Consider the following 115,343-nt stretch of genomic DNA (forward strand, 5'->3'; position numbering starts at 1 on the left):
ACGAAGATGGTCGGAATGTTCAGGCGCATCGTGGCGAGAAGCATGCCCGGCGTGATTTTGTCGCAGTTTGAGATGCAGATCAGCGCGTCGGCCGTATGGGCGTTTACCATGTATTCGACCGAATCGGCGATCAGCTCACGCGAGGGCAGGGAGTAAAGCATGCCGCCGTGGCCCATGGCGATGCCGTCATCGATGGCGATGGTGTTGAATTCTTTAGCCACGCCGCCTGCCTTTTCGATCTCGCGGGCGACGAGCTGCCCCATATCTTTAAGATGCACGTGCCCTGGAACAAACTGCGTGAAGGAGTTGGCGATGGCGATGATGGGCTTGTTAAAATCGGCATCCTTCATGCCCGTAGCGCGCCAGAGGGCGCGGGCGCCGGCCATATTTCGGCCTCGTGTTGTCGTCCAGGAGCGATAGTCTGGCATGGAATCCTCTCAAAAGTGCGGAATAGGGGCGGAGCCCTTACTGGAAACAAATTGATTATGACTCTGGCGGGCAAGCGGGAAATGGATTGCAGATCGTTATGGCTGTGGAAAGATGGGCCAAATCCCGCTCTGGACCGGATCAATGGCAATCGTAAAAACTGCATCGGATGTAACGAACTCAACGATCGGAGAAAACTCCTACTTCAGCGGACGTTTCTTCATCAACGGATCTTTGAAGATCGACGGGAAGTTCGAAGGGAAGTCCCTGCAGGCCGATCAGCTCTATATCGGCGCCACAGGCCGCGTGAAAACGAATATCACGGCCACCTCGGTCATCGTTGAAGGCATCATTATCGGCAATATCACCGCCCGCAACAGGGTCATGCTTCTGCCGACCGCCCGCATCCTCGGCGATATCTCCACCCCTGAACTTATTATCCAGAACGGTGTGATCCTCGAAGGCCGCTGCATGATCTCGAACGATCTCAAGCATTCGGCCCGGGATTATATCAATGCCGAGTATAACCGTGACAACCTCTCCGTTGACCGACTCTTCGGCAAAGAAAAGGCCTCCTGAGCTCGTCCTGATTTCGGGCGGCGATCCGGCCGGCATCGCCCCGGAGGTCGTCCGTAAGGCGATTGCAGGGCTTGATGCGACCACCTCCTTCCTCTATCTTTACAATGCCGGTCATGCCGATGCCGCTGACGAAGAGTTTCAGCGGCTCAAACAGGCATTGAAGTCCCGGTTGTGCCTGATCTCGGGCGGCTCGGACGATCTTGTAGAGACGGCTCGTGGCCTGAGCGAAACTGCGGATGGCTCGGTTTATCTCTACCCGGTTTTGCGTCCCCACGAAAAGCCCTGTCTGCCCGGCCAGGCCAGCACACATTCGGGCGATCTGTCGTTTCGCGCACTTGACCTTGCCTGCTCCGTCATCGATGCAATGCCCGATGACATCTCGAGTGTTGCGCTGGTCACCGCACCTCTCTCTAAAGAGTTTGTTATCAGAAGCGGCCAATCCGACTTTTCGGGGCATACGGGCTATCTGGCACGGCGCTTTAACCGAAACGTGCTGATGCTGATGCATGGTCGGGGGTTCAGCGTCATTCCGCTGACCGAGCATGTCGCCCTTGCCGATGTGCCGTCCCATCTGCGCGCCGTTCTCGGGAGATCTGATCTTCCCGCCCTGCTTGTGGACCTTGCCCGTCGTGCCGTTTTCTCGGGAAAAGAGATCGCTCTTTGCGGATTGAATCCGCATTGCGGAGAGGGCGGCTTGATCGGGAACGAAGAGCAGGAGATCTTAATGCCCTTTATCGCGAAGGTTCGCGAGGCCGGGGTGTCGATAAAGGGCCCCCTGCCAGCCGATACTCTTTTTATGGAATCGGTGCGCAAGCAGTTCCGTCTGATCCTCTCCTGCTACCACGATCAGGGGCTGATCCCCTTTAAGGCGCTTGAAGGCGAGCAGGGCATCAACGTGACGATAGGACTGCCCTTTCTGCGCACAAGCCCCGATCACGGCACCGCCTACGGTCTTGCCGGTAAAGAGATCGCCGATTCCACAAGCATGCGGCGCGCCCTTGAAGCGGCGGTGTCATCGGAGCTGAGCCATTGATACCCGATATCTTACAATTCCCACTTGCGCTTTTCTGGGGCATCGCTCTTCTTTTAGTTCTGTTCCGTCGCCGACTGGGCGCCGCGTGGAAGATCGGAGCGTTGCTTCTATATATCTTTTATGTCGTCTGGTTTCGCGAGCCCATTCTCCAGGGATGGAACGGCTTTCATTATCAGTTCGGAGTCTCGCTCTTCGCGATGCTGGCCGCTCTGTGGCTGGAGGTGGGCAGAACGCTGATGCTGGTCTGGCCCGTTTTTCTTGTGATGGTCTTTTTCTTCGCATCGGATCGCAGCGCATCGTGGATTCTGCGTGTGCTTGTCGTGCTCACACTTTTTTACTGGCTGTTCTTCTTTCTCTTTCGTTCTCTGCCTGAAGGGTGGGCGAAGCCGTATCAGGAGAAGATTCCACAGAAGCTTGAGATGCCGTCGCTTCCGAAGATTGAAGGTCTGAATACAGACTTGAAGTAAGGGGCTGTATTTGATGCCAGTCGTTGACTGCGGCCCATCTGGCTGATGCTCTCCTGCGACCAGCGGCGGCCGCCGGTTGCCACCTGTTGATTTTCCTGTCGAAGAGAAGGCTCTGATACAAAAACACTTGTAAAGGCCGCCCGATTTCGCATTGAGGGATCTATGAAACTCGAAGGCCTCTATACTGCACTGATCACCCCCTTTACGGCAGACGGATCGAAGATCGACTACGAGGCCTTCGCTAAGCTGATTGAGCGTCAGATTGCCGGCGGCGTCAGCGGCGTCGTGCCCTGTGGAACGACGGGCGAATCGCCGACACTCAGCCACGAAGAGCATGCCGAGCTGATCGCACAAACGGTGAAGCTTGTAAACGGACGCGTGCAGGTCATCGCCGGCACGGGCTCGAACTCGACGACGGAGGCCATCGAGCTCACCGAGCAGGCCTGCAAGGCCGGCGTCGATGCCGTTATGCTTGTCAATCCCTATTATAACAAGCCGTCGCAGGAAGGCCTGTACAGGCATTTTAAGGCTGTGGCCGAACGCAGCTCAAAGCCCGTTGTTCTCTATAATATTCGTGGCCGCACCGCCGTAAACGTCGAGCCCGAAACCTTTGTTCGCCTGGCCGAGATTCCGAACATCGTATCGGTCAAAGAGGCCTCCGGCGATCTGAATCAGATGGCCCGCATCATCGGCCTCACTAAAGGCCGCCTGGCTCTCCTGTCGGGTGACGATAACCTGACGCCGGCCGTCATCGGCGTCGGCGGAAAGGGCGTGATCTCGGTGGCATCGAACCTGTATCCGAAGAAGCTGTCGCGCATGGTCGGCAAATACCTGTCCGGCGACTTTACGGGCGGCAATGTCATCTTTTATGAGATGCTTGAGTTCATGAACGCCCTCTTCTGGGAAACGAACCCCGTTCCCGTAAAGACCGGAGCGGCCATGCTCGGTCATTGCACGCCGGCGATGCGTCTTCCGCTTGTAGAGATGCCTGCCGATAAGGCGGCGAAGTTCAAGGCCCTTCTCGATCAGATCGGAGCCGATGCATGAGTCGCGTTTGCGTATCGGGCTCGGCAGGCCGGATGGGCCGCGCCATTGTTTCTTTGCTCAAAGAAGAAGGCGTTGAGTTAGGGGCAGCCCTTGAATACGAAGGGCATGCTCTGCTCGGTACCGATGCCGGAGTCCTTGCCGGCGTCGATGCCATAGGCCTGGCGCTGACCGCCGATGCAGTCGCTGCCGTCGCAGCATCCGATGTGGTGATCGATTTCAGCGCGCCGGCGAATACGATGCGCCTGCTCGACCTCTGTATCAAGGCAAAAAAAGGCCTTGTCATCGGAACGACCGGCCTTTCAGACGAGCAGAAGACCACTATTCTCAAGGCCGGCGCTTCGATTCCCGTATTGCTTTCGCCGAATATGGCCGTCGGCGTGAACGCCCTTTTTGCCCTTGTCGAACAGGCGGCAAAGATGATGCGCGACGGCTTCGACGTTGAGATATCTGAGATCCATCATCATTTCAAGAAGGATGCTCCGTCGGGCACGGCCGTGCGTCTGAAAGATATCGTGCGCGATGCTCATGCAACGGATGAGTCGCAGATCGTTTACGGCCGCGAAGGCATCGTCGGGGAGCGTCAGACCGGTGAGATCGGCGTGCATGCGCTTCGCGGAGGCGACGTCGTCGGCGAGCATACGGTGTATTTTTTCGCCGACGGTGAGCGTATCGAGTTGACGCATCGCGCCACATCGCGCATCATCTTCGCCCGGGGAGCTCTTCGCGCCGCGAAGTTCCTCTCAGGCAAGCCGCCCGGTTCTTATAACATGATGGATGTACTTCGGTAATGCTGTCAGATGTATGGAAAATGGAGAGCATCTTTCCCGCCGTCGCACCTTTCACCAAGGTGGTCGACATACTGCTTGTTGCTTACGTTTTCTATCGCATCTACATCCTGCTTTCTCGCACACGGGCCATCCAGCTTTTAATCGGCTTTGCCCTGATCATCGCCGTCGATATTCTGTCGCGCAAATTCAATCTTGAAACGCTTTCGTGGATCATTACAAACGTTTCCACATACCTCGTTTTCGGTATTATCGTTCTTTTGCAGCCCGAGCTGCGTCGCCTGATCAGCGATATCGGCAAGATGCAGCTCTTTCAGTGGGTGAACCCGCCGAAGGCCTATTATATCGACGAGATCGTCATCGCCGCGCAGAACATGGCGCACGATCGTGTCGGCTCGCTGATGTGCATCTTGAAAGAGATCAAGCCTCAGCAGATCATCGATTCGGCCGTGCGGCTTGATGCGAACATCACGCATGAGCTGCTTGAAACGATCTTCTTCAAGGATAGCCCGCTGCATGACGGCGCCGTCATCATCGAATCGAATAGAATCCTCGCTGCTTCCTGCTATCTGCCGCTTTCCGGAGCGCGCGATCTGAAAAAGACGATGGGCGCCCGACACAGAGCGGGCATGGGATTCTCTGAGGAAAGCGACGCCGTCATTATCGTCACCTCTGAAGAGACGGGAAAGATTTCCGTCATGTATAACGGTCGCATGATATCGCCCGTGAAAACGAAGGATCTCAGATCGACGATCCAGGAATGCATCGCCGATCGCTCGGGGCGTCCGAAGCCTCCTGAAGAGGGAGAAGAATAATGGAACTGTTTCTGGACAGGCTCGTACTGGTCAAAGAGGCGTTGCTTGAGAACTGGAAGGCGAAGCTCGGTTCGCTTATCGTCGCCATTATCTTTTTCTATTACGTTCAGTATACAAGAAACGTTACCCGTGTCGTTCATGTGAAGGTCGATATACCGGCCGTGCCCGAGCATCTTGTTTTGAATTCGCGTATTCCGTCTTTCGTTAAAGTGGAGTTCTTCGGCCCTCAGGAGGTCATGGACTTTAATCCGGCTAACTTTAAGATCATCCTGATTAATCCGGGTCCCGGTCCGGGCGAGAACCGCTACAGACTGGATATGCTGCCGCGACCGCCTGAAGGCATCGAGGCGCGCTTCGACGAAGGCATGACCGTTACGCTTGACCGCCTTGCCGAGCGAACTCTTCCTCTTGTCGGTGACTTTCAGTTAAACTCGGGCTCTGACGTGCGTATCGGCGCCGTTACCATGCATCCGCAAACGATTCGCGTAAGCGGACCGGCAAGCGTGCTTGACGTGATGGATCGCGTGAGTCTCAATCCGCTGCGTATCACGCCGGGAACTCCGGATTACGCTACGCGAGTTCTTGTCAGTACGTTACCCGAGTTTGTCAGGCTGGCCGATGATCAGCCCTATGAGATCGACGTGCGCGTTAAGCTGCTTGATAGTACGGCGAACGAATCCACAGAGGGCATATTTCTACGTGAACTTCCCGTGAATTGCGACAACGCCATTCCGGGCCTCAAGCTTGACGAATCGCCGACCGTGAAGGTTCTCTATCGTGCTGAGGCAAGTGTCGCCGAAGGCCGCCTGACGGCACATACGTTCTGTCCCGTTTTTCTTGATCCGAATACGCGAAATATATTGCCCTCGCTACGCATTCCAGGCATTCCAGTGCATATCAAAGATGCTCTTGCGCAGAAGGATATCGAAATACTGGAAGTAACGCCGTCGGTCGTGAATCTGCAATTCAGCGTGCAGAAAGTGCGAGCGCCGACTCAGGTGCAGAAAGGCATGGAGGAGCATCTGATCCGATGATACTGGGCCTGGGAACGGACATCGTCGAGAACAAGCGCATAGCCCGCATCTTCAAGCGGCACGGTCGGCATTTTCTCGAACGCATCTTCACCGAAGAAGAGATCGAGTACTGCCTGAGCCATCAGGATCCAGTTCCGTATCTTGCTGCAAGATTCGCGGTGAAAGAAGCGGCGGTTAAGGCCCTGAATATACGCGAGCGCATCGGTCTGCTTTACAGAGATATCGAGGTGGCGGGCAGGGTTTACGGCAAAAAGAAGCTGCGTCTGAACGGACGGGCCGGTGATATCGCCGAAAATCTCGGCGTGAAGCATCACCATCTCAGTCTGACGCACTCCGACGATCTGAGTGTCGCCGTCGTTATTTTCGAAAGCTAATCCTCTATTTCCACCTGGATCTTCAGCTTCAGCGCCTCTTCGAGAAGCTCTTTTCTGATCTCTGCCGAGGTGAGCGCATAGCTCAGATCGGGCGTGCCGCGAAAGGGATTCTTCGTCAGATGCACGATCAAACGCAGCGAGCGCACGTCGGTTCGCTCGGCCACGATCTCTCTGATAACGCCCTGCTTTGCCCGCGAAAGGCCGATGGCCACTCTTAGAATGCCCGAGAAAAGCCTCACGCGCGCTCGATCCTCTTCGGCAAGAACCTGAAACTCGGGATGATTCTTTGAGGGGAAGCTCTTACGATGATACCGGGCGAGGGCGGCCAGCATGGCGATCTCGCGCGTAGAGAAACCGAGCAGGATGTCGGTGTTCTGAATGATATACATCCCGTGCTTGTGATGTCCGGCGTGTCCGATGGCCATGCCGACGTTATGAAGCAGGGCTCCGTATTCGAGCAGGTCCTGGTCGACGAGATGCGCCAGATGCACCTCGTTTAACGCATGCAAAAGAAGAACGCAGATGCGTGCGGTGTCTTCGCCGGGGCCCCGACCGAGAAACTTACGGGCGAGAAACTGAACGGATTTGCGTCGTATCTCGTTCAGATTCTCGCGCTTCTTCTTGCGAAAGAGGATCTCGTAGAGCACGCCTTCGCGAAGGGCATAGGGCGAATAGACCATCTTATCGATGTGCAGAATGCGAAAGGACTCCTGTAAAACAAGTACGCCGCCGGTGATGATGTCGGCCCGCTTCTCGTCGAGTCCGGTCTTTTTGATGCGCTCCTCCGGCGTCTTCGCTGCGAGCAGCATCTCGACGATGCGATCGAGATCACGCGAGGTGAACGTATCGGCGGTGCGGTTCGGCTCGGGCAGATGTCGCTGCACGAGGTCGAGTACGGTCTTGATCGTACCCGAGCTGCCGACGGCCATTTCATAAGAGAAAGATTCGCCGCGATCGCCGAGCAGTTCAAGCATGCTTTCCAGCCGATAGCGGATGAAGGTGCGGCACGGCTCGATGGCCTTTGCCTCGACGTTGCCTCCAGGAAAAAAACGCTCCGTCATGCGGATGGCGCCCAGCTTGAGCGACTGGATAAACTCAGGCGTGCCGCGTTTGCCGATGAGGTATTCGGTCGAGCCTCCGCCGATGTCGATGGTCAGAATCTTCTTCTCGAAAACGGGCAGGGCCTGAAGGATGCCCAGATAGATGAGTCGGGCCTCTTCCTGCCCGGGGATAACGTGGATGCGTACTCCGCATTCGCGCCGGACCCGCTTCAGGAAATCGTCCTGATTGCGAGCTTCGCGCACGGCGGACGTGCCGACGGCATGAATCAGGGCGTTCTGCTGGCGGGCGATCTGCACAAAACCCTTCAGGGCGGCGACGGCTCGATCCTGCGCCTCGGGCAGTATCTGATCGAAGTCGTCGCCACCCGATCCGAGGCGCACCGACACCTTCTCGCGATCGAGGATCTCTATATGGCCGGATGCGTCGGCCCTGGCGATGATCATGTGGAAGGAGTTTGTCCCTATGTCGATAGCGGCAACAGGTCGGTTCATGAAGTTTCCTGATTCACAAATGTTTTGGAGCAGTCCATTCATTGCGGATTGCCTTTCTTGAGTCAAAGGAAAAAATGAACACAGGAAGCATTTCTGCCCTACGGCCTGAATGTTCCGAATAAAAATATGAACCCCATCATCTCCGTTAAAGGACTGACAAAAATCTTCGAATCGCGAAAGCGCCGCCCGGGACTGCTCGGCTCCATCACAGGCCTCGTCGCCGGCGAGAAGACCCTGATCAAGGCCGTCGACTCGGTCAGCTTCGATATCGGCGCCGGCGAACTGGTCGGCTATCTTGGCCCGAACGGCGCCGGCAAGTCGACTACGATCAAGATGCTTACCGGCATCCTGCAGCCCACATCGGGCGACATTCGCATTGATGGCCTTGATCCGACGAAGCGGCGTCGCGACGTCGCGCGCAAGATCGGCGTAGTCTTCGGTCAGAAGACGCAGCTCTGGTGGGATCTTCCGGTTCGCGAAAGCTATGATCTTCTTCGTATGATCTATCGAATTCCGAAAGACGTCTTTCGCAGCCGTATGGATTACTTCATCGATCTGCTCGGCCTCGAAGACTTCCTCGATCAGCAGACGCGAAAGCTATCGCTCGGTCAGCGCATGCGCTCCGACCTTGCGGCGTCGCTGATTCACGATCCGTCCATCCTCTTTCTTGACGAACCGACGATCGGCCTTGATATTCTCACCAAAGACGTCGTGCGGCAGACGATCCGACGACTGAATAAAGAGAAGGGCATCACCGTTATCCTGACGACGCACGATATGGACGATATTGAGTTCCTGGCAAGTCGGCTGATTCTGCTTGATAAAGGCAAGGTACAGTATGACGGCGCCATCGATTCGTTCATCAATACCTACCAGAAGAAGAAGCTGGTGACGATGCACCTTGAGAACGATATGAACGGCGTGCAACCTTCGTTGAACGGCTTCAAGCTGCTTCAGGCGAAGTCCAATCGCATGTTCGAATTCGAGATGCCGAAAGAAGAGAGCGTCGCTCCTTTGATCGAGTGGTTTAACAATCACGGCGGTCGCATTCAGGAGATCAACGTTCGCAAAGAAGATTTGACCGATACGCTGAAAGGCATCTACGCCGGCCAGAAGCTGGAGCTGTGATATGGTGTATTTGAAGTTCATCTCCATGTCGTTTCAGCGTTCGCTGGCCTATCGGGTAGAATACTTCACCGCCATCCTGAACGCCTTCCTCTATATTTTCATCTTTGTCTCGGTCTGGCAGGCCCTTATTCCCGAAGAAGGTCTCGCCGACGGCATCACGCGCGAAAGCATGACGGCCTATGCCGTCCTGTCGACGTTGATCAAGGCCAGCTTCGGCCGCAATGACAGCCTGCTTTCGCAGAAGGTGAAATCGGGCGAGATCGCCACCGATCTCATGAAGCCGTTCTATTTTCCGCTCATGTATCTCTCTGATACGATCGGCAGCACGCTCTTTCAGCTGTTTTCGCGAGTGATACCTCTTCTGCTTTTCTGCATCTTTCTCTTTGATATAAAGCTGCCGGTCGACGGAGAGCTTTTTCTGCGGTTCCTGCCCGTGTATATTCTCGCCTTTCTTCTTTTCTTTCTGCTGTCGTTCTTTATCAGTTCGCTCAGCTTTTACTTCGTAGAGATATTCCCCTTCTATATCTTTTATTATGCGCTGATAACGCTTGCATCGGGCGCCGTGATACCTCTCGATTTCTTTCCAGAAGGAATCAGCGGCATGCTGGAATGGACTCCGTTCCCGTATCTTTTTTATTATCCGACGATGCTGCTCTTGCAGAAGCCCGGCCTGCCCGAATATTCCGACCTGCTTCTACGGTATGGCGTTCTGACCTTCGGATTGCTTTTGCCCTGTACTCTTCTTTATCGAACGGGTCTGCGCAAGCTGACCATCGCCGGAGGTTAACATGTCTGCCGAAGTTACTCAGATCGGACGCTGGCAGCGACTGTCGCCCTATATTCAGCTGATGAAATCGAGCATCCAGAGCCGCATGGAATACAGGGGCACGTTTATCGCCTTTCTGTTAACGATCGCCGGTTTTTATCTGGCGCAGATCGCCGTCATCGGCTTGATGCTCGGTCGTTTCGGCACGATCGGCGGCTGGTCGCCGGGCGAGATGGCCTTTCTCTATTCGCTGCTCATTCTTTCGACCGGATGCGTTTCGGCGATATTCTCGGGCATGCTCGACTTCTCGGAGTTCATTCGTGAAGGCACGTTTGACAGGCTGCTTCTGCGACCGCTCTCGACACTGGGGCAGGTTCTCGCCATGCGTTTTGATATGACGGGCTTCATGCATCTGCTTCTGGGTATCGCCGCACTGGCGTTTGCGACCGCCCTTCTCGATATTGAATGGACGACTGTGCGTGTCGCCTTCCTGATTCTGTCCGTGGCCGGCGGAGTTCTTATTCTGGGGGGAGTGCGCATCATCGTCGCCTCGATATGCTTCTTTACGGTACGCAATGAAAGCCTGCAGCATCTGATCGTCTTTTCGACGCGCGAGTTTTTGATGTATCCGGTCAGCATCTATATCAGGCCGGTGCAGATCTTTCTCACGTTTCTCTTCCCGATCGCCTTTGTGAATTTTTACCCGGCCCATGTTCTCCTGAATCGCGATGCAAATACGCTGATCGCCCCGGCCCTGGCCTACCTGGCCTTTCCCGTCGGCCTTCTCGTTTTTATCGCCTCGCTGTATTTCTGGAGGGTGGGGCAGCGCCACTACTCCAGCACCGGATCATGAAGCGCATTCTCTATCCCGACCATACGGCAGCCATCGCCGGCGTGCCCGAGCTGATGCAGGATTTCGCCGCGGCTAACGGCCTTGAGGCCTCGAGATATGAGTTATCTGATCTCCAGAAACTGCTTGCGAGTGAAGGCACGGCGTCTTCAGAGTTCGCCGCATGGCTTCAGGAAAGTCCCATCGCCCTTTTATCCGTTCCGACGACCGTTCGCATCGACGAAAGACTTCTTCGGCTAACAGAGGCAGAGGCCTTTGCAACGGCATCGACGGGCACCGATCATGTTGACTTTTCTTCTCTTGAAAGAGAAGGCCTGCCGTACTTTTCAGCGCCCGGTGAGAACGCCCTTTCCGTCGTCGAGTATGTGTTAGCCGCTCTTCCTCTTCTGTTTGATCCCGACAGACTCTGCAAAGCGGAAGGCGATTTCAGCCTGGGCATCGTCGGCTACGGTCGCATCGGCGGCGCCCTCGGTGCGGTCGCACACAGGCTGGGCTGGACGGTCAGAGCGTATGACCCGCCGCTTTTTCATTCAACAGAAGATGATCTGCATTCCGTTTTGCAGAGCGACGTGATCACCTTTCATGTTCCGCTGACGAAAGAGGGAAGGCATGCGACGCGCGGAATGATAACCGATACCTTTCTCGATCAGGCCAATCCTTCGTCGGTCTGGATCAACGCGGCAAGAGGCCCTGTTATTACTCCCGAGACGCTTCTCAGGCTATGCAGTGAATTCCGCACCGTCATCGATGTCTTTCCGTCTGAGCCTGCGAGGCCGGAGTGGCTCGAGAAGGCGACGCTCGTCAGTCCGCACGTGGCCGGCTACTCCTGGAAGGCGCGCTTTGCCGGAGTCTTTCGCGTTCTACAGAGCTTTGCTGTGGCCCGTTCTCTTCGTATGCCTTTCAGAATCGAAGACTATCGGCCGGAGCGGTTTGCGTTAAGCGGCCTCGATTTTCTGGAAGCGGAGTCGCAGTCGCTGAAATCTGATCCGGATTCCTTTTCTGAAAGGCGCAATCGTTACCCGACACGCAGCTCTATTCGCGACGAGATGGAACTCGGTCGGCTTGAGGGCCTTTCGGGCCTGAATGCAGGCTCGCCGCACGGACGTTATTTCGGTCGGATTTTCGAGGCATGGAACGAGCTGCATCTTTATTGAAAGGACAGGCTTTCGGCGCGGCCCTTGTCGACTGGTATAGAGAGAACGAGAGGGATCTTCCCTTTCGTCGCAGCCGTGATGCCTATCGCATCTGGATCTCTGAGATCATGCTGCAGCAAACAAGGGTCGCAGCCATGCTGCCGTCGTACGATCGCTTTATTCGAAGGTTTCCCGATCTCAGCTCTCTTGCCCTGGCCGATCTCGAAGAAGTTCTGCAGCACTGGAAGGGCCTCGGATATTATCAGCGCGCCCGTAACCTGCATCGAGCCGCCGGGCAGATGCACTCCGAGGGCCTGGAATCCGTGCCGATCGACTATGAGCGATTGCGATCGTATGCCGGTATCGGCCCGTATACGGCGGCGGCCATTGCAAGCATCGCCGGCGATCAGATGCATGCGGTGCTTGACGGTAATGTGAAGCGCGTGATCAGCCGGCTCCTTGATCGTATGGAAAGCGATCGAAAGCTTCAACAGATTGCCGACGATCTGTTAAAGAAATCGCAACAGAGGCCGTCGCTGTTTAACCAGGCTATGATGGAGCTGGGAGCGACGGTCTGCATTCCTAACCGACCTCTCTGTGATCGTTGCCCGGTGAGGCGTGATTGCCAGGCCGGCGCGCGGGGAGTGGATTATGCGGCGACCATTCCAGTCTCGCGAAAAGAAGCGCCGATTCCGCTTCATGTTCGCGTTTATGTTCACCGACGCAGGGGCGATGCAGGCAGAGAGTATGCTCTGATAGAGAATTCAAACGGACTCTTTTTGAAAGAACAGCTGAGCTTTCCCTATTCAGCGACGGAGGATGACAGGCCGGTATATCAGAGCCCTGGATTAACCGAAGGCGAAGGGGCTTCCGGGCAACGTCTGCTCGGAAGCTTCCGTCACAGTATTATGAAATGGCGGATGCGCTGCGACGTGATCCTTAGCGAGACCGCAGTTGCCGGCGCCCTTTGGCTTACTGACGACGAGATCGAGAAGAGGTTGCACAGCTCATTCGCCTCGAAGGTGCTATCGGTGCTCGGTAAGGTCGGTGCGGTCAAGGTGCTCGATCCTGTGGGCGAAGCGACGGATCGTGCTGACGATGATCCCACGTCGGATGAGTCGCGGCGAGTCAAGAAGCCGCGTGATCTCAAGGCCAAGAAGAAAGAACTGAACGAGAAAAAGCAGCACCATCAGACCAAGCGGAAGGGCGACCCAGATACCGTAGACGACTCCCGTGTTCGCAAAAAGCGGAATGATCTGCCTGAAAATGGCCGTAAAACCGAGAGAGATCGTTGAGGTAAGAAGCGCTCCGAGCCATGCGGCCGTCAGACTGACACCGGCGTTAGGCAAAAGCGAATACGAAAACGTGAAGAAGATATTCAGCGCGAAAAAAGCGAGCAGGTTCACAAGCAGGTGTCCGACCAGCGGACGCCACGTAGAGGGGATTTCGCTCTCGATCGGTTCGGTGCGCAGAACGGGAATCTCGCCCGGCTGCTTGAGAGCGATACGATCCAGCCTGAATCTATAAAGGGCGTTCTGGTCGGTTCCTATGCGAAAGCCTCCGGGCTCGGGCCGGAATACGGTTAACGACGACGCCTCGGGCCTGAAAATATCGACGCCCATCCAGCTTTCGCCTTCATCGAGGGAGGCCCGGATCTCGCCCGATTTCGTCCACAGAAAGAGCCGACCTGTGGCGTCGCGGATAACTCCGCTTACGCCTGAAGAAGGGGGAAGATGAAGCGCCGGAAATGTGCTGGCGAGGTCTTTATCGAGTATGGCCACGCGTCCCGTGCCTGTGAGGGCGAGCCATCCACCGCGCTCAGGGCGAGGCTGTAAGTCGATGATCGTCTCAGAAAGCGCCGGAACCGAGCGCGGTTCGCTCCACTGAAAGGCTGCAGGACTTTCGCGCAGCATCCCCCTTGCAGTCAGTATGTATCGCGAAGGCTCCTGGCCTGTGAAGATGATCGAGCGGTGTATCTCGCGAAAGGCCGTCAGATGCTGAACTTCCATGCGTTCCGGATGAATCTGCAAAAGGCGTGAGCCGCGCGGAGAGCTTAACAGAAGCAGCAATCGTTGCGGCTCGACACGCACCGATTCGATACGCGGAACGGAGGCCCCTCGGTCATAGGTGGATTGAAAGACGCGATAGTCCCAGCTCTGGCCTGCATCAAGCGAGAAAAACAGGAAGTTAGGCCGGGCTACGATATAGATGCGATCGCCCTGCACATAGATGGACTGCGCCGGGCCCAGCTGCTCCTTCCAGCGCTGATTCGAGCTTTCCTGCGCCTCGGTTGCTTCGACGTCGGGCGTGATATTACGTCCCGGAACGTTGAAGTCGGTCTTCTCGACGTAAAGGATTTCCTGTTCCTCTATATCATCTTTTCCGTTGCGTATCGTCAGACGATGGCGATCGCGCAGCAGATAGAGGCGATCGTTTTCGAAACGCATGTCGATAATGGCGGGATGGGAATAGGCGTTCTGAACGTCCGAGAGAACGTTAACCGTGATCAGAATAAAGAAAGGTGATACGACCAGCCAGCTTGTGAAGATGGAGTTGCGAATCAGCCACGGACGCGGTTTTACCCGAAAGATATGATTGGCCGTCTCTTCAAGATACGAGAAGATGTTGATGGCCGCGTAGATCATGAAAAGCAATCCGATGCCGGCAATCGTATTCGAGCGACCGAGAATATCGTCGAGGGCGTTGACGACGGGCTCGGCGCCCGTGATGCCGTACAGCTGAAAAAACGACGTTAACTGAAATCTCAGCTCTTCACGGTTCACGTTCGTGAAGCGCATGGCGATCGTCAGCAGCGGAACGATCGAGATCAAGAGAGAGTAGGCGATGGCGTTGGCCCGTTGTGTAAGCCCGTCACGGTAAAAGCGTCGAGCTGCCGTTTCGAGCAAATCGACAAGATTGGCGATCCGGTGCAGAATGCCCGAAAAGAAAGCGCCGCTCAAGGCCGACTCCTTTCACGTATAAAACGGACCTCGCGTAGAGCGGCTCTGTTTTCATTCTTGTTTATGCCTGTGCCATAAAGGCTTAGCACTTCGATGCGCATCCATCGCTGCTTCACCTGATCTGGAAATCCTTTAGATGGCGCAATGGTCGGCAGAGAGAGCGCCACGCGCTGTCCGTCTGCCGTATCGCGCAGCGGCACGTCGATCGACGAAACAAAGACAGGAGGATCGGGGAACTTATAGTCGTGGTTGATATGATAGAGCTGTTGCTCAAAGTAGCTCAGGCGTATGCGACTGGGACGACCCACACCCGCCGTATCGCCGGTGAACAGTTCGATGCCGACGATAGGATCGGGCTCGGGAATGCGGCCGGGGCGATGCGTCATGCCCGGACTGAGCATGATATACAGTCCCTCATAATGAACAGCCGCGGGCTGTGCGGGCTTGCTACTATCGCCCGTACCGGGGTCAAGTCGTCCTGAATCAGACCAGAAGGTGGTGAGATCACCGTCGCTGACCGCTTCGAGTCGGGTCTCGGTGAGCATGGAATGAGTGGACCAGCCGAGAAAGGGCTCTCTGTAAGCGGCCAGCGTCTGACGGGTGCCCTGGATCAGCGCAAACTGTATTATCAGAAATCCCGTCAGAAAGATGGCAATGAAGGCAACTCTGCCGCTTCTCAGCATACAGGAGAGGTTCCGGGAAATTCTATTTACCGTAAATCCATTTTCGTTTTTTCAGTTCATATAGAGAACAGAGGGTGCTATTAGATGGTGGAGGATGCCGCGAAAGGCGCAAATAGAGTGAGCGATCGAGCGAACCAGATCAGCCTGTGGGCCGGTATGCTCGGCCTGTGTTTTTTTCCTCTGTCGATCAGTCTGTCGCAGGGCTTTCTGGCCGTTGCGCTTGTCGCGCTGCTGTTTCGCGTTCGCCGGAGCGGGACGGCCGCCTGGACGGCTGATTTTCGCCGGGTTATCATTCTTGTTTTACTCCTGTACGGCAGCTGGTTTGTCTCGGCCGCTCTGCATGCTCTGATCGAAGGCTCTATCTCTCCGCTGCGGGCCGCTCTGCGATCCGATTTAAAGGACGTTTGGCTGGTCGGGACGGCCGTCTGGGTTTATCATCATGGAACTGCCTCTGAAAGACATCGTAGCCTGCTTCTGCGTGCCGTTGCCGTAGCCTTCTTTATCGTGATCGGTACGGGATTTCTTTCGGTTTTTACGCCCTTCAGACTCTCAAAGACGCTCTACCATCTGCAGCATGGACTCAACTTCTCGTCAGAGGCGCGACTCCAGCATCCGATGTTTACGCTGCCGTTTGATATTACGCTCTATATGCCGGTGGGTATGCTCGGAACACACCTCGCCTACGGAGCGCAGCTCGGCTTTTTCTTTATTCCGCTCGCTCTCTATGTTCTGAATCGCTGGGTGCAGAGGCCGTGGTTTCGCAGCTGGCAGCTGGTCGACTGGATACCGACACTTCTTCTTGGCATCGCCTCTCTGGTTCTGATCCTGAATAATGCGCGATCGGCGCTTTTCGGCGTTTTAAGTGCTTTACTTGCGGGCATCTTCTTTCTAACCTACCGTAAGTGGAAACGTCGCGCTTGGACTCTGGCTCCGGTGCCCGTTCTTCTGCTGCTCGTCGCCGTCATCGTAACGGTGGCGAATGCAGATGTCCGCGAATTTCTGATGCAATCGGTCGGCCTCGAAAAGAAACATTCGGATTATCAGCGCGTGATGCTCTGGTCAACTGCCTCTCAGCTGGCGCTGGATCATCCCGTCATCGGTGTCGGTCCTAACAGGTTCTCTGAGGCCGTCGCCGATCGAATGCACGAAACGGCCGCAGATCGCCCCTACCTCTGGTATCTCTTCATGCAGACGGAGCGCGGGCATTCTCATAACGATTTTCTGCACAATATGACGACGGCAGGCCTTCCGGCCGGGCTGCTCTTTCTGCTTTTCTGGGCCGCTCTGCTCGGCCTGGCCGCAGGCAATGCTGCCCACCCTGACGATCGCTTTTCGAGCAATACGGTGAATGCCGCCGACTCTGAGCCGTCTCTCGATCGCATGCTCGTCACGATGCGACCGTATCTGCCTTATATGCCTCTCCTGCTTTTTGCAGGGGGGATTTTCCAGTGTTATTTTCTTGATGATCAGGTCCTGATGCCCTTCTGGATGTCAGTGGGCCTGGCCGCTCTGGCCCGGAAGGCCGAAACTTCAGCCGAAACTTCAATGGGATAGGTCCATGTTTGATAAAGCGTTAAAACTTGTTTTCGGAACGAAACACGAACGAGACATAAAAAAGATGGTCCCCATCGTCTCGCAGATCAATGCCCTCGGCGATACCGTGCGTGATCTGACCAACGAGCAGATCACGGCAAAGACGGCCGAGTTCCGGCAGAGGCTTGAGGCCGGCGAAACGCTCGATGATATTCTTCCCGAGGCCTTTGCCCTTGTGCGCGAAGCGGCCTGGAGAGCTCTCGGTATGCGTCACTTCGACGTACAGATGATGGGCGGTATGGTTCTGCATCAGGGCAAGATCGCCGAGATGAAAACGGGTGAAGGAAAAACGCTCACGTCGACGTTGCCGATCTATCTGAACGCCCTCTCAGGCAAAGGCGTGCATGTCGTGACGGTAAACGACTATCTCGCTCGCCGTGACGCCATGTGGATGAAACCCGTTTACGATCTGTTAGGCGTCAGCGTCGGCTTCATTCAGAACCAGATGGAATTCTCGGAGCGGCAGAAATCCTACGCCTGTGATATCACCTACGGCACGAATAACGAATTCGGCTTCGACTATCTGCGCGATAACATGGTGCAGGATCTGAGCTTTCGCGTACAGCGCGGCCATAATTACGCCATCGTCGACGAAGTGGACTCCATCCTGATTGACGAGGCCCGCACTCCTCTTATTATCTCGGGCCCGACCGAAGAGAACACCGACAACTACCGCGTCGTCGACCGTGCCGTGCGCAAACTCATCGACGCCGAAAAACGGCTACCGCCTCCGCCTCCGCGTGAAGTGGAGCCCGGCAAAGAAGAGCCGCACGTACTTTTCGGCAATTATTATGACGTCGACGAAAAGTCAAAGAACGTCCTGTTAACCGAAGAAGGCATTCATAAGATCGAAGAGATGCTCGGCGTAACGAACCTGTACGCTCCGGAGCACGTCAATCTCGTCGCACATACGTCGCAGGCACTGCGGGCACATCTTATCTACAAAGACGAGGTGGATTACGTCGTGAAAGAAGGCGAGGTCGTTATCGTCGATGAGCATACGGGCCGTCTCATGGTCGGTCGTCGTTATTCCGATGGTCTGCATCAGGCCATCGAGGCGAAAGAGAACGTCGAGATCAAACAGGAGACGCAAACGCTCGCCACCGTCACCTTTCAGAACTTCTTTCGTATGTACAAGAAGCTGGCCGGTATGACCGGTACGGCCGATACCGAAGCCGAGGAATTCAAGAAGATCTATCGCCTGGATGTCGTTGTCGTTCCGACGAACGTACCCGTACAGCGCAAGGACTACGCCGACCGCGTTTATAAGACCGAGGCCGATAAATTCAACGCCATCGTCAAAGAGATTCTCGAATGCAACGAGCGACAGCAGCCGGTGCTTGTCGGTACGATCTCCATCGAAAAATCCGAGTATCTTTCGGCCCTTCTCAAGAAGAATCATATCGCGCACAGCGTCCTGAACGCGAAGCATCATGAACGCGAGGCTGAGATCGTCGAGAACGCCGGTCGACCCGGAGCCGTCACCGTCGCCACAAACATGGCCGGTCGCGGAACCGACATCGTGCTTGGCGGCGCTCCGACCTTTTTAAAAGATCTTGAGAAGATGGAAGATAGCGACCCGGCTGTCGTTGAGTTCAAAGAGGCGCTCGTCCGCAAACAATATGAAGCGGCCGAGATGGCCATCCGACGGATCGCCCATACGGACCCCCGCAAAACGGCGCAGGATATCTTCGATCGTTCGCAGATCTGGCTGAAGTTTCACAATCAGGTGAAAGAGGCGGGCGGGCTTCATATCATCGGTTCGGAGCGGCATGAATCGCGCCGTATCGACAACCAGCTGCGCGGCCGTTCGGGGCGTCAGGGTGACCCGGGTTCAAGCCGCTTCTATCTGTGCCTTGAAGATACGCTGATGCGATTGTTCGGCGGGGATCGCTGGAGATCCATCATGGAACGCATCTGGGTCGAAGAAGGCCAGGAGCTTGAGGCGAAGATGGTGGACCGCGCCATCGCCCGCGCTCAGAAGCGAGTGGAAAGCCATAACTTCGACGTGCGCAAGCATCTGCTTGAATACGACGACGTGATGAACCGACAGCGCGAGATCATCTATGCCGAGAGAGATCGCATTCTCAACAATAACAGCGTGCGTGAGCTGATCTTCGACTGGGCCGGCGACGTCATCGAGACGCGCGTGCTCGACTTCTGCGATTCAAACGATCCCGATAAATGGCAGACCGTGTCGATGGTCGAGTGGTTCAAAGGAGCGCTCGGCTTCGAACCGAAACTGAATATCGCAGATCTTAAGAAAGAGAAAGATTCGCAGATGGCCGCGTATAACGTTCTTATGAACGAAGCCCGCTTCTTCTACGAGAACAAGGTCGCTCAGGTCGGCGAGGGCGAATTCGAATACGTAGAGCGTCGCATCACGCTTGATATCATCGACATTCGCTGGAAGGAGCATCTGTATCAGATGGACCATCTGCGCGAGGGCATCTGGGCGTCTTCGTATTCCGAGAAGAATCCGCTTGTCGAATACAAGATCCAGGGATTCCGCATCTTTGAAGGCGTTCTCGAATCGATTAAAGAGCAGGTCGTCGAGGCGCTGTTCCGTATTCAGATCATGGGACCGGTCGAACGTAGCACGCCCGAGCCGAAACGTGTGCAGGGGCAGGAGCATCATGCGCAGCTCGATTCGTTTGCAGCGTCGCAGGAGGTCGTGCCCGGGCTTAATCCGGCGCAGCAGACGTCCTCTGACAATCCGATCGTCGTATCGTCGGGCGGAGCGTCGAGAAGACGCGGCTCGCGACGGAACAGACGAAAGTAGGCGCAGGCAGGCGCAGGCAGGCGCAGGCAGGCGCAGGCGATCGGTAGAATAAACAGAGCGAAATCAAGGCCTAACGATAACAGGTGAAATCAGATGACGGTGCAAACGACAAGCCCTCTTGCTATGCGGCTGAAACAGATCATGACCGAGAAGGGCAGGCCTCTTTATATGCCGTACCTGACGCTCGGCGATCCGAGTTTTAAGGCGTCGGTTGAGATTGCCGGAGCCATGCTGCGCGGCGGGGCCGATGTGCTGGAACTGGGCATTCCGTTTTCTGATCCGACGGCCGACGGGCCGGTCATTCAGAAGGCGATGGTGCGCTCGATGAGTGCTTCAGATTTCTCGATCGATGCCGTTTTCGAAACGACTGAGAAGATCCACGCCCTGCAACCCGAGACGCCGCTTGTTTTTCTCACGTATCTCAATCCGGTGCTATCGGGATTTGCCGCCTCATCGGCCGACGAGCAGGAAAGCGCCGTTCGCTTCTTCGAGCGCTCGGCACGGGCCGGAATTCGCGGCCTGGTAATTCCCGATCTGCCCTACGATAGCAAAGAGGCGCGGCTGCTTGCCCGACTGGGAGCGATGGCCGGCGTTGAGATTGTGGGCATGATTGCCCCGAATACATCGCCAAAGCGCCTGAAAGAGATCGCTGCGGCGGCCCGTGGCTTCATCTACTACGTTACGAGCCATGGCGTTACGGGCGAACGCTCCGAGCTGCCCGCCGACCTTGTCGAACGGCTCGAACAGGTGCGAAAGCTATCTGGCGTTCCCGTTTTCGCCGGATTCGGCATCAGCCGGCCCGAACAGGCCGCAACGCTTGTCGGCCATGTCGATGGAGTCATCGCCGGCAGCGTGCATCACCGCATCATCGAAGAGGATGCATCGACGGCGGCGGCGAAAATCGAGCAACTGACGCGCGATTTTACGGCCTCTCTGCAGACGCGAAACTGAAAAAAACTTGTTAAAAAAACCATTCCCCGGAAGAACACTGTATGCGTAAAATCGGTCTTGTACTGCTCGGAATCGCCGCCGGGTTGCTGATCCTTCTGCCTGCCTTTCTTTATTTGCTGGCATTTATGGACAGCTCCTTGCAGTTCGGCTACACCCGCTTCTTCAAAGAGGTCTACTTCACCATCGTTCCAGGGATAGCTCTTGTCGGCGCCGGCTTCTTTTTTCAAGAAAAGCTTACGGCCACCGAAAAAGACCGATTCGTTCTTAAAGACTATCTCTGGACGGCTCTTTTTGTCGGTTCTCTTTTGCTTTACATCCTGGTCTTTATTGCCGGTCCCGATTCGATCTTCAATCGCATGGGCAATCTTATTCCGCCTATCGATTTTCTTGCTCCCGAATGGAATGCCTTTCTTCTCTGGATCAGCTTTTTTGTCGTTCTTGTATCTTCGATCATGCTCTATCGATCGGTGCAGCGCTTGCGCTGGGATAAGAACCGATCGGGTGCTTTGATGATCGGACTGCTGCTTTCGGTTTTCTTTTCTCTCATGATGGATCGATTTCCGTTAATGAGAAACCTGGAGAGTACATTCGAATCAGAAAAATATAGCCTTATGCGGAACCCTGCAAATTCATTGCATCCACCTTCGGGCTTAAGGTACTGTCGGGCTCCTTATGACGATAGCGGTGAAACGGTAACGACGTTTGCTCCTAATCCTGAAGGAGTCCGTGATGACATTGAGATTATCGGTATCGCAACCGTAACGTTCGAAAAGATTCAGGGGGCATGGCCTTTAGATTTCGGGGTTTACGCCAATATTGTCGATAATCTGGCGCAGGCGGAGCGAAGCGTAACACTATTCGACATTAGCTTTCAGGATGACAAAGGTATTCATGGGGGCAGCGCGTGTGGCGTCACCATAAAGTGTGATCCGCTTGAAGGAAAACCAATGCCGGGAAGGCAAACCGACATCCTCGCAAAGGCCATCGCATCGAGTCCGCAAAAGATCGTAGGAGACTTTCCAATCGAAGCCACTGACGATATGAAGTCCAAGGTGGCCAACTATCAGGCACGTCTGGACATACTCAATGAACGTGAGCGTTTAAGAAACATAAAAGGTGGACAACTCGCAAGAGTATGGGCCAAACTTCCGGTACCTCCTGTAGTCCCAATCGCTGAGGCCTACGATGGAATGGGCTTTGCAAATATCCTTAAGAGCGATTCGGGTGTTAACAGTCAGGTGCCGCTTGTGTCCAGGATTGTGAATACGGAACGCAGTCAGCAACCAGACTACAATCCCGATAGAGATGATTATTTTTATCCCGGTATTGATCTGGTTCTGGCAGTCCAATACTACGGCATAGACCTACTTGAGGATGTTGAAGTTGACTTCCTTAAAGGCGTGATTACGCTGAAAAATATTCCAGAGGTCAAGTATAGAAAATTCGACCTGGAAACAATGGCCGAGCAAGAGCTTGATATCATGGCAAAGCCGAATGCCAGCAGGCAGATCGTCATCCCTATCGACGTTTTTGGTCGCATGAATATCAACTTCCGCGGCGGCCGCTACTGCTTTCGGTACAGGGAGATCCTCGAAGTTGCTGATATGTCTCCTGAAGAAGCGGGGGCTAACTATAAGAATAAGATCGCCCTTGTCGCTATGTACTATGCCACAGGGGCGGGAACAGCTCAGGATATGCACCTCGGTCCGTACGGCGATATGGCCGGTATCGAGCATCATGCCCATGCCATCAATACGATCCTGAATCAGGACTTTGCCTACACGGCGCCTGCATGGGTGAACCTCTTGATCCTGCTTGGCATCGGCCTTCTGATGGGCATGTACCAGCCCCGCGTGCCGACGGGTATGAGCTTCGTTCTTGCTCTGGCCATTGCCGCCGTCTTCACGGGCATCACGCTTTTTGTGAGCTTCGATCTTTTCAGCTTTCATCACGTCTTCCCCACGGTTCTCATCTTACAGTTCGTGCAGCTTGTGGCCTTCATCGGCTTCCGGGCCCTGACCGAAGAAGAGAACGTGAAGTTCATTCGCACGACCTTCTCGAAGTTCGTATCGCATGACGTCGTTGAAGAGCTTCTCGCCAATCCCGAGGCGATCAGCCTTGGCGGTTCTAAAAAGGAGATTTCGGTCTTCTTTTCTGACGTGCGCGGATTCACGACGATCTCTGAGGCGCTGTCTCCGGAAGGGCTCGTCTCGCTGCTGAACGAGTATCTGTCTGAAATGACGGAGCTGATCATCGACTACAGGGGCACGATCGACAAGTACATGGGCGACGCAATTATGGCCTTCTGGGGAGCTCCGGCTCGCAACGACGACCATGCCTATTATGCCTGTGTGGCCGCCATTGCGCAGTACAGGGCCCTGCAGGGGTTGCAGAAGCGCTGGTCCGAGCGGAACATTCCGGTTATCGACATCGGTATCGGTATCAATACCGGCCTTGCCGTCGTCGGAAATATGGGGTCGAGCCGCCGCATGGACTATACTTTGATGGGAGACACGGTCAACCTCGGGTCCCGTCTTGAAGGCATTACGAAAACCTACGGCGTGAAGATCTGTATCTCTGAGTTCACCTATGAGCGAGTTAAGGATCGGGTCTATGCGCGAGAACTTGACCTGGTGAGGGTAAAAGGAAAGCTGGAACCTGTACGGATCTACGAGCTGATGGGATTGGTAAACGAAGCCGACGTGGAGTCACTCAAGGTTTCGCATTCTGCCACTCCAGCGAAGGGTTGATCTGACCGGGCCATCGGGCCCGGAATCTGGAGCCGGCGTCGGAGAAGGCGATGAAACAGTATTCCTATCTGGATCGGATCGACACTCCGGAAGACCTCAGGCGGTTTCCGGTAAACGATCTCAAGGCCGTCGCCGATGATGTGCGCGACTATCTCATCGACACGCTGGCCGAGGTGGGCGGGCATTTCGCCTCGAACCTCGGCGTCGTCGAGCTCACCGTCGCCCTTCACTACGTTCTCAACACGCCGAAGGACCGCCTGATCTGGGATGTCGGCCATCAGATTTATCCGCATAAGATTCTCACCGGCCGCAAGCATCGCCTGCGCAGTGTGCGCCGGTACGGCGGGCTGTCGGGCTTTCCCAAACGTGAAGAATCGGAGTACGATCTCTTTAATACGGGCCATGCCGGTACGTCGATCTCACAGGTAATCGGCGAGGCCCTGGCCCGCGACGTCAAAAAAGAGGACTACCGTTGCTTCTGCGTCATCGGCGATGCCTCGATGACGGCCGGTATGGCGCTTGAGGCGCTGAACCACGGCGGCCACGTCAAGTCGGATTGCGTCGTTATCCTGAACGACAACGACATGTCCATATCGCATGCCGTCGGCGCTCTCAATCATTATCTGAATCAGGTCATCACATCGAATTTCTATAACAAAAGCCGCCGGCTCTGGTACAAGTTCCTGGCCCTTCTTCCGCTTGTAGGAGCCGGTCTGCGCATGTTCTCACGTCGCATGGAGCGCGTGATGAAGAACATCTTTATTCCGGGATCGCTTTTCGAAGACCTGGGCTTTCGTTATATCGGCCCTGTTGACGGGCACAATATGGAAGAGCTTGTCGAGGTGCTCATGCGAGTGAAGCACATAAAAGGCCCCATCCTTGTGCATGTTTACACACAGAAAGGAAAGGGCTATCAACCGGCCGAGTCGAATCCCATCAAGTATCATAGCGTCACGACGTTCAATCGCAAAGACGGCACCTTTGTCGGGAAAAGCGAACAGCCGACGGTTTCTTACAGTCAGATCGTCGGCGATACGCTCACAGATATCTTTTCTCGCAATGACAGGGCAGTCGCCATCACTCCGGCGATGATCGAAGGATCGGGGCTACGCTCCCTTGCAGATAAGTATCCAGATCGTGTTTACGATGTGGGCATCGCCGAGCAGCACGCTGTCGCCCTGGCCGGCGGTATGGCTTCCGGCGGGATCATTCCGTATCTCTGTATCTATTCGACCTTTCTTGTGCGCGGTCTCGATCAGCTCATCGAAGACGTCGCCCTCATGCGCTTTCCCGTCCGTATCGTTATCGATCGCGCCGGCTGTGTGGGGCCAGACGGCGAGACGCATCAGGGGTTATACGACATCGGTTATCTGCATGCCATTCCCGAGATCCGCATCTATGCTCCGACGAACGGCGCCGAACTCAAGGCGATGCTTCTTCATATGGAGCATGACGAGGCCGGTCCGCTTGCCGTGCGCTTCCCGAAAGGGGACGCTACGGTCGCCGAGCTGAACGGACCTCTGCCCGACGTCACCGACACAAAGCCCGAGCGCATCGGCGAGGGAACCGATCTGGCCATCGTATCGATCGGCGTAATGAAAGAGGCGGCGCTTGCGCTTCAGGCGGAGCTGAAGGAGCGACACGGCATCAATGCCTCGGTCATCGCCATCCGCTGGGTGCGGCCGATCGATCTGGCTGCACTGAACGATATGCTGCGGCGGGTGGATGCCTTTGTCTTTGTTGAGGACTCGTATCGTTTCGCATCGGGGGCGATGTGCCTTCTCGAACAGCTCGACTCCGATGCCAAAGGCCGCCATATTCAAACCTTTGCCTTTCCCGATGTTCCGATCGAACACGGTACCCGCGGCGAGATCTTTCACCACTACGGTATCTCGGTCGAGGCGATGCGGGAGTTTCTCGTGCGCCATCCTAAGATGAAGCGAGAAAGTGGAAAGGTCTCGGGCCGGGCCATCTCTCTCTAAACGATAGCCCTTTTTACGGGAGAGGGACCGGAAGAGAATCTCCGGCAGAGAGCGGCAGAACCAGTATCGCCCGGCCTGCCGGGAAATAAGCGGGCGAAGGCGTTATCGCTGATTTTTTTCTGCAGTGCGGGCTCACTGTACCGTTAATGGAATTATGTCCTCATCTGAAGCACAGACGAACATTGAAGCGGAAGAATACGCTCTTCTGCACGAACTGGAAGACAACCGAGCCGCTCTGAACTGTATTCGAGCCGGATGGTATTACTTTGAGCGACGCGGCGACTCCCAGTCGGCCGGACGATGGTTTTTCAGGGCCGTCATGAGCGAGCCGAACGTTCTGCATCATCGCATCGAGCTTGCCCGATTCCTTTCGCGAGATGACAGGCTTGTGCGCGCGATTGAATGGTGGCAGGGAGCTCTGCGTCTTGCGCTTACCTTGCGCGCATCGGCCGACGAGCTGGCGCTGATCTATTTAGAACTGGCGAAGCTTTACCGACGCACCAACCGACTGGAGCGGTTTCACCGCTATCTGCATCTTTCTCTGAAGGCCTGTCCGGGGTATCGCCCGGCGCAACGGTTGCTGGATATGGCATGAACGAAGGCGGCCTGCGCTTCTTTGAATCCGATAGCCCTCTGAAAAATCTCTTTCCAGGCTTCGAGCTGCGCGAAGGGCAGAGGAAGATGGCAGAGGCGGTGCAACAGGCCCTTCGTCAGAAGCAGATCCTCGTCGTCGAGGCGGGAACGGGAACAGGCAAGACGCTGTCGTATCTTCTGCCGCTGCTTGCAGAGGCGAAGGCCACAGGACGGCGCGTGCTCGTCAGTACAGAGACCAAGACGCTTCAATCGCAGATACTCAAGAAAGAGCTTCCGCTGATTCAAAAGGCGCTCGGCGCTTTATTCGGGCAGGCCGATCCCATACAGGCCGAGATCTGCCTCGGCGCCGGGAACTACCTGTGCAAGCGAAAGCTACAGCGCCGCAGAATGGCGGGCGAAAAGCAGATATGGTACAGAGACTTCATGAAATGGGAGCGGACGACGGCGACCGGTCTTATCTCGGAGTACACGGACTATACGCCGCCAGGATTTCTTTCGGGGCTCGGCCGCGAAAGCGATCGCTGCCTCGGTGCGAGGTGCCCGAACTATCAGACCTCACATTATTTTGTCGCACGCGAACGCTGGAAAAGGTCCAATCTTTTAATCGTTAACCATGCGCTGCTTGCCCGTCATCTTCTCGGCGAATCGACGTTGCTTCCGGAATTTCACTATGCCGTCATCGACGAAGCGCACCGTTTTGCAGAGCTGTTCAACGCCCAGGCCGAAGAGACGCTTTCGCTGGAGTGGCTGAAATCCGTCGTCGCCGAACTGCCGTACCCGGCGCCCGGTCTTGTGCAGGCGTCGGATGATCTTTATGCGGCGCTGCGTCAGGCGCATGGACTGAGAAACAGACGCTTCAGGCTGACGAAGGCCCTTGATCTGCCCGAGGTGAATCCGCTTCTCGGTAGCATCGATCGTGCCGTCCAGGATCTGGAAAACGACGATCAGAGCGATCTTTTCGGCGAAACCCAGGCCGAGGCAAATCTACGCAAGACGATGCTGACGGGACGGCTGAAGACGGCATCCCGTATTCTTGACCGATTCTGCGAAGGTCCGACCTCGACGGAGGTCTTTTCGCTCGTCGTCGAGAAGGACGACGCTAAGTTAACCGTGACGCCCGTCGACAGCTCGGAGCGGATTCATGCGTTATTTCTACAGACGATCGATTCCGTCGTCTTCACCTCGGCCACGTTATCGGTAAAAGGCAGCCTCGATTATTTCACGTCACAGATCGGTATCGATGGGAAGAATCCGCGGTATCGATCGATGCAGCTGCCGTCGCCCTTTGATTATGCAGGCCGATCCATGCTTTATATTCCAAGGCATTTGCCCGAGCCTGGCGCCGTCGATACTGGATTCGAGCAGGCCTGCGTCGAAGAGGTGCGGCGACTGATCGAGCTGGCCGGCGGCGGCGTGCTTGTCGTCTTTTCGTCTCTGCGCTCTTTGCAGACGGTGGAATCCGGACTTCAGGGCATAACGTTTCCTGTTTATTCAAGCGCTAAGGACGGACCGGAACGGGCGATCGAGCTCTTTCGCCAGACCGACGATGCGGTGCTGCTCGGACTGGAATCCTACCGGCAGGGGCTTGATGTGCAGGGAGATCGCTTGCGCATGGTCGTTCTGGTAAGGCTTCCTTTTCCCGTGCCCGATGATCCGCTTCTACAGGCCCGCGAAGAGCGTGAGAAAGAGCAGGGCCGCAATCCGTTTACTTCGCTTCAGATGCCCGAGATGATTCTAAAAATGAGACAGGGCTTCGGGCGTCTGATCCGATCATCAGAAGACAGAGGAGCCGTCGCCATTCTTGATCCGAGGGTGTACACCAGGCCCTATGGCAAGACCCTGCTTGCCAGTCTGCCGCCGGCCCGTCGCACCGATTCGTTCGAGGAACTGGATCGGTGGTGGAAAGGTATTTTCACGAAGCCGGGAAAAAAGAGCATACGCGGAAAGGTTTCTATATGATAACACGAAAAAGTTATACCTTGATGAAGCTCTTTACGTTATCCGCTCTGTTTTTTATCAGTGCCGTCGATCCTGCCGGTCCTTTTACAGCTGCCCTTCATGCAGCACCGGCTGTCGACCGTCCGTTTCACCTGATCGAGAGACTCTCTGAGAATACCTATATCAACTGGACGGGCGGATGGATTTACGCGAAGGTAACGGTGCCCGTGCGTCGCGCCGAATCCATTAGCCTGACCGAGGCCAGGTTGCGCGCCGTTCGCGAGGCGAAGGAAAGGGCTCGCACCGAGTTGAGTCGTGGCGTGTTGTTGTTACCTGTCGACTCCCGCGGTAGCTATGGCGAACATATGCGCGAGAATTCTCGACTGCGGCAGGATTTTGAATCCATCGATCGCTACTATCGCCTTCTCGAACATACGACGGGCGAGGGCAGCGTTACCATTCGCATGGGACTTCCGTTATTCGGTTCTACCGGACTTCTTCGACGCATACCTGCATCGGTGCTTCCTGAGTTCGACCAGGCCCTGAAGCTGCCCGTGAATCATGAGAAGTTTACGGGCCTCATCGTCTACACGGAGCTTGCGGCTTCGTATCGACCATCGCTGCGTCCCGCGCTTGCTCTGAAAACGGGAGAGCGGTTTCTGTCGATCGACAATACGCGCGATAGCCGCGGCTTCTATTTCATGGAAGAAGAATCGGCGCGTAACTTTGGCCGGGCCGGTGATCGCCCCTTTGTATTGTATGCGACGGCCGAGTTGAATGGCACGGATTTAATCATCGACACCGACGACGCGCAGAGAATCCTGGGGAATGCCGGACTTCTCCGGTCCGTACGCGAAGGCCGCGTGGCGATCATTGTATCGGGTCCTGGCATGACCGGAAGATAGAGATGTCTGAACTCACACAACTGATCGAACGCTTTCGCACCCGGCGCATCCTCGTCGTCGGCGATTTCATGCTCGATGAATACATCTTTGGCGCCGTCGAAAGGATCTCTCCTGAAGCGCCTGTGCCCGTCGTCGAAGAACGGCAGGTGAACCGTGTTCCAGGCGGGGCTGGAAACGTCGTCACCAATTTGCGTTCCCTTCAGAGTATGGTAACGGCCTGCGGCGTCATCGGTCGCGATACGGACGGCAGTCGCCTTGCCGACCGAATGAAAGAAACCGGTATGCAGGAATCCGATCTGCTGCTTCTGGAACTTGAAGAGCGGCCGACGACGCGAAAGACGCGCATCATAGCGGGCAATCAGCAGGTGTGTCGCCTTGATCGTGAAGACCGTTCTCCGTTACCCGACCCGGCTCGCCATCGACTGCTGAGCATGCTTGAAGATCAGGTTAAGCGAAGCGATGCCGTTATCCTTTCGGACTATGATAAAGGCGTCGTATTGCCCGACGTCATCGAAAAAACGGTGACTCTGGCTAAGGCGAAAGGTATTCCCGTTACCGTCGATCCTCAGGTAACGCATTTCGCGCAGTACCGGAACGTTTTCATTCTCACGCCGAATCACCATGAAGCCGGTCGCTTTCTCGGGCGTAAGCTCATCAGCGATGACGAGGTCGAGCATGGCGGACGGGAGATCATCGAACGTCTGCAATGCGACCACATCCTCATTACAAGAGGCGAGAAGGGTATGAGCCTGATTTCGCCCGACCGCGTGCGGCATGTGCCGACGGTGGCCCGCGAGGTCTTTGATGTGACTGGCGCCGGCGATACGGTTATCTCTCTTCTTACGCTTGCCCTGGCTGCCGGCGCTGATCTCGATCTTGCCGTCGAGCTGTCGAACTTCGGAGCCGGTATCGTCGTCGGCCGAATCGGAGCCGCCACTCTGCAACCCTCTGACCTTTATGGATTTCAGAGAGGAGTGGTATAATAGAATGAATATGCTATCTCGCATAGAAGCGAAGATCGAGCAGGATCGTAGTAGCCTCAAAGAAAAGTTCGACGCTCTGAAAGGAAGGCGTGTCTTTACAAACGGCTGCTTTGATCTGCTTCATCGCGGCCATGTGGATTACCTCTGTCGGGCACGCGATCTTGGCGATCATCTCATCGTCGCCCTGAACACCGACGAGTCGGTAAAGCGACTGAAAGGCCCGAGCCGTCCTGTGCAGACCCTCGAAGATCGCATGTTTCTCATGGCCTCGCTTGAATGCGTTAGCCTGGTCGGTTGCTTTGACGAGCAGACGCCTGAAGAGCTGCTCTCGATTCTCAAACCCGAGATCCATGTGAAGGGCGGAGATTACAGACCCGACGATCTTCCCGAGAAACGAGTGATAGATTCCTATGGCGGTCGCATCGAGATTCTGCCGTTTGTGCCGGGGCGCTCCACCACGGGCATAATTCAAAAGCTCGGTGGCTGAGGTCTCAGCTCCTCAGGCTTTTTTAACCTTACGACTTACCAGCTCTTCGCGTTTATTAGCTGCTTTATGAAGCCGAGATGATGGTCGCCATGATGAACGTACATGAAAAGTTGTTCTGCGACGCTGACCGTTGCGCGATCGCCTGGATGGTAGTAAGTGCGGTTAAGTTGTGTCTCATCGAGATGTAGAAATAGATGACTCCACTTACGGTGAATCCCGTCGAGTAGTTCCAGCGAAACCGAGACGGGAAGATCTATATCGGGTAAAAGAGCCCATCTGCCTTCATCGTAGGGTTTGATCGTCGGATTCTCTTCGGTGAGCGCCATTTTTGTACGTATCATTCCGTTCATATGACTGTCGGCCAGATGATGAACGATCTGTTGAACGGTCCAGACGCCGGGAAGAGTCTTTGTTTTCCATTGCTCATCGCTTAGCGGTTGCGTCACATCTCGCAGGATTGCGGGGAATTCGGCAAGGCGCTGAGCAGCCGTTTTTACGGTCTGCACAGTAAGAATATCGGGCTTGGTGTAGCGGCCGGCGGGAAAGGGATCGTATTCAGTCATTTCTTTTCAATCCGTTTACCCGCCGTGCTGTCAAGTCGCAGAACTTTCATTCACAATGCGATGATGCGCAAGCCTGTCATATCAATTTTTCGTCTATCAGCTGCTGAAATGTATCAACCATGGATTCTTCTATCGAACGGTAAGAGATGCCAAGCTCTCGGATGCTTTTCGAGTTGTCTGCGACAAACGGATAGCCGACGTTCTTTGAAACAAACTCGCGGGTGAGGCTTGCATTGATGAAAGGCCCGACCAGCCATATCAGAGCTTTCGGAAGCTCACGCCGAGGAATCGGATACTGCTTTCCGTAACGCTGATGCAGAGCTGCGGCAAGATCGCGAAAGAATGCGTTGTGTCCCGAAACGATATGACGGCCTTTTGCCTGGGGCAGGATGCCCGCTTTGAAATGCGCCTCGGCGACATCGCGCACATCGACCACACCAAATCCAAGCTCGGGCATTCCCGTTTTTACCGAGCCATCACCCATCTGTTTAATAATGTGGAAGGACTCCGACGTCGTCGACTGAGGGTTGAGCGACGGTCCGATGACAAGCGAAGGATTGATCACGACAAGATCCCACTGTGATTGCGCCTCGTTGATGCGCCACGCCTCTTTTTCGGCCAGGGTTTTTGAATAGGAATAGACCTGATGCCGTTCCGAGGAGGTCGTATTCCAGATATCTTCTGTGAAAACACCATTCGGAGCTTTCTTCAGATCGATGTTATCGCCGTAGATGGCGGCACAGCTGCTTGTAAGAACGACCCGTTTTACGGTTGTTGTGCGATTCGCCTCTTCAAGTACGTTACGGGTACCGAGAACGGCCGGCTCTATCAGGTCTTTCTTCGCGTCTTTTACGTTGCTTGTAAAGGGCGAAGCCGTATGAAATACGATCTCACAGCCCTGCATCGCTTCGGCGTAGGCGCTCGGCGTGAGAAGATCGGCCTTGAAAAGGCGCAATGTACCTGGCTCTGATTCGGCGATCCTCTGTAAATGAGCTACTTTATTCGTATCATCGGGATTGCGAACGGTTCCATGCACGGTAAAGCCTTCGGCAAGCAGGCGCTTTACAAGCCATCCGGCCACATAACCTGTCGCTCCGGTAACAAGTACCGGCTTTGTTTTATCGATAGTCGTCATCCTATTCCTCTTTTGCCTGAGACTCACAGGCTCTAATTTTTTTTATGAGCGGATCGCCGCCCACGTCATTTCGATCACTCTGCCCAGAAGTCGGTCGTCGACCTTCAATTCTCTGTTTCTATGTGCATGAACGAGATCCATTATCGGCGCGAAGACAAAGGCGGCCATCAATGGAATCGGATAATCCTTTACGGCCTTCTCGGATTTTGCCCTTTCATAAAGCTCAAAAAGCGGAGCGTAACATTGATTCCCTTCTTCGCGCGCCTTTGCCGAGATTCCCGGAGAGCGGAAGAACTGCTCGTGAAAAGAGAAATGCACGGGATTTTTTATCATGAAATGAAAGAGGTTCTTCATGAATATCCCGAGGGCCTCTTTCACAGAGTGACGCTCACCAATGCCTTTAAAAACTACGGCTCCCGATTCTTCCTTCATCATGAGGTAGAGTTTATTCAGCATATCCTCTTTATTCTCAAAGTAAACGTAGATCGTCGAAGCAGAGACTCCGGCCCGGGAGGCGATCTTTGACATCGAAGCCGCGGCCAGGCCGTCTTCGGTGATGACCTCCATCGCCGCTCTATAGATGGCCGACCTTTTGTTCTCGTCCTTCAGGCGCATAATTAATAATAAACGATCATTCGATTATTATTCAACCTTTTTTTCAACCAGTATCAGAATTTTGAGAATACAGGGGATGGGTGGAGGCTTCTCAGGAGGGTTTCATGCCTGCAAAGCCCGTCGCACAGCCGAAAAAGAAGCTCCGTTTTTCAACCGTAAATCCAATTTCGCTGAAAACGTCGGCTGCCTCGGACACGCTTCCAAAGGCAAGCGTATACTTCCATAGCATCCGATATTCGACGGGGTTGCCGAGAAGCAGACGCCCGAAAAGTGGGATGACACGACCCAGATAGAAGGCATAGAGAGAATAGAGCAGGCGATTCGGGGGGCCTGAGATCTCGATAAAGGAGAATCGACCGCCTGGCTTCAGGATGCGGTATGTTTCTTCTGCAAGTCGTCGCACCTGTTCTTTTGCAAAGGTCTTCAGACCGAAGGAGCAGGTGATGATATCGAATGAAGAAGTAGGCAGGTCGCTCTGTAGAGCATCACGCTGTGTGATAATGACGCGGTTGTTGAAACGTCGTGTATTTTTCGCACGAGCGGCGACAAGCATGCCTGTCGAGAAATCCAGGGCGGTGAGTTCTGCGTTTGGAAATCGGTTCATGATAGCCGACCAGGATTCTCCCATGCCCGTGAGCAGATCGATGACTTTCAGAGGTTGATTGTTTTCTGGAATCATCTCGGCCATCTGGCGACGCCAACGAGCAGAGAAGCCAAATGACGTTATGTAATTTACCCTCTCATAGGATGAACTCATGCGATCAAAAAGCTCGCGCACAAAATCCGGATTGTATTGTTGATTCATGTATGCTGGCCGCCTGAAAGATCAATGTCCAGCATCTTTCCTATCAGCCGCATCTGTTCGTGCAGCGCCGCCTTACCCGGCCTCTTCCCTTCATTGCGAATATAGAAACCCAGATAATAGTTATACAGGAAGACTGCTCCACTGCTTGCGAAATCCGCTGTCTTGCCGCAGCCTTCAATCAGCTCTCTGAGGAACTCAATGCGATTGTTATCCATAGATGCGACGAACCGTGCCGCCGTGCGGTTCTTGCGAGCGAACTGGCGAATATAAAAGTCAAAATCCTTGCCGCGTTGCTCCTGGAAGACGCTTAACAGCAGGCTTGCAAGTCGCTCTCGCGCCGTCGCCTCTGCGGATGCCCGATCGATAAAAACCTGTGTCGTGATCTCAAGGGCTATCTCAAGCATCTGCTCGATAAACTCGTCGCGATTCTTGAAATAGTAATAATAGCTGCCTTTCGTAACACCGAGGTCTTCGGCAATGCGCTCAACGCGAAGATTCTGTTCTCCGCCGTCGGCGAAGCGCATCAGGCCGGCAAGAAGCCAGTCCCGTCGCTCTCGTCGTTTCTTCGATCCCTGTGTCGCGGCCTTTTTCGGCATGGGTCGTAAATCGTAGAACTGAGCGGTTCGACAACAAGTTTATCGGGAGTCGTCGGCCAGTGCCGTTCGTCGTACGATACGCAGCATCTCGAGGCGTATCAATCCGCTGAAAGGGCGAACAAAAAGCCAGTAGAAGAAAAAGATCACTCTCGCCTTCAAGTCTGTGCTCTGGATACGGGTCTCGGTGCGCACAATGGTGGAGCCCGGGTTCTTGTTATCTTGATGCAAAGAGAAATTCCAGCAGATCTTGATCAGGCCGGGCTCCTGCATCGCCTCGAATTCACTTTCCGTTTCAAAAGTAACGAGATCTCCGCCCAGGCGCCCGATGCCGGCCACGACCAGTTCATCGTCGGATTCGGCAATGATGCGAAACGGGCCTGGGGCCGAAACCATCGCATCGAGATTCATTGCCTTGGTCGAAAGCCCCCGGAGCGCAAAGAGTGCCCTCGTGATCCACGATGAACTGAAATCGAGGTGCCTGACGATAGGAAAAAGTTGAGTGGGCGGACGGGCAACGCGTATCGAATGGACCTCCCGGGAATGGAATTCGGGCATATAGCGGTCAAGTAGCATAAAGCCTCCATTTATACGGTATCGTACAGATAATATACGGTATCGTATAATTGGCAAGCACGGAAAATGCCCGGGGCGAGCGGAAACGCTGAATCAGCGCGGCTTTTGAATCCCCGATTCTCAGACCTCGCTTGTGGCAGATCGTTAAGACGGATTGACAGCTGATCTGTCAGATCTCTCAAGTTCCCCGGCATTCCCTCATTCAGGAAACGGTCGAGCGAATGCCGGGTTCCCGGAACTCAGGGAGTGGGCATCTGCGGAAAGGAGGCTTTATACCAATTCAGGATTTCATCATTCCGCTTTCCGGAATGGTCACGGGTGACCGTTAGTTCACCGCGCGCACTGTATTGAACCGAAATGACGGGCAGTATCGTTACCTTGCCTGCTTCAATCTTGAGTGCGCTCTTTTCTACAAGAGGGACTGTGTAGCCGTTAGTCATGGAAGCGGATACTCCCGCCCCCGGGCTGCCCGCTTTGCTGCTTTCTGAATAAAAGAATTTCGCATCTTTTAATTCGCCTGCTTTATAGCGAATGATGAAAAAACCGTCAGAGTTGATAGAATACTGGCTTTCTAATCCGTCGATGACAATTCCATACACCATAGGTACGCCCAGAAGAGTTTTCCAGAGAGGTCTCCATGAAGTCGGTGATCCTCCCGTCAGGCCAAGATTTTCCACCTTGCCGATTAGAATGCCCTCACCCGTTTCAATAGCGGGGGCCTCTCTCGATACGTCGAATTTCTGTGGGGTGGTGCTGCAGGACATCAGCAGAAACGTCATGCCTGCGAGAACGAGAATAAATTTTTTCATACAGATACGATTTCCAGATAAATGCCTTGATCAATCTATTTTCCGAGACAGTTGATATTTTATTAGATCGTTTATTACGAGATCTCAAAGTCATATCTGGACTGTGTAGTGATTCGATAAGGTGGGACTCCCAGAATGAAGGCCAGTCGGGGTCCATTCTGGCAGCTGACGGGAATGGGAAGGAGCGCTTTGCGGGAGGCAGCATCGGCATTGTGCTGGCCATCGCTGTGGCGTCGTTTTATCAGGATGTAGTTTTTTTGGGTTTTATTCTCAGTAGAATCACGAGGCAGCACCATGAAACGCGTAACAGGCATCGGTGGCATATTTTTCAAAGCGAAAGACCCGGCGGCCTTACAGGCCTGGTATCGCCGGCATCTGGGCATCGACGTGCAAGACTGGGGTGGCACAGTATTCTTCTGGGCCGATGAGTCCGGCAACGCCATGAAGGGCAGCACTGTCTGGTCGATCATGAGTGCAGACAGCTCGAGCATCGGTCCGAGCGGATTCACGATTAACTATCGCGTCGCCGATCTTGCCGCACTATTACAGGCTCTCAAAGAAGAGGGTTGTAACGTACTCGATAAAACAGAAGAGTCAGACTTCGGCAAGTTCGGATGGGTCATCGATCCTGAAGGCAACAGGGTGGAACTCTGGGAACCGCCAGAGGGGATGTAAGGGGCAAGCAGGCTCATAAAGCCCGATTAAGGGGAAAAGCCGCCGGAAAGCGGTAGGGTGGATTTTTTGTTGCAGTTCTCTTTTGATACATATTCCAGAAGGCACATCTGAATACGAAAATTCTCGCATTGTTCGGGCTCAGCATCGTCAGAGCAATCAAATGTAGAGGAAAAGGCGCAGATGCCGTCGTAGAGGAGGTAGTTCTCATCGTGGTACTGACAGTCTTCCTTAGCGGAAACAGGGACTACAATACAGGATGACAGCGAGAGCAGGCAAAGGGCTGCGATCTGCAAACGCTTTTTGAGCCTGAGCATCAGAAGACCGGAACCAGAACGACCAAACGATCGCTCTATTAATGGACGCAGCATGTAATTACTTTGTATGGCGATTATTTTTGCGTCAACATCGTTTTCTCATAGCCCTGGGAGGTCAGGCTCAGCTGTGAGAAGAAAAAAATCTTTTGAAGCGATGACATAACTCCGGCCAACCCCCTCCGTGCCTCCGTGGTTCGCCGGCTTTACTCGGCTTTCAACGGCCAGACGCCGGCCCGTTGTCGAGCCGACGCCCATCTGCTCACGCCAGCTTAATCGTCTGCTCGCGATTCGGCCCGACCGATACGAATCGAATCGGGACGCCGGTTAACTCTTCGAGCTTGCGAATATAGGCCTGGCAGTTCGGCGGAAGATCGTCCCAGGAGCGGGCGCCGCTGATGTCGGTATTCCAGCCGGGCAGGTATTCGTAGACGGGTTCGACGCGCTCAAGGCCAAGCGTGGGAAAGCCCGGCAGCGTCTGTCCGTCGCGTTTGTAGGCGACGGCGACGGGAATCTTATCATAGATCGAAAGGATGTCGATTTTCGTGAGCACGATGCCGGTTAAACCGTTCACGCGCGCCGAATGGCGGATCAGCTCGGTATCGAACCAGCCGCAGCGGCGCGGGCGGCCCGTCGTGGCGCCGTATTCACGGCCTTCCTGACGCAGCTTCTCGCCTTCGTCGCCGTGCAGCTCGGTGGGGAAGGGGCCTTCGCCGACGCGCGTAAGATAGGCCTTGGCGATGCCGTAGACCTCGTTCAGATGCTGGAACGAGATGCCCGATCCGGCGATGGCGCCGCCCGTTGTCGTGTTGCTTGACGTAACAAACGGATAGGTACCGAAGTCGATATCAAGGGCCGTTCCCTGGGCTCCTTCAAGTAGCACCGTCTTACCCGACTTCAGAGCGTCGTTCAGATAGATCACCGTATTGACGACCATGGGCTTGATGCGGGCGGCGAACTCTTTCAGCTCGGCCAGCAGCGAATCATACGAAACGGGTGCGAGTCCGTGCAGGTTGACTAACTCTTGATTCTTCAACTCGACGATGTATTTCAGGCGTTCTTCGAGGCCCGAATACAGATCGCCGATACGCAGACCGGTGCGCGAAACCTTGTCGGCGTAGCAGAAGCCGATGCCGCGCTTCGTCGTACCGATCTTGTTGCCGCCGGCCGCCTTTTCGCGGGCCTCGTCTACAAGACGATGATAGGGCAGAACGATATGGCTGCCGTCTGAGATGAGGATGCGGTCCGAAGCGGCGATGCCTTCGCGCTCCAGGCTTTCCAGCTCGCTGATGAAGGCGTCGGGATCGATGACGACGCCGTTACCGAGCACACAGACGGCATTCGGATAAAGAATTCCGCTCGGTATCAGGTGAAAGACGAATTTGCGGTTATCGACGCATACTGTATGGCCGGCGTTCGCGCCTCCCTGATAACGCACGATGATATCGATCTTTTCGCTGAGATAGTCGATGACCTTCGCTTTTCCTTCGTCGCCCCATTGAGCTCCGACTACAAGACTGGCACTCATTGTAAATCTCCTGAATCTATTATGACAGTGGATCGAGCCCTTCGTCGGGCAGATGGATGAGCTCGTTCAGATTGACGGCAAAGCCGGCAGCGGGGACGGGCTGGGTCGTAAAACGCGCCGAAAGACCGTCGTAGAATCCTCCGGAGAGAATCCGACGGTTGGATTGCTGAAGATAGGCCTCAAGAACGGGGCCGGAATAATACGAAAGCTGCCTGACAAGAGCAAAGTCATAGATGAGCTCGCTGTGCTCGGGCGCCTGATCGATGATCGCAAGCAGGGACGGAAAGCCGCGGCAGAGCCGGCGCAGCTCGTCGATGACATCCGCTCCTCCGACTAACAGAGGCGATTCAAGTAGAAGATCGCGCCTTTCGCCGTGAATATCGAGACGGTCGAGAAGCTCGGTCAGTCGACCCGTATCCTTATAATAAAGGGTATCGGCAAGCTCGGCGCGGTCCATGCCCGGCACAAACGAAAGCAGGATCTCGACAAAGCGAGCGTCCCCGTACAAAAAGCCATACGGACGGGACAGGCGATCGAGCGTGCGACAGGCAAGCTCGTACAGGCGATCGAAACGATCCTCACCGCCATAGCCGATCCACTCCACTCCGGCCTGCAGAATCTCACGATTCTGCCCCGAGCCGGGTCGGCAGTCTTTCAGAACCCTCTGTACATAAAAAAAGCGGGCCGGCAGCTCATGGCCGAGCCGTCCGGTCAGGGCAGCCTTCAGCGTTTGCACGGTCAGGTCAGATCGCAGAGCGAGATGCTCGCCCACGCTATCCCGGAATTCGAAATTATCGCCGCCATGGCTGCGATCGGCAAGCTGAAACGTGCTTGCATAATCGATGAGCGGCGGGATAATCTCCTGAAAGCCGTCGCCGCGAAAGACCGACGAAACGGCCTCACGCAGTCGATTGACCCGTTCCGTTTTCTCAATACTGAGGTATTCTATGCCGTGCGGGACGGCGCGCAGAGACGTCATGAACGGTTCATTGTTTTCCTTCCCCGCCAGGAAGCAATTTCTTTTCCAGATTGGCCCCCTGGCCGTCGATAATAGGAGAGAATCATGAAAGCGCTTAAAATCCTGTTCGGATCCTTCCTCATCGCCGTTTTACTCGTCACGGCACTTGCCCTGCCGGTCTGGTATGTCTATTCGCAGGGAAATCGCTTTGTGCGCGAATCCGAGCAGGTGGCCCGTAACAGGGCTCTTGAGATGGGTATTACGCTCAATACGCTGAGCGGAGAGAGCCTCTATTACGACAATCTCATCGCCCTCAGCCATACGATGCACATGGTCGTGCGACAGAGCGAGACTCGCAAAGACGCCTTTCAGATCCGTGAGATTTTCTTCGTTGATAAAGATGGAAAGCTCATCGCGCACAGCGACATCGCCAAACTGGCCGCCGATTCGGGCGTCTCTTATGATAAAGATAAGTTCCAGTTCGGACAGCTTCGCTTTAAAGGAGATCCGCTTTCGCTCGAAGTTACGCAGCGCGTGAAGCCCGATTTCGGCCCGCTTGTTGCGAAGATCGGCGCCACCCCGCTTTTCGAGCGTCTTCTCGCCTTCATGCTTCCCGATCTGACTGCGTCGGACTATCATCTTGCCGGATCGGTCTATATGCCCGATGAGGCGCTGCCGTCGGGCTCGCTTCACATCGTCATTCACAATCAAAACGCCGCCCTTGTTCTCGCACAGTATTCGTCGACGGTGCTTCAGGCGCTTGCCGTATCGGTGCTTGGCGCCGGCGCTCTGTGGATCATCTTCACCGTCGTGCTGGGCGTGCTTGTCGTGAAGAATTCGTCGATAGCGCCTCCGCCTTTTATGCCGCATCAGAGCCTGAACAGCGAACACCCCGAGGGGCAGGACTCTGATCTTAATCGCCATGAACTCGATCGACTTGAAGAGATCAGCGTAAACGATTCGGAGTTTGATCCGCTTCCCGGACCGGGCGTTCGCTCCGTCGCCGGAAAGCCGACCGCGAATCAAGCGGCTTACCAGACGCAGGCAGCCGAGGAGGCCGACGAGATCGGCTATGATAACGATCTCGAACCTGCATTCGACGAACTGCCCGGGCCGAACGTCTCGCGTATCGATCAATACCGGGACAGAAAAAAAGCTGTCATCCCTCCCGAGGAATCGACCGATGCTCGTAGCAAAATATACGACGCCGTTCCTCTGGACCGAATATGAATGCCGCAGCTCAAACAGAAATACGAGATAGCGATCGCATAGCCTTCCTGCGTCTTCGCGGATCGCTTGACGATAAGACCGTCTTCTCTTTTAAGAAGTCCGTCTTTAATATACCACCGACGAAGAAGGTGCTCGTACTCGATCTGAGCCGCCTCGATCATGTCTCGAACGTCGGTCTCGGCACGATGATCGACTCGTTTCGATATTTTAGAAAGCGCGGCGGACGGATCTTTCTCGTTCAGGCGGGAGAAGAGCTACAGCTGCTTCTGCGTCACTTTCGCGCCACCGACCTGTGCACGCTTGTACAGTCCTATGAAGAGGTGCAGGATCATCTGCACATGCAATCGTCGCTTGAGTTATCCGACACGCCGTTTATCGAATCGGATGGCGTCGCAGGCTCGCCCATCGTTCATCATCATTACTATGGCCGTCGCAGCGAGATCAGCCGCCGCGAACCTATCGCCAACGACGAGCTTGAAGAATCGGATTCTGGAACGCTGCACGTCCTCAATCAAACGCTGGCACGTCTGCAACAGACGCTCAGCCAGCAATCCGACGGCGTACCGGGCGCCGCTCTGGAAAAGCTCGATCGTATCGAGAAGGCCGATGAGCGTATCGAAACGAAGCTCGACGAGATCGGCAAGGGCGAAGGCCGCCTCAGCGAACGTCTTTTTAACCTTGAAAAAAACCTCAGCCGCTCGTTTGAAGAGCGGCTCGAACGCATGGAAGCCCGGCTCATCGATCATATCGAGCATCGTCCGGCTACGTCTCTATCGGCGAAGCCGGCCGCCAGCGCCTTCCTGGGCACACGTATGGTCGAATGCGGTCATTGCGGCTCCGTTCTGCGTGTGAAGCAGAGCGGCCGCCATCTGTGTCCGTCCTGCCAGGCGGAGTTTGTCGTGGACGAGAAAGGGCACGCTAAGTTCTGAAGCGGCCAGCGGAGTCTTGGGCCGAAGAGGGTTAACCGCAGAGGGCGCTGAGGGCGCGGAGAAAGCCCGGGAGAGAGGGTTAACCGCGGAGGGCGCTGAGGACGCGGAGAAAGCCGGGGAGAGAGCCGAAGAGGGGTGACCACGGAGGCACGGGGAAGGTCGCGGAGAAAGCCCGGGAGAGAGCCGAAGAGGGGTGACCACGGAGGCACGGAGAAGGTCGCGGAGGAAGCCGGTCGCGCTTAGAAATGGGTATCGTTGGTTCTACGATTTTCAGGACTTTGCTCAAAGAGGGATTGTTCCGGCCTGTAACGTGATACTGACCTTTCGCTGGATTTGTATTCGACACCTTTGACTCTTACGACTGTGATATCATCATAAACATTCAATCGTAACGAGTGCTGTAGGGAATCTTGTGTGGTTTGAATGAGTTGAGGATCTTCTTTAATGCGGTTATCCGTTTTTTTCTCGCAGATGAAAACGCTATCGTCAGCTACACCATCCTCTGTCGGCCACCCATAGTGGATATTAATTTCCCAATCTGAAGGCAAACTATAAGGTTCTACTCCGCTGGATTTTTGGAAAAGAACAATATTCTCTCTGCCTCCTGACGACTGCGTGGAATTGAAAATGATTCCGTCTAATTCTGGATTTGATTTATTGGACAAGTACTCGGCGATTATCTGCGTGGGTAGATAGTCTAACAGTTCTTCTTCGGGCATGACTGGCTTTGTTAGTTCAGCGACCAAATGTTTCAAGAAGGCTGCATGTGACTTACGTTTAACGAAATCACGGTCAAAGTAACTTCCTTGAGCGTATACTTTTGAAAGCATTCCTAAGTCCAGGAGCTGTAGTCTTCTTAGAAGCTGAAATTTGCCTACGATAACATCACTGCCGACTGGCGGTCTAACTTCTGAGACGCAGGTGCCAATATCTGCTGCACCGTAGAAAACGGAAATTCCATATGCATTCATGCGACCGGCTTTGGCTTTTTTTGGGGGCGGGGCGGATAGCTCAATGATCGGGTTTTTAAGTATTCCCTCAAATACCTCACGGCTTTGGGAAACTCTTGCTCTAAATATTTGAGCAATCTCTGTTGAAGGACCTGCTTCACGTATTACGGATTTATGATCATCCGTTTCAAGAGAGTGGATGCCATTAAAAATACTGTCTAATATTCTTTCAGAATTTTGATTAAAGAAACGAGCTCTCTCACTTATCTCCTTACAGAAATAATCCCATGATTCCATGTAATGACTGGCATCAGGATTTTTTTCTGCGTAGCAAACATCACTACCCCAGGGATCTTCTTCAAGGTCCATTGGGTTATGCCCGGAGTTATATGAAAGAAAAGTCTGAATATTCTCGGCAATTGTATCATCGATTTCTGCAATTTCTTGAATTAGACATCGAACCTGTTGGCCTTCCCGTTCCCATTGAAAGCCCAACTCTTCATCGTTCATTAAAATGGAATCTATAGCGTTGGGCACGTCTGAAGTAATATAGAAATGCTCTTCTATGACTATGTCCCAGTGATAGTTAGACTTTGAGGCGGGACCCACTGAATGCATCCTATGCCGAGATCCGCTCGTCAATCTTTTTATCCAGGAAGCTGTTTAAGAACTCATGGATATGAGTGTATGACCGCACCTTACGGAATTGTTCCTCCTGTGATAGCAGGAGACTGCCGACCCATCGGAGCACCTGGTCTGTCTGAGGCCTTGACCGTTTAACCCGGTTAAGCTGAGATCTGGGATTCGAGAATGCCGAATCGATCAGATTGGTTGTGTAAAAGGATGTTCTCAATTTCGGCGGCATATTGATGCGATGCAGCGTTAACAGTGCCTCTAAACCCTCCTGAAGACTCTGAGAGGCACTGTAGCTGATGGATTCGAGCCATGATAGAACGGACCGCATCTCGCTTGCGACATCTTCGTAACTGTTAGCGCTGAATGCCTGCTTGTATCTCTTGCAGAATTCTGCATGATACTTCCGTGGGAGCTTGGCAAGAACATTTCTCTGTTTATGAAGGTAGCAGAGTTGGATCTCTGCCTTCTTTCCGAAGAACTCTCTGGCCGCTTTTTCAAGAGCCTTTGATCCATCCATGACGACAAGCACACGATCTGTGAAGCGGATATCACGGCTCTCGATTGATTGAAGGACACTGAGTGCGCTATCAGCATTCTCTGTAGACCCCTCAGAAATGCCCAGAAAATGCTTGTTTCCGGCCGTATCGACCCCGAGAGCAACGATTACGACAGAGCCGCCGAATACGATGCCATCAAGAACAATACACCAGAATGTCTGATCAGGAAACCTGCGTGAATTCAAATGATTGAGCGACTCACGGCTGGACTTCACAAACTCCCGCGAAACCGCACTCCGCGAAAGGCCGAGAGAGGCTTCTGTCTTTCTCAGCGTCTTTTCATAGTTCCGGGTGCTGATGCCCGCCAGCATCAGGCGCTCAACATGCTCGCGAAGATCAGAGCGATCCTGAAGGATCTCATATCGCTCCAGCTTCACCTCCTTGCCGTTACGTCGAGCTCTGGGCTTCTGGATGGCCACCCTTTCTCCATCGAGCACAATGGAACCTCGCTGGCTGCCGCCTCGATGAGCAAATCCACGGCCTCTCTTATGCTCCCCTGTCTTGCCGCATAACGTTTCGATTTCTTCGAGAATCAAAGCTCCTACGTAGCCGAGTGCAAATTCGCGCACACGGGAATCGAGGCTGGTTCGAATATAATCCCGAAACTCATCGGCCGCCAGGCTTTGTGTTTGACTGTTTTCTGCCCGTTCGTTCTTCTTCACTTGGAACCCTCCGTAAGGGAATGTGGTTGTTCGGCCCATTTTGGGCCAGGGTTCCGCCTTTTCAAACTCTAACTAAATTCGGGACATAATCTCTTCTATAGCCAGACGTGTTAATTCAGCAATTGCTGAAAGTGGCATTGCGCTCTCAGACTTGTGGCAATAAGTGCATTGATTTGCCTTCCCATTTTTTATGATTTCTGATTTGAGGAAGGACTCGCCAACGCAGCTACTGCAAATGAAAACGCTTTCAAAATCATTCATAAACTGATGACGCTACTGCCTTGATACTGTGAAAATTTAATGATAAATTGGATTGTCAATTTTTTTTGCTTTTCCGGATGAGTGGGCAGGGCCTTGACTCTCACCCCTCTCCACTTTTTTCTCTGTGCCCTCTGAGCCCTCTGCGGTTAAATGGTTCCCAATTGTTGAAATTGGGGGATTTATGCGATCGTTTTCTGCTATTCTATCGAGCCTGATGGCGTCTGATCTGCCATCCGACAGAAGTCCAAAGTCTAAGTTTCCTGTGGGCCGTGTTATAGCAATTCTGTTCCTCGCCCTGGCGTTGATCGGATTCGTGATTCCGCTGCTTGTGGGGAACAGGGAAGAGCGTCCTTTAACGTCTGAAGTGCGACAGGAACGCTACGCAGATCGTTCTTTCGTTAAGCTCAGCGATGGCATTGTGCATTATGAGCTGAGCGGACCCGAGAATGGGCCGCTGGTCGTTCTTGTGCACGGCTTCAGCGCCTGGTCGACGATCTGGAACGGCGTCACGCCGGAATTGAATGCAGCCGGGTATCGAGTGCTGCGCTACGACCTTTTCGGACGAGGATTGAGCGATCGTCCGTCGGGCGTTAAGCATAACGCCGATCTTTACGACCGTCAGCTACTTGAATTGCTCGACAAACTGAACATCCGCAAGCCCGTGAATCTGGTCGGTCTTTCTATGGGCGGAGCGATCAGCGTCGTTTTCACGGCACGACATCCGGAACGTGTGCAGCGTCTGGCACTGCTTGCGCCGGCCGGCCATCCGGTGAAACTGCCGTTTACGGCTAAACTTGTTCGTATGCCGCTGATCGGCGAATACATCATGCGCGTGCTCGGCGACCGGACTGTATTGCAGGGCAGCGAGAAGAGCCTTTACAATGCAGAGAAGAACTGGCCCGGCCTTCGTGAACTGTATCTCGAACAGATGCAGTTCACGGGATACAGACAGGCACTGCTGCAAACGCTGCGCGACTATCCGCTCAACGATCTGGACGCCGAGTACAGTAAAGTGGGAAGCTACACGATGCCGGTCACCGTGATCTGGGGCCGCGAAGATTCGATCATTCTCGTTGAGAATACGGAGCGAATCAAGGCAGCCATTCCGCGGGCAAGAATCGAGGTTCTCGAAAAGGCCGGTCACATTGTCGTTTATGAAGAGCCTGAACGTGTGGTTGGTCCGTTGCTTGGGTTATTACGCGAGTAAGGGGAGAGAGGTGGGGCTGTTACGGAACCGGCAAGTCTGCGGACCTGGGCCTTCGGATACGCCCCGAAATTCACAAGCAGCCCCAGCGGCAGGCCCGTAGCCTTCAGATAGTTAAGCATCTGGCTCACATGCTCCGGACCGAGTTCCTTCAGCGCCTTCAGCTCAACGATGATCTTGCCATAGCAGATGAAATCGGGCCGATAGATCTGTTTCAGGCATTCACCCTTGTAAGATAATCGAATCCCTTTCTGGCTTTCGAAGGGAACCTTTCGAAAGCGGAATTCTATATCCAGGCAATCCTGATAAACGGCCTCCAGAAAGCCGCAGCCCATCTGGCGGTAAACCTCGAACACTGCTCCCTGAATGGCATAGCATTCTTCTTCGTATAGTATGTGTGAACTCTTTTTCGCTTGATGCATGGTAAGACCTCTGCAAGGGAAAGGTCAATTTTCGGGCAATCTGTTAGCAAAATTCTGGCATTGTGGACGAAAACTTCCACGAAAAACACGAACGAGCACGAAAAGGCTTTGCGTGTCGGAAATCCCGACTATGAATTCGATCTTCGCGTTTCCGCTTGCGTGTTGTCGAAATCCTGGGAAATGCAGAATTCAGGTTTCGTGTATTTTCGTGCCTTTCGTGGACGCTAAATGTTTTAAGCCTTGAGTCCCGCTGGCATTCCGGTCTTTCCCGAGGCTTGTCGGAACTCGTTATCCTCACTCAAACCGCTTTACATGGCTGTTACAGGCGATTGATCTTTTTCCGTTCTTTTTCTTGTCCACGAAAAACACGAACGAGCACGAAAAGGAGTTGCGTCTCGGAAATCCCGACCCTGAATTCAGTCTTTACTTCTCTGCTCGCATGTTGTTGAAGTCCGGGAAAATGTAGAATTCCAGTTTCGTGTATTTTCGTGCCTTTCGTGGACACTAAATGTCTTAAGGCTTGAGTCCCGCTGGCATTCCGGTCTTGCCCGAGGCCTGTCAGAATTCGCTATCGTCATTCAACGCCCGTTCGTGGACTGCAAGTCTCCACGTGCCGCCCTGAAATCGCTTTTCCGCTCTCTGCCCCCTGAAATCCCGGTCTGGTGAGCCGAACCGCCCGGAATTCCCTGAAACTTTCCGCGATGACGATGATCTCGCGGGTGCTTGGCCTTGTGCGCGATCATTACCAGGCCGTCTTCTTCGGCACCGGACCGATTGCTGCCTTCTGGGAGATCGCCTACATGCTGCCGAACATGCTGCGCAATCTGCTGGCAGAGGGCGTGCTGTCGCAGTCCTTTATACCGATCTACTCGCAGGCGATGAAGGAGTCCGACCGGAAGGCGGCCGAGACGGCGGGCTCGATTATTGGCTTCTTGATTCTTTTTCTGAGCGGTATTGTGCTGACGGGCATTCTTGTTTTTCCGTTCTTTCTTCCCGTCTATGTGGGCAAGCCGCTTGGCGAGATCGGCCTTCTTCTCTATCTCAGTCAGGTGCTCTTTGGTTTCATTCTTGCCGTTAGCCTGACGGCTATCTTCTCGGGTATCGCGCAGACGCATGAGTATTTCGTCTTTCCGTCTCTGTCGCCGATCCTTTTGAATCTGAGCTTTATCGCCGGATTCCTCGTTCTCATGCCGTTCGGTTTTAACCAGGAGTTGAACGCCGAGATTCTCGCCTGGGTGGTGTTAGGCGGAGGCTTTCTTCAACTCTTCGTGCAGATCGGCTACACCTACTATAAAGGCTGGATGCCGCGCATCCATATCAACCTGAAAGATCCGGCACTGATGCGTATCTTTTCGCTGATGGGGCCGGCGGTGTTAGGCGCAAGCGTCTTTCAGCTGAATCAGATGATGGATATCGCTCTCGCCAGCTATTTCATCGACGAGGCGGGCGCCATTCCCGCTCTGCGTTTCGCACACCGCCTGATCCAGCTGCCGACGGGTATCATCGGAGTGGCGCTTTCGACGACGATCCTTCCCGCGCTTGCCGGGTTAATCCGTTCCGGAGAAAATCATCGCAGCGCCTTTGAGGTCGTCGAGGCCGTCGGCTTCGCCCTCTTTCTCACTGTGCCGGCCGCTTTTGGGTTTCTCTTTCTTGGCCCCTGGATTATACACCTGCTCTTTCACGGAGGCGAGTGGACGCTTTACTCCACCTATCTGACATGGTCGGCTCTTCAGTTCTACGCCCTTGCCATCCCGATCTATAGCTTCAATAAGATCCTGACGTCTTCGTTTTACGCCTATCAGGACACAAAGACGCCGGTGAAGATCCTGTTCCTCACCGTTGCCGTTAACCTGGCGTGCAATCTTGTTCTGATCGGCCCGCTCAAGCAGGGCGGACTGGCCCTGAGCACGGCGATCAGCTCCACGGTGAATTTCCTGCTTCTGAACAGAGCTTTAAAGAAGAAGATGGGAGCGCTTCCTTATGCCGATCTCGGTCGTTCGCTTCTGGGGCTGGCTCCGGCTATCCTGTTGCTGCTTGGCCTGCTTCTTGGCCTCAGCTATTTCATGCCGTATCCGATGACCGACGTGCCCGATGCGTCGCTTCATGCCGATCTGCCGTACTCGAAGGCGGTTCTTGTCGTCGGATTGGGTGCGGGCCTTGGAGCTGTGCTCTATCTGGTGACGGCCCATCTGACCGGCGCTGCGCAGATGCGCATTATCAGCGATATGTTGCGTCGTCGATTTGGAAAGTGAACGCCTGTTTGGTTATGAAAAAATGCTTGTTCGAAAATCGTTCTGCTTGCATCTTGTAATGGCTATGCTTACCCTGACGTAAGCTTTTCAAATAGAGACGGGGGAGAACATGAACGCAGGTACCGTTGAGACCGCTGAGCGACATCGCGTCGCCGCAAACCTTGAAGAATTCATCAATCGCAATCCGGCAACGGGGGAGGAGATCGGCCGCCATCCCGTACTTATGGCCGGCGAGGTCGAGGCCCTGCTTGAGCGCGCCGAGAAGGCGTCCGTAAGCTGGGGAGCGCTACCGGCGAAGGAGCGAGCGAAACATCTGCGTCGCTTTCGCAAGCAGATCGTTCGCGACATGGACGAGATCGTCGATACGATCTGCGCCGAAACGGGCAAGACGAAGATGGACGGCGTCTTCGAGATCTTCACCGTCGCCGAGCATGTGAAATACATGGAAAAATACGGTGCTGCTTATCTGAAAGACGAGCCGCGCAGCACGGGCCTTTACAAAAATAAGAAGGCGTGGGTAACCTTTCAGCCTAAAGGCGTGATCGGCATCATTAGCCCCTGGAATTATCCGTTTATTCTGACGGCCGGTCCGATCGCTCAGGCGCTCATGGCGGGCAATACGGTCGTTGTGAAGCCTTCCGAGGTGACGCCGGCGACGACGCTGAAGATGCGCGAGATCGCCGATCGGGCGGGGCTTCCGGCCGACGTCTTTCTTGTGGCAACGGGTGACGGTCGCACCGGTCAGGCCATCGTTGAATCGCCGCGCACGAAGATGATCTGCTTTACGGGCTCGACGGCGACGGGGCGCAAGATCGCAGAGATATGCGGTCGTATGCTCAAGCCCGTTCTGCTGGAGCTGGGCGGCAAAGATCCGATGATTGTGCTTGATGACGCTCCGCTTGAGCGTGCCACTCATGCCGCTCTGTGGGGAGGCATGTCGAACTCCGGTCAGACGTGTATCTCTGTGGAGCGCGTCCTTGTGCACGAGAAGGTGAAGGATCGTTTTATAGAGCTTCTTCAAAAGAACATCGTGAATCTGAAGCAGGGCGTCCAGTCCGAGCATCCGAGCGTCGGCTCGATGGCCTTTGATAAACAGTTAGGCATCGTGCTCGATCATATCGACGAGGCGAAAAGCAAAGGCGCCCGCATCGTCGCCGGCGGAAACCGCAATGTGCGTTATCCGCGGGGACTTTTTATCGAACCGACAATCGTCGTCGTTAACGATTCGAATCTTAAAGTCTGGAAGGACGAGACGTTCGGTCCGGTGATCGCACTGCGCACGTTCTCGACCGACGCCGAGGCCATCGACATGGCGAACGACTCGGTGTATGGCCTGAACGGATCGGTCTGGTCGAAGAATAAAGGCCGCGCTCGCAAGATCGCCCGCCAGATTCGAAGCGGATGTCTCTGTATCAATGACGTGATGGCGAACTACATCCTCAGCGATCTTCCGTTCGGAGGGCAGAAAGAGAGCGGTATGGGCCGTGTCTACGGTCGTGAAGGGTTGCGTGCCTTTACCGATCTGCAATCCGTCATGGAAGACCGCTTCACGATGACCCGTGAGCTGTGGTGGTTCCCCTACAGCGAGAAGATCGAGAATCTGTTTCGCAAGGCGACCCGTCTGCTTTTCGGTTAATGGACCGTTTTAACGCCTGCTCGCAGTCTTGCGAACAGGCGTTAAGAATCGAAGCGCCGGTAGCATGCCGGCGCTAATTCGAGCTGCCACGAATCGGGCCTCGTGAAAACCTGGCCCTATGGCAGAGAGTCGTAAAGGGCCGGATTCTATTCGCATCCAGGGTGCGCGAGAGCATAATCTCAAAAACATCAGCATCGACATCCCCCGCAACCGCTTCGTCGTGATCACCGGCGTTTCGGGCTCGGGTAAGTCATCGTTAGCCTTCGATACGATCTATGCCGAAGGGCAGCGCCGCTACGTCGAATCGCTTTCATCGTATGCCCGCCAGTTTCTGGGGCAGATGGAGAAGCCCGACGTCGATCTGATAGAAGGCCTGAGCCCTGCCATCTCCATCGAACAGAAGACGACGCACCGCAACCCGCGCTCCACCGTCGGAACGGTGACCGAGATCTATGACTACTTTCGATTGCTTTTCGGCCGTGTCGGCAAGCCTCACTGCCATCAATGCGGACGTCCCGTTGAGGCGGCCGGCGTCGATCAGATCCTCGATCGCATCCTTGATTTTCGCGAAGGAACGAAGATTCAGCTGCTCGCTCCGCTGATTCAGAATAAAAAAGGCGAGCATAAAGAGATCTTCCAGACGGCTCTGAAGAACGGCTTCCTGCGCATGCGCGTCGACGGCACGATTCAGGAGATCACCGGCGACGAAGAGCTTGCGAAAATGAAGAAGCATACGCTCGATCTTGTCGTCGACCGTCTTGTAATCCGCGACGGCATCCGTTCGCGCATGGCCGATTCTGTTGAGACGGCTCTTCGCGAAGGAGCGGGCAGCCTCATCGTAATCGAACAGGCTCCCGACGCCGACGAGAAAGAGCATCTGTATTCTACAAGGCTTTATTGCGCACATTGTGAGATCTCGTTACCCGAAGTGAAGCCGGCAAGCTTCTCGTTCAACTCTCCACTTGGCGCATGCCCGACGTGCGACGGCCTCGGCCATCTGATGGAATTCGACGAAGCCCTTGTCGTGCCCGATCCATCGTTATCGATCCTCGACGGTGCGCTGGCCCCCTGGAGCTCCGGAAAGAACTTCTGGTATCTCGAACTACTGCAAGATCTCTCGCTGAAGCTTGATTTTCATCCTCATACGCCCTTTGGCAAGCTCTCAGCCCGCCATAAAAAGGCCATCCTCTACGGCTACGAAGAAGGAGGACATCGCGTCTTTGAAGGCGTGATCCCGAATCTGCAGCGGCGCTTTCGCGAGACGAAATCCGACGATATGCGGGAATGGATGCAGAAGTTCATGTCCGAAAGTCCGTGCCCCGATTGCAAGGGCAAGCGACTGCGTCCGGAATCGCTGGCGGTTAAATTCGGCGGGGAGAGTATCGATCGTCTTGTCGATCGCAACGTGCGCGAGCTGATCGGATTCTTCGAGAAAGTGAAGCTTACAAAGACTGAAGAAAAGATCGCCGACCGTGTATTAAAGGAGATTCGCGAAAGGCTGGGCTTTCTGAATAACGTCGGAGTCGGCTATCTGACGCTTTCGCGCGCCGCCGGTACGCTTTCCGGCGGCGAGGCGCAGCGCATCCGTCTGGCCACGCAGATCGGCTCCGCCCTTTCCGGCGTGCTTTATGTGCTTGATGAGCCTTCGATCGGTCTTCATCAACGCGATAACGCAAAGCTGCTTGCTACGCTGAAAAGCCTTCGCGACAGAGGCAATACCGTCATCGTCGTCGAGCACGACGAAGAGACGATGGAAGAGGCCGACTGGCTTATTGATCTCGGTCCGGGCGCCGGCGTTCACGGCGGACAGGTTGTGGCCGAGGGCATGCCGAAGGCCGTCGCCCAAAATACAAAGAGCGTCACAGGCCAGTATCTTTCGGGCAAAAAGAAGATCGAGATCCCGAAAGAGCGTCGCCCCGGGAACGGCAAATCCATCGTCGTTGAAGGGGCGATCGAGAATAACCTGAAAGGCATCGATGCCGAATTCCCTCTCGGCATGATGATCTGCGTCACCGGCGTTTCGGGGTCCGGAAAGTCGACTCTGGTTAACGACATTCTGTTAAAGTACGTGCAGCATAAACTGTATAAGTCGCGGGTGAAGATCGGTAAACATAAGGCGATTAAAGGCCTCTCGGGCATCGAGCGCGTCATCGCCATCGATCAGGAGCCCATCGGACGCACTCCGCGATCGAATCCGGCTACCTATACGGGGCTTTTTACGCCGATCCGTGAGCTTTTCTCTGAACTGCCCGAGGCGAAGCTTCGCGGATACAAGCCCGGTCGCTTCAGCTTTAACGTCGCCGGCGGACGCTGCGAGAACTGTCAGGGAGCCGGCATCCTGCGTATCGAGATGCACTTTTTGCCCGACGTCTACGTCACCTGCGACGTCTGTCAGGGAAAGCGGTTTAACCGAGAAACGCTCGAGGTTAAGTATAAAGGTAAATCCATCTTTGATGTGCTGGAAATGACCGTTGAAGATGCGATCGGCTTCTTCGAGAACATCCCTTCGGTCAGTGCGAAACTGAAAACACTCGAACAGGTCGGCATGGACTATATTCGCCTGGGGCAGGCGGCCACGACATTATCGGGCGGCGAGGCGCAGCGCATTAAGCTGGCCACCGAGCTTTCGCGCAGATCAGACGGCAAGAGCCTGTACATCCTCGACGAGCCGACGACGGGCCTGCACTTTGAAGATATTCGCAAGCTGCTGCACGTTCTTCATGAACTGGTGGAGCGCGGCAATTCCATGATCATCATCGAGCATAACCTCGACGTCATCAAAACGGCGGACTGGATCATCGACCTTGGCCCCGAAGGCGGCGACGAAGGCGGCGAGATCCTGGCCGCCGGAACTCCCGAAGAGCTGGCCGAGGTAAAGAAAAGCCATACGGGTATCTATTTAAAGAAGATCCTGAAGAAGCGGTAAATACCGTGTTGCAATGCCGGAGGCGCGGAGAAGGACTTTCCCCATTGAAGCACAAGGTGTATTTTTTTTAGAGACAATCGTCATGACAAGGGGAAATAAGCTATGATTTTCGAGATCTTTTTCTAACACTCTTCTTCCTATATGATTTCTTTGTGCTATAGGCTCTACCTTGGATGAGATTAAGGTAACTTCTAAATACGAAAGGGATCCAATATTCTTTGTTCGAACCTCTTCTTTCGAAAAATCCAATACGAGAAAGGTCATTCGCTATCGTTTCCGCCTCTGCTTTCGATTTGTTTAGAAGTCTTGCCAAAGTATCTTTGCTATGATCGCTTTTTTGGTTTCTGAACATTTCTATAGTGCCCCTAAAGCTGGGATATTCCGCAAAGTATGTTTGTTCGATTAGTGCTTTGGAAACAGGTTTCAAAGCTGCTCGAAATGCGGCTGGCCCAATCAATTGATTACCACTTGGGACATCACCTGTGCGCTCTATTATTTTGATCTGCTCGGATCTGGCTTCATTTAGAAGGTGAATTATTTCTCGGGGTGAATAGTTTGGATGAGCACTTTTGGTTCGGGAGAGAATCCAATCAAATGTGCTAGGCTTATTTCGACCACTATCGATTTGCTTGGGGAATACTGTATTGAAGAGCGATCGTTGCCTTCTATAGGCGAGAGCATTGATCTGTTGGTATTCGTCGATAGAACATAGCCTCCGTACTAAATTTGAGCGGAATGTTCTGTTTAAAATGAGTAGTAAAAGATCATCCGTTGTCCATTCGATAGTCTGAGTATTTGTGACGTGGCTTGCCTCTGTGAAGCCTTCAGAAGTGATTTGCGCCCAGATATCGGATCGCAAAAAGAGCTTTATCTTGACGTTTTCATACTGCCGAAAGTTTAGATAGGTCCGGATCAACCCTTTGATCGCATTACTCTCGAGTTCAGGTGAGTCCACAAAAGCAACATCAAGTCTGTCGAGTGCGATCCAAAAGACGATCCCCTTTTTCTTGGCTGTTGCAGAAAGCTGCCGCAGTAGATCATTGATTTCGTCGCTACGTACTGTCTTCCAGAAAGGTAATAAGCGTAGAGCGATCTTAAAATATTGTTCCCAGCCACCATCATTGCCTGCCGAAAGTCTGTTGCCTACTTCAAAAGAATCGGGGGGTCTTATTGATTTTACTAGAAGTTGTGCCCTGCGAAATATATCCAAGACTGACATCTTGCTTGAGAATAAACCTAAATTTCTGAGGCGTCGAACTTCTTTCGAGTGGATTTTCCGCTGATTCAGTTCTTTGGCAATCAATCCGGCAAAATACAAGCTCCAAAGGTCTATGAAGTTAGAAATTGATGTGGGTGGCTCCCTTTTTAATTCACTAAAAACAGGCTCACCTTTGAAACTGTCGGCACTGATTAAGCAAATTGATTTTCTTTCGAGCTGTTCTTTCCTTTTGTTGAGCAGAAGGTAAATTGCACTTTTTCCACTCCCTTTATAGCCATAAACAATATCAATTTTACCTGAAAACAGCTTTTGCCATATATCGGTTTCGATGAAGTAGTCGGCAAGGATATCAGTTTCTTCTTCTGCTACTCTCGATCCAAAATCCAGTGAATTTATTATTTCCCTTTTTTCCATGCGATCACTGCTGACGGTAGATTATTGGATGTACCTCCATTATAGGCTATATTTGTCAATAAAAACAATGTGGATGATTCAGGATACTTCTGTAGATCGTAAATTCAATATCAGAAAACAATTTTGAGGACCTCCTATTGTCTGACCTGATAGTTTGAGTGAAATGAAAGTGCAATGGAATTATGTGGCGTGGTTGCTGTGTGCGTGTTTTGTCCCACCATTTCGGTATTGATTATTGGATCATTAAGGTCGGTGTCATTATCTTCATCTTACAGAAACTATTGACATCCTGACATCATATCTTACCCTATCTGCCATGAAATGGGTCCCTCTCTATCTTCTTTTGCTTACGCCGTTTTCTCTGCCGGCACAGACGTTTCAGATCGTTCAGACGATCGACGCATGTCGAGCCCTTCAACCGTTGCAGGTCATACCCGATGTGGCTTCTTTTTCGGATGGCTACGCCGGCTTCTGTATGTTTGATACGCAAACCCGACGACTGCACCGGGTGAAGCTCTTTGAAATGGCAGGAATGGAAGCGCCGCCGAATGCGGTAGGCAAGGAGCGCTGGAAGTTATACAACGAGAATCGGCTGTGGGATCTAAAAGACTCGACACCCGTCTTCTTCGATCGTGATAAAGAGACGGTCACCGTTTTAATCCGAACGACCCGTTACCGGTTAAAGAACGAGGGATCTCCTCGTTGCCCCGGAAGCGACGAGATCGCTCTTTTTGCGAAAGAGCATGAGAGATGGTACTGCGGCAGCACGCGCAAATTCCTGAACACTGAAGATTACATTGTCCAGGTCAATCACGCAGCCCTTTATACGTTCGATCTCAAAGGCAGACGCTTGATTGAAACGGCGCCTCTTCCGGCGACGAACGATGAATTGATCGGCATCACCGGCCGAAGAACGGTCTGGCAGGAGCCCGTCTACTTTTATAAAACGATCACGCCGGAGGGACGGACGCGAGGACAGTTTCGTATTACGATCGCCGGAGCAGGCGAAGATCTGCAGCAGTTTGAGATCGAGGCCAGCGTCCGCGATAAGAACATTCTCGGCTTCGACGGTTATTCGTTGCAGGCCGAGGTAACGCCCGATGGTAAGACGGTCCTTGCCTGGGAGTATGACGAATTGAACACACCGAAGGCGGGCTTTCTCGTCAATCCCCAGGCCGAAGGCTTTGTCATTTCTCTTGAAACAGGCAAGGCTCTTCGCGTGCCGATTCCGGTGACGGCCTACGGACGCTATGTGGACCGCATGTATAACAGGCTCGTCATCGGTAGCAATCAGACCGGTATGCTGTATGGCTATGATCTTGATACGGGTGCCCAATCGACTCCCGTATTCTCGGGCGTTTCCATATTCCTGATCACGACCAATCCGACGAAGGATAAGCTGTTTGTCTTTTCGAAATCGGGTGTGGCCGTGCATGATAGAAAGACCTTGCAGAAGCTGAAGACGATTCCCTTGAAGATGATCTTTCCCGGGGCGACGATGCTGCTTGCCGCCGAGGATTACTTTCTCTCAAGTGACGGGAAGGTTCTGATTACGGGAAAAATAAAAACGCAGAACGGCTACACGTCCTCTGATATTGAAAATGGCGGCTTTCATGTAATCGAGATAAAAGACTGATGTTGCGGCGGTTTAAAGATTAGATTTCTCCGTGAAAGGCGATTGACAGCGGCGTCTCATGCTGCATCTTACCTCGCTATGAAGCTGCCAGTAGAGAAAAGCTATGATGCGATCGTCATCGGTTCAGGTATCGGAGGTCTTGCCGTAGCGTCGCTACTTTCGCGCATCGGCAAGAAGCGCGTTCTTGTTCTTGAAAGACACTTCAAGGCCGGCGGCTTCACCCATATTTTCAAGCGCCATGATTATCTGTGGGATGTGGGTATTCACTATATCGGCGGCATGCAGGAAGGCGGCATGCTGCGTCATCTTACCGATTTCATAACCGACGGCAAGGTGCAGTGGCAGCCGATGGCCAATCCGTTCGAACGCTTTGTCTATCCGGGCCTGACGTTTGACGTATATCATCCCGAGGAACGATTCCGGTCTGACCTGATCGCACGCTTTCCCGATGAGAAGGCGGCGATCGAGCAGTACTTCGATGACGTCAAGAAAATGGCCGGATGGTTCGGCATGCATGTGACGATGAAGAACATGCCGCCTCTACTTGAAAAGATTGCCTCTCCGCTTCGCTCGGCGGGCATCAAGTCGGCTTTGATGACGACCGGCGAGTACATGGATACGCACTTTCGCGATCCGGCGCTCAAGGCCGTGCTCACGTCGCAGTGGGGCGATTATGGCCTGCCGCCTTCGCGCAGCGCCTTCGTCATTCATGCGCTCATCGTTACCCATTACTTCGACGGAGGCTTTTATCCCGTCGGAGGATCCGGAACCATCGCGGCAAGCATCATCCCGTCGATAAAAGAGCAGGGCGGCGAGGTGCTTCTCTGCCATGAGGTGCGCGACATTCTCATGAAAGACGGCAGGGCCTGCGGGGTGCGGGCGATGGAAATCCAGGGCAACGAAGAAAAAGGCGAGCATGAGTTCTTCGCTCCTGTCATCATCTCTGATGCCGGCGCCCATACGACCTACACACGTCTTCTTCGCGATCATATTCCTGAAACGATGCGAGCGGAGGTCGATGTCGCCTATCGCGATACTGGCCTCAGTAACCTCACGCTTTATGTCGGGCTGAACGACAGCCCCGAAAAACTCGGCGTAAAGGGCGAGAACTACTGGATCTACACGGGCTTCGATCATGAAGATAGCTTTGCCCGCCGAAACGAAATCCTCGAAGGACGGCCGGCCGGCGCCTACATCAGCTTTCCCTCTCTGAAAGACGCGAAGGCGCATAAACCGACGGCTGAAATCATCTGTTTCGTCGACTATGAGCCGTTCAAGAAATGGGCGACGCAGCCCTGGAAGAACCGAGACGAAGAATATCAGAAACTGAAATCACAGTTAACCGATTCGATGCTGGACTTTGCCGAGAGGCATATCCCCGGATTCCGTTCGCTTGTCGCCTATACTGAGTTATCCACACCCGTAACAAACGAGCACTTCGCTAATCATGCCGCCGGTCAGATCTACGGCATCCCCTGCACGCCCGATCGTTTTCGTCGTGACTGGATGGGCGTGCGCACTCCTGTTGATGGCGTATATCTTACCGGAGCCGACGCCTCCTCTCCGGGCTTTGCCGGCGCCCTGATGGGCGGTTACGGAGCGGCCGCCGTCGTACTTGGCCTGCGCGGGCTTCCAGGACTGTTACGTTCGGTCGTTAAGAGCTGAGACACGATGAGCGATGCACGGGCTGCCATACCTGATCCTGATATGATGAGAAGCCAGACCGGGCTAATCCTCGGCCGGCTCCCAGACATAGCTCTGCTCGGCAAAACCGCCGGCAAGCTGCACGGTCCACTGTCGTTTGCATTTCGAACATTCGCACTCGTATACGGTCAGATAGGTGCCCGGATCTTTACGAATCGAATGGATGATAATGTCGCTGCGCTTCGAGGGGATGCCTGATCCGCAACAGGGCATGTCGTCGTTCATAAGCAAGATGATTGCTTCGATCGCGACGATCCGATGACCGGAGTAAGTCAACTCGAAGTTTGAGGCAGCTCTTTCTGTGATACGGAAGATTTCCTGCAATCGTCTTTTATCGGTTCTATAGTGAAGTTAGAGCATGAAACTGAAAGGAGCGTTGTATGAAAAAATGGAATGTCTTGATGGCCGGCGGAAGTGGCCTGGTCGGCACTGCAGCAACGCAGCTACTGCTTGCCGATCCTCGACGCAGCGAGCTCTATTCCATACTGCGAAAGCCGGCTCCGTCTGGCGTGCAGCGCATCGCCCTTGATTCGCTCGAACAGACTACCTTGCCGAACATAGATGTCGTCTGTATCGCCCTTGGAACGACCATAAAAAAAGCCGGATCACAGCAGGCCTTTCGGCAGGTGGACTATGACCTTGTGTTAACCGTAGCACAGAAAGCCCGACAATCTGGGGCACGACGCTGTGTTGTCATTACGGCTCTCGGCTCTGATGCGAAGTCGTCGATCTTCTATAACCGGGTAAAGGGCGAGGTGGAGCAGGCCTTGCAGGCGATGGGCTTCGAGCAGCTTGTCATACTGCGTCCTTCTCTGCTGCTTGGAGATCGACAGGAATCCAGAACGGGCGAAAGCCTGGGCCAGCTTGTAGCTCCGCTTCTCTCGCCTTTTCTGATCGGCGGACTGCGTCGCTATCGTCCGATTCAGTCCGATGTCGTAGCCCGGTGTATGGTAGAGTCGGCTCTTGATTCCGAATTTTCGCCGTCTGTAAAGATCCTTGAATCAGACGAGATCGCTGTAGGGCGGTAAAAATGGCCATAGGGTTAACCACAGAAGCGACGAGAGGGTTTAGAGTTTACCACAGAGTGCTCTGAGGACGCAGAGAAATCTTTAAGAGCAATAATCGTTGGTTTTGTTGGCGATCGTTATTGGCTCGAAAGATCATGTATACTACGGGAGTTTGCGGCTCCCTTAAAAGAATTTGTTGTCCACGAAAGGCACGAAAATCGCGAAATACGCGAACCTCGAGCACAGAAATTCACAGGTCATTTCTCAGAGGCTCCAGTGAATTCTCCGCAAAAGAGAAAAACCTTTTTGCAGCAAAATTCAGCATTGGTATTTTTCGTGACCTTCGTGTTTTTCGTGGACTAAATCCTTTCCGGGCGGGGATAGAGAAACCCAGTCAGGCCAACTCGAATCCCGTCGAGATCTAAAAAAAGGACCCGGCCTGGGCCGGGTCCGGAGGTGCGAAAACTCAAGGAGAAGCGGGGAACTCAAAAGAGCCCCTGAGACTTCTCAGTACCTTTCTTCCACCTCTGATCGGCTTTGAATAAGCTCAAGCCAAAATCAAAACCGACCAGTTGGTTTCTTGGCGGGGCATTTAAACCCAGCATAGGAGAGAGCGAAAGGTGCTGTGAACATGCTTCACGAATAGATACGCATGACAGGCGTCTTTTTTTCAAAAAAATGATCCCACCCGAGAAAAATCACCATTCGTCGACGACTTCTCCGCCTGGATACCGGAGCCCCGAGAAGTCGCTGAGAATGAGCAGGCTATCAAACTGCAGAGATATGGCTCCAGGATCGGACTTGGGGTGCGAGTAGATCACAATGCCCTCAAAAGCGGCTCCGGTGCGGTGTGTGATGCGCCGGCCCATGCGGTGTAACTCCGCCGGCAGCGTCAGATCGAGGCGTCGCCAGCCCTTCCAGTAAAGACGGCCGGCATCGACCCTGATCAGGCGGCCGTCTGCATTGCGGAACAGAAACTCCAGGCGGTGCAGGTATTCCTGACTGCGCACCCAGACGGCCAGTCTGTAAGGCTGCCCTTCGATGCGGATGGGTTCGATAGGCTTAAATTGAAAGATCTGACGCCCCGGAACGGTGAACGAGGTCATCACAAGCAGGCTGCGACGGCTCTCGCGCTCCTGCCCGGTGAGCATGGATTCAAATCGAAAGGCCTCTTCGTCGCTCGAGTCATAGAGGTAGCGGATGTCGGCCAGCTCTGTCGATGGAGCATAGGGTCGGTAAGGCCTGTCTTCGAAGGGCTCGACGGTGAGGATGCGGTAGCGATCGTCCTTTGCAAGCTCCTGCCAGGCGCGCACGCTTGCAGGCGCATCATAGGCCGGCGGATACGAACGCGCCGACAGCGACGTCGCCGCTATGCCGAGCAGAAGTGCAAGTACAAGCCTCACACTTACGTAACGGCAGAATCAGTGATTTCTTGACCGTCTTTCCCGACGTCCGGGCCGGGACTTTCTGGCTCCGGTTGGGCGTTCCGTAGCGTCCTGGCGGCCCGTTGTCTTTCCCCTTACCGGGAAGCCGGTATGTCTTGCATCGGCCCTGCGAACAGACGGGTCCACGGCAACGGTCTCTTTGCCCGGCCATTTTATCTGGAAGACGTCGCCGAACGATGCAAGCGTCTGTGAAAACTGTGGCGTAAGATACTCCGCTCCGGATTCGGGCAGATGAAAGAAGCGATGCTCTTTATTGCCAAGACGAAAGGAAAGGGCGAGCGCATGCAGATACGTGCGATCCTCGGCTCGAGCGGCGTCGAAACGATCGTAGAAAGGATCGCCGAGAATGGGCGAGCCCAGGCTTTTCAGGATGACCCTGACCTGATGAGTTTTTCCCGTTTCAGGCTTCACCAGAAAGAGACGCATCCCGGGACGGCGATCGGGAATCGAACGGCTTGTAAACCGTGTGCGCGAAGGAAACTCCATCGTATGCGCAAGCTTGTAGGTGCCGCGCCGGCTTTTTACGATATCGCCTTCGATGAAGCCGTGACGCTTTTTAGGCGGATGCAGCGACAGCGCTACATAGACTTTATGAATGCGGTTATGCCGGAACTCATTGCCGAGCAGATTGGCGTTGTTGCGCCCGCGAGCGAAAAGCAAAAGCCCGGACGTTATCCGATCGAGGCGATGAACGGGAAAGAGACGTTCTCCCTCGGGAATGCGCCCTTCTTCTTCCATGCGCCGTATGGCCTTGAGAAGATCGTGCTTCTTACCGTCTTCGTAGAACGATAGATCTTCAGGCTTGTAGAATATAAGAAAATCGGGATCGGAATGAATGAGTCGCGGCTCTTTCTGCGCGGCCGGCAGAACGGGCTCTTCTTTCATTCGGCTCTCGGGTTTTTCGAAGTTTTCGCTGTTCATACGCAGTCTGGAAGTGCTCGGATTTCGCTTGCCCGCAGAAGGCCTGAAGGGCAGGATCATCCTATGTGTGATACCTTTGTGGCCACGGGCTCCTTCACGTCCAGTGGGAATATGATCTTCGGTAAAAACTCCGACAGGGAGCCGAATGAATCGCAGTCTCTTGAGGTGCACGGTCCGCGCAGAGCGCAGGCAAAGCGCCGGCTGACCTTTATCGAGATTCCCGACGCCGACGCACATGCCGTCCTGCTCTGTCGTCCCTTTCATATGTTTGGCGCCGAGATGGGACTGAACGAGCACGGCCTTGTTATCGGCAACGAGGCCGTATTCACGAAGCTGCCTCGCAAAAAGAAGAACGACGGTCTGACGGGTATGGATTTAATCCGGCTGGCGCTGGAACGGGCGAAAACGACGGATCAGGCAGTCGAGGTCATCACATCGCTTCTTGAAGAATATGGTCAGGATGCGTGCGGCGGCTACGAAGACCGCAACATGTTCTATGATAATAGCTTTTTAATCGCCGACGGGAAGACGGCGCGGGTCCTTGAAACGGCAGGGCGCTACTGGGCCTCAAAACAATTCGATGGCTATTATGCCATCTCAAACGGCCTGACAATCGGCGAAGATTTTGATCTCAGCTCGAAGGAGCTGGCCGACCGAACGCTGAAAGATGGGTTACGTAGGAAATCGCAGCCCATGCATTTTGCCGGCGTTTTCTCTGATACCTTTTATACGACGATGGGCAAGTGCCGCGTGCGCCGTTCGCTCAGCGAGCAGAGAAGCTCCACACTGGCACGCAGCGGTTTCTCAGTGCAGGAGGCAATGGCCGTTCTGCGTTCGCATAACCCACAGCATCCGAATGATCCTTCACGAACGGGCATGGGTTCGCTATGCCTGCATGCGTCGGGGCTTCTTACGCCAAGCCAGACGACGGCCTCCCTTGTCGTCGAGGTCGGCAAACAGGGTTTACAGACGATCTTCGCCACCGGCACGTCGTCCCCCTGCATCTCGCTTTTCAAACCTGTGGCGCCGCCCTCTGCGAAGCATCTGCTTGGTATCGAGGCCGATGCTCCCGATCGTCCGACAGAGACGGGATGGGCCACTCCAGGCCGTGTGGAAGACCGCTCTCTCTGGTGGCAGCATGAAGGCCTGCACCGTCGCATCCTGGCATCGTACGCCGAGCTCGCTCCGCTTGTGTTGCCCGAGCGTGATGCAGCGGAACGACGCTTTACGGACGGCAGCGAATCCAATGTTGCATCGCTGAGCGAAATTGCTTTCAGCGAACACTTTCGACTGCTCTCGCTCTGGAAAGAAAGAGTACGGGATCGGCTGAAAAGCATCGCCCCGCCCATGCGTCCGCTCTATCGCCGTTACTGGAGTCGTAGAAACGCCGTGCTCAAAGAGGCGCTCTGAATAAGAACCTGATTCGGACAGGTTCCGGTTTTGCGTTCGGGCCTCAGATCTTGCATCTCAGGGCCTGTGACTGAAGCCCGGCCCCCGCAGCAAGTTCTCACCGAGTGCCCTTACCTGCAGCTCGGGAAGAACTCGGGCGAGAGGGCGGCTCCTGGCGGCCAGGAGCCCGAGCCTTTCTGCACGCTCTCGACGCCAAGCAGCTCAAGCTGTGCCGAATGAAAGGCGAAGAGGTAACAGGTCAGCTTTTGGTGTTCTGCGGCGATTCCGTACTCCGCCATCTGCTCACTATCGGATGCACAAAGAAGCCGTCCGCGCGCATCGATATCGGTGCGCCTGATTTCGTCACGGTCAAGCTGCTTGAAGATGGCCGCATAGGGATTTCCAAGTCCATAGGTATTCCGTTCGGGAACAGTCCATTGCCTCAGAGGGCCAAGCAGCGGTAGAAGCTCTCTCTTACAGGTATCAAAGCGGTCCGCAGAGGGCGCGCTGAAGCAGGCGGATTCTTTCTTGAGATGGCTGCGTGTTTCGTTCATGCCGAGCGGCAGGCTGATACTGCGATTTACCCGACCATCGGTGCCTGTGGCAACCTGCACCGTTGCTCCTCCTGTTTCGATGATGGCATGCGAGTTCGATCCTGTTTCGGAGTGAATGCTGCGCCAGGCAAGCAGGGCCTCTTCCTCTCCGCTGATGACGCGCACGGTGGCCGGCAGGCCAGTTTCAAAGATGGCCTCGGCAAGGCCCGTCATGGCAGTTTTCTGTGCAGAGGAACTGAGACGTCGAAAGCCTCCTGTGCCAAGAAGGCTGACATGGACGATGCGATTCTTCTGTGCTTCTGTAAGAGAGGCAAATCCACCTCGCAAGGCCTCTTTTGCCTTTTCAGGGGGTAAAGCGGCAAGTCCGTCATCGGCCACAACGGAGCGACATTCGCCCTGCTTGATCTTGCAGCTGTTTGATGACGAGGACGTAAACTGCATGCGATACAGGCAGAAGCGCGTCCCCGAGGAGCCGGCATCGATGACCAGGTGCAGATCCCGGACGTCTGACTCGGGAAACGGGCCTTTGCCCGAGCAGTTCAGCGAGAAGCTGAAAAGAGAGAATAGAAGCAGAAAAGGGATGATGTTTTTTGATTGCATGTTCGTCGAAAACAGAGGTCTCAGCCGGGCGCTGTCAACTGAAAGAACCGATGCTTCATTTTTTATTGTCTCTTTGCCGTTTGTGTTTACTTTTTTTTTGCCGGAAAACAGAGCCAAAAAAAATTGCCTGGCAGGATCGGAGTGCTAAGTAAAGATGAAAACGATGAGTGAACAGGGTGTAAAGCTGGGCTGGGGCTTCCTCACCGCAGAGATTGAGGAAGATGCCCTTCTGCTGGATTGTCGCGGCGAAGAGGCCTTTGCCGTGTCGACGATTCGCGGAGCATACAGCGCGGCGAGCATTCGCAAGGCGCATGGTTCCGGTCCGAATTCGATGCTGAAGCTATCGGGCTTTGTGAAATCGATTCAGAAGCTGGCAGAGGATAAAAAGAGCGTCCTTATCTTTGATGAAGGTATGGGCATGTTTGCCGGCAAGATGGCCTGGGTTTTGAAAAGCGCCGGCATGAAAAACGTGATGATTCTCGGTCGGCGTTTCTCTGATCTGGATTCCTCTGATCTCGGCCCGGGAAAAGAGGTTTTGCTCGAACAGGAGCTGAAGTCGCCGATCAACTTTCGCGGCATCGTGCCCATCAGCCACGTGCAGACGAACCTGACCCGCGTGCAGCTCGTCGATGTGCGATCGCCAGAAGAATACGAAGGAACTCTTCCACGCCTTGTAACTCCGGAACCCGGTTCGCGTTGCGGTCGTATTCCAGGGTCGGTGAACTATGACTGGCGATTGATCTATGACGAAGCCGGTAATATTCGCTCGCGTGTTGAAGTGGGTCGCGAGCTTCGAGCGGCGGGATTGATTCCCGAACGTCCGACCATCCTCTATGACTTCAACGGCGCTCGCGCCTCGATGATGGCCTTCCTCTTTCAGGAATGTAACTACAGGCATGTTGAGGTCTTCCTCGGTTCCTGGATGGAATGGCGAAAGACCCGACTCCCGGCTCAGAACGCCCGCATCTGGAATCCCTGATGGCCGATCAGACTTCGTCGAAAGCGGTGCTTGTTACATCCGCTCTGCCGTATGCGAACGGGCCGATTCATCTCGGCCATCTTGTGGAGTATATTCAGACTGATATCTGGGTGCGCTTTCAGCGCATGAACGGACGTGAGGCATATTACTTTTGCGCCGACGACACACATGGTACGGCGGTGATGCTTGCGGCAAAGAAGCGCGGCATCACGCCCGAAGAGCTTGTCGGCGAAGTGCAGAAAGAACACTACCGCGATCTGACCGCCTTCGGCGTAAGATTTGATAACTATTATACGACGAATTCTCCCGAGAATAAAGAGCTTGCTTCGGCCATCTATCTCAGCGCGAAAGAGAAAGGGCATATTGCTCGTCGCGATGTGCGGCAGTTATACTGCGAGAACGATAAGATGTTTTTGCCCGACCGTTTCGTCAAAGGCATCTGCCCGAAATGCGGCACCGCCGATCAATACGGAGATTCCTGCGAGGTATGCGGCTCGGCTTACAGGCCGGAGGATCTGAAAGAACCGCGCTGCGCCGTATGCGGTACTGCGCCCGTTTCAAAAGAAGAGGCGCATCTTTTCTTCAAACTCGGTGACTTTCAGGAGTATCTGCAGAGCTGGATGCAGGGCCGCGTCGATGAAGGTGTGCGTCGCAAGATGCAGGAATGGATGGAGCAGGGGCTGCGCGACTGGGATATCAGCCGCGACGGGCCATACTTCGGTTTCGAGATTCCAGGCGAGAAGAATAAATACTTCTATGTATGGCTCGATGCTCCGGTGGGTTATATGGCGTCGGCTTTGAATTACTTCCGCTCGACGGGAAGGCCCGAGTTATTCGACCGATTCTGGAAGAGCGAAGAGACCGAGGTCTATCACTTCATCGGCAAAGATATCGTTTACTTTCATACGCTGTTCTGGCCGGCAATGCTGAAGGCCGGCGGATTCCGTCCGCCGACGGCCGTATTCGTGCATGGCTTCCTCACGATAAACGGCGAAAAGATGTCGAAATCACGCGGAACGTTGATCCGCGCCGAGACGTATTTAAAACATCTGGATCCGCAAGCGCTGCGTTATTTCTACGCATCGCGGCTCGGGCCTAACCTTGACGATCTCGATCTTTCAGGAGTCGACTTTCTGGCGAAGTATAACTCTGCCGTCGTCGGCAACTTCGCCAATCTCTTCTCACGGCTCTGCACGAAAATCGCCGACACGCTGGACCGTCGCCTCTCTGCCGCTCCCTCTGCGGAAGGCAGGGAGCTGTGCAAAAAGCTTCTTGAGCGCAAAGACGAGATCATTGCCGCCTACGCCGATCGTAATACGAATAAGGCATTGCGCATCATCGAATCGCTCGGCGACGAGGTGAATCGTTTTGTCGCCGCAAGAGAGCCCTGGAAGCTTGTGAAAAGCGACGTCGAAGGAACGCGTCAGGTCATTACCGACGCCTTAAACGCCGGCTGGATTCTTTCTTATTATCTGCGTCCCGTGCTTCCGGTTTTTGCGGATGGCGTGGCCGAGCTGCTCGCTCTGCCTGCGGAGTGGACGGGATTCTTTGAGGATCTGAATCATAACGATCCGCTTTATCTTCCGGCGAATCATGAGATCCGTCCGTACAGACATCTTGCTTCGCGCATCGCCGATACGGAGCTTCAGGCCATGCTTGATGCAGAAAAACAGGCTGCAGGAGAGGTCATGACAGAGAAAAAAGCCAGTGCCGAAAAGGCCGAGAAGGCGGCCGTTCAGGTCGAAGAATCGGGCCTGATCAGCATCGACGATCTCGGTAAGGTGGAGCTTCGCGCCGCCCGTATCGCCGAGGCCTCGCTTGTCGAAGGAGCCGACAAGCTGCTTCGCATCGGCCTTGACGTCGGCGAAGAAAGGCTACGCAACGTATTCGCCGGCATTCGTGTCGCCTACAAGCCCGAAGAGTTAGTCGGCCTCACCGTCGTCTGCGTGGCGAACCTTGCTCCGCGCAAGATGAAGTTCGGCGTTTCAGAGGCGATGCTGCTTGCAACCGGCGAGGGAGAATCGCTCACGCTGTTTGTGCCGCATCGTCAGGCGAAGCCGGGCGACCGACTGCGTTGATGCGAACCGGCGTCATAAAAGGCGCCACACGAAGCGCTTTCCTGGCGCTTTTCTGTGTGGCGCCTTTTTTATGCTCGTCCTTCAGCGTCGATGCCGCTCCGCTGGTTCCGCTAAAGGAGCAGTACAGAACGCTTCGCACAGAGCATTTCAAGATTCACTTTCCGATAGAGCAGGCGGCAATCGCCAGGCGCGTCGGTCGAATCGCCGAAGAAGTGCATGCCCGACTTGAGCCGCGATTTCAGAGCGGCGCTGCCGACACTCACATCGTTCTTGTATTCAACAGCGATCTTATCAATGCCTTTGCGACGACATACGGCATGGATCGCATCATCCTGTACATGACAGGGCCGGAGCCCGACGATTTCGCCCGATACGAGGACTGGACACGTCAGCTGATCGAACATGAATACGTGCATATCCTGACGCTGCGGCCTTATCGCGGGCCTGTGAATATTTTCTTTCGCCTGATCGTCGGCCTGCCTCCTAACCTGCTCACGCCCGATGGGTTAAGCGAGGGCTATCCTGTATTTGAAGAGAGTCGGGTCCATGCAGATGGCAGAAGTCGCGGACGGCTCGATGACCCGCAGACGCTTGCGATTCGCGATACGCTTGTTCTTCATGACCGTATGCCGTCGCTTGAAGAGGCGATGACGGGAACGGAGCGCTGGCCTTATGGCGCCGTTCCATATCTATTCGGAGGCCGTTTTGTCGCCTATCTTCGCGAAACGTGCGGGCATGAGGCGATGGATCGCTTTTTCCTGTCATATATACCCGCATTCTTTCCGGACTGGCGCATGCGCTCTCTGGATTGCGGCGGTATGGAAGAGGCCTACGATCGTTTCGTCGCCAGTGAGCATCGTCAGGCTCTTGAGAGACTGTCCTCACTATCAGAGAAAGGAGTTAGCCCCAGGCAGAGATTGACGTTTGATGGAGGCACGAAGCGGTATCTGCGTCCCGGGCCCGAGTCTCCCGTTTACTTCGCAATCCCGGAATCGCGAAGTTCCGGCCTGTATTCACTGGACGGTCTCAGGTCAAGCCTTGTCTATCGCTCCAATGCCGTAAACGGCTTCTATCTTGACGGAACGACGCCCGTTACGTCAGAGCTGCGGTCCGACCTGCCGGGATCGATTTATAAGAACGAGCTTCACCGGCAGGGCAGGCGTTTATTCGACGACGAGGCGCGACGCGAGGCCCCGACGGCGAACCGGTCCGGTATCATCGCCTATATTCGTCGCCTGGATCCGTTTGTCGAACTTGTTCAGCTCATTCCAGATCGCAATCCCTCGTATTCGTTCTGGGGACGCACCTCTCCGGGAAAAGAAAAGGTCTTACTCAGGCTGCCGATGTCGTATGGAATGTATCAGCCGGCCGTATCAAAAGGAGGAGATATCGCCGTCGTTGTCCGTCGACCGGATTCGACGCGCCATTCGCTTGTTATCTGTCGGGCGGACGTTTGCGAAGAGGCGTTAAGCGCAGAGGCGGCGATCGCGACTCCAGCTTTTTTCGACGATGCGTCGGGCACGAGTATTCTCTTTGCCTCTGATATAGCCGGCGTTTTCGATATCTACAGCCTTTCCGGGAAAGAAGTTAAGCGCCTGACGCATAGCCTGACAGGGTTTCGATCACCCTTGATGACCGAAGGCGGCCTGTACGTGATAGGCCAGGCAGAGAACGGCGACGAGATCTTTCTTGTGAACGATCTCGTCCATGATGAAGTAGATGGATTCGATCGTGTGCGGCGTCCTTTTACGCCCGTTCCGATTGATAACGATACGCTCTCTGACCGTGAATACGACCCGGCTTCAGGGCCTGAATTCGCGCCCGATTCAGAACCTTATAGCGCCGCCTTTTCTTTCAGGCCTTTCCTGAACGGAACGCTCGGAGGGCCGTTATCCTATATCAATGCCGGCCTTGCCGGCTATGACGCTCTTTCGCGTCATGAGATGACAGCGGGCGTCGGTCTTTACGATGAGGATCGATCGTACGGTTATGCATCGTACGCTTACAGACGGCTTTTTCCCGATTTTACGTTATCTTTTGCGGGGATGCCTCTTGATCGCGATAGCCCTGAATACTGTGGGCACTATCGAAATCGTAACGCCATCAACTACTGTCTCGGTGATCGCCGCTTTTCGTTTCAAGAAAGCGAGCTCGCTATAGATATGCTTTTTGAGTTCCGGCTTCTTCGAAACCGACTGACCTTTTTTGCCGGGCGGACTCTGTTACGTAATAGCTCGCAGCTTTCAACGACTCGCTACGCCTATGACAACATCGATCTTGGAACCGTGGCCGCCACCTATCAGGTCTATTATTTTGAGAGTTACAGTCGTTCGATCAGCCCTGAGAAGGGATTCTTCTTCGAAATCGAAGGCTCGCATCATCCGGCCGGATGGACGCGAGGGTATCCGGCTGCCGACGGTAGCAAACCGGTGAGGCTAACGTATGAGAGATACGCGGGAAGATTCGAGCTGTTTCTGCCCTTCTTTTTTGACTATCACGTGCCCGTGCTGGCGGGAAGCATCAGTTATCTGAACGGCAAGGATTATACGATTCAGTCCGATCGCCTGAGTACGGAGCTGCCGGGCCTGAATCCTGATCTTTCACCCTATGGCCGGGCCGTTCAGGTCTGGAGATTCGAGTACCGATTCCCGATCTGGCAGAGGCGCAGTCGTCTGATTCCTCGCAACGACTGGTTTTCGTTGCCTTCTATCGGAGTGCGCTCTCTCTCGCTTGCGCCATTTATCGCCACCGGCCAGGCCTACGAAGACATCGTCTATCCTGATCTCTGGGTGAACACGGCCGGCGTTACCCTGGACATGCAACTCTACGCCTTCTACCAGCCCTTTTCTGCACAGCTCACCTATGCGCGGGGCGACGGAGAGGCCGGCGAGGGCAGATTCAGCCTGGGTTTTTCTGTCGGAGCTCGTCCTGCATCGTCGCATGCGCCGCTTTCACGGCCTTCACGACATCCTGAATATCATCATCCGACATACTCGAATAGATAGGTAGCGAAAGGATGCGCTCGAAGATGCGCTCACTTCCAGGATAACGCTTCTTCCAGGAATCTTCTTCAAGACCGGCCTCTTCGCGTCCGTAGCGAATTCGGTAATGGCTCATGCGATAGAGGGGAATAAAATGCAGTCCGGTTCTTACGTTATGCGACTCGATGGCGGCCGAAAAATCGTCGCGCCCGCTTAACGCCGGATCGATCTCGATCGTATAGAGGTGATGCGACGAGCCGCTGGAATCCGGGCAGGGGCGGACGCCTTCAAGCCCGGCAAAATGAGCGCTGTATGTTTCATGGATGCGACGGCGACGCATCATCATAGAGTCATGACGACGCATCTGTACTCGCCCGATGGCCGCTGAAATATCGGAGAGGTTGTATTTGAATCCTTCGTCGACGACGTCATAATAATAATTCTTACGGCGATGCGCCGGAGTTTCAATGCCGTGCAGACGCAACCGCCGGCAGCGATGTGCGACCGTATCATGTGGCGTTGTCAGCATTCCGCCTTCTCCGGTCGTCATATTCTTTGTAGCATAGAAGCTGAAGGCGCAGAAATCCCCGTGCTGACCGATCGGCGTTCCGCGGTACAGCGTGCCGAAGGCATGGGCGGCGTCTTCACCGAGGAACCATCCTTCGCGTCGGCAGAGCTCCTGGAGCGCCTCAAGGTCGCAGCTGCGTCCGCCGTAATGCATGCAGATGATGCCGCGAATCCGGGCACCGCTTGCCGTGTGTACGAGTCCGCGTTCGTCACGATGGCATTCGGCATCGAGAAAGCGTTCGATCGTCTCGACGGTGATGAGATAGCTCTGCGGATCGACATCGACAAGCAGAGGCAGCGCTCCGCAGCGATGCACGACTTCGGCAGTGGCCGTAAAGGTGAGAGCAGGAACCAGGACGGCCTCACCGCCTTTGAGACCCATGCCGACGAGACCAAGATGTAGAGCGGCGGTCGCCGAGTTCACGGCTACGGCGTTGGCCGCGCCGGTGTAGCGGGCAAACTCCTCTTCAAGTAGATCGGTTTCTTTTCCCTGCGTTAACCAGCCGGAGTCGAGGACGCGGAGCACGGCCTCCTTCTCTTCGTCGGTGATATCGGGACGGGCAAAGGGAAGTGCGGTGCTGCGAGTCATACTACAGAATCGGCTGTTTTGCCGGCAGGTTTACTGAATTCCTGAAAGAAGAAAGGGCAGGAGAAGCCGTGCCATACCAAGCAGAAAAAAGAATCCGCCCATATCGGTGCATGTCGTGACGAAGATGCTTGATCCGATGGCGGGGTCGATGTTCCATTTCTGAAGCAGTATCGGCACGGAGGAACCGATGGCGGCCGCTATGAGCATGTTCCCGAACAGAGCGAACGAGATGAGACCGGAGAGGATTACGTGGTGCGTGAGCATAAAGACAAGAAGGCCGGCAAAGATTCCTAGAGAGAGGCCGTTGATGAGCCCGATGCCCATCTCGCGAAAGACGACGCGGCGTGATCCCTGTTTGGAGATTTCGCCGAGCGCCAGATTGCGAATCGTAAAGGCCATCGTCTGCGAGGCCGCATTGCCGCCCATACCGGCGACGATGGGCATAAGAGCGGCCAGGATAACGACCTTTTCGATCGTATCTTCAAAGAAGCGAACGATGGAGGCGGCGAGAAAGGCCGTGGCCAGGTTGATGGTCAACCAGAGTACGCGAACGGCAGCCGCCCGCCAGACCGGCGTCTTCAGCGTCTCTTCGGCCGAGACGCCGCCCATGCGCAGAAAGTCCTCTGAGGCTTCGTCCTGCATGACCTCGAGGATGTCGTCGGCGGTGATGCGTCCGATGAGAACGCCGCGCTCATCGACGACGGGCGCCGTAATAAAGTCGTATCGCGTGAAGGAGTTCGCCACCTCTTCGACGTCCATCGTCGCCGGTAGAGGAAGTAGCTCCTCTTCCATGATCTTTTTCACGCGCGTCGACGGACGGGTGAGGATCAGCCGACGAAGGGAGATGTGGCCGCGGTAGCGCCCGGCCTTATCGACGACGAATACGTTATAGATGTCGTCGGTTTCGCGCGAGATACGCCGCACATTGGCGATAGCCTTCTTCACCGTATCGGTTTCGAGAACCGATACAAACTCCCGCGCCATGATCGAGCCGGCCGTACCTTCCGGGTAGCCGAGCAGCTCGCTTACCTCGAATCGATCGTCGGGATCGAGGCGAGAAAGGATGCGTCCGCGTTGTTCGTCGTCGAGCTCGCCCAGGATGTCGGCGGCCGTGTCGGATTGCTGCTCACCGACGATGGTGGCCAGTTCTTCATGGCTCAGATGATCGAGGAAGCGTTCTTTGATGTTGTCGTCGAGCTCAAGGAGAAGAAGGCCCTGTTCTTCAGGGTCGAGTAACTTAAAAAGTCGGTCGCTTTCTTCAAAGCTCAGCTTCTCAAAGAAGTGGGCGATATCAGATGTATAAAGATCAGAAACAAAGCTTTTCAGCTCGGAGTCGTCAGAGCGGGCAAGCAGAGCGCGAAGATGATCCTCCCATTCCGGATCATCTCGAGTAAAAGAGAGCCGCTCGGGATCAAGCAGCCGGGCAGGCTCTTCCGTTTCCTCTTTTTCCCGGAACTCTGCCATGGCTCGTTTTCGACCTGGAAGGCTCTCTGTCAATCTCTTGCCGCTTTTTCGTTGACCCGAAGGGGTGCAGCTTTACGACAGGCTGGATGAAACGCCTCTTCTTGATCGTCTGTGTTCTCCTGACCGCCCTTCTTTCGACGGCCTGCGCCCAGAAAACGGTCGGTCAGTTGATCAACGAACGCATCGTCGATCCCATGGCCTCGACCCGCACCATAGACGTTCATCTGCTCACAAACAGAGCCACAACATCGCGCATCGCCGCATGCAGCGGAGATTACTTTCGCAATCTGCCCGCTGATCGACTGCATACGGCCGTCTGTAAGGTCAGCGTGCCGGCAAAGCATACGATCGGCGCTCTCGACGTTTCAGAGGATCGTAATCCCGATCGCGAGTCATATTTTCTGGTCGGCGGATACGAGCACAGAGCCGGCGATTCGATCTATGACGCCGCCTCTGCTGCGAAAGAGGTGATGTTATTCGTGCACGGCTTTAACGTTCCTTTTGAAGAGGCCGTTCTTCGCGCCGCGCAGATGAAGTATGACGTGAAATACCAGAAGCCCGTCTTCCTCTTCACCTGGCCGGCCGGTTCAGGCGAGGGATTGCTCGACGGCATATTGATGAACCGAACCTACCTGGAGAATCAGAAGCATGCACGAGAGTCGATCGGGCATCTTGCCTCGGTCATCAAAGAGCTAAAACGAAGAGGCGTGAAGGTCAACCTTGTCGTTCACTCGATGGGGCATCAGATAGCGATCCCCGCCATACTGAAGCTTACGCGCGAAGAGAAGATGTCGGAGTTCCTGAACGAGGTGATCTTTAATGCTCCCGATTACCCGTCGGGCGAATTCGCCGTTGAAGCGGCCGATGTGATTCGATCGGCAAGACGCGTCACCGTCTACTGTTCGCCCGGTGATAACGCCCTTGTAGCCTCACAGAAAGTGAACGGGAATTACCGACTGGGCATGTGTCTACGCATCGACGGCATCGATATGATCAACGTCAACGAGATCGACGCCCCCGTTCTTGGCATCGGCGGCCTCGGCCACGGATACTATTCGGGTCGGGCCATTCTCGTCGATCTGTATCAAACGCTTGATGGCGTGGACGCCGAGAAGCGGCTCTTTATCAGGCAGAGCACGTCGCGCATGGAAAACTACGTCCTCAGACAATAGCCTCAGACAGTGAACGTGTTAGAGTTTATTCCACCCATTCTCTATCTTCTCTTTCTCGTTTTCGTGATTCTGCGCATCCGCGATAGAGAAGGCACGGCTGAGTCGTTTTATTTCGCCTCACGCGGCATTGGATCAAGGGCCTCGATCATTTCGATCGTCGCTACGGAAACGTCCGTGGCGACGATCCTTATCTTCCCGGCCGTCGGTTATCGCGAAGATCTGGCCGTGCTCTGGCTCTGTGCCGGTTATGTCGTCGGTCGCGTTATCGTCGCCTTTTTTATCCTGGGCCGCATTCACAGCTTTCAGGGCGTATCTCTGTATGGCTTTCTCAGTTCGTCTCGCGGCACACCGGTACTTTCGGGCGTTTATCTTATCGCCAAATACATCTCGGGCGGCGTGCGGTTCTATATGGCCGCCTATGCCATCGACGCTCTGATCGGCGGAGGCGTGGCGATCTGGATTCTCGTCGTCGCGTTGATCACCGGCCTTTACAGCCTGACCGGCGGCCTCAAGTCCGTCGTGCTGACCGATCAGATCCAGGGAAGCATTCTCTTTCTTGCAGGCCTCTGGTTCTGCTGGAGGTTCTTCCCGGCTGACGTGCGAACGTTAGCCGATATACGATTCTATGTGCCGGCAACGCTTGCACCGGTCGGATCGGGTTCGATCTTTCTGTTCCTCGGTGGGTTAACGATCACGCTCGGCAGCCATGGCGCCGATCAGGATATGCTGCAGCGCGTTTTCGCCGTCCGCGACCTATCAAAGGCCCGCCGCTCGCTCATTCTCTCTGGATTGGCCGCATCAATCGTAATCCTGCTTTTTGCCTTCGCCGGTCTTCTTATGAAGCGCAGTATGCTGCCTCTTGATGCGACGTCTCCGCTTGTCAGCTATATCGGTCAGGCCGACCCGCTGAGCAAAGGCCTTTTTCTTGTTCTGGTTCTGGCCGCCTCTATGTCGACGCTCGACTCGGCCATGCATGCGACGGGGGCGGTGATCAAGGACCTGTCTGCGCGATTGCTCGCTGAGAACAGGGATTCAAAAGCCGACGCCGTGCGCCGGTATTCGTTCTATTCGCTTCTTCTCTTTGTTCTGTCGGCCCTTCTCTTTATCGAGATTGCAAAAGGTTCGTATCAGGGGGACTTCCTGGGCCTTGCCATGGGATCGATGAATTACGTGTATGGCGGGTTGATCGGAGTACTGCTGACCTTTGTTCTTGAGCGGCGTCCGGTAAGAACGGCGGCCATCGTCGCAGCTATGGTCGTCGGCATGGCAACAACGGCCTTCAGCGAAATGAACGGACTCTACTGGCCTCTTGTAACGATGCTATCTGCGTCGATGGCGACCGGCGCTTCGTTGACAGCGCAGCGCCTCATGCGCCGCCGATCAGCTTCATGAATTCTTCTTCGCTGACGACGGTAACGCCAAGCTGTTCGGCCTTCTGCAGTTTACTGCCCGCCTTCTCGCCTGCAAGCAGATGCGTCGTCTTTGAACTGACGGCCGACGTCGTGCTTCCTCCGCGAAGCTCCACCTCTTCCATCGCCTTCTCGCGAGGTTTGAAATGGGCGAAGCTGCCCGTAACGCACCACGTCTGACCGGCGAAGATCTTTTTAATTGATGAATCGGCGACGGGCTCGGGCACGCTGAAGTTCAATCCGAATTTCTGGAGAGCGGTGATGCGCTTGCGAGTCTTTTTATCGCGCAGCTGTCGCAGGATCTCTGAAGCCGTTTCTTTGCCGATGCCATGCATGGCGTTCAGGCGCTCTTCGGCGTCTTTTGCATCGATGAGTTCGAAGATCCTTTCTATCGAACGATATCCTTCGCGAATCAGGATGTCTGTGACGGCGGGGCCGATCTCGCGAAGCCCAAGCGCGGGAAGCAGTCGTCGCATATCCTTTTTCTTGGATTCAGCAACGCCATCGACGATGAGCTGAACGGATTTTTTGCCGAACCCTTCGATCGTTTCGGCGTCTTCGCGTCTTTTCTCAAACGTGTAGATGTCTTCGATCGTTCGAATCAGCCCGGCGCGAAAGAGCGTGCGCAACGTTTTCTCGCCAAGACCGGCAATATCCATCTGCTTGCGGCCACAGAAAAAGATCAGGCCATGAATCAGCTTCTCTTCGCATTCGGGATTCGGACAGTATCGATCAACGACATCCTCTTCGCGTTTCAGAGCCGTATTGCAGGAGGGGCAGACGCCTGGAAATTCATAAGCGGGTCCGGAGCCCGGATCGACGACCTCTTCGACGGCCGGTATGATCTCGCCGCGCTTGCTGACGATGACTCTCGCGCCAACGCGAACATCAAGGCGCGCTATATAGTCCGCGTTATGCAGCGTCGCATAGGTTACGGTCGTGCCGGCCAGCTGTACCGGCGTGAGGCGAGCCCGCGGCGTTACCCGACCCGTGCGACCGACAAAGACCTCGATCTCTTCGACGGTCGTTTCGGCCATCTCGGGCTCGAATTTCAGAGCGACGGCCCAGCGAGGGCTGGCCGATGTAAATCCGAGTTTTTCGCGAAGCTCGCGATCGTCCACTTTCAACACAAGCCCATCGACGGGAAAATCTACGGTATCGGCCTTTTTGCGAAAGATCTCGATTGTCTTTTCGAGCTCATCGTAAGCAACGGTGCGGTTCTGCTCGAATACAGGCAGTCCGAGCTTTGCGCCGTAAGCAAGTGCTTCGGAATCGGTGGATACGGAACCGGTCGCATCAGGCACGCCTGATTTCCAATCGATAAAGTTCAGATCAAAGGCGACCCAGCGAATCGGCCTTCTGGCCGTAGCGGATGATTTCTTCTGCTTGAGAGATCCCGATGTCAGGTTGCGCGGATTCGCGTAGATGCTACCCGATTCTTCGTTAAAGCGTTCGAAATCGGCGTAGGTCATGTAAGCCTCGCCGCGCACGATGAGGTTAACGGGCTCTTTCAGGTCGACGGGGATGCTGCGTATCGTCTTTGCATTTGGAGTGATATCGTCGCCGATGTTTCCACTTCCGCGAGTGACGCCGTGTTTGAGGCGGCCTTTCTCATAATAAAGAACAAGGGTCGCTCCGTCCACCTTCCATTGCACATTGAAGCGCACGTCGTCGCCGGCATCGTGCATCTTCCTGGCCCATTCCATGGCCTCTTCGGTGCTGTAGGTATTCGTAAGCGAAAGGACGCGAATCTTATGTTCGAAACGGGGGAAGTCGTGTTCGAGATCAGAGCCCACCGTTGTGGTGGGGGAGTTCTCGGGCGCAAGCGTCGGATGGCTGGCTTCCAGTTCGCGCAACTCGTCGAGCAGTCGATCGAAGGTGCGATCTGCAAGAACAGGTTCGTTCTTTACGTAATAGAGATACTGATGGTAGCGCAGGAACTCAGCCAGATCAAGCATGTACCGGCCGATGGAATCGGGGTCATGCTCTTTCGGGCGTACCGGCGGCTCTACGGACGGAGTAATCTCAGACCTGGAGCTTGGGCTCCCGGCTTTCTTTCCGCTCGCAGCGGCCTTTTTCTTTGAGGATTTTGCAGCGGCCATAGTGGTTCAGGGAGTGGTCGGTGAGTTCGAACTGGTACTCGGCGGCCACCTCGGTTTGAATCTTTTCGATGGCCGGAGCGTAGAATTCTTCGATATGCCCGCAGTCCTGGCAGACGATGTGGTCATGATGCTGCCTTGCGGGAATGTATTCATAGTATTTCGAGCTGGCGCCGAAATCGTGCTCGGTCAGCTGACCCGATTCGACGAGCAAAGAGACGATGCGATAGATGGTCGCTCTTGATATCTCGCCCCGCCGATCCTTGAGCTCTTCGGCCAGGCTGTCGACGGTGAAATGTGACCCCAGCGTGAAGATCTTTTCTGCGACGAGCAGTCGCTGGTTCGTGATTTTCAGCCCCTTCTGCTTCAGATAGTTCGAGAACTGTGAGATCTCTTTGTGTATATCGGGATGCTGTTTTTCCATTGCGACTCTACTCTTTCTCTCTTTTTTCGGTCTGTATCGTCTCTATTCTTTTCGAGTGGTCTCGAGGGTATCGGATTCGGTCACTGCGCTAAAAAGCCGCGCGACAACGATATCCAGAAAAATTGTGCTCGCATTTTCACAATAAAAAACGCGATCATCCAGACAAGAAGTTTTCCGACTTCGCGCGGCAGGAGGGGCAAGAGTGAGCGCAGGTGGACCGTCTATGGACCCGTCAGAGAGAAGGCGGTTTCCGCGAGCAGATCTGGTATTCCGGGTGCGGTACAGGTCCATCCGATCGGCGATTCCCGCTCCTGATGCGGGTCAGCTTTCGCGTGCCGAGGGCCGCGACATCTCACTGGGCGGCGTTTCGTTCCGGCGTACCGACGAGATACAGGCGGGCGAAGTCCTGCATATGTCCTTTTACTTTGATGAGCTACCTGGAGAAATCTCAGCCGTGGGTCGCATCGTTCGTATCTGGGATGAGCCTGGCGAACAGCTTGTGGCCGTCCGTTTCACCGTCATCGATCCAGATGATTGCAGCATCCTCGCCACCTACATACGGCAGTTCGAGCTGCAATCAGAGCCCTGATCGCGCTGCATCATCGGGATTTTCGTGAACTTTCGATGAAATCACTCCCGTTCATATGAAGGCGATTCAGAAATGCTCAAACCCGCGGCTCTCTGGTATAACGATCTTGCCTTCTGAACTGTCTTCAAAGACCGTCAGGCCTGGAGGGCCTGTAATAACCCTTCCTATCTGTGTAATATCGAAGCCTGGCGCTTGCTGCAATCCCGCGGGGGCGCAGAAAACCAGCTCATACTCCTCCCCAGAGATAGCCCGCTCAAGAGCAGGCATAAGCGGCAGCAGTTCGTCGTCACAGGGAATACTGTGTAAGTGCAGATGAAATCTCTGGCCCGCAGCACGTGCAAAACGTTCCAGGTCCTGTAAGAGCCCATCCGAAAGATCCATCATACCATGCAGGTCGGGCATCTCGCGCAGCTTTCGCGCAAGGTCCAGGCGAGCCACGGGAGCAAGATGTCGTTCGAGCGCTCTTTTCTGTAGAGATCCGGTTAACTTCATTTCGCCGGTCAGATGTTTCATACCGGCCAGCGAAAGCCCTGCTGTGCCCGTCATGTAGATCGCATCGCCCGGGTGGGCTCGTCTCTGTAGTGGTCTTCTGACGCGACCGGCCATCGTCAGGCTGAAGATGTAGGTCGTATTGCGAAACGTATCGCCGCCGATCAGTTTGCATCGATTCTCTTTGCATTCTTCGCGGAAGGCAGCAGCAAATCGTTTCAGGAACTGTTCCTCTGCATTGCCTGGAAGACCCATCTGCAAAAGACACCACTGTGGATCGCCTCCGCCTGCGGCGACGTCGCTGAGGTTGCTCTGAAAGAGTTTTCGCGCAAGCAGCTCGGGCGGATGCCAGTCCAGACGAAAATGCGTATTCTCGACCATACTGTCGCCGGTTATGATCTGCGACGTCTCGGGCAGATAGGCGCAGTCATCGACGGGTACCTCGCTTTTCTCGAAGAAAAGATCGATGATCTGTAATTCGTCAAGCATCGCGCCTCCCTGGATCTGCAAGAAGCAGACCGCCCGTGCCGTTGCGCTTCTCATAGAGCCTGTATAACCAGTGAAAGGGAAGCGAAAGGCGCAGATGCTGCATGAGATCAGAAAGGGCATGGAACAGGCGATCCGGATTTCGGTCAAGCAATCGAAACGATCGACCTGTGAGTATATGCGCGGCGTCACGAAAGCCGTCGAAGCTCTGTAGCGGGCCGGCCGACGCCGAGAACCGTTCAAGCGAAGGATCGTAGAGGTATAACGCCTCGATCAGGGCCAGGGCTGCCTCATGCGGTTCGAAGATACGCATCGTAAACGGCGAGAGCGTGCGTTGAATCAAAACAGGATCAGGCCCCGGACGCGAAAAATCCCGCAGCGCCCACAATCTGAGCATGCGTCCGGTTTTCTCTCGTTCTGCGGCAAGGGCGTGCATCGCAGGCAGAAAGTCGCCGCGGTCAAGATCGAGAACGACATGCAGTTCTTCTTCAGTCGGGCCGTCTTTTCGCAACTCGGGTAGCACCTGTGCAAACTCATCTGAGCTGCGAAGATCGGCTCTCACACGAATGCCGGCAAAGAGAAAAAGCTGGCGGAAGAGATTAAGTCGGGCTCGATTCTCTATAAAGAGCAGGGCATGGCCACCGACGGGTTTAACCTTGAGCAGAGGATCGATTGTGGTGTGGTCGGGAAAATGAACGGCGGCGATTCCGCAACCGTACAGAGCGTCGAGCTGGCTTTCATCCACAGTCCATACCTGAAGCGGCAGGCCATACGAAAGCAGATCAGAAATCGTTGTAAGCGGAAGATCGGGAAAGCAGACGCTGCGTTCGAGTAGAGCCGGAGCTGGAAACTGCTCGAACTGGAATCCCGGCAGGCGTTCGCGAAGAGTGGAGCGAACATCGGGCGAAAGAGATAGGCCGCAGATAATCATGTATTACACGCCTGAAATAGGGAGAAAGGCGCCGGGAAAATCGGGAAAGTAGTTTTCTCCTCATGCATGGCTGCTTTCCTTGAACCTGGAACTCTTCGTTCCGGAGAATTGTTATGAATAGGGCCCCCGTCACCAGATTTCTTGTCATCGCGAATACGGGAATTCATATTTTGCTGTTTTGGTGGGCCGTTTCCAATCCGGGCTTCTATATACAGGGGTTCTATGATCAATGGGGGCTCGTGCCTGCCGATTTCTGGCATGGAAGAGTTTATCAGCCCCTTACGTCGATGTTTCTGCACGGAGGCTGGCTGCATCTGCTTGTGAATATGATTGCTCTATGGTCCCTGGGAACTGCCATTGAGATGACGGTGGGCGCTATGCGATTCGGCCTTCTGTATATTTTCTCAGGATTGACCGGTGCTCTCTTTGTCGTCGTTTTTCAGAGTGATCTGGGCGATCCGACCGTAGGAGCGTCGGGTGCGATCATGGGGCTTCTGGCAGCCATCGCCGTCTTTTATCCGCGATCAGAGATGCTCATCTTCTTTTTTCCGATGAAGGCGCGGACGGCGGCTATCGTTATCGGCGTCGCCTCTGTGCTGTTATCCATCTACGACAGATCCTCGGGCATCTCGCATCTCGGCCATCTGGGCGGCCTTATCGGCGGCATCATCTACACGAAGTTCGTTCTGCAACTCAATTTTCTCCGCAACGACCTACAGCAGAGCGGATCACGCTTTGTCTTTCGACGGCGCGTCGATCCGCATGCAAGCATGGAAGACGAAGTTCGCCGCATGATGGAACAGCTGCGTCAGGAGCGAGCAGGGCAGGCAGAGCGCCGTCCACCTCAATGGAAAGAAAAAGAGCCCGAGCCGTTTAATGAGGTGATTCGCGATGAACCTCAGGAGCCGACAGTGGAGCGACGGATCTACTTTGATCCCGTCACAGGGCGTTTTTACGTGAAATAACGGCTGAAGTAGTAAGGACGGCCACCCTAACTTGAACGTAGAGTCAGGGAGTCGATGCCTTCCAATCAGTCTTCAAAGCTATCGATGGCTTCGTCGATCGCTTTATAGATCTCGAAGATCATCGATAGCTGCGTAAGGTTCATCAGATTTTCAATGTCGCTATTGAGGCCAGAAAAGACGATGCGTCCTTTCAGATAGTCGATGTGTTTGTAGATGTTCAAGAAAAGACCGAGGGCCTGCGAATTGATGAACGGTACCTTCTTCATATCGACGATAAACTTCGGAGCCGTATCGGGCTTGATGTACTGCTCCATGCGTTCAGCGAGTTGATATTCGTCGCCGGATTTAATGGCCCCTTCTATCTGTAGAATCGTGACCTCACCGCGGGTGGCTACCTTGATCTTCATATCTTTTTATATTTTACCAGTAAAGGGCATTCTTCGGATGGCGCCAGTCGAACTCATTATCAGGCTGCTTTTTCAGCAGCCTGTTAGACTGTAAAAGCCTGTTCGGAAACAGGCTTTTACAGTTCTCGCACTTCGTTTTGCGTTCTTCGAGTTCAATCAAGCATGAACCGGAATATCTCGCCAGCCGGGCTTCTCACCTCATAGGCGCCCTCACCGAGGCCGGCGAGCGGCAACTCCAGCTCTCCATCAAGCATTAGCTTTTTATGCTCTCCTTCTCTCCTGTAAAGTAAAATTGGAATGGGATGTGTTTTTTTTAGGATCTCCAGCCTCAGGTATAAAAATTGCGAGGCGTCCCTGTAAATCTCAAAGAGAATTGGCCCCGCCGGATGAACTCTCAGCCCGGAATGAACCGTAATCCCACGTGATGTAGTTCTCATACCTGCCTCAGAATTCGTTCGCAGCAATGGGGTTTAAATAATTTCGAAGCTGCTTCGTGGCCCGGCGCAAGCGAAAGGCAGCGAGTTGACGACTCATGCCAAGCAACGTCGCGACTGCATAAATGGAATGAGCCCAGTGACGATTCAAGTAGGATTGAACGTCGGCATCCCGTCGGCCGCTCTGCAGGCGAAAGCTGGTCTGCATTGCTCTGTTGTAGAAGCGATTCATACGGTTCTCAGCTGCCAGCAGACGATCCTCGCGAAAACGGCGACGGTCTTCGATCTGCTCCATCATTTCAAGCGTTCGTTCGGCTCCGAATTCCCGAACCATGGCCTTTAGATTCTCGGAGTTCAACGGTATGGAATGATAGATCTTGAATAGAAGGCTGTCCATGTCAGAGAGACTCTGCAATCCCTGATCCAGCCTCAGCCAGAACTCCTCTGGATTGAAGGAGGCCGACGTCCTTGCTGCCAGCGGGTCGGTCTGAAGCGGAAGCATATCAAGGTGTGTGCGCCTGTACCTTTTGATGAAGTTCTGAAAGCTGTTTCGAACACAGAGGATATAAAAGGCTGGAAACGAAGGATGGTTTCGTTGTTGAAATTTTCCGATGATTCGATCAAGCCTTCCTTCGAGAAGATGCAGCATAAAGTCGCCGACGATATCGGGATCACGACTGAGCCGGCGCATACAGTACGCATGCGTTTCGCGGTACAGACCGGCCAGAAGCTGCTCTCTATTTCCCGTCTTTACAAAGTGTCTGTAGTGTTCTTCAAGCGTGCTATTCTTCTTTCCACTGTTATCTTCCATCTTTTTTTCCTTACATGCATTTTTACTATAAGAGTCAACTCTCTGCTCTAACAGTGTGAGGAATCATTCGAAACGCAAAAAAAATCCATCCCAATTCGAATAAAATATATTGAATTCTGGTGTATTATGTCGGAAAAGCACTGGCCAGAAATCGGCCCTGCAAATGGTGTGATAGTTTTTGCAGAATGTGAAAGCGCCTTACCGCAAAAATGTCTTTTTACTGTGATCTGAATGCAATATCCCTCAGCGGACCGAACGGACGGTTTTCTATGATTGAGTTTTTCAAAATGGAAGGGGCGGGTAACGATTACGTTTACGTCGACCTGCGCGAGAACGCGAAGAAGATCCTTCAGCTGAATACAGAGCTGCTTCCGCGTCTCTGTGATCGACGCTACGGCATCGGTGGCGATGGCCTTGTTATTATCGGCCCGTCTGATCGTGCAGCCGGGCGCATGTGGATGTGGAATGCAGACGGATCTGCATCGGCCATGTGCGGAAACGCATTGCGCTGCGTTTCTCTGTATCTGAGCGCCGATGCACGCAAGAAGGACTTGATAGTGGAAAGCGGCGTCGGCCTGCACAGAGCTGAAATCATATCAAGAGATGAAAACGTTATGTCTGGAAGTGTACGTCTGGACATGGGACGACCTCTCTTTGAGGCGCACATCATTCCCTTTTCCCGAGAGTCAAAAGACCTTCCTGGTCGACCTGTTCGTTATCAGCATGGATTGAAAGGATTAGACGAAGGGCATGTACTTTCCATGGGCAATCCGCACTGCGTCATCTTCGTCGATGATCCCGACACGGTCGATATTGAAAGCATCGGCCCGCGTATCGAGAACGATCCGGCATTTCCCGAGCGCACAAACGTGGAGTTTGTAAGCATTAAAGCTGACGGCTCGCTATATCAGCGTACGTGGGAGCGCGGCTCGGGTGAGACGCTTGCCTGCGGATCCGGCGCCTGTGCTGCTCTTGTCGCTGCAGCCAGCGCCGGCCTTAGCGGCCGCACGAATACCGTTCATCTTCGTGGAGGCGATCTGTTTATTGAATGGAATGAGACCGTGCACATGACCGGACCGGCGCGATTGGTCTTTCGAGGCCAGATCGATGAGCGCGAATTCCCGCTTTTCTCGAAAGATGTCTAACCCCTGAGCTCTCAATGTCCTCCCTGTGGTCTCCAGATCAATTAATACCGCAGAGGGCTCTGAGGGCGCGGAGGAAGACCAAAGAGGTTGGGCAAAGATAGGAGAGTTGCGTTGAATCCCTGATTTGAAGGGTTCGTCCATCGCGAAAAATGAAAGGCGCGTACACCTCAATATATAGAAGCCAGCTCAAAACCCGCTTTTACTCGGAATCTGCACCGATGCCAATATTGATATAGCGTGCAGGCCCCATCGGGTCTTTCAAATTATTCTTCGGTATTCTCTGCGCTCTCTAAATCAATGTTTACCGCAGAGGTCGCTGCGGGCACAGAGGAAAGACAGGGAGGGCGGAAGGGAAAGTGTGGGCGAGAGAGCTGCAATGCATCGATCATTTGAAGAGTTCAGCTGTAGCGATAAACTCTTCAAAAAGGTGAACATTGCCATCAATAAGAAGCTCTTGTAGAAAGAGCTTCAGCCGGTTCCCTGATTTCTCTGTGCTCTCCGTGCCCCCCTGAGGTTGAAAACTTTTTATCTTATTCCGCTATTTCTTCTTCAGAGCTTCCATCATGGCCGGTGTGGTCTTCCAGCGGCGATGTACCCAGAAATACTGTCCGGGCGTTTTTCTGACGGCCCTTTCAAGGGCCTTCACCCAGCGTTCGGTGCCGACGCGTATGGCTTCTTCTTTATCTGAAAAGTCTTCTTTTTTCAGAGGGCCGAGGTCTTCGAAGTCAAGCACAACGGTGCCGTCTCCTCTGTGAATGAGCGTTATAAAGATGATTGGCGCTCCGGTCAGATAGGCGATGGTGGCCGGTCCTTTATAGGTCGATGCCGGCCGGTTCAGGAAGTCGATGAATATGCCGGCGCCGCCTGCATTCTGATCCGAGGCGAGGCCGATTACGCCGCCCTGCTTCAGATATTTAACCAGCGACGAGGTCTCTTCCATTGTGTATAACCCGGTTCCGAGTGAGCCGCGATGCCTCTTGAACCAGTTATCGAGAAACCGGTTGCGAATGGTCTTGTAGACGATGGCTCCGTTCATACGATAGCCGACGAACTGAGCGATATCTTCCCATGTGCCGAGGTGTCCGCTTACGAGAATGAAGCCGCGTTTCTGGCGGGCCTCTTCAAGAAGCCGGCGCTCGGTTTCTTCGGCTCCGGGCGCATAACGCACATATTTCTCGAACCAGCGCTGATTCATGCGAGACTTCCAGAACGTATCGGCGATCAAATAACCGAGATGGTTCAGATGCTCGTCGAGAATGCGCTCATGTTCAGCACCGCTCAACTCGGGAAATCCATGCGAGATGTTATCGAGGGCGATGCGGCGATATTTCGGGAAAAGCGGGAACAGAGCGCGGACGACCAACGTGCCGAGCCTCAGAGCCTGCGGGTACGGTAACAGTCGAAAGGGCACCGAGAGCCACAGAAAGAAAAGATAGATGAAAAGATCGCGCAGCGTTATCAGAATTTTCATAGAAGATAGCCGAATTTATGGAATATCAGGTTGCAGATACGCCGCGCCGAAGACGCCGGCAGAGTCGCCAAGCCTGTTTCGAACGACGGGCGTATCAAGATCGGGATGAAAGGCATGCCGTTTCATTCGTTGCACGCCCTCCGTATAGAGTTCGTCGACGTTGGATAACCCTCCGCCAAGCACGACGATGTCGGGATCGAGAACAGAAATTAATCCGCCGAGGGCGCGACCGAAGTCGCTCAGGAATTGATCGAAGGCTGCGGCAGCACCCGCTTCTCCTTTGCGGGCGGCCTCAATGATCTCAGGAGCCCTGAGTTTTTTGCCCGTGCGGATGTTATACTGATTCTCGAGGCCTGTTCCTGAGATGAGCGTCTCGACGCATCCTCTATTACCGCACCAGCATTCCGGCCCGGCGGGATCAATCGATAGATGCCCCCATTCGCCGGCAATGCCATGGCGACCTCTGTATATCTCGCCGTTGAACACGATGCCGCCGCCGCATCCCGTTCCCATAATCACGCCAAAGGCATTCTGAGCCCCGGCGGCCGCTCCGAGGCGGGCCTCGGCCAGGATGAAGCAGTTTGCGTCGTTTTCGATGGTTACGGTATGATCAAGCATCCGCTCAAGATCTGCCTTGAACGGTTTTCCGATGAGAACGGTCGTATTGGCGTTTACGACTCTGCCTGTTCGAGGCTCCATGATTCCGGGGATTCCGATACCGATGGTATGGTCGCTACCGTCTGTGAAGGCGCGGCCTTCCTCGATTAGACGGCAGATGTTTTCACAGATGGCCTCGTAGCCTTCGAGCTTCGGAGTCGGGCTGCGTTTGCGCAGAAGCACCTCGTCAGTGGCAGAAAGAACGATGATCTCGGTTTTTGTGCCGCCAAGATCGATGCCGATGCGATACCGTTCAGGCATGCAGGTCAGGCTGTGCAGCGAAGGGGGAGGGTCAACGGAAATTATGTTCATGAATATCGCTCATGCTCCGATCCTCAGAGTATGAAGGCTCCTCTTATAACTCGCGACGGCCAGCCCGTAGCAACAGGTGTGATTGAAGAATCGGAATTTATTCGTGCGCCTGTTTCGGCCGTTTTCCGGGCGATTACGACAGCGGCCCTGCTGGATGAATGGGGAGCCGGTCCGGCACGCTTCCAGGCAAAGGCCGGTGGGCGTTTCTTCTTATGGGACGGAGACATGGAAGGAATGGTTGTGGAAATCCAGGCCCCGAATCGACTGGTCTTCACGCTGCGCGAGCGTGAATGGAAAGAAGAATGGCGGGATTCACTGGTACTGTTTACGTTGACCGAGGAGCGAGGCGGGACGCGCATCACCCTGCGTCATTCCGGTTTTACCGACCGTCGCACACTCGAGCGACACAGAGAAGGCTGGGGCGAATACTATATCGGACCGCTGAAGGCCTTCTGCGAAGAACGTCATCGGTCCTGATTCGCATTCTTTTCCTGATTTTTCCTCCTGTCCTTGTTGGGTGTGCCAGCTTCACGCCCATCCGCTCGCCTGAAAAGGGTAGCCTCGAAAATCCGATCTGCACTGCAAGCGTGCATGAGCAGCGACAGTTCCTGCGAAGACTGCGCTTTTCAGACGGCGCAAAGCTGGCGTATGAACGCCAGGCGCCCGTGATCTCGCCTGAGCGTCAAATTCTTGATCCCTATCATGTCTGGCCCGATCGAGGCGAGCTTTTTGGCCCGCTTGCCGTCATCCCCGAATCTGATCCTGGGGTAGTGCCTGTGACCCGACTTCTGTATTTTATGCTGAGCGATACGGAGTGTACCGGAGCACAGACGCCGCCCGACTTCGCGCTTGCTGAAGTAGATTAGGAGCATCTCAAAAGTGCCCTCGACCAGGGCAGAGAAGAAAAGATTAACGATTTTTTTCCCGTATTGCCTTGATTTTACGGGATACAGGGCCGAACCTGTACCGAGGTAGCAGATATGTATCGTTTTGCATTGGTTGTTCTTATATCGCTTGTTTTACTTCCCGAGCTTGCACTCGCCGGCCCGAAAGAGGGCATTTCTGCCGAATTTCGCGCCGTCGAAGAGGGCATTCGCAAAAGGAAGCATGACCCGGCCGTCTTGCAGAAAACGCTCGAAGATAACCTTGTTCGTGCAATGCGGTCGGCCATTCGAAGGCGCTTCTACGAAGATGAGAAAAAGCATCTTGAAGGATTGACCCCCGAGAATATCACCTGGGAGAAGACGTTCTCTGATAACGTCTATTTCGTCAAATTCCGCTACTTTATCGTACGTTTTGACTTTGCCCGGGATCCGCGACTCTTTATCCAGGCCCCGCTTTATGAGAAGTTCCTGATCCTCGACGAGTTCGAAGGCGACTCTCATAAGAACGAGACTCCGGCAAAGCCTCAGTAATCTACTCGGTTTTACGATGTTGCCTGTAGACAGAGAACGGAAAGAGCTCTGTGAGAGTCTGCTACCCGGATTGATCGACGCCATCCAGAAGGCCGCCGCCGAAGTGCAGCGGCTTTTTCTTTCGCGCAGCTTTGCCGTAAGCGAGAAGGGCCCGGGCGATCTTTTGACTTCGGCCGACCTTGCGTCGAACGATATATTACACGATGCCTTAACGAAGCTGCTACCCGATGCCGTCTGGATCTCTGAAGAATCGGCACAGTCAGAGGCACGTCAATCCCATCGCTTTGCCTGGATCGTCGATCCCATCGACGGAACAAAGGAATTCGCCGGCGGTATTCCCGAGTATTCCATTTCAGTCGGGCTTGTTGCCGATGGCCTTCCGATCCTTGGCGCCGTTGCGCTTCCGGCTGAAGGCCTGCTCTTTGCCGGTGGAATCGATGTGGGAGTCTTTGAGCTCGACGAAAAAGAGCGAAGACGTATTCAGAGCACCGTTACGCCCGCTCTTAACGAAGCGAGCATTCTTGTAAGCAGCACGGAATTCAAGAAAGGCGTCTTTGAGGATGCCGTATTTGCAGATCTGAGATTGCATCCGACGGGAAGCGTGGCGCGAAAGCTTGCCCTGATCGCCGGTGGTCGCGGCGATGCAAACATCAGCCTGTACCCGAAAAATGAATGGGATATCTGCGGGGGAATTGCGCTCGTTCTTGGAGCGGGCGGCAAAGCCCTGCACCTGAACCTCGAAACACAGGAGTGGGAGGCACATCGCTTCAACGCTGCGTCGCTTTTAACCTATGGCCTCATTGCCGGATCGTCCGATCTGGTCGATGCTCTCTGTAAAAGGCAGCAGGAAGAGAGATGGCCGGTGCGACGTGAGTACGGTCGCTAACTCTGCCTGAAAAACCCTTGTTTCCCAGCCCTCATCAGGAAAGAAGGGCACAGGCTATGCTTCCATCCCTTCAACTTCCCGGCAAACCTCATACGGAAAAGCTGGAACCGGGTCTGTCCTTCTTCGACCTCTTTCGCATCATCGAATCCGAGCAGAAGCATTGTTTCTTGCTCGAATCTCTGGACCCGAATAACCGGCATTCGCGTTACTCTGCGATCGGATTTGATCCGCTTGCGCTGCTTCGCGGCCGCCCCGGACGTCTGATCTGGCAGTCCGATCGGCATGACGTGAAGCAGAGTGAGCTTGCCTGCGAGAATCCGTATCTTGCTCTTCGTGACTGGTTCCCGAACGGCATACTTTCGCGCAACTATGCGGGCGGTCTCGTCGGTTATATCGGCTACGACGCATCGGTCTTTTTCGAGCCGTCTCTTGAATTGAAGATGCATGATCGTTTTGATCCCTTCGTTTTCGGGCTCTACCTGGACGGCATCGTCTGCGATACGATGACGGGCGAAATCTTCTATTATTCGTATGGCGAGAACCGAGCCGATCTCGTGCGTTCTTATATGAACCGACCGGCACTTCGATCCGGTCCTGCCTCGGTTGAATATCTCGGCGATTCGGCGACAGAAGAGCAGCACCGGCAGATGGTCGAGGCCACAAAAGAAGAGATCCGCGCCGGCAACACCTTCCAGTGCCAGATCGGACTGCAGAAAAACTATCGCATCACCGGCGATACGCTGACGATCTACGAACGCCTGCGCCGTATATCGCCGTCGCCGTTTATGTTTTATTTGAAGTTCGACGACGTGAAGCAGATCGGCGCAAGCCCTGAGCTTGTCTTTCGCCTGCAGCAGGGTGAGATGGAAACCTACCCTCTTGCCGGAACGACGGCGCGCGGAGCCAGCGAAGACGAAGACATTTCCCTTGCGCGAGCTCTTCTGAATGATCCGAAAGAGATCGCCGAACATAACATGCTTGTCGATCTTCACCGTAACGACCTCGGTCGCGTGGCAAGATTCGGTACCGTTAAAGTGCGGCATCTGATGGATATACGCAAGTTCAGCCATGTTCAGCATATATCCAGCGAGGTCGTCGGCATCCTTGCGCGTGATAAGACGATGTTCGACGGGCTGGCCAGCTGCTTTCCTGCCGGAACGTTATCCGGTGCGCCGAAGATCGAGTCGATGAAGATTATCCAGCGCCTTGAAGGCGACGCCCGCGGTCCATACGGCGGAGCGGTCGGTCAATTCGGCCTTAACGGAAACGCTACGTTTACGATTCCGATTCGCACGCTTTTTATTTCGGGAGAAGATGCCTTCGCGCGGGCGTCGTCGGGCATCGTTTATGATTCCGTTCCGAAAAACGAATACGAAGAGATTCAGCGCAAGCTTGCGGCCATGGATCTCTGTCTGAAGGAGTTCATGAACTAATGAAAGTCCTGATTATCGACAACTACGATTCCTTCACGTTTAACCTGTACCAGTATGCGGGCGAGCTGCTCGACGAAAAGGGAGGCGCTTTTCGCCTGGACGTTGAGCGGAACGATGCGATCACTCTGAAAGAGATCGCATCGCGCCGATATGAACGCATCATCATCTCTCCGGGGCCTGGAGACCCGACGGACAGGGCCTACTTTGGCATCTGCTCAGACGTGCTGCTCGGGCCGGCGAAAGAACTTCCGGTGTTAGGCGTCTGTCTGGGCATGCAGGGCATGGCGGCCGTGTACGGAGGGAATGTACGCAGGGCGAAGTTACCCATGCACGGCAAAACGTCGCTTGTTAAGCATGACGGAAAGGGAGTCTTTCAAGGTCTACCCGACAATCTTCAGGTGATGCGCTATCATTCTCTGATCGTTGAACGCAATTCTCTGCCCGACTGTTTCGAAGAGACGGCTGTCAGCCAGGACTCCGAAGAGCTTATGGGTATTCGTCATCGCGAATACCGTCATCTTGAAGGGATTCAATTTCATCCGGAGTCCTTCGCCACCGAAGGCGGTATGGAGATGCTGCGCAATTTTCTCTTTCCGGGTTAACGCCACATGAAAACGAAGCACCACGTTATTGGCGAAGACGGGGCGGCCTACCTCATCGCCGAGATCGGACTCAATCATAACGGCGACGAGGCCCTGGCCGTCCGCATGATTGAAGAGGCGGCGCGAAGCGGGGCGCATTGCGTTAAATTCCAGCTTTTTCAATCGGATCTTTTCTTCGATCGCAACGCCAGGTTGGGCGTAGGACCGCCCGGATCGCTGGGCGATTTCTTTCGCCAGTTCGAGCTTTCGCGTGAGTCCTGGAAGAGACTGGCCCGGGCCTCCGACGAAAACGGTGTGGACTTTCTCTGTTCGGTCTTCGATTATGAATCCCTCGTTTTTTATAAAGAATTGCTTGAGACGTCGGGTCATAAGACGCATTACCTGAAAATCGCTTCCACCGATCTTACGAATCGTATTCTGCTTGAACAGGCGAAGTCGATGGGCTTTGAGATCCTGCTTTCGACAGGAGCATCGGTTGAAGATGAGGTTGCGCGAACGATCGACTGGATTGGAAGGCCCGCCGTGCTCTTTCTGTGTGTTTCGTCGTATCCGGCTTTGCCGGCCGATTACAACCTGAGTCTGCTACCGGCCTGGAAAAGGAAATACGGTTGTGCAATCGGCGTATCGGACCACTGCGAGTCGCTTGTCGTATCGATGGCCGCCGCTGCCATCGGAATCGTCGGCTCAGACGGGATTGCCATCGAGCGCCATTTCACGGTCGACCGCAAGCTTCCCGGCCCAGACCAGGCGCTATCATCGACGCCGGCGCAGATGCGTGAGTTGCGCGAAGGCGTCGATCTACTGCGGGCCGCTAAGGGCACAGGCATCAAAGAAAGCATGTCATCTGAAGAAGGGGTGCGAAAGTACGGGCGCCGTTCTCTCTACTATCGCAAGGCCCTGCCGGCCGGACATATTCTTTCGATCGACGATATCATCGCGCTGCGACCGGGCGGCGGCATTCCCGTCGAACAGTATACGGGTTTTGTCGGCCGCCCTCTGAAGAATGCCGTTCAGGAAGGTTCTCCTGTGAATGCAGGGGATTTCACTTGATCCCATTCGCATGAAAGAAAGTCTAACCGTGTGAACCGTGCACGTAGCGAATCCTTATTTCAAGAAGCCTGTCATTATCTTCCAGGCGGCGTAAACAGCCCTGTCAGAGCCTTCCGTTCGGTGGGCGGTACGCCCGTATTCATGCAAAAAGGCGAGGGATGCTATCTTACCGACGTCGATGGCAACCGTTATCTCGACTTCTGTTGCTCCTGGGGGCCGCTCATTACAGGCCACCGTCCGGCGCCGATTGTGAAGGCGCTGCGTGAGCAGATCGACGAATGCCTTACTCTCGGTACTCCGAATCCGAAAGAGGTCGAGCTGGCCCGTCTGCTTGTTGAAGGCGTTGCGCGAGACGTGAAATCGGTGCAGCGTGTGCGGTTTGTCAGCTCGGGAACCGAGGCGGTGATGAGCGCCCTGCGCCTTGCCCGCGGATTCACAGGCCGCAAGCGCATCGTCAAGTTTGACGGCTGCTATCACGGCCATTCCGATGCACTGCTTGTAAAGGCGGGCTCGGGCCTGGTAACGTTCGGGCAGCCCGATTCGGCCGGCGTTCCCGAGGACTTCGTTCGCGATACGATCGTTCTGCCCTTAGCCGACAGAGAGGCTGTCGAGCAGCTCTTCGCTCGTGAAGGCGATCAGATCGCCTGCATTATTATCGAACCCGTGCCGGCTAACAACGGCCTCCTGATTCAAACGCCCGAATACCTGAAGTTCCTGCGTGAGATCACGGCAAGACATGGCGCCCTTCTGATCTTTGACGAGGTTATCAACGGATTCCGCCTGCAGTTCTCTGGAGCGGCCGGCTACTACGGAATAGAACCCGATCTGATCACCTACGGCAAGATCATCGGCGGCGGTATGCCTGTGGGCGCCTTTGCAGGCCGGGCTGAGATCCTCGAAAAGATCGCACCGCTCGGTCCCGTATATCAGGCCGGTACGCTCAGCGGCAACCCGATGGCGATGGCTGCCGGACTTGCTCAGCTCAGTATGCTCACGCCCGAGCTTTATGCCGGTCTGGAAGAAAAAGGCCGGTATCTTGAAGAGCAGTTTAACCGAATGGATAATCTTCCTTTCCGTATGTGCCGCGTCGGTTCGATCTTCTGGCTCTATGACGCCGCACACGAACGGCCGGTGCGCGCCGATCAGATCGATCGTGAGTCGATGAAAACGTATGCGGCCTTCTTTCATCACTGTCTTGACCGCGGCGTGTATCTCGCTCCGTCGGGCTATGAAGTAGGCTTTCTCAGCACTCCGGTGCAGAGATCCGATCTTGATCTTTTTCTATCGATCGCTTCGGAATTCCGACGCTGACGACAGAGGGCATGAAAAACGGCACTGACAGAGTTTTTGGCCATCCCGGGTTATACCTCGGACTGATGTTCCTGGTCATCTCGGCGCAGCTTTTCTGGTGGCTTCTGTTTTTTGCCGAGATCCGCTTCGCCCTCGTTCATGTGCAGGACGAAAGAGATCGCATACTTGAGATGGCGCTGAACGGAGATCCGGGTCTTGTCGCGCCTCCGTATATTCGCCTTGAAAACGGGCGTTATACCGTAGACCGGGAAGTTGTCGAGGCCAGAAGGCATGAGCGTGATCGCAACGTCGTTATGATAATCGCCGAGGCTTCGTTCTTTCTGGCCGTTTTCGGAGCCGTCTCCATTATTCTTGTAAAGCTGTATCGTAGCGAACGACAGCTGGCAAAAGAGCAGGAACTCTTTCTAAACTCGTTTACGCACGAGCTGAAAACTCCCCTGGCCGCCATCAAGCTGAATCTGCAGACGTTGAAGAAGCGTCCCGATCATGCAGCGACGCCGGAGTTAGTCGAAGGGTCTTTGCGAGAGGTAGAGATCCTGAATCGGCGTATCAGCGAGATTCTTCTCGGCGGCGAACTCTCATCAGAGCAGTCGAACGAGAAAAACGGCGCCGGCGAGGGCACGGCCTTTTTCCCGATTCTTGAGCGCACGATCGGCGAGCTGCATTCTCTCATAAAAGAGAGGAATGCCGTCATCACGGTCGGATGGCTTCCGCCGATTACGGGGCGGTTGCGATCCCTGCTGCCGTCAGGAAGTCAGATCCCTGAGGCGCTTGTGGAGAAGGTCGTCGTCGATCGATCGGGGATCGTTCAGGATAACCTGTTAACGCTGCAAACTCTCGAAGAAAACCCCCTGGCTCTTGAGCCGCGAGAACTGGGAAGCGTTATCGGCGAATTGATCACCAATGCTCTGATCTATTCAGGAGAGTTGGCACGGCTACGCATTCTACTCCGACAGAAAGGCCGGCGCATGCAGTTGTTTTTTGTGGATAACGGCCCGGGTATTCCCTATGTAGAGCGCAAGAATATATTCAGGCCGATGGTGCGCTTGCAGAGGCAGAGCGGATTTGTGCCCGGAACGGGCATGGGCCTTGCTAACGTCAGGGCCTTGCTACTGCGACGTGCAGGAAGCATTCGTCTTCTGCCTTCGCCAGAGGGAGCTCGCTTTCTCGTAGAAATCTCTATCAAGAAATCTACATCTGGAGCCGGCCATGAAGCCTAAGATCCTTCTTGTCGAGGATGAGCCCGTGTTGCGCTCGGGAATCCGCCTCAATCTCGAAGACGAAGGATACGAGGTCGAGGCCTTTGAGAGCGCCGATAGCTTTCTGGCCGAGCGAGAGTCTCTTCTTTCGGGAAACAGCCCGTATGATCTTGCCATTCTCGATATGATGTTGCCGGGAAGATTGCAGGGCCTCGAGCTCTGTCGCCTGATTCGCTCTCGTTGGTCGATGCCGATCCTCTTTCTCACGGCGCGTAACAAGCTCGAATACAAACTTGATGCCTTTGAATCGGGCGCCGACGATTATATCACGAAACCTTTCGAGCTGGAAGAGCTGCTTGCGAGAATCCGGGTGAGGTTGCGCAAACACAAAATCGTCGACGCCTTTCAGATCGGAAGTTATCGGCTTGATTTCAACCGTGATACGGCCGTTCACACTTTAACCGCCGAAGAGGTGCGTTTTACAGAGAAGGAGATCGGCATTCTGAAACTGCTGCTTGAATCGCGCGGGCGCCCCGTCACGCGCGACGAGATCCTTGATCGCGTCTGGGGAACGGCTGAATTCCCCACGAATCGCACCATCGACAACTTTATCGTTAAGTTCCGTCGCATCTTCGAGCAGGATCCGGCGCATCCGACGCTTTTCATTACGCGCCATGGCCGCGGATATGAGCTTGCCCCTGAGGGCGAAGCCGAAAAATAAGACCGTGTCACCATCGATCCTGATCCAGGCCCTGAAGGGGCAGAAATGCAATCGTATCCCATTCTGGTATATGCGGCAGGCAGGCCGCTACCTGCCCGAGTACAACGAGATTCGCAAAGGACGAACCTTTCTCGATATGTCGACCAATGCCGACATCGCATACGAGATCACGATTCAGCCGCACCGGCGCTTTCAGAACGACGGACTGATCCTCTTTGCCGACATCCTTACCCCGCTTCATGCATGCGGCGTTCCGCTGTATTTCGAAGAGAAGCGCGGCCCGGTACTGGAGCGCACGATCTCAAAAGAAGAGGATCTTCATATACTCGAAAGTTTTTCGCCCGCCGAGCAGTGCCCCTATATCGGTGAAACGTTAACACGGCTTACCGCATACGCTTCCGGTCAAAGTGAAAGACCTGCCGTGCTGGGATTTGCAGGCGCTCCGTTTACGATGGCCTCGTATCTGATCGAAGGCGGGACTTCGAAAAAATTCGAAAAGATCCGCTCGATCATGTTCGGTCAGCCTGAACTGTTCAAAAAGTTATGCGACCGGCTTGTGGACATGACCGTCGACTATCTGCGATATCAGTTTAAAAGCGGCGCCGAGGCCGTGCAGCTCTTCGATAGCTGGGCGGGCATCCTGTCGGCCGAGCAGTACGACGAGTTTGCAGGACGTTATACAGAAGAGATCATCCGACGATTAAAAGCTGAATTCGATCATCCTATCATTCTCTTTGTCGGCGGAGGCCATCACCTTCTGCCCGAGATGGTGCGTCAGAATCCCGACGTCATCAGCCTCGACTGGCGTGTGCGCATCGAAGACGTTGAGAAGATACCGTCCCGCATCGCCATACAGGGGAATCTTGATCCGCTTTATCTTTACGGCGGCAAGGATCGCGTGATTCGCGAAACGGAGGCCGTGCTGAATCGTTTTGCCTCGCGTCCCGGTTACGTCTTCAATCTCGGTCATGGCATTCATCCGGCGTCGCCGCTTGAGAATGTCGAGGCGATGATCCAGACGATTCGCAACTATCGATGATACCGTCCTGCACGACCGGAATTTGTAAGCGCTTCATAGCGCTGGCGACGGCCTGTATGCTGTCCTCCTGCGCGGCGTTATTGCGTGACGGTAAGCCCGTCGAGTTCACGGCGGCAACCTACAATGTACACTATATGGAGCGCGGGATACCCGGCCTGGTTCGCACAATCAAAGGGCTCGACGCCGACGTGGTGGCCATGCAGGAGGTGCTGAGCACGGGTGGTCAGCCCGCCTCTGCACAGATCGCCGGCAGTCTGGGCTATCAGCATGTGGCCAGCATGCCGTATGTGAACTACGGCAGCGCACAGTGGGTACTGGTCATTCTATCGAGACATCCGATCGTCGCTCGCGACGAGATACGGCTCGGGAATTCGCGACGGGCACTACGAGCCGTAGTAAACATAAATGGCCGTCCCGTTGAGTTTATCACGATGCATCTCATGCCGCTCGCCGGACATATCGGCGGAATGCAGAGCGTGCGTCAGCGAGCGCAGTCACGAAGGACTGAAATCACCGATCTGTTAACCTGGCTGGGCGAGGCGAAACGTCCGCGCATTCTGCTCGGCGATTTCAACATGCTGCGCGGCACGATGGGATTCTACGACCTTGATGAATACGATCTCGTCTCAGACGTTTACAGCGACGCCGACGGAGGCTGGCTGCCGACGAACAGCGACACCTTTCCGTTGCCCGATGATACTCGCAAAAAGATCGGCGAACGCGTTCCAATCTGGCTTGTTCCGCGCAGCATCACGCTCGACTATATCTTCGTCAGCGATGGGGTGAGCGTTCTCGACACCGATGTGATCAAAAGCGATGCGTCCGATCACTGGCCGCTTGTCGGTCGATTCAGGCTCTGAGCAGCCTCTGTACTCACCGGTAAAACTGGCGTAACTGTCTGCCCGATATGCCTGAATTTTTCAGTCTTTGAGTCCTGAGAGCGGGCATCCCGGTCTATTTTTTGATTGACAGATCAGTCAATTTCGCTTCAGCTCAGGAAAAAGGAGCGGCAGGAATGCATTCAAAGAGCGAAGAGCGGCGAAAGCCATCGGTTATTATCATCGGAGCGGGCATGACGGGCATTCTCATGACCATCAAGCTGAAGCAGATGGGCATCGACGAGATCACCATTCTTGAAAAGAAAGAGAAGGTGGGCGGCACATGGCGAGAGAACACCTATCCAGGCGTGGCCTGCGACATCCCCGCTCATATGTACACGTATTCTTTTGAGCCGAATCCGGAGTGGAGCCATCGCTTTGCACATGGCGATGAGATCCAGGCTTACTTTGAGCGCGTAAGCGCAAAATACGGTGTGACTCCGCTTGTGCGTTTCAACGAGGCCGTGACGTCGGCTCGCTACGCCGATGCACGCTGGACGGTGAAGACGAGCAAGGGCAATACGTTTACGGCCGATTTCGTAGTCTGCGCCACCGGCATCCTTCATCATCCGGCAAGGCCTGACATCGCCGGGCTGGGTGATTTCAAAGGCGCCATGTTTCATACGGCCGAGTGGGATCACAGCGTCGATCTGAAGGGCAAGCGTGTCGGCATCATCGGAACAGGTTCGACGGCCGCTCAGGTCATTCCCGAGCTTGTGAAGCTGGCGGGTTCGGTTTCCGTATTCCAGAGGACTCCGCAGTGGATACTCAAGATTCCCGATCATCATTACAGCGAGTCGTCGAAGGCGAGCTGGCGCAAGAACCCGCGAAGGCTCTCGCTCTATCACTACCTCTATACAAAGGCCGTCGAACATACCTTTTCGAAGGCCGTTATCGGCAAGTGGCTGCAGCATCGACTGGCCGATTATCTGTGTCGTCGCAATCTGCGGAAAAGCGTAAAAGATCCGGTACTGCGGGCGAAACTTACGCCGAATTATCGCGTCGGCTGCAAGCGTATCATCGTGAACGGCACGTTTTACGATGCCATTCAGAAGCCGAACGCTCATCTGATCACAGATCGTATCAAACAAATCGAGGCTAAAGGAGTCGTAACCGAAGACGGAAAACTGCACGAGCTTGACGTTCTTGTGCTCTCGACGGGCTTTCATCCGTTCAATTTTATGCGTCCGATGGATCTGCGAGGCGAACAATCCGACATCGAGCATACCTGGCAGAAGAAGGTGCAGGCCTATCGATCGATCTTTATTCCTGGTTACCCGAACTTCTTTTTGATGCTCGGGCCGAACACGCCGATCGGGAACTTCTCGGTCATCGCTATGAGCGAGGTGCAGACGCAGTATGTGCTCAAAGTGATCGAGAAGTGGCGAAACGAGGAGTTCGACGCCATCGACGCGCGGCCCGAGGCGCTCCGAGCGTATAACGAGTATCTAAAGGCGGGTATGAGCAAAACCGTCTGGGTGGGCGGCTGTCAGAGCTGGTATCTTGATGCGGACGGAGATCCGGCGATGTGGCCGTACTCCTGGCAGCAATGGGTGAAGGAGATGTCAGAGCCCGACATGCGTGACTTCACGACCCGCACCGTCGGGCAGACCGAACCCGTTCTTACAGGATCAGGCCGGAGCTGATTAGAAAGATAGCACCGCCATGGGTCAGCCGGAATGATTCTGAAGCGAACGGCGATCATTCCGGCCAGCGACCCTTCCCATAACGTAAAGAGCAGTAAAGGCCAGCCAGCGGCAGAAACCGTCGTCTTAGCCGTGAATCTCCTGCAACGAATGCACTGAGAAGCTCATATCCTTCATCTTCTTGAGTCCGTTAACGAACGCCTGGCTTCCTTCAAGCGTCGTGATGCAGAGGATGCGGTTGCGAATCGCCTCCTGTCGGATCAGGAAGGCGTCGTCGCGCGTCTGTCGCGAATGCGGGATGTTGATGATCAGACGGATGTTGCCGTTTTTGATCTCATCAAGCGGATTCGGGCTCTTGCCATCTTTTAATTTGTAAAGCGATTCAATCGTAATGCCGTGCTGGCGCAGATAGTCATGTGTGCCCGATGTGCCGTAGAGCTTGTAGCCCATCTCAAGCAGGATCTTCGCTTCTTCGACCATATGCGGCTTGGCCGGATCGCTGACGCTGAAGAATACTCCTGCACCGGGACGCGGCAGCCGTTCGCCGGCGGCGATCACCGCCTTCAGATAGGCCTCTTCGAAGGACTGGGCGATGCCCATGACCTCGCCCGTGGACTTCATCTCGGGGCCGAGGATGATGTCGGCGCCCGTAAAACGAGAGAAGGGAAGCACGACTTCTTTCACCGCAATGAAGCCCGACGGCTTCGGAGGATTCGGCAGCACGTCTTTCAGTTTTTCACCACACATGATGCGTGTCGCAAGCTTGGCCAGAGGAACGCCTGTGGCCTTGCTCACAAAAGGAACGGTACGCGACGCCCTCGGGTTAACCTCAATAATGTAAAGCGTGCTGTTCTGGATGGCGAACTGGATATTCATCAGACCCACGACGTGAAGCTCACGTGCCAGCTTCGTCGCCGCCTGTTTGATCTCCTCGATCATCGAATCAGAGATTTCAACGGCGGGCAGGGCGCAGGCAGAGTCGCCGGAATGCACGCCGGCTTCTTCGATATGGCGCATGATGCCGGCGACATAAACGTCTTCGCCGTCAGAAAGCGTGTCCACGTCCATCTCGATGGCGTTTTCCAGAAATCGATCGATCAATACCGGATGTTCGGGGTTAATCGACTCGGCCTCTTTCATGAATTGAAGAAGCTGATCCTGATCGTGCACGATCGCCATGGCGCGGCCGCCGAGAACATAGCTCGGGCGCACAAGACACGGATAACCGATCGAGGCGGATTTCTCAAGCGCCTCGTCTACATCATGAGCGATGGCGTTCGGCGGCTGACGCAGGCCGAGCTTCTCGATCATCTGTGAGAAGAGATCACGATCTTCCGCCCGATCGATCGAATCGGGAGATGTACCGATAATCGGAACGCCGGCCTTTGCCAGATCCTGTGCAAGGCGGAGCGGCGTCTGGCCTCCGAACTGAACGATCACGCCCGTCGGCTTTTCGTTTTCGCAGATATGAAGAACATCTTCGACGGTTAACGGCTCGAAATACAGCACGTCTGACGTGTCATAGTCCGTCGATACGGTTTCGGGATTCGAATTCACCATCACCGATCGAATGCCCATATCTTTCAGAGCGAAGGAGGCATGGCAGCAGCAGTAGTCGAACTCAATGCCCTGGCCGATGCGGTTAGGCCCGCCTCCAAGGATCATGATTTTTTTCGTATCGACGACGGCCGACTCGTCCATCTCTTCGTATGCCGAATAGAGATAGGGGGTCTTCGCCTCGAATTCGCCGCCACATGTGTCGATGCGACGAAATACTGGCTTCACTTTCCCGTCGGATCGTCGCTTGCGCAGATCGGCCTCTCCCTTTTTAAGAAGGGCGATGATTTCTTTTCTGCGTGCCGACACCGATTTGTTCTGATTCTGAATGATCTCTTCGATCGCGATGCGGTTCAGCAGGTAAGAAAGCTGGCGGTCGCTGTAGCCTTTTTCTTTCCAGGCGAGCAGCTCTTCTTCGCTGTTGATGCCTGTGAAGGCCAGCTCTTCATCGATCCAGTCCTCGAACTGATACAGGAACCAGCGATCGATGCGACACAGATCATAGATCTTCTCGAACGGAAAATCGATGCGGCCGCGTTTATGCATCTCCATGGCGATCTTCACGTCAAAGATGCGATCCGGATTGGGCATCTGCAGACTATCTTCGAGATAGGCGACAAGAGTATTGCTGCGCAGATGCTCATGAATACGGAACAGCTCGTCCAGGTTGCCGTCTGCACCGAAACCGGAGCGACCCGTTTCAAGCGAGCGAAAGGCCTTCTGGAACGACGCCTGAAACGTGCGTCCGACGGCCATCGTTTCGCCTACGGATTTCATCATCGAGCCGAGAACCTTGCGCGAGCCCGGGAATTTTTCAAATGTAAAGCGTGGAATCTTCGTCACGACATAATCGATAGTCGGCTCGAAAGAGGCCGGCGTTACCTTAGTGATGTCGTTTTGAATCTCATCCAGCGTATATCCGACTGCAAGCAGAGCGGCGATTTTAGCGATAGGAAAGCCCGTAGCCTTACTGGCAAGGGCCGAGGACCGGGAAACCCTGGGATTCATCTCGATCACGACCATCTCGCCGTTTTCGGGATTTACAGCGAACTGCACGTTTGAGCCGCCTGTGTCGACGCCGATCTCGCGGATGATGGCGATCGCGGCATCGCGCATGATCTGGTACTGATCGTCGGTAAGGGTTTGTTGCGGAGCGACGGTAATCGAATCGCCCGTGTGAACGCCCATCGGATCGACGTTCTCAATAGAACAGATAATGACGACGTTATCAGCCGTATCGCGCATCACCTCAAGCTCGTATTCTTTCCATCCGAGGATGGACTGCTCGACAAGTACCTGATGTGTGGGCGAGGCATCGAGTCCGCCCTGGCAGATATCTTCGAACTCGGCCTCGGTAAAGGCGATACCGCCGCCGGTGCCGCCCAGGGTAAAAGACGGCCGTATAATCAGCGGCAATCCCATCTTCTGATAGAAGGCGCGGGCATCGCTCATGCTATCGCAGAGGACGGATTCAGGCACTTTCAGCCCGATATCGCGCATCGCATCTTTGAAGCGCGAACGTGATTCGGCCTTGTCGATGGCATCGGCGCTGGCACCGATCAGTTTGATGCCGCGTTTTTCGAGCTCTCCGGTCTTATGCAGATCCATGACCAGGTTAAGCGCCGTTTGACCGCCGACGGTGGGCAGGATGGCCGAAGGCTTTTCTTTATCGATAATACGGAGCAGGATCTCGGGCGTCATCGGCTCGATATACGTGGCATCGGCCAGCTCGGGATCGGTCATAATCGTCGCCGGATTTGAGTTAAAGAGGATGGTGCGATAGCCCTCTTTTTTGAGGGCTCGACAGGCCTGTGTTCCGGAATAGTCGAATTCACACGCCTGACCGATTACGATGGGGCCACTGCCCGGGATGAGGATGGAGTCAATATCCGTTCTGCGGGGCATACGCGGCCAGAATCACGAAAGCGGCGATGTGGTCGAGTCAGAAAGCCTTCGAAACACGTCCGAGCTCAAGAATTGCTATCCAGAACTTACAGGACATCCGATTCGGGACGGCCTGCCAGGCCCTGAGCTCTCACAGGGCGCACCGATTCAAGATAGGTGTCATCTAATCGTCAGGGAAGCTCCTTGTAGAAGACAGATCCACTGCCGCCCACGGACACACAGATGGATGGGGAACAGGTAAAGCCATAGCCGCGGCCGGCGAATCCAATTGTAACCCAGCTCCCGCCATTGTCGGAGGATTTCATCACGCCATTTTCGGTCGTCGCATATATGTCACTGCCAGTATCGTGAACCCGCTGAACAAAACTATACTCTGGTAAGGTATATTCGGAGAAACTGGTCCAGTCTGTTGTTCTATCATATGGTTCGGGAAAAGCTGTCAAATCATCCATAAGACGGCGGCCGGCTAATAGATAGTAAGAGTCGTTGCGCTTGAAGATACCGGTATAGCTTTTATATGTATCTCTTTTATTGAGCACCCAGTTATCGCTTATTGTGCAGTTTGCATCACACTGAACGGTCCAGCCTTTCTCGCCGACGATTCTGATCCGGCCTATTTCATCGATATAAGCATCTCGAGGCATGCCCTCGGGGTCAATATCTTTTGAAATAACCTGCCAGTTGTTGCCGTCGGATGATATGGCGAAACGAAAGCTTTTAGCCAAACCGTTTTTGTATAGTCCATAGGCCAGCCACAATTCATTATGGTGCTTGATACCGAAAAATTTCGTGATTGTGGAATCTACTGTTTTCTTGGTCCACGTAGTGCCATTATACGAAAAGATGATCCCGGTTGATGTAACTATGTTCAAGTTTGTACCATCGCCGGCAATATCATTCAAATCATCAGAATAATAGCTACAGCCACTAATCGTTACAGGCGTCCATGTCTTTCCATCTGAGGATGTAAGTAAGGTACAACGGTTTCCCGTTGCGTAAAACTTACCATTCAGATACCTGACGGAATTGAGCCTCTGGCTTGTTCCGGTCGGAGCGTATGTCCAGTCGATCTTACTGCCACTGCCTGTACTGGAGGTGGAGGTTTTTGAATTCTGAGGATTATAGTCATAAGGCAGTGTCAGCGTCATTGGCTGACCATTTACTGTTCCGGCGAAGGTATCATAGCCGCGAATGCGATTATCGTTCCAATCCAGCGAGAACCGATAGATCGTTTTATACTCTTCTGTTCCATTGAGTTCGTAACTCTTTCCGTTTAAATTGAAGAAACCATCCGTTCGTATGGGTAAGGATGCTGATGACTCTCCGCTTATACTCCAATCGTCGATGTGATCCTTCAGGTGATATTCACCGTGCTCTATGATAATTGTGCCATTCATGAAGTCACGGTCCGTATCGTTATTGTAAGGCCATTCAGTACTGTTGATCCCGAGAGCCGCCCTGTCCTTGAACGAAACCGTACCGTCAACGCAATTAGAGAACTTTAACTGCAGATTCATATCCGTCACGTCTATCCAGACCGTCGAATAGTCCGAGCCGATTTCGTAGTGCGTTGTGCCGGTAAAAGAGCCTGTCATGAGGGGACAGTGGCTGGTGGGAGTGACGGTAAACGTAAAATAAGCGCTTCCCTGTTCGGCCCGATTCACGATGTCTGAACGCAGTCGGTTCAGCTCTGCCGCCAATTCTTTCATCACTAAAGAGCGAATATCCGATCGCTTCTCAAGGGTCGTAGACGCTGAGGAAGCATAGTAGGCTGCGTTGTAGAGCTGAAAGCCGCCCGTGTCGGCCGCCGCACCGGTATGGGCAGACAGATAGAAAGCCACTTCGGCCTCTGAACGCATGGATTCAGGGTATTGAAGTTCAAGAGGCTTCAGAGGGGCTGTGTCAGGCAATCCTCCGAGTGCAAGAAGAGACATCATATCTGTTTCTTCTTCCTTGCAGGCAGCGGCAAGCAGACAGACTCCGGCCAGAAGGACATGCAGTGCTTTCATACATCTCATAATGAAAGAGTTGGAATTTCAAGTACAGAGGAAAGCATATTTTCAGACATATTGACATTTTTACAAACATGACTGAGAAAGCAAATTTATTCCAGTAAACAGGTTTCAATGCTCTGAACAGCGTGGCTGACAGGTAACCGGAAGCAGGTCGATACTGTGAAATCGGCTTGCATACAAAGGCCATGGTGAACATCCCGCTCTATGGGCATGCTCAACCTCATCTCTCTTGCCGGCCTTATCGTACTCACGGGCTCGGCTATCCTGCTTTCAGGTACGATCCGACGTCAGAACTGGCGACTCATCTTCCTTGGAATCGGATTGCAGCTTGTTCTCGGCTGGCTCATCTTCCAGTTTCCAGGGGGAATGGCGGTCTTTGGGGCGGTAAATACGGCGGTGAACTCGCTTGCCGATCTCGCAGCTACCGGCGCACGCTTCTTGTTCGGCCCGCTTGCTCTGCCTCCAGGCACTGAGGGATCGCTTGGCTTCTTCCTTGCCTTTCAGGCCCTGCCCACAATCGTATTCTTTTCAGCTTTGATCGGGCTGCTCTATCATTTTGGAATCATGCCCGTTCTTATAAACTTCTTCTCAAAGATCTTCACACGGCTTTTTCGTACGTCAGGCGCCGAATCCATGGTCGCCGCCTCTTCAATCTTTGTCGGAGTAGAGGCAATGCTCACAGTGCGACCGTATCTGCTGCGCATGACGCGATCCGAGCTGCATACGGTGCTTGTGGCCGGGCTGGCCACTGTTTCGTCGAACGTTATGGCGCTTTATATCTTCACGCTGCGCGAAACCCTTCCTTCGATCGCAGGTCATCTTGTGACGGCTTCGATTCTCTCGGCGCCGGCCGCCCTTGTTTTCTCGAAGATCCTGCTGCCCGAGAAAGAGCAGCCCGAAACGCTCGGCACGCATGTAAAGGTTAGCTATGAGAAAGAGGGATCTTTTATCGAAACGATCGTGAAATCGTCGATGGACGGTATGAAGCTCATTACCGGTATCGTGGCCCTGCTGCTCTCTGTGCTTGGCCTGGTCGCCCTGATTGACGCCATGCTTGGCTGGTCGACCGGATTTCTGGGACAACCGTTAACCTTGAAGACCATCTTCTCTTATCTTTTTTATCCGCTTATCGCAGTCACCGGAGTTCCGTTTGAAGACATCTTTGCCGTTGCCGGTGTCGTCGGTGAGCGCCTCATCGTCACCGAAGTCGTTTCGTATCAGGATCTGGCGAAGCTCATGGCCGAGAATGCCATTCAGGAACGCAGCGCCGTCATCGCCACATATGCTCTCTGCGGTTTCACACACTTCGCCTCGCTTGCCATCTTTGCCGGCGGTATTACGGCCATCGTGCCTGAACGGACGAGAGATGTGGCCGCCGTATCAATGCGCGCCCTTGTCGCGGCGACCTTTGCAAGCCTGATGACGGCCTGTATCGCCGGCTTCTACTACTCAGGACAGAGCCTGCTTTTTTAAGAGTTACCACAGCGTCGCATTGAAACCGTGAATACCGGTTCCGATGCGAATGGTTCTTCTGGTAGAGAATACAGGTCGGTCGTTACGGTCGATACCTTCTCCCGCGATCATGTGAGACTGACCGCGGGACGGTATCACTGAAGTTCTTTATAGTAGACAGTGCCATTGCTACCAACCGCCGCACAGATCGCAGTCGAACAATCGAACCCGTACACAGAAGGACCAAAATCCTCGTAAAGGGCTGTCGTCCTCCAGTGCAAGCCGTCCTGACTGCTTCGAACCTTGTTGAATGAACTTGCATGCACTTCGTAGCCATCATCGTAGACCCTATTAGTAAACCCCGACTTTGATCCGGTTACCTCTTCGACACTACTCCAATCGGATGTCGAATCATAAGCAGAAGTTGTGTCGGCCATCAGATAGAAAATGCCGTTGCGCTTAAAAATGCCTGTGTAGGGTTTATTCTTGTCCTTCTTGGTGAAGGTCCAATTGGTACCAACTGTGCAGTTGGCGGCGCATCGACCCAGCCACCCATTATCACCGACGATCGATATGCCGGTTCCATCGAAGTACGCGTCATTGAGAGTATCCGTGACGGACGCTCCAGGCACGTCTGTCGGCGTTACCAATAACCATGTCGAGCCATCATCCGATACGGCGATAGTTGGATCGTCCATAACACCACCATAGGCAACCCATAGATCGTTGAGATATTTGATTCCAAAATAACGGGCATACAGGGAATTTAATTGCTGCTTGGTCCAGGTTATTCCATTGTCTGACTTGTATGCGTTTTTGTATTTGGTGACTATGATCAGCTTTGCGCCATCAGTTGCAATATCAGACAAATCTTCGTTACAACCGGCCCCCAGCGAAACGGGACTCCAGTTTTTTCCGTCCACGGAAGTAAGCAGCGTACAGTTGTCTCCAGTAGCCCAGAACTTACCCTTCAAGAATCGAACCGAGTTCAGCGTCGAGCTTGTTCCGCTCACTGCTTTTTTGAACGTGATCTTACTCGCTCTGCCTGTGCTATATGTTCTCTCGTTGAGAGGATTATAATCATAGGGCAAGGTCAGCGTCATTGGCTGACCGTTTACCGTTCCGGTGAAGGTATCATAGCCGCGAAGACGGTTCCCGTTCCAATCCAGTGCGTGCACGCTATAAAGGCTCCTGTACTCTTCTCTTCCGTTAAGACTGAACGCCTTTCCGTTCAGAAGGAACTCTGCGTCGGTGCGCATGGGCAGGGACGCTGACGATTCTCCGCTTATTGTGACTGCGGTAATATGATCTTCCAGGTGAAATTCACCATGCTCGATGATAATTGTGCCATCCGTGACATCGCGATCATAGTCGTTATTGTAAGGCCATACGTTACTGTTAATCCCGAGAGCCGCCCTGTCCTTGAACGAAACCGTGCCATCAACGCATTCAGTGAATTCCAACTGGAGATTCATATCATTAACGTCTATCCAGACAGTTGCATAGTCCGAACCGATTTCGTAGCGGGTTGTACCGGTCAGTGTGCCTGTCATATGGGGACAGTTACCGTCCGGAGTAAGGTTGAAAGTAAAATAAGCGCTTCCCTGGTCGGCGCGATTCACAATGTCCGAACGCAGTCGGTTCAGCTCTTCCGTCAATTCTCTCATTACTAAAGAGCGAATATCCGACCGCTTCTCAACGGTAGCAGACGCTGAGCTGGAATAGTAGACGGCGTTGTAGAGCTTAAAACCAGCTCTGTCGGCTGACAGACCGGCACGGGAGGAGAGATAGAAAGCCACTTCTGCCTCAGAACGCATGGCTTCAGGATATTCAAGCTCCAGAGGCTTCAGAGGGGCTGTATCGCTCAAAAATCCAAGCAGTCCCCACGTGCTCAGCAGGTCACTCTCTTCATCTTTGCCGCCCGGACATCCCAAAAGAACCGGTAAGTGCAATCCGAGAATAAGAAGACGTAGTGTCGACTTTAGGTTCATAGACATGAAAAATCAAAATGCCGTTCAGAGGAAAGCAATTTTCCGACTCTGGAAATCTCAGATTCTATCAGAAATGCATGATGAATGCCACACCGGCGCCGTCCGAGGTGACACAGGGAGCGACAGAAACCGAGGTGACGCCGTAGCTCTGCTCGTATTCTTTCAGGCTATCTATAGAGCGGGTGGGCTGCGTAAAAAGCTGCAGCTCGCCGACAAGAAAGCTGGACCAGAAATTGATATTGGCCTGCTCGACGGCCGACCCGCCCGCGCGGTTGATGCGGTCCCCGTAAGAGTATCGGATGACCGCTGCCCCGCCCGCGGCGACGACAAAGTTGGCCGCATGCATGATCCAGCTTCTGCCTTCTCGCTCGACCTCCGCGCTTTTTCGCAGAAGTTCTTCGGCGCGACGCAGCCGTTCGGTCTGCTCAACGTCGCTCTCTCCTGGCATCGCATGAAGCGTGTCGTAGGCGTCCGTTGCCGGAAGAGGAGAGAGCGCCAGTCCGATCATTCCGATCAGGGCCTGCGTGCCCGAAACTCCGCCTACGATATGGTTTACGGTGTTTTTCGTAGTGCCGGCATCGTAGAACGAATAGGCGGCATTGACGCCGTAGATCGTCATCCAGCCATAATAATAGTATTTTGCGTGACTCTGTTCGGCGCGAAACGACTGCTCGATAAAGTCATAGCGTTCTTTTTCCTGTTCGGCGAAAAGAGAGCAGGGCAAGAGAGACGCAAGCATCAGCCCTGCAAAAGGCAAAATAGAAAATCTGTTTTTCACTGAGATTCACCTGTTAACGATCTGGATTCTTCTTCAAGAGAATGGATGGTACTTGAAAGCAGTCCGCCTTTCGAGAGAAGCGTATTCATCGATTCTATGAGCTGGTCGAGCGATTGCTGGATTGCCGAAGCGCCGGTGCGCTGTTCCGTCGTCGCCGCCTCAATGCCCGTCGAAAGCGTGCGGATCTCAGAAAGGCTTTCAAGAAAGCCGTCATTGAGGCGGATCTGTTCGGTTAACATCTTCTGTAACGACTCGAATGATTCCAGAAACGAAGAGAACTCTCGATCCTGGAATTGCACGCGCTCCGAAGCGCCCCGGGCTGTATTCTGGCCCGAGGCTACATGACGCGAGGACTCTTCGACGATTTCAGAGATGCGCCCCGCGTTCTTGCCGCTTGAATCGGCGAGCTTCGAGACCTCCTGAGCGACGACGGCAAAGCCACGTCCCACCTCGCCGGCCCGTGCCGCCTCAATCGAGGCGTTCAGCGCAAGCAGGTTCGTTCGTTCTGCAACCTCGGCCATGATGTCGGTCACCTCATCGACGGAGCGAAAGGATTCGGTTACGGAATCCAGAGCCTTCTCGAGCTCGACGACGAAGCGCGCTACGCTTGTCGTTGATTCGCGCACCGATCCGATCCGACCGTTGATCTCGCCCGATCGCTTTGTGAGTCCGTCGATGAGTCCGCGCAGGCTCGAAATATCTGTTGCGACGCGTTCAATCCGCGTAAGCTGATGACGAACCGTCTCGCCTGAGTTATGTAGCTGAGAGACGAACTGCGTCATCGTCGAGCCGATCTCTTCAAAGGCCGATGCATGTTGTGTGACGACGTCGAAGAATTCGTCTGCAAAGGCCCTCAGATGCCTGGCCTTTTCGCTTAATGACGCCGCCGTCTGCAGCATGCGGCTGCGCCCTTCTTGCAGGGCCTGCTCGGACTGGCGGACTGCTTCAATTTTGCGCTCTTCGGCGCTACGCAGCGACTCGAATATACGAATGACGCGACCGTTGACGAAGGCGATCATCAGCAGAAAGACCAGCTTCAGAACCTGCTCCGATATCGAGGCGTAGCCTGGCGAAAGAACAAGGACCGGATCTTCCGTAAACTGAACTCCCTGAAAGGCGGCATTGCCTATAACAAGCGCCTGAAAGATCACGGTCAGGATTCCAATCAGATAAACGAAGCGGGGATGAAGCAACAGTCCGGAATAGACGATAAAAACGACGGAGATAGCGTAGAGCACCTGCTGCCGGATGACTCCTGAAGACATATCACGATCAGTCGTGGCGGCGATCAGCATCACCACTCCAAGCGTTGAGGCGTCGATTACGACAGAGAGAAAGGGAGCAGATTTCGGAAGACGCCTTCGAAAGAGCAGGTTCAGCACCCCGACACCGCCCAGCGTCAGCACACCGATCAGATACGCCAGATTCTGTAAATCGGTGCTCTGTTCGTAGGAAAGCACGAGAGAGGCCAGCAGAAGAAAAAAGAATCCGATACGAATCCGGTTGATCATGGTTGGACCGGATGCCAGGATTTCCTCAATAGAAAAAGCCTCGGACCGGCCATCAGTTGAACCTGGGGCGCTTCTTTTCAGCATGTTCATTTCTCGCTCCTTCAAGCGCAGGCACAGTACGCTTTAGGGGTGTAATTTTATCAACAATTGTTTGCTAAAATCTAAAAAAATCGAAAAATTTTTGTCCATAACAGCAGACGGATTTTGGCGGGAATTGAACGTCACGGCACCCGTCAAACTCGCCAGACCGTCTCGGTTCAACCGTATCCTGGTTGACCGGAAAATCAGTGCAGCCAGAAACAGGTATGACAGCGCTCAGCAAAGACCTTGTGGGCAGAAAACTCAAGTCTTATACCGTTCCTGTAGAACGGGGTAAGATCCGGGAATTCTGCATGGCGATCGGTGAAACGAATCCGATCTATCTTGATCCGGAGGCCGCACGCAAAGCGGGATTTCAGGATACTCCCATCCCACCGACATTTCAGACGTCGTTTCAATTCTGGGGTTATCCTGAAATCTTCGATGATATGCGTGCTATGGGTATTGATACGAACCGTCTTCTTCACATGAAAGAAGAGTACACTTACCTGAAGCCGGTTTATCCGGGCACAAACATCCACGCCGAAGGCGAGGTCGTCGACGTGAAAACCGGTAAGATGGACATGGTGACGTTCAAAACGGTATTCCGTGACGACAGAGGCGAAGCGTGCATCGAGGCTCACATGGGCATCGTTCTGCGCCCCGAAGGAACCTGAAACGAGGAACCTCAGTTTAAGGACCTTAATCGAAGGAACAGGAGTATAGCATGCAACGTATTAAGTTTTCTGACGTCGAAGTGGGAGCAGAGCTTCCCGCACTTCGCACAAAGCCGATCGAGCACATGACGCTCGTTCGATACGCCGGCGCCTCGGGCGATTTCAACCCGATTCACACCGATCCGGCATTTGCCGAAAAAGTCGGCCTCGGTGGAACCATCGCTCACGGAATGTTCACGATGGCCCAGGTCGGACGTATGGTCAGCGCCTGGGTTAACCCGATTCAGATCCGTGAATTCGGCGTGAAGTTCAAGGCCATGTCGAAGCCCGGTCAGACGCTGATCTGTACCGGCACCGTGAAAAAGAAGAAAGAAGACGAAGGTAAAAAACTCATCACCGTTTCGGTTCAGGCCGCTGACGAAAACGGTGAGGTAAAGGCTGCCGGCGATCTCGTCGTCGAAGCCGATTGATATGCAGAGCTCTCGGGCTCTCTGACTTTCCTTTGAATGCGAGATCCGGCTGCCCGTCGGATCTCGCAGGCGTATCTGATTAATTAGCTCGATACGGCCCACCTCATGAGCGAACTCCTTATAGGCCTGATCGGCGGCCTCTTCGATTCGTTCAGACGTAGATTTTACCTTCTTCAGCAGATAAGGCGCTGCGACTCTGGTGTTGCGAGCCAGGCTCTGCCAATCGTTACGGCCTATTTGACCGGGATCGCTGCTTCCTCTTTTTGAGCTAAGCCCAAAAATCCTTACTAAATGGCTGCCTTTTCAGCAGCCTGCTAAGGCGATCGTTTCGTTCAATAACGAGGTACCGTCCAGAGTCCGCCACCTGATGGATCAAACAAAACCGGCAGCTTTTGCTGTGCTCCTGCCAGCGAGAGGCGTAAGTGATGTCGCCGATCATTGTAACCAGACGCTGCTCTGTAGATGGAACAGCTTCAAGGCCTCCGCATCGATAGGTCTTCGACTGAAAATCCAGTATTTTTCCCGCTCGGGAAAATATTAAAACAACGGAGTAAATTTGAGGAAAATAATCCCGTACGGGATTGGATTGAGGAATGGACCACAGGGCACTCGGATTTGCAGGAAGACCGGGCAGTTGCGATGGGGCGGATTACGCGTTAGCACGCTGGGCGGACCGTCCTGTCGGTTCTCTTGACAGGAAAAGCTGCTCATAATACATTTTATTGGCTGGTCTGCCGCCTTTGGCGGAGGAGTCAGCATAATTGAATTTAATAATAGATTACCTGATGAGGTATTTTTTGTGTCAGAAATTCTTAAAATTTTCTTAACATCAGGCATTACCATTCTCGGTGGATTTTTGACCTACGTTTTAGGGAAAATCATTGAAGAATGGTTTATTAGGCCAATTAATGAGCAATATCAATGCTTGGGCGACATTAAGTTTATTACAATAAACTACTCAAGGGAATTTACGAATCCCGGTTTAATCCGCAGCAAAAAAAGAATCGAAGAAGTTGAATGCGATACGCGTGAGATGGCCAGCGACCTTTACTCGGCGACTCAGGTAATCAAGCTGTATAATTTATTGAGCTTCTTAAAGATCGTTCCTTCAAAAGGAGATATTGATTCTCTGGGTTCTGCGCTCATTGGTCTTTCCAATGCGCTCAATAGTACAAGCTATGCAAAGCAAAATAAAGAAAGGCTGGATAAGATCGACAAGATTCTCAAAAAGTATTGATAGTTCTGTTGTATTGTCATCGTGGTGCCTTTAGTATCTCCTCTGTCTCACGAGCTTGCCACCGAAGCCATCGCCCTTGCACGGCAGCAGGGCTTTGACCTTGTCGGCTTTACCGATTTGCATATCTCAGAAGAAGAAAAGCAGCACTTCAGATCCTTTGTCGAAGAGGGGCGACCGGCTGAGATGAGCTGGTTCTCCAGGCATCAGGAGCTGCGCTTGAATCCTGGACGCTTGCTTGCGTATGAATCAACGGACGAGACCGACGAAGTGTCGGCTCAGAGCGCGCTTGTTCTCGGTATGCTCTATCGCGATCCGGACTACGATCGGGCTCTTGAAGATTCAAGGTTTCGCATTGCTCGCTACGCCGTCGGGCGCGATTATCATAAGGTGATGAAAAAGCGAGCCGCCCCGCTGACGGCGCTTTTCGAGAAGGCCGGCATTCAGGCCCGCGTCTGTGTGGATTCGGCCCCGCTTCCCGAGAAGCTTCTTGCGCGCAAGGCCGGGCTTGGCTGGCAGGGGAAGCATACGAATCTGATTCATCCCGAGAAGGGTTCGTTTTTTGCGCTCGCCGTGATCTTGCTTTCGGCTTCTACTCCCGCTTCTGCGATGAATCCCGAGTTAGCCGACCTCTGTCGCAGCTGCAATCTGTGTATTGAGGCATGTCCGACCGGCGCCCTTGAGCCGTATCGCATCGAGCCGCGAAAATGCCTTTCGTATATCACGATCGAATCAAAAGAGGATCGCCATCGACAGGCTGACCGGCGTCAGGGCTGGGTTTTCGGTTGTGACATCTGTCAGGAGGTCTGCCCGTATAACCGCTCGCCTCGCGGCCGACGGGCGATCCGCAGCGAGCCGGAGTTTGCGCCCCGGCCGGTCATCTATGCTATGCTCAACGAGTCTCCTGACGAGGCGGTCTGGGAAGAGACGGCCGGCATGGCGCTTCGGCGGGTGAGTCTCGAACAGATGCAGTTCAACTATTCTTTCGTCAAAGAAGCGGGAACGGAATGACGTAGCGGTTCGGAATCATGCTCGCATGACGAGCGTCACCGTCTATCGTGGTCCTGTGGGCGGACGTAATAAGCGCAGAGAGCGGCTTGGTTTGTCGGAATCTTCAGGACGAGAGCGCATTGAAGTTTCGCCCTTCGCGCCGATTCCAGAGTCGCTGCATCTTAAGCGCTTTATCCAGGATCATTCCATCGATCATGTCCCCGTTCTTTTCGAGCCTGTTTTACAGGCCCTTGCCGGGCTCGGAAACGAAAGCCCCGTTATCCTTGACGGCACGCTTGGCGAGGCCGGCCATACGAGAGGTATGTTGCGTCTGCGTCCCGACGCGACCGTAATCGCCCTTGATCGCGATGAACAGATGCTCGAACGAGCAAGACAACGTCTTTCCGCTGACGGCTTTCGCCTGAGTGAACGACCGGATCGGGGCGCCGTATGCCTTTTTCACGCACCGTTTTCAGAGGCCGCCTCGTTGCTTGCAGAGAAGGGCCTGGCCGTCGATTTTCTGCTCTGCGATTTTGGTGTGGCGATGTTTCATTTTTCTCAGGCCGGTCGCGGCTTCTCGTTTCGCGACAGCGATCTTGATATGCGACTCGATAGCAGACTCGGGCAAACGGCAGCAGATCTTCTGAATAAACTGCCTGAAGACGAGCTGGCTCGTATCTTTTTCGAGTACGGCGAAGAACGCCAGTCGCGCCCCATCGCGCGCAGCATCGTCGAGGCACGCCCGATTGTCTCGGCATCACAGCTCACCGATTGTGTTCTCTCGGTATTGATTCGAAGGCGTGATCGTTCGGGGCGACGCGAGTTTATACGCGATAGCGATGCCGCTCGCGTCTTTCAGGCCCTGCGTATTGCCGTGAACGGAGAGATCGAACAGATTGAAGCGCTTGTAGAATCGATTCCCGCTATTCTGAGTCCGGGCGGCAGGGCCGCTCTCATATCCTTTCACTCGCTTGAAGACCGACCCGTAAAAAAAGGGTTTCAATCCCTTGCCTCTCAGGGATTTCGTATTCTCACGAAAAAGGCGATTGCTCCCGATGAAGAGGAGCTGAAGATAAACCCGGCGGCGAGATCGGCGAAGCTGCGCGTCATCGAACGACTGAGGGCGACAGAACCATGAAGATATTGAAAAAACTCTTCTCTGCTTTCAAGAAGAAGCCGGTCGAGCGACAGGATAAGAGCGCAGAGTTTATTCCGCCACAGGGATTCGGTCAGAACCGCGCTACGTCGCCTGTGGGGCGCGTCTCGCAGGAGGTCGGTTCGCTTCTCACGCTTTTTGCGTTGATTCTCGTTCTCTCGTTTCTGGTGCTCTTCTATACAAGGATGCGCATCGAGGTTTCGTTGCTGGATCGCAAGATCAAGCAGGCTCGCATTGCGAAGATCGAGCAGGAGCGAAAGAACTCTTCTTTGCGGGCGGAGCTGGCACGAAAAAAAGGCGAAGACGCCGTGTTAACCTACTGGAAGTTATACGGTGCTCTACCCGATTACGAGAAAAACAGGGTGCTACGCATTCGTCTGCCGGATTGAGATCATGCAACTAATGGAATTGATTCAGCGCTCGGGCTTGAGCTGTACTGTCGGATTGGCCGCAGCGAATACAGTATCCGATATGGAGATCCTCGAGATCACCGACGACTCGCGCAGGGCCGGACCGGGCGTGCTTTACTGTGCGACGCGAAACGGCCGAAAATACATAGAACAGGCAGCAGCGGCGGGCTCCGTTCTTCTGCTCTCGCCGTCGATGAATGCGCCGGCTAACGCCTCTGTTTTGCGAGTCGCCTCGCCCGAACGCGTCATGGCCCATCTGGCCGCCGGTCTGAACGGTCATCCCTCGAAAGAGATGTGTGTTGTGGCCGTTACCGGAACGAACGGAAAAACGACGACGACACACATGCTCTATCATCTCTGGAAGAAGGCCGGTCTGCCCTGCGCGTTAGTCGGTACGCTTGGCCTGCGCTATTTCGACGGCGAGGTGGAGGTCAGTCGCGAAACGGGGTTTACAACTCCGCGCTCCTATGAGCTGCAGGCCATTCTGAGAGAGCTGCTTGATAGAGGCATTCGACAGGTCACAATCGAGGCCTCTTCAGAAGCCCTTTCACTCGGGCGACTGGAGGCACTTACGATTTCAGGCGTGCTCTTTACGGGCCTCGGAAGAGATCACCTCGACCACCATAGAACCCTGGCCTCCTACATGCGCGCCAAAAGGCATCTCTTCTTTCTCGCAGCCCGCACAAAGGCCTTCTTTTCGGTTTATGCTGAAGACGAGGCCCTGCATTCGCTGCGCCGATTCGCAGAGCGTCCCTGTATT

General features: G+C 54.2%; 100 protein-coding genes and 1 pseudogene (2 of these 101 only partly in view). 63 read left to right on the plus strand and 38 right to left on the minus strand.

Annotation, left to right across the window (positions count from 1 at the left end; all coding sequences use genetic code 11):
- A protein-coding gene (ilvD, locus tag LEPIL_RS06085) for a dihydroxy-acid dehydratase (RefSeq protein ID WP_002770962.1) crosses the window boundary here: on the minus strand, positions 1 to 428 show its beginning. 1,423 nt of this gene lie to the left of the window's left edge; the window shows 428 of its 1,851 coding nt (coding positions 1-428); it begins with the start codon at positions 426 to 428; the stop codon falls past the left edge of the window.
- Positions 429 to 570: 142 nt separating this feature from the next.
- Between ilvD and LEPIL_RS06090 the strand changes: the two genes are divergently transcribed.
- The 8 genes from LEPIL_RS06090 to acpS all read left to right on the plus strand — a co-directional run bounded on the left by LEPIL_RS06090 (position 571) and on the right by acpS (position 6,560).
- Positions 571 to 1,005: a bactofilin family protein gene (locus tag LEPIL_RS06090; RefSeq protein ID WP_002770963.1), complete on the plus strand. Its 435-nt coding sequence runs from the start codon at positions 571 to 573 to the stop codon at positions 1,003 to 1,005.
- Positions 956 to 2,038 (plus strand): PdxA family dehydrogenase, encoded by a 1,083-nt coding sequence (locus tag LEPIL_RS06095; protein WP_002770965.1) that lies wholly within the window; start codon positions 956 to 958, stop codon positions 2,036 to 2,038. Before LEPIL_RS06090 ends, LEPIL_RS06095 begins: the two co-directional genes overlap by 50 nt.
- Complete coding sequence (locus tag LEPIL_RS06100; protein ID WP_002770966.1) at positions 2,035 to 2,505, plus strand: hypothetical protein; 471 nt, start codon at positions 2,035 to 2,037, stop codon at positions 2,503 to 2,505. Before LEPIL_RS06095 ends, LEPIL_RS06100 begins: the two co-directional genes overlap by 4 nt.
- Before the next feature lie 162 nt (positions 2,506 to 2,667).
- On the plus strand, positions 2,668 to 3,552 hold the full coding sequence (dapA, locus tag LEPIL_RS06105) for a 4-hydroxy-tetrahydrodipicolinate synthase (RefSeq protein ID WP_002770967.1): 885 nt from the start codon (positions 2,668 to 2,670) through the stop codon (positions 3,550 to 3,552).
- Positions 3,549 to 4,340 (plus strand): 4-hydroxy-tetrahydrodipicolinate reductase, encoded by a 792-nt coding sequence (dapB, locus tag LEPIL_RS06110; protein WP_002770968.1) that lies wholly within the window; start codon positions 3,549 to 3,551, stop codon positions 4,338 to 4,340. Before dapA ends, dapB begins: the two co-directional genes overlap by 4 nt.
- Positions 4,340 to 5,152, plus strand: a complete 813-nt coding sequence (gene cdaA / locus LEPIL_RS06115; protein WP_002770969.1) for a diadenylate cyclase CdaA — start codon at positions 4,340 to 4,342, stop codon at positions 5,150 to 5,152. Before dapB ends, cdaA begins: the two co-directional genes overlap by 1 nt.
- Entirely contained in the window at positions 5,152 to 6,186 is a 1,035-nt protein-coding gene (locus LEPIL_RS06120) for a CdaR family protein (protein WP_002770970.1), read from the plus strand. Before cdaA ends, LEPIL_RS06120 begins: the two co-directional genes overlap by 1 nt.
- Complete coding sequence (acpS, locus tag LEPIL_RS06125; RefSeq protein ID WP_002770971.1) at positions 6,183 to 6,560, plus strand: holo-ACP synthase; 378 nt, start codon at positions 6,183 to 6,185, stop codon at positions 6,558 to 6,560. Before LEPIL_RS06120 ends, acpS begins: the two co-directional genes overlap by 4 nt.
- On the opposite strand, the gene LEPIL_RS06130 is transcribed toward acpS, so the two are convergent.
- Entirely contained in the window at positions 6,557 to 8,113 is a 1,557-nt protein-coding gene (locus LEPIL_RS06130) for a Ppx/GppA phosphatase family protein (RefSeq protein ID WP_002770972.1), read from the minus strand. The genes acpS and LEPIL_RS06130 overlap by 4 nt on opposite strands.
- Positions 8,114 to 8,239: 126 nt before the next feature.
- On the opposite strand from LEPIL_RS06130, the gene LEPIL_RS06135 reads away from it, so the two are divergent.
- The 5 genes and pseudogenes from LEPIL_RS06135 to LEPIL_RS23890 form a co-directional block, all read left to right on the plus strand.
- The gene (locus LEPIL_RS06135) at positions 8,240 to 9,241 is read left to right on the plus strand and encodes an ABC transporter ATP-binding protein (protein WP_002770973.1); all 1,002 of its coding nucleotides are present in this window, start codon (positions 8,240 to 8,242) and stop codon (positions 9,239 to 9,241) included.
- Position 9,242: 1 nt separating this feature from the next.
- Positions 9,243 to 10,028 (plus strand): ABC transporter permease, encoded by a 786-nt coding sequence (locus tag LEPIL_RS06140; protein ID WP_002770974.1) that lies wholly within the window; start codon positions 9,243 to 9,245, stop codon positions 10,026 to 10,028.
- A gap of 1 nt (position 10,029) precedes the next feature.
- Positions 10,030 to 10,860, plus strand: coding sequence for an ABC transporter permease (locus tag LEPIL_RS06145; protein ID WP_002770975.1), 831 nt, complete (start codon positions 10,030 to 10,032; stop codon positions 10,858 to 10,860).
- Positions 10,857 to 12,011: an NAD(P)-dependent oxidoreductase gene (locus tag LEPIL_RS06150; RefSeq protein ID WP_002770976.1), complete on the plus strand. Its 1,155-nt coding sequence runs from the start codon at positions 10,857 to 10,859 to the stop codon at positions 12,009 to 12,011. The genes LEPIL_RS06145 and LEPIL_RS06150 overlap by 4 nt, the downstream gene beginning before the upstream one ends.
- 107 nt (positions 12,012 to 12,118) lie before the next feature.
- Positions 12,119 to 12,472 (plus strand): annotated as a pseudogene (locus tag LEPIL_RS23890) (A/G-specific adenine glycosylase); the annotation flags it as partial.
- 543 nt (positions 12,473 to 13,015) lie between these two features.
- On the opposite strand, the gene LEPIL_RS06160 reads toward LEPIL_RS23890, so the two are convergent.
- Both LEPIL_RS06160 and LEPIL_RS06165 read right to left on the minus strand, forming a co-directional pair.
- Positions 13,016 to 14,950: a YhjD/YihY/BrkB family envelope integrity protein gene (locus tag LEPIL_RS06160; protein ID WP_002770978.1), complete on the minus strand. Its 1,935-nt coding sequence runs from the start codon at positions 14,948 to 14,950 to the stop codon at positions 13,016 to 13,018.
- Positions 14,947 to 15,633 (minus strand): hypothetical protein, encoded by a 687-nt coding sequence (locus LEPIL_RS06165; RefSeq protein WP_002770980.1) that lies wholly within the window; start codon positions 15,631 to 15,633, stop codon positions 14,947 to 14,949. Before LEPIL_RS06165 ends, LEPIL_RS06160 begins: the two co-directional genes overlap by 4 nt.
- Before the next feature lie 84 nt (positions 15,634 to 15,717).
- Here LEPIL_RS06165 and LEPIL_RS06170 point away from each other — a divergent pair, with 84 nt between their 5' ends.
- The 10 genes from LEPIL_RS06170 to rfaE2 all read left to right on the plus strand — a co-directional run bounded on the left by LEPIL_RS06170 (position 15,718) and on the right by rfaE2 (position 30,598).
- Complete coding sequence (locus tag LEPIL_RS06170) at positions 15,718 to 17,187, plus strand: O-antigen ligase family protein (RefSeq protein ID WP_002770982.1); 1,470 nt, start codon at positions 15,718 to 15,720, stop codon at positions 17,185 to 17,187.
- A gap of 4 nt (positions 17,188 to 17,191) precedes the next feature.
- Positions 17,192 to 20,008 (plus strand): preprotein translocase subunit SecA, encoded by a 2,817-nt coding sequence (gene secA, locus LEPIL_RS06175; RefSeq protein ID WP_002770983.1) that lies wholly within the window; start codon positions 17,192 to 17,194, stop codon positions 20,006 to 20,008.
- A gap of 93 nt (positions 20,009 to 20,101) precedes the next feature.
- A complete protein-coding gene (trpA, locus tag LEPIL_RS06180) occupies positions 20,102 to 20,959 on the plus strand; it encodes a tryptophan synthase subunit alpha (protein ID WP_002770984.1) in 858 nt (285 codons plus the stop codon).
- Between the two features lie 41 nt (positions 20,960 to 21,000).
- Positions 21,001 to 23,709: an adenylate/guanylate cyclase domain-containing protein gene (locus tag LEPIL_RS06185; RefSeq protein WP_002770985.1), complete on the plus strand. Its 2,709-nt coding sequence runs from the start codon at positions 21,001 to 21,003 to the stop codon at positions 23,707 to 23,709.
- A 50-nt stretch (positions 23,710 to 23,759) separates the two neighbouring features.
- The gene (dxs, locus tag LEPIL_RS06190; RefSeq protein WP_002770986.1) at positions 23,760 to 25,691 is read left to right on the plus strand and encodes a 1-deoxy-D-xylulose-5-phosphate synthase; all 1,932 of its coding nucleotides are present in this window, start codon (positions 23,760 to 23,762) and stop codon (positions 25,689 to 25,691) included.
- 154 nt (positions 25,692 to 25,845) lie between these two features.
- Positions 25,846 to 26,286: a tetratricopeptide repeat protein gene (locus LEPIL_RS23660; RefSeq protein WP_002770987.1), complete on the plus strand. Its 441-nt coding sequence runs from the start codon at positions 25,846 to 25,848 to the stop codon at positions 26,284 to 26,286.
- Positions 26,283 to 28,244, plus strand: coding sequence for an ATP-dependent DNA helicase (locus LEPIL_RS06200; RefSeq protein WP_002770988.1), 1,962 nt, complete (start codon positions 26,283 to 26,285; stop codon positions 28,242 to 28,244). Before LEPIL_RS23660 ends, LEPIL_RS06200 begins: the two co-directional genes overlap by 4 nt.
- Positions 28,241 to 29,128 (plus strand): hypothetical protein, encoded by an 888-nt coding sequence (locus LEPIL_RS06205; protein WP_040918362.1) that lies wholly within the window; start codon positions 28,241 to 28,243, stop codon positions 29,126 to 29,128. The genes LEPIL_RS06200 and LEPIL_RS06205 overlap by 4 nt, the downstream gene beginning before the upstream one ends.
- Before the next feature lie 2 nt (positions 29,129 to 29,130).
- Entirely contained in the window at positions 29,131 to 30,111 is a 981-nt protein-coding gene (gene rfaE1, locus LEPIL_RS06210) for a D-glycero-beta-D-manno-heptose-7-phosphate kinase (protein ID WP_002770990.1), read from the plus strand.
- A gap of 4 nt (positions 30,112 to 30,115) precedes the next feature.
- Positions 30,116 to 30,598 (plus strand): D-glycero-beta-D-manno-heptose 1-phosphate adenylyltransferase, encoded by a 483-nt coding sequence (gene rfaE2, locus LEPIL_RS06215; RefSeq protein WP_002770991.1) that lies wholly within the window; start codon positions 30,116 to 30,118, stop codon positions 30,596 to 30,598.
- A 35-nt stretch (positions 30,599 to 30,633) separates the two neighbouring features.
- Here rfaE2 and LEPIL_RS06220 read toward each other — a convergent pair whose 3' ends face one another.
- The 7 genes from LEPIL_RS06220 to LEPIL_RS06250 all read right to left on the minus strand — a co-directional run bounded on the left by LEPIL_RS06220 (position 30,634) and on the right by LEPIL_RS06250 (position 35,694).
- A complete protein-coding gene (locus LEPIL_RS06220) occupies positions 30,634 to 31,161 on the minus strand; it encodes a YfiT family bacillithiol transferase (RefSeq protein WP_002770992.1) in 528 nt (175 codons plus the stop codon).
- Positions 31,162 to 31,237: 76 nt separating this feature from the next.
- Entirely contained in the window at positions 31,238 to 32,296 is a 1,059-nt protein-coding gene (locus tag LEPIL_RS06225) for an SDR family oxidoreductase (protein ID WP_002770994.1), read from the minus strand.
- Between the two features lie 42 nt (positions 32,297 to 32,338).
- Positions 32,339 to 32,911, minus strand: coding sequence for a TetR/AcrR family transcriptional regulator (locus LEPIL_RS06230; RefSeq protein ID WP_002771001.1), 573 nt, complete (start codon positions 32,909 to 32,911; stop codon positions 32,339 to 32,341).
- 91 nt (positions 32,912 to 33,002) lie between these two features.
- Positions 33,003 to 33,716, minus strand: coding sequence for a class I SAM-dependent methyltransferase (locus tag LEPIL_RS06235; RefSeq protein ID WP_002771002.1), 714 nt, complete (start codon positions 33,714 to 33,716; stop codon positions 33,003 to 33,005).
- Positions 33,713 to 34,312, minus strand: a complete 600-nt coding sequence (locus LEPIL_RS06240) for a TetR/AcrR family transcriptional regulator (protein ID WP_002771003.1) — start codon at positions 34,310 to 34,312, stop codon at positions 33,713 to 33,715. Before LEPIL_RS06240 ends, LEPIL_RS06235 begins: the two co-directional genes overlap by 4 nt.
- Before the next feature lie 39 nt (positions 34,313 to 34,351).
- The gene (locus tag LEPIL_RS06245) at positions 34,352 to 34,885 is read right to left on the minus strand and encodes a hypothetical protein (protein ID WP_002771004.1); all 534 of its coding nucleotides are present in this window, start codon (positions 34,883 to 34,885) and stop codon (positions 34,352 to 34,354) included.
- Positions 34,886 to 35,124: 239 nt separating this feature from the next.
- Entirely contained in the window at positions 35,125 to 35,694 is a 570-nt protein-coding gene (locus LEPIL_RS06250) for a hypothetical protein (RefSeq protein ID WP_002771005.1), read from the minus strand.
- Between the two features lie 294 nt (positions 35,695 to 35,988).
- Here LEPIL_RS06250 and LEPIL_RS06255 point away from each other — a divergent pair, with 294 nt between their 5' ends.
- Positions 35,989 to 36,369 carry a VOC family protein gene (locus LEPIL_RS06255; protein WP_002771007.1) on the plus strand — a complete coding sequence of 127 codons (381 nt, stop codon included), beginning with the start codon at positions 35,989 to 35,991 and terminating at the stop codon, positions 36,367 to 36,369.
- Between the two features lie 26 nt (positions 36,370 to 36,395).
- Here the strand turns inward: LEPIL_RS06255 and LEPIL_RS06260 are convergent, their stop codons facing one another.
- From LEPIL_RS06260 to LEPIL_RS06270, 3 genes are all read right to left on the minus strand, one after another.
- Complete coding sequence (locus tag LEPIL_RS06260; RefSeq protein ID WP_002771009.1) at positions 36,396 to 36,737, minus strand: hypothetical protein; 342 nt, start codon at positions 36,735 to 36,737, stop codon at positions 36,396 to 36,398.
- A gap of 205 nt (positions 36,738 to 36,942) precedes the next feature.
- A complete protein-coding gene (locus LEPIL_RS06265; RefSeq protein WP_002771011.1) occupies positions 36,943 to 38,208 on the minus strand; it encodes an adenylosuccinate synthase in 1,266 nt (421 codons plus the stop codon).
- A gap of 19 nt (positions 38,209 to 38,227) precedes the next feature.
- Positions 38,228 to 39,187, minus strand: coding sequence for an ATP phosphoribosyltransferase regulatory subunit (locus LEPIL_RS06270; protein ID WP_002771013.1), 960 nt, complete (start codon positions 39,185 to 39,187; stop codon positions 38,228 to 38,230).
- Between the two features lie 84 nt (positions 39,188 to 39,271).
- On the opposite strand from LEPIL_RS06270, the gene LEPIL_RS06275 reads away from it, so the two are divergent.
- On the plus strand, positions 39,272 to 40,396 hold the full coding sequence (locus LEPIL_RS06275; RefSeq protein WP_002771014.1) for a hypothetical protein: 1,125 nt from the start codon (positions 39,272 to 39,274) through the stop codon (positions 40,394 to 40,396).
- Positions 40,393 to 41,325: an STAS domain-containing protein gene (locus tag LEPIL_RS06280; RefSeq protein WP_002771015.1), complete on the plus strand. Its 933-nt coding sequence runs from the start codon at positions 40,393 to 40,395 to the stop codon at positions 41,323 to 41,325. Before LEPIL_RS06275 ends, LEPIL_RS06280 begins: the two co-directional genes overlap by 4 nt.
- Positions 41,326 to 41,564: 239 nt before the next feature.
- On the opposite strand, the gene LEPIL_RS06285 is transcribed toward LEPIL_RS06280, so the two are convergent.
- Positions 41,565 to 42,785 (minus strand): RES family NAD+ phosphorylase, encoded by a 1,221-nt coding sequence (locus LEPIL_RS06285; RefSeq protein ID WP_157135032.1) that lies wholly within the window; start codon positions 42,783 to 42,785, stop codon positions 41,565 to 41,567.
- A 109-nt stretch (positions 42,786 to 42,894) separates the two neighbouring features.
- Positions 42,895 to 44,130 (minus strand): IS256 family transposase, encoded by a 1,236-nt coding sequence (locus LEPIL_RS06290; protein WP_002769350.1) that lies wholly within the window; start codon positions 44,128 to 44,130, stop codon positions 42,895 to 42,897.
- Positions 44,131 to 44,653: 523 nt separating this feature from the next.
- On the opposite strand from LEPIL_RS06290, the gene LEPIL_RS06295 reads away from it, so the two are divergent.
- A complete protein-coding gene (locus LEPIL_RS06295) occupies positions 44,654 to 45,598 on the plus strand; it encodes an alpha/beta fold hydrolase (protein ID WP_040918367.1) in 945 nt (314 codons plus the stop codon).
- On the opposite strand, the gene LEPIL_RS06300 is transcribed toward LEPIL_RS06295, so the two are convergent.
- A complete protein-coding gene (locus LEPIL_RS06300) occupies positions 45,544 to 46,017 on the minus strand; it encodes a GxxExxY protein (protein ID WP_002771017.1) in 474 nt (157 codons plus the stop codon). The two genes, LEPIL_RS06295 and LEPIL_RS06300, sit on opposite strands and share 55 nt — an antisense overlap.
- Before the next feature lie 662 nt (positions 46,018 to 46,679).
- Between LEPIL_RS06300 and murJ the strand changes: the two genes are divergently transcribed.
- From murJ to uvrA, 3 genes are all read left to right on the plus strand, one after another.
- Positions 46,680 to 48,269: a murein biosynthesis integral membrane protein MurJ gene (murJ, locus tag LEPIL_RS06305; protein ID WP_002771018.1), complete on the plus strand. Its 1,590-nt coding sequence runs from the start codon at positions 46,680 to 46,682 to the stop codon at positions 48,267 to 48,269.
- Between the two features lie 109 nt (positions 48,270 to 48,378).
- The gene (locus tag LEPIL_RS06310; RefSeq protein WP_002771019.1) at positions 48,379 to 49,905 is read left to right on the plus strand and encodes an aldehyde dehydrogenase family protein; all 1,527 of its coding nucleotides are present in this window, start codon (positions 48,379 to 48,381) and stop codon (positions 49,903 to 49,905) included.
- Positions 49,906 to 50,023: 118 nt separating this feature from the next.
- On the plus strand, positions 50,024 to 52,831 hold the full coding sequence (uvrA, locus tag LEPIL_RS06315; RefSeq protein WP_002771021.1) for an excinuclease ABC subunit UvrA: 2,808 nt from the start codon (positions 50,024 to 50,026) through the stop codon (positions 52,829 to 52,831).
- Between the two features lie 100 nt (positions 52,832 to 52,931).
- Here the strand turns inward: uvrA and LEPIL_RS21745 are convergent, their stop codons facing one another.
- On the minus strand, positions 52,932 to 54,464 hold the full coding sequence (locus LEPIL_RS21745; protein ID WP_002771026.1) for a P-loop ATPase, Sll1717 family: 1,533 nt from the start codon (positions 54,462 to 54,464) through the stop codon (positions 52,932 to 52,934).
- Positions 54,465 to 54,780: 316 nt separating this feature from the next.
- On the opposite strand from LEPIL_RS21745, the gene LEPIL_RS06330 reads away from it, so the two are divergent.
- Together LEPIL_RS06330 and LEPIL_RS06335 are read left to right on the plus strand one after the other, a co-directional pair.
- Positions 54,781 to 56,100: a YncE family protein gene (locus tag LEPIL_RS06330; RefSeq protein WP_002771028.1), complete on the plus strand. Its 1,320-nt coding sequence runs from the start codon at positions 54,781 to 54,783 to the stop codon at positions 56,098 to 56,100.
- 78 nt (positions 56,101 to 56,178) lie between these two features.
- A complete protein-coding gene (locus tag LEPIL_RS06335; protein WP_002771030.1) occupies positions 56,179 to 57,765 on the plus strand; it encodes a phytoene desaturase family protein in 1,587 nt (528 codons plus the stop codon).
- A 63-nt stretch (positions 57,766 to 57,828) separates the two neighbouring features.
- On the opposite strand, the gene LEPIL_RS06340 is transcribed toward LEPIL_RS06335, so the two are convergent.
- Positions 57,829 to 58,029 (minus strand): hypothetical protein, encoded by a 201-nt coding sequence (locus tag LEPIL_RS06340; protein ID WP_143464720.1) that lies wholly within the window; start codon positions 58,027 to 58,029, stop codon positions 57,829 to 57,831.
- 155 nt (positions 58,030 to 58,184) lie between these two features.
- On the opposite strand from LEPIL_RS06340, the gene LEPIL_RS06345 reads away from it, so the two are divergent.
- A complete protein-coding gene (locus LEPIL_RS06345; RefSeq protein WP_002771033.1) occupies positions 58,185 to 58,832 on the plus strand; it encodes a Rossmann-fold NAD(P)-binding domain-containing protein in 648 nt (215 codons plus the stop codon).
- Positions 58,833 to 59,509: 677 nt separating this feature from the next.
- On the opposite strand, the gene LEPIL_RS06350 is transcribed toward LEPIL_RS06345, so the two are convergent.
- Positions 59,510 to 60,214 (minus strand): flagellar filament outer layer protein FlaA, encoded by a 705-nt coding sequence (locus LEPIL_RS06350; protein ID WP_002771035.1) that lies wholly within the window; start codon positions 60,212 to 60,214, stop codon positions 59,510 to 59,512.
- A gap of 18 nt (positions 60,215 to 60,232) precedes the next feature.
- Positions 60,233 to 61,177, minus strand: coding sequence for a pseudouridine synthase (locus tag LEPIL_RS06355; protein WP_002771037.1), 945 nt, complete (start codon positions 61,175 to 61,177; stop codon positions 60,233 to 60,235).
- A 63-nt stretch (positions 61,178 to 61,240) separates the two neighbouring features.
- On the opposite strand from LEPIL_RS06355, the gene LEPIL_RS06360 reads away from it, so the two are divergent.
- On the plus strand, positions 61,241 to 62,587 hold the full coding sequence (locus LEPIL_RS06360; protein ID WP_002771038.1) for a carcinine hydrolase/isopenicillin-N N-acyltransferase family protein: 1,347 nt from the start codon (positions 61,241 to 61,243) through the stop codon (positions 62,585 to 62,587).
- Positions 62,588 to 62,697: 110 nt separating this feature from the next.
- On the opposite strand, the gene LEPIL_RS06365 is transcribed toward LEPIL_RS06360, so the two are convergent.
- Positions 62,698 to 63,720, minus strand: coding sequence for a Ppx/GppA phosphatase family protein (locus tag LEPIL_RS06365; protein ID WP_143464721.1), 1,023 nt, complete (start codon positions 63,718 to 63,720; stop codon positions 62,698 to 62,700).
- A 154-nt stretch (positions 63,721 to 63,874) separates the two neighbouring features.
- On the opposite strand from LEPIL_RS06365, the gene LEPIL_RS06370 reads away from it, so the two are divergent.
- From LEPIL_RS06370 to LEPIL_RS06380, 3 genes are read left to right on the plus strand one after another with little or no spacing between them, the layout of a single operon-like run.
- Positions 63,875 to 64,699, plus strand: a complete 825-nt coding sequence (locus tag LEPIL_RS06370; RefSeq protein ID WP_002771040.1) for a sulfurtransferase — start codon at positions 63,875 to 63,877, stop codon at positions 64,697 to 64,699.
- Positions 64,699 to 66,777 (plus strand): methionine--tRNA ligase, encoded by a 2,079-nt coding sequence (metG, locus tag LEPIL_RS06375; protein ID WP_040918371.1) that lies wholly within the window; start codon positions 64,699 to 64,701, stop codon positions 66,775 to 66,777. The genes LEPIL_RS06370 and metG overlap by 1 nt, the downstream gene beginning before the upstream one ends.
- Positions 66,777 to 69,782 (plus strand): hypothetical protein, encoded by a 3,006-nt coding sequence (locus LEPIL_RS06380; RefSeq protein WP_002771042.1) that lies wholly within the window; start codon positions 66,777 to 66,779, stop codon positions 69,780 to 69,782. Before metG ends, LEPIL_RS06380 begins: the two co-directional genes overlap by 1 nt.
- Here LEPIL_RS06380 and LEPIL_RS22855 read toward each other — a convergent pair.
- Entirely contained in the window at positions 69,676 to 70,914 is a 1,239-nt protein-coding gene (locus LEPIL_RS22855) for a DegT/DnrJ/EryC1/StrS family aminotransferase (protein WP_002771043.1), read from the minus strand. The two genes, LEPIL_RS06380 and LEPIL_RS22855, sit on opposite strands and share 107 nt — an antisense overlap.
- Positions 70,915 to 70,944: 30 nt before the next feature.
- Positions 70,945 to 72,378: a magnesium transporter gene (gene mgtE / locus LEPIL_RS06390; RefSeq protein WP_002771044.1), complete on the minus strand. Its 1,434-nt coding sequence runs from the start codon at positions 72,376 to 72,378 to the stop codon at positions 70,945 to 70,947.
- An 86-nt stretch (positions 72,379 to 72,464) separates the two neighbouring features.
- Between mgtE and LEPIL_RS06395 the strand changes: the two genes are divergently transcribed.
- Both LEPIL_RS06395 and LEPIL_RS06400 read left to right on the plus strand, forming a co-directional pair.
- Positions 72,465 to 73,550 (plus strand): alpha/beta hydrolase, encoded by a 1,086-nt coding sequence (locus LEPIL_RS06395; RefSeq protein WP_002771045.1) that lies wholly within the window; start codon positions 72,465 to 72,467, stop codon positions 73,548 to 73,550.
- 9 nt (positions 73,551 to 73,559) lie between these two features.
- On the plus strand, positions 73,560 to 74,942 hold the full coding sequence (locus LEPIL_RS06400; protein WP_002771047.1) for a sodium:solute symporter family transporter: 1,383 nt from the start codon (positions 73,560 to 73,562) through the stop codon (positions 74,940 to 74,942).
- On the opposite strand, the gene ligA is transcribed toward LEPIL_RS06400, so the two are convergent.
- Both ligA and LEPIL_RS06410 read right to left on the minus strand, forming a co-directional pair.
- Complete coding sequence (ligA, locus tag LEPIL_RS06405; protein WP_002771049.1) at positions 74,917 to 76,917, minus strand: NAD-dependent DNA ligase LigA; 2,001 nt, start codon at positions 76,915 to 76,917, stop codon at positions 74,917 to 74,919. The two genes, LEPIL_RS06400 and ligA, sit on opposite strands and share 26 nt — an antisense overlap.
- A gap of 67 nt (positions 76,918 to 76,984) precedes the next feature.
- Positions 76,985 to 77,482, minus strand: coding sequence for a Fur family transcriptional regulator (locus tag LEPIL_RS06410; protein ID WP_002771050.1), 498 nt, complete (start codon positions 77,480 to 77,482; stop codon positions 76,985 to 76,987).
- Positions 77,483 to 77,684: 202 nt separating this feature from the next.
- On the opposite strand from LEPIL_RS06410, the gene LEPIL_RS06415 reads away from it, so the two are divergent.
- On the plus strand, positions 77,685 to 78,071 hold the full coding sequence (locus tag LEPIL_RS06415) for a PilZ domain-containing protein (protein ID WP_143464722.1): 387 nt from the start codon (positions 77,685 to 77,687) through the stop codon (positions 78,069 to 78,071).
- 66 nt (positions 78,072 to 78,137) lie between these two features.
- Here LEPIL_RS06415 and thiL read toward each other — a convergent pair whose 3' ends face one another.
- Positions 78,138 to 79,049 carry a thiamine-phosphate kinase gene (gene thiL / locus LEPIL_RS06420; RefSeq protein ID WP_002771053.1) on the minus strand — a complete coding sequence of 304 codons (912 nt, stop codon included), beginning with the start codon at positions 79,047 to 79,049 and terminating at the stop codon, positions 78,138 to 78,140.
- Entirely contained in the window at positions 79,042 to 79,977 is a 936-nt protein-coding gene (locus tag LEPIL_RS23350; protein ID WP_002771054.1) for a hypothetical protein, read from the minus strand. Before LEPIL_RS23350 ends, thiL begins: the two co-directional genes overlap by 8 nt.
- A gap of 113 nt (positions 79,978 to 80,090) precedes the next feature.
- On the opposite strand from LEPIL_RS23350, the gene LEPIL_RS21750 reads away from it, so the two are divergent.
- The gene (locus tag LEPIL_RS21750; RefSeq protein ID WP_002771055.1) at positions 80,091 to 80,942 is read left to right on the plus strand and encodes a rhomboid family intramembrane serine protease; all 852 of its coding nucleotides are present in this window, start codon (positions 80,091 to 80,093) and stop codon (positions 80,940 to 80,942) included.
- 65 nt (positions 80,943 to 81,007) lie between these two features.
- Here the strand turns inward: LEPIL_RS21750 and LEPIL_RS06435 are convergent, their stop codons facing one another.
- The 3 genes from LEPIL_RS06435 to LEPIL_RS06445 all read right to left on the minus strand — a co-directional run bounded on the left by LEPIL_RS06435 (position 81,008) and on the right by LEPIL_RS06445 (position 82,594).
- Positions 81,008 to 81,349 (minus strand): STAS domain-containing protein, encoded by a 342-nt coding sequence (locus LEPIL_RS06435; RefSeq protein WP_002771059.1) that lies wholly within the window; start codon positions 81,347 to 81,349, stop codon positions 81,008 to 81,010.
- 152 nt (positions 81,350 to 81,501) lie between these two features.
- Positions 81,502 to 81,786 (minus strand): hypothetical protein, encoded by a 285-nt coding sequence (locus LEPIL_RS06440; protein WP_002771061.1) that lies wholly within the window; start codon positions 81,784 to 81,786, stop codon positions 81,502 to 81,504.
- 7 nt (positions 81,787 to 81,793) lie between these two features.
- A complete protein-coding gene (locus LEPIL_RS06445; protein ID WP_002771062.1) occupies positions 81,794 to 82,594 on the minus strand; it encodes a hypothetical protein in 801 nt (266 codons plus the stop codon).
- 269 nt (positions 82,595 to 82,863) lie between these two features.
- Between LEPIL_RS06445 and dapF the strand changes: the two genes are divergently transcribed.
- Entirely contained in the window at positions 82,864 to 83,739 is an 876-nt protein-coding gene (gene dapF, locus LEPIL_RS06450) for a diaminopimelate epimerase (RefSeq protein ID WP_002771064.1), read from the plus strand.
- 538 nt (positions 83,740 to 84,277) lie between these two features.
- On the opposite strand, the gene LEPIL_RS06455 is transcribed toward dapF, so the two are convergent.
- Together LEPIL_RS06455 and LEPIL_RS06460 are read right to left on the minus strand one after the other, a co-directional pair.
- The gene (locus LEPIL_RS06455) at positions 84,278 to 85,210 is read right to left on the minus strand and encodes a lysophospholipid acyltransferase family protein (RefSeq protein WP_002771066.1); all 933 of its coding nucleotides are present in this window, start codon (positions 85,208 to 85,210) and stop codon (positions 84,278 to 84,280) included.
- 15 nt (positions 85,211 to 85,225) lie between these two features.
- Positions 85,226 to 86,128, minus strand: coding sequence for an ROK family protein (locus LEPIL_RS06460; protein WP_040919719.1), 903 nt, complete (start codon positions 86,126 to 86,128; stop codon positions 85,226 to 85,228).
- Between the two features lie 81 nt (positions 86,129 to 86,209).
- Here LEPIL_RS06460 and LEPIL_RS06465 point away from each other — a divergent pair, with 81 nt between their 5' ends.
- The 13 genes from LEPIL_RS06465 to LEPIL_RS06525 all read left to right on the plus strand — a co-directional run bounded on the left by LEPIL_RS06465 (position 86,210) and on the right by LEPIL_RS06525 (position 98,359).
- Complete coding sequence (locus LEPIL_RS06465) at positions 86,210 to 86,656, plus strand: SRPBCC domain-containing protein (RefSeq protein ID WP_002771075.1); 447 nt, start codon at positions 86,210 to 86,212, stop codon at positions 86,654 to 86,656.
- Between the two features lie 110 nt (positions 86,657 to 86,766).
- Complete coding sequence (locus LEPIL_RS06470) at positions 86,767 to 87,045, plus strand: hypothetical protein (RefSeq protein ID WP_002771077.1); 279 nt, start codon at positions 86,767 to 86,769, stop codon at positions 87,043 to 87,045.
- A gap of 114 nt (positions 87,046 to 87,159) precedes the next feature.
- Entirely contained in the window at positions 87,160 to 87,594 is a 435-nt protein-coding gene (locus tag LEPIL_RS06475; RefSeq protein ID WP_002771079.1) for an LIC11625 family surface-exposed protein, read from the plus strand.
- A gap of 16 nt (positions 87,595 to 87,610) precedes the next feature.
- Positions 87,611 to 88,480, plus strand: a complete 870-nt coding sequence (locus LEPIL_RS06480) for a 3'(2'),5'-bisphosphate nucleotidase CysQ (RefSeq protein WP_002771081.1) — start codon at positions 87,611 to 87,613, stop codon at positions 88,478 to 88,480.
- A gap of 56 nt (positions 88,481 to 88,536) precedes the next feature.
- Positions 88,537 to 89,913, plus strand: a complete 1,377-nt coding sequence (locus LEPIL_RS06485) for an anthranilate synthase component I family protein (protein WP_002771084.1) — start codon at positions 88,537 to 88,539, stop codon at positions 89,911 to 89,913.
- On the plus strand, positions 89,913 to 90,515 hold the full coding sequence (locus tag LEPIL_RS06490) for an anthranilate synthase component II (protein WP_002771086.1): 603 nt from the start codon (positions 89,913 to 89,915) through the stop codon (positions 90,513 to 90,515). The genes LEPIL_RS06485 and LEPIL_RS06490 overlap by 1 nt, the downstream gene beginning before the upstream one ends.
- 6 nt (positions 90,516 to 90,521) lie before the next feature.
- Positions 90,522 to 91,565 carry an N-acetylneuraminate synthase family protein gene (locus LEPIL_RS06495; RefSeq protein ID WP_002771088.1) on the plus strand — a complete coding sequence of 348 codons (1,044 nt, stop codon included), beginning with the start codon at positions 90,522 to 90,524 and terminating at the stop codon, positions 91,563 to 91,565.
- A 30-nt stretch (positions 91,566 to 91,595) separates the two neighbouring features.
- Positions 91,596 to 92,876, plus strand: a complete 1,281-nt coding sequence (hemL, locus tag LEPIL_RS06500) for a glutamate-1-semialdehyde 2,1-aminomutase (RefSeq protein ID WP_002771090.1) — start codon at positions 91,596 to 91,598, stop codon at positions 92,874 to 92,876.
- An 11-nt stretch (positions 92,877 to 92,887) separates the two neighbouring features.
- On the plus strand, positions 92,888 to 94,096 hold the full coding sequence (locus LEPIL_RS06505) for a sensor histidine kinase (protein ID WP_002771092.1): 1,209 nt from the start codon (positions 92,888 to 92,890) through the stop codon (positions 94,094 to 94,096).
- Entirely contained in the window at positions 94,086 to 94,796 is a 711-nt protein-coding gene (locus LEPIL_RS06510; RefSeq protein ID WP_002771094.1) for a response regulator transcription factor, read from the plus strand. Before LEPIL_RS06505 ends, LEPIL_RS06510 begins: the two co-directional genes overlap by 11 nt.
- 4 nt (positions 94,797 to 94,800) lie before the next feature.
- Complete coding sequence (gene hemE, locus LEPIL_RS06515; RefSeq protein WP_040919723.1) at positions 94,801 to 95,835, plus strand: uroporphyrinogen decarboxylase; 1,035 nt, start codon at positions 94,801 to 94,803, stop codon at positions 95,833 to 95,835.
- A gap of 56 nt (positions 95,836 to 95,891) precedes the next feature.
- On the plus strand, positions 95,892 to 96,695 hold the full coding sequence (locus LEPIL_RS06520; protein WP_040918381.1) for an endonuclease/exonuclease/phosphatase family protein: 804 nt from the start codon (positions 95,892 to 95,894) through the stop codon (positions 96,693 to 96,695).
- 155 nt (positions 96,696 to 96,850) lie between these two features.
- On the plus strand, positions 96,851 to 98,359 hold the full coding sequence (locus tag LEPIL_RS06525) for a flavin-containing monooxygenase (protein WP_002771101.1): 1,509 nt from the start codon (positions 96,851 to 96,853) through the stop codon (positions 98,357 to 98,359).
- Between the two features lie 126 nt (positions 98,360 to 98,485).
- Here LEPIL_RS06525 and carB read toward each other — a convergent pair whose 3' ends face one another.
- Positions 98,486 to 101,821 (minus strand): carbamoyl-phosphate synthase large subunit, encoded by a 3,336-nt coding sequence (carB, locus tag LEPIL_RS06530; RefSeq protein WP_002771103.1) that lies wholly within the window; start codon positions 101,819 to 101,821, stop codon positions 98,486 to 98,488.
- Positions 101,822 to 101,991: 170 nt separating this feature from the next.
- Positions 101,992 to 103,830, minus strand: coding sequence for a WD40/YVTN/BNR-like repeat-containing protein (locus LEPIL_RS21755; protein WP_052608202.1), 1,839 nt, complete (start codon positions 103,828 to 103,830; stop codon positions 101,992 to 101,994).
- Between the two features lie 210 nt (positions 103,831 to 104,040).
- On the opposite strand from LEPIL_RS21755, the gene LEPIL_RS06540 reads away from it, so the two are divergent.
- Entirely contained in the window at positions 104,041 to 105,309 is a 1,269-nt protein-coding gene (locus LEPIL_RS06540; RefSeq protein ID WP_002771112.1) for a NupC/NupG family nucleoside CNT transporter, read from the plus strand.
- Between the two features lie 134 nt (positions 105,310 to 105,443).
- Here the strand turns inward: LEPIL_RS06540 and LEPIL_RS06545 are convergent, their stop codons facing one another.
- The 3 genes from LEPIL_RS06545 to LEPIL_RS06555 form a co-directional block, all read right to left on the minus strand.
- The gene (locus LEPIL_RS06545; RefSeq protein ID WP_002771115.1) at positions 105,444 to 107,279 is read right to left on the minus strand and encodes a WD40/YVTN/BNR-like repeat-containing protein; all 1,836 of its coding nucleotides are present in this window, start codon (positions 107,277 to 107,279) and stop codon (positions 105,444 to 105,446) included.
- Positions 107,280 to 107,346: 67 nt separating this feature from the next.
- Positions 107,347 to 108,018, minus strand: a complete 672-nt coding sequence (locus LEPIL_RS06550) for a hypothetical protein (protein ID WP_143464723.1) — start codon at positions 108,016 to 108,018, stop codon at positions 107,347 to 107,349.
- A gap of 35 nt (positions 108,019 to 108,053) precedes the next feature.
- Entirely contained in the window at positions 108,054 to 109,658 is a 1,605-nt protein-coding gene (locus LEPIL_RS06555; protein ID WP_002771119.1) for a methyl-accepting chemotaxis protein, read from the minus strand.
- Positions 109,659 to 109,873: 215 nt separating this feature from the next.
- Between LEPIL_RS06555 and LEPIL_RS06560 the strand changes: the two genes are divergently transcribed.
- From LEPIL_RS06560 to LEPIL_RS21760, 7 genes are all read left to right on the plus strand, one after another.
- The gene (locus LEPIL_RS06560; RefSeq protein WP_002771121.1) at positions 109,874 to 110,323 is read left to right on the plus strand and encodes an FAS1-like dehydratase domain-containing protein; all 450 of its coding nucleotides are present in this window, start codon (positions 109,874 to 109,876) and stop codon (positions 110,321 to 110,323) included.
- A gap of 50 nt (positions 110,324 to 110,373) precedes the next feature.
- Positions 110,374 to 110,793, plus strand: coding sequence for a MaoC/PaaZ C-terminal domain-containing protein (locus tag LEPIL_RS06565; protein ID WP_002771123.1), 420 nt, complete (start codon positions 110,374 to 110,376; stop codon positions 110,791 to 110,793).
- A 799-nt stretch (positions 110,794 to 111,592) separates the two neighbouring features.
- Positions 111,593 to 112,030 (plus strand): hypothetical protein, encoded by a 438-nt coding sequence (locus LEPIL_RS06575; protein WP_002771125.1) that lies wholly within the window; start codon positions 111,593 to 111,595, stop codon positions 112,028 to 112,030.
- 24 nt (positions 112,031 to 112,054) lie between these two features.
- Positions 112,055 to 113,038, plus strand: a complete 984-nt coding sequence (queG, locus tag LEPIL_RS06580) for a tRNA epoxyqueuosine(34) reductase QueG (protein ID WP_157135033.1) — start codon at positions 112,055 to 112,057, stop codon at positions 113,036 to 113,038.
- Positions 113,039 to 113,063: 25 nt separating this feature from the next.
- A complete protein-coding gene (gene rsmH, locus LEPIL_RS06585) occupies positions 113,064 to 114,155 on the plus strand; it encodes a 16S rRNA (cytosine(1402)-N(4))-methyltransferase RsmH (RefSeq protein WP_002771129.1) in 1,092 nt (363 codons plus the stop codon).
- Positions 114,152 to 114,562 carry a hypothetical protein gene (locus LEPIL_RS06590; protein WP_002771131.1) on the plus strand — a complete coding sequence of 137 codons (411 nt, stop codon included), beginning with the start codon at positions 114,152 to 114,154 and terminating at the stop codon, positions 114,560 to 114,562. The genes rsmH and LEPIL_RS06590 overlap by 4 nt, the downstream gene beginning before the upstream one ends.
- A gap of 4 nt (positions 114,563 to 114,566) precedes the next feature.
- Positions 114,567 to 115,343, plus strand: partial view of a Mur ligase family protein gene (locus LEPIL_RS21760; protein WP_002771132.1) — the 5' portion only. The gene runs 747 nt beyond the window's last position; only the first 777 of its 1,524 coding nucleotides appear in the window; it begins with the start codon at positions 114,567 to 114,569; its stop codon lies beyond the right edge, outside the window.

The sequence above is a fragment of the Leptonema illini DSM 21528 genome (genome assembly GCF_000243335.1).
Taxonomy (GTDB): Bacteria; Spirochaetota; Leptospiria; order Leptospirales; family Leptonemataceae; genus Leptonema; species Leptonema illini.

Excerpts from the sequence above, each read along its gene's own strand:
- LEPIL_RS06090 (WP_002770963.1), top strand. The coding sequence starts at position 571 with ATGGCAATCGTAAAAACTGCATCGGATGTAACGAACTCAACGATCGGA.
- dapA (WP_002770967.1), top strand. The coding sequence starts at position 2,668 with ATGAAACTCGAAGGCCTCTATACTGCACTGATCACCCCCTTTACGGCA.
- dapB (WP_002770968.1), top strand. The coding sequence starts at position 3,549 with ATGAGTCGCGTTTGCGTATCGGGCTCGGCAGGCCGGATGGGCCGCGCC.
- cdaA (WP_002770969.1), top strand. The coding sequence starts at position 4,340 with ATGCTGTCAGATGTATGGAAAATGGAGAGCATCTTTCCCGCCGTCGCA.
- LEPIL_RS06120 (WP_002770970.1), top strand. The coding sequence starts at position 5,152 with ATGGAACTGTTTCTGGACAGGCTCGTACTGGTCAAAGAGGCGTTGCTT.
- acpS (WP_002770971.1), top strand. The coding sequence starts at position 6,183 with ATGATACTGGGCCTGGGAACGGACATCGTCGAGAACAAGCGCATAGCC.
- LEPIL_RS06130 (WP_002770972.1), bottom strand. The coding sequence starts at position 8,113 with ATGAACCGACCTGTTGCCGCTATCGACATAGGGACAAACTCCTTCCAC.
- LEPIL_RS06135 (WP_002770973.1), top strand. The coding sequence starts at position 8,240 with ATGAACCCCATCATCTCCGTTAAAGGACTGACAAAAATCTTCGAATCG.
- LEPIL_RS06140 (WP_002770974.1), top strand. The coding sequence starts at position 9,243 with ATGGTGTATTTGAAGTTCATCTCCATGTCGTTTCAGCGTTCGCTGGCC.
- LEPIL_RS06145 (WP_002770975.1), top strand. The coding sequence starts at position 10,030 with ATGTCTGCCGAAGTTACTCAGATCGGACGCTGGCAGCGACTGTCGCCC.
- LEPIL_RS06150 (WP_002770976.1), top strand. The coding sequence starts at position 10,857 with ATGAAGCGCATTCTCTATCCCGACCATACGGCAGCCATCGCCGGCGTG.
- LEPIL_RS06165 (WP_002770980.1), bottom strand. The coding sequence starts at position 15,633 with ATGCTGAGAAGCGGCAGAGTTGCCTTCATTGCCATCTTTCTGACGGGA.
- LEPIL_RS06170 (WP_002770982.1), top strand. The coding sequence starts at position 15,718 with ATGGTGGAGGATGCCGCGAAAGGCGCAAATAGAGTGAGCGATCGAGCG.
- secA (WP_002770983.1), top strand. The coding sequence starts at position 17,192 with ATGTTTGATAAAGCGTTAAAACTTGTTTTCGGAACGAAACACGAACGA.
- trpA (WP_002770984.1), top strand. The coding sequence starts at position 20,102 with ATGACGGTGCAAACGACAAGCCCTCTTGCTATGCGGCTGAAACAGATC.
- LEPIL_RS06185 (WP_002770985.1), top strand. The coding sequence starts at position 21,001 with ATGCGTAAAATCGGTCTTGTACTGCTCGGAATCGCCGCCGGGTTGCTG.
- dxs (WP_002770986.1), top strand. The coding sequence starts at position 23,760 with ATGAAACAGTATTCCTATCTGGATCGGATCGACACTCCGGAAGACCTC.
- LEPIL_RS23660 (WP_002770987.1), top strand. The coding sequence starts at position 25,846 with ATGTCCTCATCTGAAGCACAGACGAACATTGAAGCGGAAGAATACGCT.
- LEPIL_RS06200 (WP_002770988.1), top strand. The coding sequence starts at position 26,283 with ATGAACGAAGGCGGCCTGCGCTTCTTTGAATCCGATAGCCCTCTGAAA.
- LEPIL_RS06205 (WP_040918362.1), top strand. The coding sequence starts at position 28,241 with ATGATAACACGAAAAAGTTATACCTTGATGAAGCTCTTTACGTTATCC.
- rfaE1 (WP_002770990.1), top strand. The coding sequence starts at position 29,131 with ATGTCTGAACTCACACAACTGATCGAACGCTTTCGCACCCGGCGCATC.
- rfaE2 (WP_002770991.1), top strand. The coding sequence starts at position 30,116 with ATGAATATGCTATCTCGCATAGAAGCGAAGATCGAGCAGGATCGTAGT.
- LEPIL_RS06220 (WP_002770992.1), bottom strand. The coding sequence starts at position 31,161 with ATGACTGAATACGATCCCTTTCCCGCCGGCCGCTACACCAAGCCCGAT.
- LEPIL_RS06225 (WP_002770994.1), bottom strand. The coding sequence starts at position 32,296 with ATGACGACTATCGATAAAACAAAGCCGGTACTTGTTACCGGAGCGACA.
- LEPIL_RS06230 (WP_002771001.1), bottom strand. The coding sequence starts at position 32,911 with ATGCGCCTGAAGGACGAGAACAAAAGGTCGGCCATCTATAGAGCGGCG.
- LEPIL_RS06235 (WP_002771002.1), bottom strand. The coding sequence starts at position 33,716 with ATGAATCAACAATACAATCCGGATTTTGTGCGCGAGCTTTTTGATCGC.
- LEPIL_RS06240 (WP_002771003.1), bottom strand. The coding sequence starts at position 34,312 with ATGCCGAAAAAGGCCGCGACACAGGGATCGAAGAAACGACGAGAGCGA.
- LEPIL_RS06245 (WP_002771004.1), bottom strand. The coding sequence starts at position 34,885 with ATGCTACTTGACCGCTATATGCCCGAATTCCATTCCCGGGAGGTCCAT.
- LEPIL_RS06250 (WP_002771005.1), bottom strand. The coding sequence starts at position 35,694 with ATGAAAAAATTTATTCTCGTTCTCGCAGGCATGACGTTTCTGCTGATG.
- LEPIL_RS06255 (WP_002771007.1), top strand. The coding sequence starts at position 35,989 with ATGAAACGCGTAACAGGCATCGGTGGCATATTTTTCAAAGCGAAAGAC.
- LEPIL_RS06260 (WP_002771009.1), bottom strand. The coding sequence starts at position 36,737 with ATGCTGCGTCCATTAATAGAGCGATCGTTTGGTCGTTCTGGTTCCGGT.
- LEPIL_RS06265 (WP_002771011.1), bottom strand. The coding sequence starts at position 38,208 with ATGAGTGCCAGTCTTGTAGTCGGAGCTCAATGGGGCGACGAAGGAAAA.
- LEPIL_RS06270 (WP_002771013.1), bottom strand. The coding sequence starts at position 39,187 with ATGACGTCTCTGCGCGCCGTCCCGCACGGCATAGAATACCTCAGTATT.
- LEPIL_RS06275 (WP_002771014.1), top strand. The coding sequence starts at position 39,272 with ATGAAAGCGCTTAAAATCCTGTTCGGATCCTTCCTCATCGCCGTTTTA.
- LEPIL_RS06280 (WP_002771015.1), top strand. The coding sequence starts at position 40,393 with ATGAATGCCGCAGCTCAAACAGAAATACGAGATAGCGATCGCATAGCC.
- LEPIL_RS06285 (WP_157135032.1), bottom strand. The coding sequence starts at position 42,785 with ATGAACGATGAAGAGTTGGGCTTTCAATGGGAACGGGAAGGCCAACAG.
- LEPIL_RS06300 (WP_002771017.1), bottom strand. The coding sequence starts at position 46,017 with ATGCATCAAGCGAAAAAGAGTTCACACATACTATACGAAGAAGAATGC.
- LEPIL_RS06310 (WP_002771019.1), top strand. The coding sequence starts at position 48,379 with ATGAACGCAGGTACCGTTGAGACCGCTGAGCGACATCGCGTCGCCGCA.
- uvrA (WP_002771021.1), top strand. The coding sequence starts at position 50,024 with ATGGCAGAGAGTCGTAAAGGGCCGGATTCTATTCGCATCCAGGGTGCG.
- LEPIL_RS21745 (WP_002771026.1), bottom strand. The coding sequence starts at position 54,464 with ATGGAAAAAAGGGAAATAATAAATTCACTGGATTTTGGATCGAGAGTA.
- LEPIL_RS06330 (WP_002771028.1), top strand. The coding sequence starts at position 54,781 with ATGAAATGGGTCCCTCTCTATCTTCTTTTGCTTACGCCGTTTTCTCTG.
- LEPIL_RS06335 (WP_002771030.1), top strand. The coding sequence starts at position 56,179 with ATGAAGCTGCCAGTAGAGAAAAGCTATGATGCGATCGTCATCGGTTCA.
- LEPIL_RS06340 (WP_143464720.1), bottom strand. The coding sequence starts at position 58,029 with ATGAACGACGACATGCCCTGTTGCGGATCAGGCATCCCCTCGAAGCGC.
- LEPIL_RS06345 (WP_002771033.1), top strand. The coding sequence starts at position 58,185 with ATGAAAAAATGGAATGTCTTGATGGCCGGCGGAAGTGGCCTGGTCGGC.
- LEPIL_RS06355 (WP_002771037.1), bottom strand. The coding sequence starts at position 61,177 with ATGAACAGCGAAAACTTCGAAAAACCCGAGAGCCGAATGAAAGAAGAG.
- LEPIL_RS06360 (WP_002771038.1), top strand. The coding sequence starts at position 61,241 with ATGTGTGATACCTTTGTGGCCACGGGCTCCTTCACGTCCAGTGGGAAT.
- LEPIL_RS06365 (WP_143464721.1), bottom strand. The coding sequence starts at position 63,720 with ATGCAATCAAAAAACATCATCCCTTTTCTGCTTCTATTCTCTCTTTTC.
- LEPIL_RS06370 (WP_002771040.1), top strand. The coding sequence starts at position 63,875 with ATGAAAACGATGAGTGAACAGGGTGTAAAGCTGGGCTGGGGCTTCCTC.
- metG (WP_040918371.1), top strand. The coding sequence starts at position 64,699 with ATGGCCGATCAGACTTCGTCGAAAGCGGTGCTTGTTACATCCGCTCTG.
- LEPIL_RS06380 (WP_002771042.1), top strand. The coding sequence starts at position 66,777 with ATGCGAACCGGCGTCATAAAAGGCGCCACACGAAGCGCTTTCCTGGCG.
- LEPIL_RS22855 (WP_002771043.1), bottom strand. The coding sequence starts at position 70,914 with ATGACTCGCAGCACCGCACTTCCCTTTGCCCGTCCCGATATCACCGAC.
- mgtE (WP_002771044.1), bottom strand. The coding sequence starts at position 72,378 with ATGGCAGAGTTCCGGGAAAAAGAGGAAACGGAAGAGCCTGCCCGGCTG.
- LEPIL_RS06395 (WP_002771045.1), top strand. The coding sequence starts at position 72,465 with ATGAAACGCCTCTTCTTGATCGTCTGTGTTCTCCTGACCGCCCTTCTT.
- ligA (WP_002771049.1), bottom strand. The coding sequence starts at position 76,917 with ATGCTTGATCTGGCTGAGTTCCTGCGCTACCATCAGTATCTCTATTAC.
- LEPIL_RS06410 (WP_002771050.1), bottom strand. The coding sequence starts at position 77,482 with ATGGAAAAACAGCATCCCGATATACACAAAGAGATCTCACAGTTCTCG.
- thiL (WP_002771053.1), bottom strand. The coding sequence starts at position 79,049 with ATGCTTGACGAATTACAGATCATCGATCTTTTCTTCGAGAAAAGCGAG.
- LEPIL_RS23350 (WP_002771054.1), bottom strand. The coding sequence starts at position 79,977 with ATGATTATCTGCGGCCTATCTCTTTCGCCCGATGTTCGCTCCACTCTT.
- LEPIL_RS21750 (WP_002771055.1), top strand. The coding sequence starts at position 80,091 with ATGAATAGGGCCCCCGTCACCAGATTTCTTGTCATCGCGAATACGGGA.
- LEPIL_RS06435 (WP_002771059.1), bottom strand. The coding sequence starts at position 81,349 with ATGAAGATCAAGGTAGCCACCCGCGGTGAGGTCACGATTCTACAGATA.
- LEPIL_RS06440 (WP_002771061.1), bottom strand. The coding sequence starts at position 81,786 with ATGAGAACTACATCACGTGGGATTACGGTTCATTCCGGGCTGAGAGTT.
- LEPIL_RS06445 (WP_002771062.1), bottom strand. The coding sequence starts at position 82,594 with ATGGAAGATAACAGTGGAAAGAAGAATAGCACGCTTGAAGAACACTAC.
- dapF (WP_002771064.1), top strand. The coding sequence starts at position 82,864 with ATGATTGAGTTTTTCAAAATGGAAGGGGCGGGTAACGATTACGTTTAC.
- LEPIL_RS06455 (WP_002771066.1), bottom strand. The coding sequence starts at position 85,210 with ATGAAAATTCTGATAACGCTGCGCGATCTTTTCATCTATCTTTTCTTT.
- LEPIL_RS06460 (WP_040919719.1), bottom strand. The coding sequence starts at position 86,128 with ATGCCTGAACGGTATCGCATCGGCATCGATCTTGGCGGCACAAAAACC.
- LEPIL_RS06465 (WP_002771075.1), top strand. The coding sequence starts at position 86,210 with ATGAAGGCTCCTCTTATAACTCGCGACGGCCAGCCCGTAGCAACAGGT.
- LEPIL_RS06475 (WP_002771079.1), top strand. The coding sequence starts at position 87,160 with ATGTATCGTTTTGCATTGGTTGTTCTTATATCGCTTGTTTTACTTCCC.
- LEPIL_RS06480 (WP_002771081.1), top strand. The coding sequence starts at position 87,611 with ATGTTGCCTGTAGACAGAGAACGGAAAGAGCTCTGTGAGAGTCTGCTA.
- LEPIL_RS06485 (WP_002771084.1), top strand. The coding sequence starts at position 88,537 with ATGCTTCCATCCCTTCAACTTCCCGGCAAACCTCATACGGAAAAGCTG.
- LEPIL_RS06490 (WP_002771086.1), top strand. The coding sequence starts at position 89,913 with ATGAAAGTCCTGATTATCGACAACTACGATTCCTTCACGTTTAACCTG.
- LEPIL_RS06495 (WP_002771088.1), top strand. The coding sequence starts at position 90,522 with ATGAAAACGAAGCACCACGTTATTGGCGAAGACGGGGCGGCCTACCTC.
- LEPIL_RS06505 (WP_002771092.1), top strand. The coding sequence starts at position 92,888 with ATGAAAAACGGCACTGACAGAGTTTTTGGCCATCCCGGGTTATACCTC.
- LEPIL_RS06510 (WP_002771094.1), top strand. The coding sequence starts at position 94,086 with ATGAAGCCTAAGATCCTTCTTGTCGAGGATGAGCCCGTGTTGCGCTCG.
- LEPIL_RS06520 (WP_040918381.1), top strand. The coding sequence starts at position 95,892 with ATGCTGTCCTCCTGCGCGGCGTTATTGCGTGACGGTAAGCCCGTCGAG.
- LEPIL_RS06525 (WP_002771101.1), top strand. The coding sequence starts at position 96,851 with ATGCATTCAAAGAGCGAAGAGCGGCGAAAGCCATCGGTTATTATCATC.
- carB (WP_002771103.1), bottom strand. The coding sequence starts at position 101,821 with ATGCCCCGCAGAACGGATATTGACTCCATCCTCATCCCGGGCAGTGGC.
- LEPIL_RS21755 (WP_052608202.1), bottom strand. The coding sequence starts at position 103,830 with ATGAAAGCACTGCATGTCCTTCTGGCCGGAGTCTGTCTGCTTGCCGCT.
- LEPIL_RS06540 (WP_002771112.1), top strand. The coding sequence starts at position 104,041 with ATGGGCATGCTCAACCTCATCTCTCTTGCCGGCCTTATCGTACTCACG.
- LEPIL_RS06545 (WP_002771115.1), bottom strand. The coding sequence starts at position 107,279 with ATGAACCTAAAGTCGACACTACGTCTTCTTATTCTCGGATTGCACTTA.
- LEPIL_RS06550 (WP_143464723.1), bottom strand. The coding sequence starts at position 108,018 with ATGCTTGCGTCTCTCTTGCCCTGCTCTCTTTTCGCCGAACAGGAAAAA.
- LEPIL_RS06555 (WP_002771119.1), bottom strand. The coding sequence starts at position 109,658 with ATGAACATGCTGAAAAGAAGCGCCCCAGGTTCAACTGATGGCCGGTCC.
- LEPIL_RS06560 (WP_002771121.1), top strand. The coding sequence starts at position 109,874 with ATGACAGCGCTCAGCAAAGACCTTGTGGGCAGAAAACTCAAGTCTTAT.
- LEPIL_RS06565 (WP_002771123.1), top strand. The coding sequence starts at position 110,374 with ATGCAACGTATTAAGTTTTCTGACGTCGAAGTGGGAGCAGAGCTTCCC.
- rsmH (WP_002771129.1), top strand. The coding sequence starts at position 113,064 with ATGACGAGCGTCACCGTCTATCGTGGTCCTGTGGGCGGACGTAATAAG.
- LEPIL_RS06590 (WP_002771131.1), top strand. The coding sequence starts at position 114,152 with ATGAAGATATTGAAAAAACTCTTCTCTGCTTTCAAGAAGAAGCCGGTC.